At 58.6% G+C, this 99,086-nt stretch carries 98 protein-coding genes, 1 other RNA gene and 1 pseudogene (1 of these 100 running past the window's edge); 60 read left to right on the plus strand and 40 right to left on the minus strand.

Annotated elements, in window-relative coordinates; all coding sequences use genetic code 11:
- The 13 genes and pseudogenes from rapZ to EDC23_RS09050 all read right to left on the minus strand — a co-directional run.
- A protein-coding gene (gene rapZ, locus EDC23_RS08990; protein WP_134083729.1) for an RNase adapter RapZ crosses the window boundary here: on the minus strand, positions 1–300 show its start. Its footprint begins 558 nt before the window's first position; the window shows 300 of its 858 coding nt (coding positions 1–300); it begins with the start codon at positions 298–300; its stop codon lies beyond the left edge, outside the window.
- Positions 300–1,247, minus strand: coding sequence for an HPr(Ser) kinase/phosphatase (gene hprK / locus EDC23_RS08995; RefSeq protein ID WP_134083731.1), 948 nt, complete (start codon positions 1,245–1,247; stop codon positions 300–302). Before hprK ends, rapZ begins: the two co-directional genes overlap by 1 nt.
- A gap of 5 nt (positions 1,248–1,252) precedes the next feature.
- On the minus strand, positions 1,253–1,711 hold the full coding sequence (gene ptsN / locus EDC23_RS09000; protein WP_134083733.1) for a PTS IIA-like nitrogen regulatory protein PtsN: 459 nt from the start codon (positions 1,709–1,711) through the stop codon (positions 1,253–1,255).
- 18 nt (positions 1,712–1,729) lie between these two features.
- Positions 1,730–2,056: a ribosome hibernation-promoting factor, HPF/YfiA family gene (gene hpf / locus EDC23_RS09005; RefSeq protein ID WP_134083735.1), complete on the minus strand. Its 327-nt coding sequence runs from the start codon at positions 2,054–2,056 to the stop codon at positions 1,730–1,732.
- A gap of 13 nt (positions 2,057–2,069) precedes the next feature.
- Entirely contained in the window at positions 2,070–3,572 is a 1,503-nt protein-coding gene (locus tag EDC23_RS09010) for an RNA polymerase factor sigma-54 (protein ID WP_134083737.1), read from the minus strand.
- Positions 3,573–3,659: 87 nt separating this feature from the next.
- On the minus strand, positions 3,660–4,385 hold the full coding sequence (gene lptB / locus EDC23_RS09015) for an LPS export ABC transporter ATP-binding protein (protein WP_134083740.1): 726 nt from the start codon (positions 4,383–4,385) through the stop codon (positions 3,660–3,662).
- The gene (gene lptA / locus EDC23_RS09020) at positions 4,382–4,921 is read right to left on the minus strand and encodes a lipopolysaccharide transport periplasmic protein LptA (RefSeq protein WP_166668821.1); all 540 of its coding nucleotides are present in this window, start codon (positions 4,919–4,921) and stop codon (positions 4,382–4,384) included. Before lptA ends, lptB begins: the two co-directional genes overlap by 4 nt.
- Positions 4,902–5,474, minus strand: coding sequence for an LPS export ABC transporter periplasmic protein LptC (lptC, locus tag EDC23_RS09025; RefSeq protein WP_134083744.1), 573 nt, complete (start codon positions 5,472–5,474; stop codon positions 4,902–4,904). The genes lptA and lptC overlap by 20 nt, the downstream gene beginning before the upstream one ends.
- Positions 5,467–6,045: pseudogene (gene kdsC, locus EDC23_RS09030) on the minus strand (3-deoxy-manno-octulosonate-8-phosphatase KdsC); the annotation flags it as partial. The pseudogene kdsC and the gene lptC, both read right to left, overlap by 8 nt.
- A 12-nt stretch (positions 6,046–6,057) precedes the next feature.
- Complete coding sequence (locus EDC23_RS09035; RefSeq protein ID WP_134083748.1) at positions 6,058–6,264, minus strand: heavy-metal-associated domain-containing protein; 207 nt, start codon at positions 6,262–6,264, stop codon at positions 6,058–6,060.
- A gap of 17 nt (positions 6,265–6,281) precedes the next feature.
- Positions 6,282–7,247 (minus strand): calcium/sodium antiporter, encoded by a 966-nt coding sequence (locus tag EDC23_RS09040; RefSeq protein WP_134083918.1) that lies wholly within the window; start codon positions 7,245–7,247, stop codon positions 6,282–6,284.
- 325 nt (positions 7,248–7,572) lie between these two features.
- Positions 7,573–8,361 (minus strand): MlaA family lipoprotein, encoded by a 789-nt coding sequence (locus EDC23_RS09045; protein WP_243830753.1) that lies wholly within the window; start codon positions 8,359–8,361, stop codon positions 7,573–7,575.
- Between the two features lie 83 nt (positions 8,362–8,444).
- Positions 8,445–8,630, minus strand: a complete 186-nt coding sequence (locus tag EDC23_RS09050) for a hypothetical protein (protein WP_134083750.1) — start codon at positions 8,628–8,630, stop codon at positions 8,445–8,447.
- A 90-nt stretch (positions 8,631–8,720) separates the two neighbouring features.
- Between EDC23_RS09050 and EDC23_RS09055 the strand changes: the two genes are divergently transcribed.
- The 22 genes from EDC23_RS09055 (at position 8,721) to EDC23_RS09160 (ending at position 27,223) form a co-directional block, all read left to right on the plus strand.
- On the plus strand, positions 8,721–9,380 hold the full coding sequence (locus EDC23_RS09055) for a hypothetical protein (RefSeq protein WP_134083752.1): 660 nt from the start codon (positions 8,721–8,723) through the stop codon (positions 9,378–9,380).
- A gap of 100 nt (positions 9,381–9,480) precedes the next feature.
- A complete protein-coding gene (locus tag EDC23_RS09060; RefSeq protein WP_134083754.1) occupies positions 9,481–10,299 on the plus strand; it encodes an ABC transporter ATP-binding protein in 819 nt (272 codons plus the stop codon).
- Complete coding sequence (gene mlaE / locus EDC23_RS09065; protein ID WP_134083756.1) at positions 10,299–11,078, plus strand: lipid asymmetry maintenance ABC transporter permease subunit MlaE; 780 nt, start codon at positions 10,299–10,301, stop codon at positions 11,076–11,078. The genes EDC23_RS09060 and mlaE overlap by 1 nt, the downstream gene beginning before the upstream one ends.
- Positions 11,079–11,081: 3 nt before the next feature.
- Positions 11,082–11,558 (plus strand): outer membrane lipid asymmetry maintenance protein MlaD, encoded by a 477-nt coding sequence (gene mlaD / locus EDC23_RS09070; protein WP_134083758.1) that lies wholly within the window; start codon positions 11,082–11,084, stop codon positions 11,556–11,558.
- Positions 11,559–11,561: 3 nt separating this feature from the next.
- Positions 11,562–12,191, plus strand: a complete 630-nt coding sequence (locus EDC23_RS09075; protein ID WP_243830760.1) for an MlaC/ttg2D family ABC transporter substrate-binding protein — start codon at positions 11,562–11,564, stop codon at positions 12,189–12,191.
- The gene (locus EDC23_RS09080; RefSeq protein ID WP_134083762.1) at positions 12,188–12,493 is read left to right on the plus strand and encodes an STAS domain-containing protein; all 306 of its coding nucleotides are present in this window, start codon (positions 12,188–12,190) and stop codon (positions 12,491–12,493) included. The genes EDC23_RS09075 and EDC23_RS09080 overlap by 4 nt, the downstream gene beginning before the upstream one ends.
- Positions 12,494–12,677: 184 nt before the next feature.
- Positions 12,678–12,935, plus strand: a complete 258-nt coding sequence (locus EDC23_RS09085; RefSeq protein ID WP_134083764.1) for a BolA family protein — start codon at positions 12,678–12,680, stop codon at positions 12,933–12,935.
- Positions 12,936–12,983: 48 nt separating this feature from the next.
- Positions 12,984–14,258: a UDP-N-acetylglucosamine 1-carboxyvinyltransferase gene (murA, locus tag EDC23_RS09090; protein ID WP_134083766.1), complete on the plus strand. Its 1,275-nt coding sequence runs from the start codon at positions 12,984–12,986 to the stop codon at positions 14,256–14,258.
- Positions 14,251–14,880 (plus strand): ATP phosphoribosyltransferase, encoded by a 630-nt coding sequence (gene hisG / locus EDC23_RS09095; RefSeq protein ID WP_134083768.1) that lies wholly within the window; start codon positions 14,251–14,253, stop codon positions 14,878–14,880. Before murA ends, hisG begins: the two co-directional genes overlap by 8 nt.
- Complete coding sequence (hisD, locus tag EDC23_RS09100) at positions 14,881–16,179, plus strand: histidinol dehydrogenase (protein ID WP_134083770.1); 1,299 nt, start codon at positions 14,881–14,883, stop codon at positions 16,177–16,179.
- Between the two features lie 9 nt (positions 16,180–16,188).
- Positions 16,189–17,265 carry a histidinol-phosphate transaminase gene (gene hisC / locus EDC23_RS09105; RefSeq protein WP_134083772.1) on the plus strand — a complete coding sequence of 359 codons (1,077 nt, stop codon included), beginning with the start codon at positions 16,189–16,191 and terminating at the stop codon, positions 17,263–17,265.
- A gap of 488 nt (positions 17,266–17,753) precedes the next feature.
- The gene (locus EDC23_RS14370; protein ID WP_134083922.1) at positions 17,754–17,948 is read left to right on the plus strand and encodes a hypothetical protein; all 195 of its coding nucleotides are present in this window, start codon (positions 17,754–17,756) and stop codon (positions 17,946–17,948) included.
- Entirely contained in the window at positions 17,926–18,222 is a 297-nt protein-coding gene (locus tag EDC23_RS09115; protein WP_134083774.1) for a type II toxin-antitoxin system RelE/ParE family toxin, read from the plus strand. The genes EDC23_RS14370 and EDC23_RS09115 overlap by 23 nt, the downstream gene beginning before the upstream one ends.
- Positions 18,223–18,688: 466 nt before the next feature.
- Positions 18,689–19,867, plus strand: coding sequence for an integrase core domain-containing protein (locus EDC23_RS09120; protein ID WP_134083776.1), 1,179 nt, complete (start codon positions 18,689–18,691; stop codon positions 19,865–19,867).
- Positions 19,868–20,244: 377 nt separating this feature from the next.
- Positions 20,245–20,856 carry a BRCT domain-containing protein gene (locus tag EDC23_RS09125; protein WP_134083778.1) on the plus strand — a complete coding sequence of 204 codons (612 nt, stop codon included), beginning with the start codon at positions 20,245–20,247 and terminating at the stop codon, positions 20,854–20,856.
- Between the two features lie 314 nt (positions 20,857–21,170).
- Positions 21,171–21,452, plus strand: coding sequence for a hypothetical protein (locus EDC23_RS09130; protein ID WP_134083780.1), 282 nt, complete (start codon positions 21,171–21,173; stop codon positions 21,450–21,452).
- A gap of 70 nt (positions 21,453–21,522) precedes the next feature.
- On the plus strand, positions 21,523–22,125 hold the full coding sequence (locus tag EDC23_RS09135) for a hypothetical protein (RefSeq protein WP_134083782.1): 603 nt from the start codon (positions 21,523–21,525) through the stop codon (positions 22,123–22,125).
- 77 nt (positions 22,126–22,202) lie between these two features.
- Complete coding sequence (locus EDC23_RS09140) at positions 22,203–23,297, plus strand: L-dopachrome tautomerase-related protein (RefSeq protein WP_208321332.1); 1,095 nt, start codon at positions 22,203–22,205, stop codon at positions 23,295–23,297.
- Between the two features lie 150 nt (positions 23,298–23,447).
- On the plus strand, positions 23,448–23,882 hold the full coding sequence (locus EDC23_RS09145) for a hypothetical protein (protein WP_134083784.1): 435 nt from the start codon (positions 23,448–23,450) through the stop codon (positions 23,880–23,882).
- Positions 23,883–23,972: 90 nt separating this feature from the next.
- A complete protein-coding gene (locus EDC23_RS09150; RefSeq protein WP_134083786.1) occupies positions 23,973–24,929 on the plus strand; it encodes a PDC sensor domain-containing protein in 957 nt (318 codons plus the stop codon).
- 246 nt (positions 24,930–25,175) lie between these two features.
- Positions 25,176–26,015 carry a RibD family protein gene (locus tag EDC23_RS09155; RefSeq protein WP_134083788.1) on the plus strand — a complete coding sequence of 280 codons (840 nt, stop codon included), beginning with the start codon at positions 25,176–25,178 and terminating at the stop codon, positions 26,013–26,015.
- A 245-nt stretch (positions 26,016–26,260) separates the two neighbouring features.
- Positions 26,261–27,223 (plus strand): MBL fold metallo-hydrolase, encoded by a 963-nt coding sequence (locus EDC23_RS09160; RefSeq protein WP_399359232.1) that lies wholly within the window; start codon positions 26,261–26,263, stop codon positions 27,221–27,223.
- 187 nt (positions 27,224–27,410) lie between these two features.
- On the opposite strand, the gene EDC23_RS09165 is transcribed toward EDC23_RS09160, so the two are convergent.
- The 4 genes from EDC23_RS09165 to EDC23_RS09180 are packed head-to-tail and all read right to left on the minus strand — an operon-like array spanning position 27,411 to position 33,286.
- Positions 27,411–27,737 (minus strand): P-II family nitrogen regulator, encoded by a 327-nt coding sequence (locus EDC23_RS09165; RefSeq protein ID WP_134083790.1) that lies wholly within the window; start codon positions 27,735–27,737, stop codon positions 27,411–27,413.
- Positions 27,734–30,850 (minus strand): DUF2309 domain-containing protein, encoded by a 3,117-nt coding sequence (locus EDC23_RS09170; RefSeq protein WP_134083792.1) that lies wholly within the window; start codon positions 30,848–30,850, stop codon positions 27,734–27,736. Before EDC23_RS09170 ends, EDC23_RS09165 begins: the two co-directional genes overlap by 4 nt.
- Positions 30,847–31,605 carry a hypothetical protein gene (locus EDC23_RS09175; RefSeq protein ID WP_134083794.1) on the minus strand — a complete coding sequence of 253 codons (759 nt, stop codon included), beginning with the start codon at positions 31,603–31,605 and terminating at the stop codon, positions 30,847–30,849. Before EDC23_RS09175 ends, EDC23_RS09170 begins: the two co-directional genes overlap by 4 nt.
- Position 31,606: 1 nt before the next feature.
- Complete coding sequence (locus tag EDC23_RS09180; protein WP_134083796.1) at positions 31,607–33,286, minus strand: NADH-quinone oxidoreductase subunit 5 family protein; 1,680 nt, start codon at positions 33,284–33,286, stop codon at positions 31,607–31,609.
- Between the two features lie 740 nt (positions 33,287–34,026).
- Between EDC23_RS09180 and EDC23_RS09185 the strand changes: the two genes are divergently transcribed.
- Positions 34,027–34,842, plus strand: coding sequence for a hypothetical protein (locus EDC23_RS09185; RefSeq protein ID WP_134083798.1), 816 nt, complete (start codon positions 34,027–34,029; stop codon positions 34,840–34,842).
- A gap of 69 nt (positions 34,843–34,911) precedes the next feature.
- Here the strand turns inward: EDC23_RS09185 and EDC23_RS09190 are convergent, their stop codons facing one another.
- Positions 34,912–35,556: an alkylmercury lyase family protein gene (locus tag EDC23_RS09190; RefSeq protein WP_134083800.1), complete on the minus strand. Its 645-nt coding sequence runs from the start codon at positions 35,554–35,556 to the stop codon at positions 34,912–34,914.
- 402 nt (positions 35,557–35,958) lie between these two features.
- Here EDC23_RS09190 and EDC23_RS09195 point away from each other — a divergent pair, with 402 nt between their 5' ends.
- Positions 35,959–38,355: a putative bifunctional diguanylate cyclase/phosphodiesterase gene (locus EDC23_RS09195; protein WP_134083802.1), complete on the plus strand. Its 2,397-nt coding sequence runs from the start codon at positions 35,959–35,961 to the stop codon at positions 38,353–38,355.
- A 25-nt stretch (positions 38,356–38,380) separates the two neighbouring features.
- Here EDC23_RS09195 and EDC23_RS09200 read toward each other — a convergent pair whose 3' ends face one another.
- Entirely contained in the window at positions 38,381–40,552 is a 2,172-nt protein-coding gene (locus EDC23_RS09200) for a malate synthase G (RefSeq protein WP_134083804.1), read from the minus strand.
- A 302-nt stretch (positions 40,553–40,854) separates the two neighbouring features.
- On the opposite strand from EDC23_RS09200, the gene EDC23_RS09205 reads away from it, so the two are divergent.
- Positions 40,855–41,226 (plus strand): hypothetical protein, encoded by a 372-nt coding sequence (locus EDC23_RS09205; RefSeq protein ID WP_134083806.1) that lies wholly within the window; start codon positions 40,855–40,857, stop codon positions 41,224–41,226.
- Between the two features lie 63 nt (positions 41,227–41,289).
- On the opposite strand, the gene EDC23_RS09210 is transcribed toward EDC23_RS09205, so the two are convergent.
- A complete protein-coding gene (locus EDC23_RS09210; protein ID WP_317622978.1) occupies positions 41,290–42,459 on the minus strand; it encodes a trypsin-like peptidase domain-containing protein in 1,170 nt (389 codons plus the stop codon).
- A gap of 63 nt (positions 42,460–42,522) precedes the next feature.
- On the opposite strand from EDC23_RS09210, the gene EDC23_RS09215 reads away from it, so the two are divergent.
- The 6 genes from EDC23_RS09215 to EDC23_RS09240 all read left to right on the plus strand — a co-directional run bounded on the left by EDC23_RS09215 (position 42,523) and on the right by EDC23_RS09240 (position 47,384).
- Positions 42,523–43,281 carry a Nif3-like dinuclear metal center hexameric protein gene (locus tag EDC23_RS09215; protein ID WP_134083808.1) on the plus strand — a complete coding sequence of 253 codons (759 nt, stop codon included), beginning with the start codon at positions 42,523–42,525 and terminating at the stop codon, positions 43,279–43,281.
- A gap of 243 nt (positions 43,282–43,524) precedes the next feature.
- On the plus strand, positions 43,525–44,127 hold the full coding sequence (gene petA, locus EDC23_RS09220) for a ubiquinol-cytochrome c reductase iron-sulfur subunit (RefSeq protein ID WP_134083810.1): 603 nt from the start codon (positions 43,525–43,527) through the stop codon (positions 44,125–44,127).
- Positions 44,127–45,362, plus strand: coding sequence for a cytochrome b (locus EDC23_RS09225; RefSeq protein WP_134083812.1), 1,236 nt, complete (start codon positions 44,127–44,129; stop codon positions 45,360–45,362). The genes petA and EDC23_RS09225 overlap by 1 nt, the downstream gene beginning before the upstream one ends.
- Positions 45,362–46,132: a cytochrome c1 gene (locus EDC23_RS09230; RefSeq protein ID WP_134083930.1), complete on the plus strand. Its 771-nt coding sequence runs from the start codon at positions 45,362–45,364 to the stop codon at positions 46,130–46,132. The genes EDC23_RS09225 and EDC23_RS09230 overlap by 1 nt, the downstream gene beginning before the upstream one ends.
- A gap of 214 nt (positions 46,133–46,346) precedes the next feature.
- Positions 46,347–46,970 carry a glutathione S-transferase N-terminal domain-containing protein gene (locus EDC23_RS09235; RefSeq protein ID WP_134083814.1) on the plus strand — a complete coding sequence of 208 codons (624 nt, stop codon included), beginning with the start codon at positions 46,347–46,349 and terminating at the stop codon, positions 46,968–46,970.
- 21 nt (positions 46,971–46,991) lie between these two features.
- Entirely contained in the window at positions 46,992–47,384 is a 393-nt protein-coding gene (locus EDC23_RS09240) for a ClpXP protease specificity-enhancing factor (RefSeq protein WP_317622979.1), read from the plus strand.
- 141 nt (positions 47,385–47,525) lie between these two features.
- On the opposite strand, the gene EDC23_RS09245 is transcribed toward EDC23_RS09240, so the two are convergent.
- From EDC23_RS09245 to EDC23_RS09260, 4 genes are read right to left on the minus strand one after another with little or no spacing between them, the layout of a single operon-like run.
- Positions 47,526–48,911, minus strand: coding sequence for an FAD-binding oxidoreductase (locus tag EDC23_RS09245; RefSeq protein ID WP_134083816.1), 1,386 nt, complete (start codon positions 48,909–48,911; stop codon positions 47,526–47,528).
- On the minus strand, positions 48,911–49,495 hold the full coding sequence (locus EDC23_RS09250) for a phosphoheptose isomerase (RefSeq protein WP_134083818.1): 585 nt from the start codon (positions 49,493–49,495) through the stop codon (positions 48,911–48,913). The genes EDC23_RS09245 and EDC23_RS09250 overlap by 1 nt, the downstream gene beginning before the upstream one ends.
- Positions 49,492–49,896 carry a YraN family protein gene (locus EDC23_RS09255; RefSeq protein WP_243830755.1) on the minus strand — a complete coding sequence of 135 codons (405 nt, stop codon included), beginning with the start codon at positions 49,894–49,896 and terminating at the stop codon, positions 49,492–49,494. Before EDC23_RS09255 ends, EDC23_RS09250 begins: the two co-directional genes overlap by 4 nt.
- The gene (locus EDC23_RS09260) at positions 49,883–51,745 is read right to left on the minus strand and encodes a penicillin-binding protein activator (protein WP_134083820.1); all 1,863 of its coding nucleotides are present in this window, start codon (positions 51,743–51,745) and stop codon (positions 49,883–49,885) included. The genes EDC23_RS09255 and EDC23_RS09260 overlap by 14 nt, the downstream gene beginning before the upstream one ends.
- 72 nt (positions 51,746–51,817) lie before the next feature.
- Here EDC23_RS09260 and rsmI point away from each other — a divergent pair, with 72 nt between their 5' ends.
- From rsmI to lpxC, 19 genes are all read left to right on the plus strand, one after another.
- Positions 51,818–52,657, plus strand: coding sequence for a 16S rRNA (cytidine(1402)-2'-O)-methyltransferase (rsmI, locus tag EDC23_RS09265; protein ID WP_399359234.1), 840 nt, complete (start codon positions 51,818–51,820; stop codon positions 52,655–52,657).
- Positions 52,658–52,707: 50 nt separating this feature from the next.
- Positions 52,708–53,065: RNase P RNA component class A (rnpB, locus tag EDC23_RS09270), an RNA gene on the plus strand.
- A 238-nt stretch (positions 53,066–53,303) separates the two neighbouring features.
- The gene (gene mraZ, locus EDC23_RS09275) at positions 53,304–53,762 is read left to right on the plus strand and encodes a division/cell wall cluster transcriptional repressor MraZ (protein WP_134083824.1); all 459 of its coding nucleotides are present in this window, start codon (positions 53,304–53,306) and stop codon (positions 53,760–53,762) included.
- 4 nt (positions 53,763–53,766) lie between these two features.
- Positions 53,767–54,699, plus strand: coding sequence for a 16S rRNA (cytosine(1402)-N(4))-methyltransferase RsmH (gene rsmH / locus EDC23_RS09280; RefSeq protein WP_134083826.1), 933 nt, complete (start codon positions 53,767–53,769; stop codon positions 54,697–54,699).
- Positions 54,696–54,962 carry a cell division protein FtsL gene (gene ftsL, locus EDC23_RS09285; RefSeq protein WP_134083828.1) on the plus strand — a complete coding sequence of 89 codons (267 nt, stop codon included), beginning with the start codon at positions 54,696–54,698 and terminating at the stop codon, positions 54,960–54,962. Before rsmH ends, ftsL begins: the two co-directional genes overlap by 4 nt.
- Positions 54,959–56,686, plus strand: coding sequence for a peptidoglycan D,D-transpeptidase FtsI family protein (locus EDC23_RS09290; RefSeq protein ID WP_134083830.1), 1,728 nt, complete (start codon positions 54,959–54,961; stop codon positions 56,684–56,686). The genes ftsL and EDC23_RS09290 overlap by 4 nt, the downstream gene beginning before the upstream one ends.
- Positions 56,683–58,209: a UDP-N-acetylmuramoyl-L-alanyl-D-glutamate--2,6-diaminopimelate ligase gene (locus EDC23_RS09295; RefSeq protein WP_134083832.1), complete on the plus strand. Its 1,527-nt coding sequence runs from the start codon at positions 56,683–56,685 to the stop codon at positions 58,207–58,209. The genes EDC23_RS09290 and EDC23_RS09295 overlap by 4 nt, the downstream gene beginning before the upstream one ends.
- Positions 58,206–59,591: a UDP-N-acetylmuramoyl-tripeptide--D-alanyl-D-alanine ligase gene (locus tag EDC23_RS09300; protein ID WP_243830756.1), complete on the plus strand. Its 1,386-nt coding sequence runs from the start codon at positions 58,206–58,208 to the stop codon at positions 59,589–59,591. The genes EDC23_RS09295 and EDC23_RS09300 overlap by 4 nt, the downstream gene beginning before the upstream one ends.
- Positions 59,591–60,673 carry a phospho-N-acetylmuramoyl-pentapeptide-transferase gene (mraY, locus tag EDC23_RS09305; RefSeq protein WP_134083834.1) on the plus strand — a complete coding sequence of 361 codons (1,083 nt, stop codon included), beginning with the start codon at positions 59,591–59,593 and terminating at the stop codon, positions 60,671–60,673. Before EDC23_RS09300 ends, mraY begins: the two co-directional genes overlap by 1 nt.
- An 18-nt stretch (positions 60,674–60,691) precedes the next feature.
- A complete protein-coding gene (murD, locus tag EDC23_RS09310; protein ID WP_243830757.1) occupies positions 60,692–62,059 on the plus strand; it encodes a UDP-N-acetylmuramoyl-L-alanine--D-glutamate ligase in 1,368 nt (455 codons plus the stop codon).
- A 71-nt stretch (positions 62,060–62,130) separates the two neighbouring features.
- The gene (ftsW, locus tag EDC23_RS09315) at positions 62,131–63,267 is read left to right on the plus strand and encodes a putative lipid II flippase FtsW (protein ID WP_134083940.1); all 1,137 of its coding nucleotides are present in this window, start codon (positions 62,131–62,133) and stop codon (positions 63,265–63,267) included.
- The gene (gene murG, locus EDC23_RS09320) at positions 63,257–64,345 is read left to right on the plus strand and encodes an undecaprenyldiphospho-muramoylpentapeptide beta-N-acetylglucosaminyltransferase (protein ID WP_134083836.1); all 1,089 of its coding nucleotides are present in this window, start codon (positions 63,257–63,259) and stop codon (positions 64,343–64,345) included. Before ftsW ends, murG begins: the two co-directional genes overlap by 11 nt.
- A complete protein-coding gene (gene murC / locus EDC23_RS09325) occupies positions 64,338–65,786 on the plus strand; it encodes a UDP-N-acetylmuramate--L-alanine ligase (protein ID WP_134083838.1) in 1,449 nt (482 codons plus the stop codon). Before murG ends, murC begins: the two co-directional genes overlap by 8 nt.
- A gap of 4 nt (positions 65,787–65,790) precedes the next feature.
- Entirely contained in the window at positions 65,791–66,711 is a 921-nt protein-coding gene (gene murB, locus EDC23_RS09330) for a UDP-N-acetylmuramate dehydrogenase (RefSeq protein ID WP_134083840.1), read from the plus strand.
- Positions 66,704–67,690: a D-alanine--D-alanine ligase gene (locus EDC23_RS09335; protein WP_134083942.1), complete on the plus strand. Its 987-nt coding sequence runs from the start codon at positions 66,704–66,706 to the stop codon at positions 67,688–67,690. The genes murB and EDC23_RS09335 overlap by 8 nt, the downstream gene beginning before the upstream one ends.
- Positions 67,674–68,426: a cell division protein FtsQ/DivIB gene (locus EDC23_RS09340; RefSeq protein WP_134083842.1), complete on the plus strand. Its 753-nt coding sequence runs from the start codon at positions 67,674–67,676 to the stop codon at positions 68,424–68,426. Before EDC23_RS09335 ends, EDC23_RS09340 begins: the two co-directional genes overlap by 17 nt.
- Before the next feature lie 24 nt (positions 68,427–68,450).
- Positions 68,451–69,686 (plus strand): cell division protein FtsA, encoded by a 1,236-nt coding sequence (gene ftsA / locus EDC23_RS09345; RefSeq protein WP_134083844.1) that lies wholly within the window; start codon positions 68,451–68,453, stop codon positions 69,684–69,686.
- Positions 69,687–69,746: 60 nt separating this feature from the next.
- Positions 69,747–70,886 (plus strand): cell division protein FtsZ, encoded by a 1,140-nt coding sequence (gene ftsZ, locus EDC23_RS09350; RefSeq protein ID WP_134083846.1) that lies wholly within the window; start codon positions 69,747–69,749, stop codon positions 70,884–70,886.
- Positions 70,887–71,144: 258 nt separating this feature from the next.
- Entirely contained in the window at positions 71,145–72,056 is a 912-nt protein-coding gene (gene lpxC, locus EDC23_RS09355) for a UDP-3-O-acyl-N-acetylglucosamine deacetylase (protein WP_134083848.1), read from the plus strand.
- Positions 72,057–72,197: 141 nt separating this feature from the next.
- Here the strand turns inward: lpxC and EDC23_RS09360 are convergent, their stop codons facing one another.
- Positions 72,198–72,653 (minus strand): DUF721 domain-containing protein, encoded by a 456-nt coding sequence (locus EDC23_RS09360; protein WP_134083850.1) that lies wholly within the window; start codon positions 72,651–72,653, stop codon positions 72,198–72,200.
- 85 nt (positions 72,654–72,738) lie between these two features.
- Between EDC23_RS09360 and EDC23_RS09365 the strand changes: the two genes are divergently transcribed.
- The 6 genes from EDC23_RS09365 (at position 72,739) to EDC23_RS09390 (ending at position 80,457) form a co-directional block, all read left to right on the plus strand.
- The gene (locus tag EDC23_RS09365) at positions 72,739–73,674 is read left to right on the plus strand and encodes a peptidoglycan DD-metalloendopeptidase family protein (protein WP_134083852.1); all 936 of its coding nucleotides are present in this window, start codon (positions 72,739–72,741) and stop codon (positions 73,672–73,674) included.
- Positions 73,675–73,706: 32 nt separating this feature from the next.
- Positions 73,707–74,861, plus strand: a complete 1,155-nt coding sequence (locus EDC23_RS09370) for a CapA family protein (protein WP_134083854.1) — start codon at positions 73,707–73,709, stop codon at positions 74,859–74,861.
- Between the two features lie 80 nt (positions 74,862–74,941).
- Positions 74,942–77,662: a preprotein translocase subunit SecA gene (secA, locus tag EDC23_RS09375; protein WP_134083856.1), complete on the plus strand. Its 2,721-nt coding sequence runs from the start codon at positions 74,942–74,944 to the stop codon at positions 77,660–77,662.
- A 21-nt stretch (positions 77,663–77,683) separates the two neighbouring features.
- Positions 77,684–78,892, plus strand: coding sequence for a bifunctional glutamate N-acetyltransferase/amino-acid acetyltransferase ArgJ (gene argJ, locus EDC23_RS09380; RefSeq protein WP_134083858.1), 1,209 nt, complete (start codon positions 77,684–77,686; stop codon positions 78,890–78,892).
- Between the two features lie 110 nt (positions 78,893–79,002).
- Positions 79,003–79,950: a Nudix family hydrolase gene (locus EDC23_RS09385; RefSeq protein WP_134083860.1), complete on the plus strand. Its 948-nt coding sequence runs from the start codon at positions 79,003–79,005 to the stop codon at positions 79,948–79,950.
- Entirely contained in the window at positions 79,951–80,457 is a 507-nt protein-coding gene (locus tag EDC23_RS09390; protein WP_134083862.1) for a hypothetical protein, read from the plus strand.
- A 169-nt stretch (positions 80,458–80,626) separates the two neighbouring features.
- On the opposite strand, the gene yacG is transcribed toward EDC23_RS09390, so the two are convergent.
- From yacG to EDC23_RS09465, 15 genes are all read right to left on the minus strand, one after another.
- Positions 80,627–80,836, minus strand: a complete 210-nt coding sequence (gene yacG / locus EDC23_RS09395; protein ID WP_134083864.1) for a DNA gyrase inhibitor YacG — start codon at positions 80,834–80,836, stop codon at positions 80,627–80,629.
- Positions 80,833–81,600, minus strand: a complete 768-nt coding sequence (gene zapD / locus EDC23_RS09400; protein WP_134083867.1) for a cell division protein ZapD — start codon at positions 81,598–81,600, stop codon at positions 80,833–80,835. Before zapD ends, yacG begins: the two co-directional genes overlap by 4 nt.
- Positions 81,601–81,812: 212 nt before the next feature.
- On the minus strand, positions 81,813–82,412 hold the full coding sequence (gene coaE, locus EDC23_RS09405; RefSeq protein ID WP_134083869.1) for a dephospho-CoA kinase: 600 nt from the start codon (positions 82,410–82,412) through the stop codon (positions 81,813–81,815).
- 38 nt (positions 82,413–82,450) lie between these two features.
- Positions 82,451–83,347: a prepilin peptidase gene (locus tag EDC23_RS09410; RefSeq protein WP_134083871.1), complete on the minus strand. Its 897-nt coding sequence runs from the start codon at positions 83,345–83,347 to the stop codon at positions 82,451–82,453.
- A 23-nt stretch (positions 83,348–83,370) separates the two neighbouring features.
- On the minus strand, positions 83,371–84,606 hold the full coding sequence (locus tag EDC23_RS09415) for a type II secretion system F family protein (RefSeq protein ID WP_134083873.1): 1,236 nt from the start codon (positions 84,604–84,606) through the stop codon (positions 83,371–83,373).
- Between the two features lie 18 nt (positions 84,607–84,624).
- Positions 84,625–86,349 (minus strand): type IV-A pilus assembly ATPase PilB, encoded by a 1,725-nt coding sequence (pilB, locus tag EDC23_RS09420; RefSeq protein WP_208321333.1) that lies wholly within the window; start codon positions 86,347–86,349, stop codon positions 84,625–84,627.
- 225 nt (positions 86,350–86,574) lie between these two features.
- Positions 86,575–86,952: a type IV pilin protein gene (locus tag EDC23_RS09425; RefSeq protein WP_166668822.1), complete on the minus strand. Its 378-nt coding sequence runs from the start codon at positions 86,950–86,952 to the stop codon at positions 86,575–86,577.
- A 110-nt stretch (positions 86,953–87,062) separates the two neighbouring features.
- Positions 87,063–87,971 (minus strand): ABC transporter ATP-binding protein, encoded by a 909-nt coding sequence (locus EDC23_RS09430; protein ID WP_208321334.1) that lies wholly within the window; start codon positions 87,969–87,971, stop codon positions 87,063–87,065.
- Complete coding sequence (locus tag EDC23_RS09435) at positions 87,971–88,822, minus strand: hypothetical protein (protein WP_134083879.1); 852 nt, start codon at positions 88,820–88,822, stop codon at positions 87,971–87,973. Before EDC23_RS09435 ends, EDC23_RS09430 begins: the two co-directional genes overlap by 1 nt.
- Position 88,823: 1 nt before the next feature.
- Positions 88,824–89,633, minus strand: a complete 810-nt coding sequence (locus tag EDC23_RS09440) for an ABC transporter permease (protein WP_208321335.1) — start codon at positions 89,631–89,633, stop codon at positions 88,824–88,826.
- A gap of 65 nt (positions 89,634–89,698) precedes the next feature.
- Entirely contained in the window at positions 89,699–90,148 is a 450-nt protein-coding gene (locus tag EDC23_RS09445; protein ID WP_134083881.1) for a hypothetical protein, read from the minus strand.
- A 30-nt stretch (positions 90,149–90,178) separates the two neighbouring features.
- On the minus strand, positions 90,179–90,355 hold the full coding sequence (locus EDC23_RS14265) for a prepilin-type N-terminal cleavage/methylation domain-containing protein (protein ID WP_134083883.1): 177 nt from the start codon (positions 90,353–90,355) through the stop codon (positions 90,179–90,181).
- A gap of 278 nt (positions 90,356–90,633) precedes the next feature.
- Entirely contained in the window at positions 90,634–91,989 is a 1,356-nt protein-coding gene (locus EDC23_RS09455) for a sigma-54-dependent transcriptional regulator (RefSeq protein WP_134083884.1), read from the minus strand.
- A gap of 116 nt (positions 91,990–92,105) precedes the next feature.
- Positions 92,106–93,737: a sensor histidine kinase gene (locus EDC23_RS09460; RefSeq protein WP_134083886.1), complete on the minus strand. Its 1,632-nt coding sequence runs from the start codon at positions 93,735–93,737 to the stop codon at positions 92,106–92,108.
- A 12-nt stretch (positions 93,738–93,749) separates the two neighbouring features.
- Positions 93,750–93,986: a PP0621 family protein gene (locus EDC23_RS09465; RefSeq protein ID WP_134083888.1), complete on the minus strand. Its 237-nt coding sequence runs from the start codon at positions 93,984–93,986 to the stop codon at positions 93,750–93,752.
- Between the two features lie 138 nt (positions 93,987–94,124).
- On the opposite strand from EDC23_RS09465, the gene sucC reads away from it, so the two are divergent.
- The 4 genes from sucC to EDC23_RS09485 all read left to right on the plus strand — a co-directional run bounded on the left by sucC (position 94,125) and on the right by EDC23_RS09485 (position 98,590).
- Positions 94,125–95,291 carry an ADP-forming succinate--CoA ligase subunit beta gene (gene sucC / locus EDC23_RS09470; protein WP_134083890.1) on the plus strand — a complete coding sequence of 389 codons (1,167 nt, stop codon included), beginning with the start codon at positions 94,125–94,127 and terminating at the stop codon, positions 95,289–95,291.
- Positions 95,291–96,163, plus strand: a complete 873-nt coding sequence (gene sucD / locus EDC23_RS09475; protein WP_134083892.1) for a succinate--CoA ligase subunit alpha — start codon at positions 95,291–95,293, stop codon at positions 96,161–96,163. The genes sucC and sucD overlap by 1 nt, the downstream gene beginning before the upstream one ends.
- A 200-nt stretch (positions 96,164–96,363) precedes the next feature.
- Entirely contained in the window at positions 96,364–98,025 is a 1,662-nt protein-coding gene (locus EDC23_RS09480; protein ID WP_134083894.1) for an NAD+ synthase, read from the plus strand.
- A gap of 226 nt (positions 98,026–98,251) precedes the next feature.
- On the plus strand, positions 98,252–98,590 hold the full coding sequence (locus tag EDC23_RS09485; protein ID WP_134083896.1) for a P-II family nitrogen regulator: 339 nt from the start codon (positions 98,252–98,254) through the stop codon (positions 98,588–98,590).
- The last annotated feature ends 496 nt before the right edge of the window (positions 98,591–99,086 follow it).

The raw sequence follows: 99,086 nt of genomic DNA on the forward strand, positions 1-99,086 counted from the left end.
GCGTTTCAACAAGGTGATATTATCGGCCTCGAGAAAAAAAATCTCGCACTTGATGCCGGCCTCGCTCAGGGACTGAAGCGCATCGGGAAAACTGACCAGTTCACCGGAAAGGTTGCGGGCATCGATGCCGACGGCGAACCATTGCTCGACATGCCGGTTGGCGCGCACGATTTCATCGGCCAGCGACGGGAGCATGCCGATTGGCAGGTTGTCGATACAGTAGTAATTGAGATCTTCCAGGACATGCAAAACCACACTTTTACCCGAACCGGAAAGCCCGCTAACGATGATTAATCTCATTATGAAGAACGGGCCTGGTTGATAAGATCCTGCTGGCGCTCAATAAAGTCCTGTGCGGCATTGTAACCGTTCAAATAGAGCACATGATTCCTGACCGCCGCCTCAATGATGACAGCAAGATCGCGGCCGGGGGCAACGGGTAACCGGACTTCCGGGATATCCACTTCCAGGAGTCGTCGGCTGCGGCCGGTGTGATCCAGTCGTTCAATCGGTTCATCCATGGAGTCCGGTTCGGTATCCAGACGGACGATCAGACGCAGACGTTTGTGATCCAGTATGGCGTTATTACCGTACATGGCGCGGATATTCAGTACGCCCAGGCCGCGAACCTCGATAAAATCGGTGAGCACGCTGGGACAGTTACCGGTGATCGCATCCGGCGCGGTGCGTCTGAATTCGGGGGCGTCATCGGCGACCAGTCGATGTCCACGGCTGAGCAGCTCCAGCGCCAGCTCGCTTTTACCAACGCCACTGGGGCCGGTGAGCAGCACGCCGATACCAAAAACCTCCATGAATACACCGTGGAAGACGGTTTTTTCGGTAAGCTGGTTGCTCAGGTAATAATGCAGATGATCGACAATCTTGTGACTGCTTTCACTGGATGTGATCAGTGGCGTGCCGGTTTGCCGGGAAAATTCGAGCAGGGATTCCGGCGGGGTAATGCTGTCGGCAATGATTACCATCAACGGTTTGGAGTCAAACAGACGTTGCAGTGTATCCTGTAGCGAGTTTTTCCCCAGGTTGTTCAGGTATTCGAGCTCGGTGTCGGCCAGTACCTGAATATAATTGGGTCGAACCAGGTTCAGATGACCAATAAGACTGCTGTCGGACAGTCGCGCATCCACCTCGGTCAGCTCACCCCGGTTCTGCTCCCCCGCGACCCATTTCAAGCCAAGTTCTTTCTGGTGTGTCTGAAAGATATTGCTGCTGGAGATCGGGTCGGACATATTCTCTAGTTCCCGGCCTGTTCGATGAATAACCGATGAAGATCCTGGCCGCTTTGACACTGCCGGGTTTGTTGTCGAAAATCATCATCATTGAACATGCCTGCCAGCATTGCCAACAGCTTCAGGTGATCCTCGCTGGACTCTTCCGGTACGACCAGGGCGAATAACAGGTCCACCGGCTGTTTATCGATGGCATCAAAATCAATGGCTTGCTTCAGCTGGATAAAAGCGGCGGTCGCATGATCACAATTCTTCAGCCGCCCATGGGGAATGGCGACACCGTAACCGATGCCGGTTCCCCCGAGCCGCTCTCTCGATATCAGGCTTTCAAAAATGTCCGTGGCGGTCGCGTCTGGTTGATCGGCGGCCAATAGATCACTGAGCAGCTCCAGGGCGCGTTTTTTACTTGATGCATCGGAGTTGCATACAATGCGATCCGGACTGAGGAAATCTGATAATTGCATAACAATGCCTGCTAATGATTATTCGACGGGCTGTTTTTTCAGACCGCCCTCGGCGCGATGATGGTCGGTCAGTTTTTCCTTGTGCTTCTTGATTTGCCGGTCAAGCTTGTCGGTCATGGCATCGATAGCGGCGTACATGTCGTCGTTTTCTGCATTGGCGAATAACTCGCCGCCGCTGATATGCACGGTGGCTTCGGCTTTTTGACGGTTCTTTTCCACACTCAGAATCACATGGACATTGGTTACATTATCAAAGTGGCGTTCGACACGTTCCAGCTTGCTGATGACGTAATCGTGCATGGATTCGGTGATTTCGACGTGATGGCCTGTAATATTGACTTGCATGGTTATCTCCTGGTTATGCCAGACGTTTGCGTTCATTGGAAGGTGGAATCGCCAGTGCCTCTCGGTATTTAGCGACGGTTCGGCGGGCAACATTAATCCCTTTGTCCGAGAGGATCGTGGCGATTTTGCTGTCACTCAGCGGTTTGTTCGGTACTTCCTCGGCGACCAGCTTCTTGATCAGGGCCCGGATGGCCGTGGCCGAGGCCTCGCCACCGCTGGAGGTGGAGACGTGACTGGAGAAGAAATATTTCAGCTCATAGATGCCGCGCGGCGTGTGCATGTATTTTTTGGTCGTGACCCGCGAGATGGTGGATTCATGCATCTCGACCTCTTCGGCGATGTCATGCAATACCAGGGCTTTCATGGCTTCCTCGCCGTGCTCCAGAAACTCTTTCTGCCGTTCGACGATACTGGTGGCTACCTTGAGCAGGGTCTCGTTCCGGCTGGTAAGACTCTTGAGAAACCAGCGCGCCTCCTGGAGGTGGTTTTTCAACGTGGTGTTGTCCTCGTCGTTTTTCACCTGTTTGATCAGGCTGGCGTAATGGGGGTTGATGCGTAACCGCGGGGCGGCATCGGGATTGAGTTCGACGCGCCACTGGCCATTCACCTTGTTGACGATAACATCGGGGATGATGTATTCGGGCTGGCCCGTATTAATCTGGCCGCCGGGGCGCGGGTTGAGCGAGGTGATCAGCTGTACCACGTCCCGGAGTTCGGTTTCATTCAGTTTCAGTTTGCGCTGCAACCGGGCGTAGTCGCGGTGGGCCAGCAGCTCAAAGTGCTGTTCGACCAGCTCCATGGCTTTTTGCACATGGGGGTGCTCCAGGGGAAATTGCTTGAGTTGCAGAATCAGGCTTTCGCGCAGATCGCGGGCCGCCACGCCCGGCGGATCAAAATACTGGATACGATGCAGTACGGCCTCGATTTCATCCAGCTCGATCTCCTCATCACCCAGCGCTTGTTGCACCTCCTCGATGCCGCATCCCAGATAACCGTCGTCGTTGATCGAGTCGATGATGACCTCGGCGATAGCCCGGTCGGTATCGCTGAAATGACTCAGCTCCATCTGCCAGCGCAGGTAGTCCTGCAGTGTTTCATCGGTGGAACCGGAGACTTCGAAATCCGGCGCGGGTTCGGCCGGGCCACTGGTCTGTGTTGTGGCAAGGTTGTCATAGATGTCATCCCAGTTGCTGTCGACCGGCAGATCCTCGGGGATTTCGCCCGCCGGTTCGTTCGCGGCGGTTGCGGTCTCGTCGTTCTCCGCCACGTTTTGCGCGGCTTCCTGATTTTCCGCGCCGGGTGGGGCGTCGGCGACGGTATAGCTGTCCGCCGGTTCGGTATTTTCGTTGCGCTCCTCGCCTTCCTCGTCCATCTCCAGCATGAGATTGGAGTCCAGCGCATCCTGAATCTCGGTCTGCAGCTCAAGCGTCGACAGTTGTAGCAGCCGAATGGCTTGCTGCAGCTGCGGGGTCATGGTCAGGTGCTGACCGAGTCGGAGTTGTAAGGTTTGCTTCATATTATGGTTGGGAACAGGCCAGTCAACCAGCTCTCTGGCTGGGTTCAAATTTTAGCGTATTTCCGTGTTGAGTGCAGGGCCCAATTCCTAGAGCCTGAAATTTTCACCCAAATAGACCTTGCGAACCTGCTTGTTCTGCAGCAGTTGCTCCGGCTCGCCCCGGGCGATGACCTCACCGGCATTGATGATATAGGCCCGCTCGCAGATCCCCAGGGTTTCGCGAACATTATGGTCGGTTATCAGGACGCCGATGCCGCGGTCTTTCAGGTGACGAATGATACTCTGAATATCCAGCACCGAGATAGGATCCACCCCGGCAAACGGTTCGTCGAGGAGAATAAAGCGCGGCTCGGTAGCCAGGGCGCGGGCGATCTCCACCCGGCGGCGCTCGCCACCGGAGAGGCTCATGCCGGTAGTCTGGCGAATGTGGCTGATGTGCAACTCTTCCAGCAGCTCCTCGAGTTTCTGCTGTTGCTGAAACGGGGCCAGTTCCTTGCGGGTCTGCAGAATCGCCAGGATATTCTCCGCCACGCTCAGTTTGCGAAACACCGAGGCCTCCTGGGGGAGATAACCGATACCGCGCCGCGCCCGCAGATGCATGGGCAGGGGGGTGAGATCCTCGTCATCCAGCCCGATTGTGCCCTGGTCGGCCTTGATCAGACCCACGACCATATAAAAAGAGGTGGTCTTGCCGGCCCCGTTGGGGCCCAGCAGCCCGACGATCTCGCCACTGTCCACGGTCAGGGAGACATCCTTGACTACCTCGCGGCCTTTGTAGGATTTGCCCAGCTGGTTGGCGCTGAGGATGCTCATTCACCCGCGTCCTGTTTCTCTTTCGGTTCGATGATCGCGCGAACCCGTCCGTCGTCCTGTGAGTCGCCGGATTGCTTCGGGGCGGTGTCGCGGTTGGCCGTGACAATGCTGTTGCTGGTATCGTAGTGAATGCGTTTGCCGCTGATGCGGTTGCCACTCTGTTTGACCCAGGCGTCCTCGAGCAACAGCAGTTCACCGTTTCGGGTGTTGTATTTCATGCGCCGGGCCTCGGAATAGACCATTTCCCGGTCATCCGGTTGTTGTTGCAGTTTGGCCGGTTCGCCAATCGCGATGATCCGGGTGACTTCCCCCTCTTCCAGATAGACGGTGATCTCCTCGGCGCGGATCTCCAGCGAGCCCTGTTTGAGAAACACATCACCCTCGTAATGGCTGAGCCCCTCGCGTTCATCGGCGCGCATGCGATCGGCGGTGATGTTCACCGGCTGCTCGCGATCGCTGCTCAGCGCCCCGGCGGATATCGAGATGCTACCCAGCAGGGCCATCAGCAGCAGCGATTTAGCGCGGGTTAATAACATAGGTTCCTCGGGTATCCGACAATAGTTCAAGCAGGCCCTGGGCCACATCCAGTTGCATGCCGATCGCCCGGGTCTCGCTGCTATCGCTGGTGATTGTAACAGCCGCATCGGTTTCAGCGTATTCCCGTTGGGGATAAACGGTCAGTTTCTCGGTCAGCAGGGTCAGTGCCTCGTCATGGTCGGTGGCCGGACGGTGCAGCTCCACCTCGCCGCTGAGCTCGACGCGTTCGCCCTGCTCGTAGACCACCCCCTGGTTGGCCTGGGCGGTCCAGGGCGGCAGATCCTGGCGAAACAGATCCAGCGTCAGCTGCTGAATCACGACGCTATCGTCATCGGGATAGTGCTCCAGATAATCGGCCACCAGCCGGTGTTTTGCCACGCCGTTTTCACCCATGCTGGTCGCGGTGAAGTTTTCCAGATAATAATCGGGATCGTGGCGGACTTCGCGGGAAATCACTCTCGGTTGGGTGTCAAGGTCGGTGAGCAGCCAGTTACTGAAGGCGCCGATCAGAATGACCAGCAGAATAATCGTGATAACTTGCAGTTTATTCATAGAGGAATTTGTTCAACTGCGCATCCAGCGTATTGTGCGCTTCCATGATCAGTTCACAGACATCACGCGCCGCGCCGTGGCCGCCGTTGTGTGGGGTCTGCCAGTGGGCGTGCTGCTTGGCCAGCGGATGGGCGTCCTGGACCGCGATGGCCAGCCCCGCGCGGCGCATGACCGGCAAATCGACCACATCGTCTCCCACATAGGCGGCCTGTTCCGGCGTCAGGCCCAGTTTGGCCACCAGCTCCTCGAAGGCCGGCAATTTTTCCAGCTGGCCCTGATAGACATGCTCGATGCCGAGGTTGTCCATCCGATGCTGGACCACGTTTGAGCTGCGGGCGGTGATCACGCCGATCGCCACGCCGCTCTCCTTGAGCAGCTTGATGCCAAACCCGTCCCGCGAATGAAACGCCTTGTATTCCTGGCCGTCGTCGCCGACAAACAGGCTGCCGTCGGTGAGTACGCCGTCCACGTCAAATACCACCAGTTCGATCTGGGCGGCGCGGGCAAGAACATCTTTCATAACAGTCGGTCCGGTTGTGTTTTGCTGAGTGTCTGCAAACTGTCTGACAAGCGCGGGGAGGCTTTATTCGGCGGCGGGATAACCCAGCTCCGCCAGCTTGTCGCGAATGGCCTGTTCCGACAGCTCCTCGCCTTCGATGCGCACCAGCCCGGTATCGATGGTGACCTCCACCTGGTTGATCCCGGGCAGGGTTTTCAGGCCGTTTTCGATGGCGGCGACACAACCGCCGCATTTGATGTTCCGGGCCGTGATTTGCAGTGTGTCACTCATAAGCGCTCCTGGCTGTGTTAAATCTGTTGGACATTAAAATAAAGCAGGGCGAGATAGGCAATATACGCCAATAATAGCAGGCCGCCCTCAAGGCGGTTGATTCGGCCATCCCCCTGCAGCCCGTAGGCCATGACAAACAGGGCGATGCTCAGGCCAATCATATACGGATAATCCCGGCTCAGAACCTCGGCGTCCAGCTGCAGGGGGCCGAGCAGCCCCGGAATGCCGAGCACCACCAGCAGATTGAACATATTGGACCCGATTACATTGCCGATCGCAATGTCCGGCTCCTGGCGCAGGGCGCCCATCAGCGAGGCAGCCAGTTCCGGCAGGCTGGTGCCGATCGCCACAACCGTCAGGCCGATGATCAGATCGCTGACCCCGAAAAAGTGGGCGATATTTACCGCGCCCCAGACCAGGGCCCGCGAGCTGGCCAGTAACAGTACCAGGCCGATTACCAGCCACAGCAGCGCGCGCGGCGTCGTCATGGTGGGGATTTCACTGGCGTATTCGGCCTCCAGCGGATCGTGATCCTTGCGCTTGCCCAGCAGGACCATCCACCACAACATCAATACCATGCCGACGATCAGAATCAGCCCGTCCAGGCGCCCCAGTTCGCCGTCGGCGACCAGCACCAGGCTGACCAGCATGATCAGAAACATGACCGGGTATTCGCGGCGCAGGGTTTCGGAGCGGACCACCAGCGGCACCACCAGGGCGGTGATCCCCAGCACCAGGGCGATATTGGCGATATTGGAGCCCAACGCATTGCCCACGGCCAGGCCGCCGTTACCGTCCAGGGTGGCGATGGCGGAGATCAGCATCTCCGGCGCCGAGGTGCCCAGCCCCACGATGGTCAGGCCAATGACCAGCGGCGAGACCCCCAGATTACGGGCCGTGGCCCCGGCCCCCTGCACGAACCAGTCGGCGCCCTTGATCACAATGGCAAAACCGAGAATCACGGCAATAACGGAAAGCAGCATGTCGGTCGGCATAAGAGAGGGTCGGGTTGTGGGCCAGATCGTTCGACGGCGTATGATACCAGCTTGTTACTGGGGTGCGAGGCGCTGTCCCAAGAAAAGCTTTCACCGCAGAGACGCAGAGCACGCAGAGATAATTGATTCAATAAATAAATCTGTGACAGACCGGGAACAGGGCGTCCAGTTTGGGCCGGGTGTTTTCACAAGATGCTCTTTGATGGAGCTGTGGTCGACATAAAACCATGCCTGAGGCAAGCGACGGCCTGCTCATTGTGTAAATAATAACTCCGCGTTCTCTGCGTCTCTGCGGTGAGACTGATCTGTTCACCTACTGCAGCTCGCGTTCGAGCTCCCTCTCCAGTTCCCGATCTTCGTCCGAGGGTTCGTAGCGCTCCCGTTCCGGGCGTGGCGGATTGCCGTCGTGTACCAGGCTGCGCCGGCGCTGCAGGTAGGCGTCGCGCATGAAGGTATAGGGATCGGCGCCGGACTCTTCCAGCATGCGGCTGGCGCCGAGCAGGTCCGCACGGTTGTCGATGGCGCGCAGTACGACCACGCTCCAGTAGACCTCGTCGTCCTCGATCTCCTGCAACGGCTCATAGTGCCAGTCGGCGACCCGTCCGCCGGTGTCGCGCAGGGTGCTGGGGCCAAGGAGCGGCAGGACGATATAGGGCCCTTCGCCAACCCCCCAGCGGCCCAGCGTCTGGCCGAAGTCCTCGTTGTGTTTGGGCAGCCCCATCGGGGTGGCGACATCGATGAGGCCGAACAGGCCGACAGTCGAGTTCCAGATCACGCGGGAGAAATCGGAGCTGGCGTCCCTGAACTTGAATTGCAGGACGTTGTTGACCATGACCCAGACATCATCCAGATTGCTGAAGAAGTTGGAGACGCCGGTCTGCGCCGGTTGCGGTACGTTGTCCTTGTAGGCCTGGGCGACCGGTCGGGCGATGCTGCGATCCACCGCGTCGTTGAACTGGTACATAACGCGGTTATAGGACTCGAGCGGATCGTTTTGTCCCTCATCCGTCGGCCCGTTGGTGCTGGCGCAACCGGAAATCAGCAGGGTAGCGGCAAGCAACGCGACAGGCAGGAGGGCACGGGATCGGTTATTTTTCATCATATATTTAAAGCGGGGCTTCGGCAGAGAGGAGATAAGCCTCTTTCTCTGTGAACCTCTGTGACCTCGGTGGTTTGCTCTGGTTTTTATCTGGCCTGGGTGCGTGTCGCGCCACAGCGGCTACATCGGTAACGGGTGACCATTTTACCCTGTTTGACATCAAAAGGGTTCCCCTTGACCGCTTCCCATTTATGAAAGCCGCTTTTGCACAGGGTTTTGCCCCGGTGTTTGTCGCTGGCCCGGGGTTTTTTAAACGGGAGAATGTCCGCCATGATGAGTAGCCGTTACGTTGACCGTTTCAATTATGACCGTGAATGGGTATGTTTGTCAGCTTTCTTGCCTGAGCAATACGTGGAGCGGAGATGACGGGACAGACACATCGCATACTGATCGGCAGTTTCGGCTGGCAGCATGAGGGTTGGCAGGGGAGCTATTACCCGGACGATCTGCCGCCGGAGTGGCGCCTGGGCTATTACAGCAACGAGTTCCCCCTGGCGGTGGTCACCGATCGCGAACGGGCGCTGGAAGCGGAGCTGCCCGAGGAGATGGCCGAGTGCCGCGAGGATCTGTGGGCTCTGGTGGTCGTTTCCGCCCCGGAGGCCGAACAGGCGGCGTCTCTCGACTTGTTGTCGCAGCTGCCGCGCGCGGGCGGCGTATTGTTACAGGTGGATCCGGCACAGGCCGATCCGGCAACGTGGCTGGCGCAAGCCGAGGCCCGGTTCGACGGCTGGCCGCTGTGTGTCGACCCCGTCAGTTCACCGAGTGAGGCGTGGCGCGCGGCGTTGCGGGCGCGGCGTATCGGCTGGAGCTGGAATCCGGACAGTGACGCCGACGGCCTGTCGATCGGTCCACTGGCGGTGATCCGGATGGGCGGAGAATCCACACCCCGGCAGTTGCGTGATTCGATTGAAGCGGGACTGGCGGTGAGTCGTCCGGAACGGCATGTGGCGCTGGTGATCGAGGGAGAACCGCCGAACATGGAAACCCTGCGTCAGGCAAAGCTGATCGAGGAATTGATGTGACCCCGGCGCTAATTCACCACGCCGGCAACTCGGCAACCATTGTCATGCGTGCGGGGCTGGGTCACAATGCCGCCACCGCTCACTAAGGAATTTGTCGCGCATGGCAGGGGATGACAATCTGGTCGAGATCCGCAATCTGACTTTTCGGCACGGTGCTCATACTATATTCGACAATATCGATATCGATATTCGTCGCGGCAGTATCACCGCCATCATGGGGCCCAGCGGCACCGGCAAGACTACCCTGTTACGCCTGATAGGCCGCCAGCTGCAACCGGCGTCCGGCACCATCCTGGTTGACGGCGAGAACGTCAACCGGCTGGGACGCAGTGCGTTGTTCGAACTGCGCAAGCGTATGGGCATGCTGTTTCAAAACGGCGCGCTGCTCACCGACATGAACGTGTACGATAACGTCGCCTTTCCCCTGCGCGAACATACCCGATTGCCCGAGCGCCTGATTCGCACTCTGGTGCTGATGAAGCTCGAGGCGGTCGGGCTGCGCGGCGCGCGGGCGCTGATGCCGGCGGAGCTCTCTGGCGGCATGGCGCGGCGGGTGGCGCTGGCCCGGGCGATCGCCCTGGATCCGATGATGATCATGTACGACGAGCCGTTTACCGGCCAGGACCCGATCTCCATGGGCGTGCTGGTGCGGCTGATAAAAGACCTCAACGACGCGCTGGGACTGACCAGCGTGATCGTCTCGCACGATATCGCCGAAACCTCCGAAATCGCCGATGATATCTATCTGCTCTCCGGCGGCAAGGTGGTGGCGCACGGTTCGCGCGAGGACCTGCGCAACTCCGAATCCGAATGGGCCCGGCAGTTTATGCACGGGCTGCCGGACGGGCCGGTACCGTTTCACTACCCGGCCGCGGGTTACGCCGATGATCTGGTCAACCACAACGGGACGCGCGACTGATGCTCTCTTCCTTGCAACGACTGGGACACAACGCGCTGGGCTTTTTCCAGCGGCTGGGACGGGCGCATCTGCTGCTGCTGCGCATTCTCGAAGGGCAGCCGGCGCTGGTGCCCAAGTTCTCCCTGGTGATCCAGCAGCTCTATTCGGTCGGCGTGTTGTCGCTGCTCATCATTCTGGTCTCCGGCACCTTTGTCGGGATGGTGCTGGGGCTGCAGGGGTACAATACCCTGGTGGATTTCGGCGCCGAGGAGTCGCTCGGGGTGATCGTCGCGCTGACCCTGGTGCGTGAGCTGGGTCCGGTAGTCACCGCGCTGCTGTTCGCCGGACGGGCCGGCTCGGCGCTGACCGCGGAAATCGGTCTGATGAAAACCACCGAGCAGCTCTCGGCCATGGAGATGATGGCGGTGGATCCCATTCGCCGGGTGCTGGCGCCCCGTTTCCTGGCCGGCTTTTTGTCCATGCCCCTGCTGGCCGCGATCTTCAGCGCGGTCGGGGTGCTGGGGGGCTATTTTGTCGGCGTGGGTCTGCTCGGGGTCGACCAGGGCGCCTACTGGTCGCAGATGCAGGCCAACGTCGATCTTTACGATGATATTTATAATGGTGTGATCAAGAGCCTGGTCTTCGGGATTGTGGTTACCTGGATTGCCGTGTTTGAAGGGTATGATGCCGTGCCCACCTCGGAAGGTATCAGCCGTTCCACCACCCGGACGGTGGTGCATGCCTCGCTGGCGGTACTGGGGCTGGACTTCGTGCTCACTGCGCTCATGTTTGGAGAATAAAAGATGATGAATTCGCGTCTGGTTGAAATCTGGGTCGGGATCTTTGTCGCCGCGGGACTGGCGGCGCTGTTCATGCTGGCCATGCAGGTCAGCAACCTGAGCACCTACAGCAATGACGAGGGTTACGAGATCAGTGCCCGTTTCCAGGATACCAGCGGCCTCAAGGTGCGCTCGCCGGTGACCATGGCCGGGGTGACCATCGGCCGGGTCAAGAATATCCACTTCGATGAGCAAACCTTCGAGGCGGTCGTGACCCTGCGGATCGAGGATCAGTACCGGGAAGTGTTGCCCAAAGATACCTCGGCCAGCATCTATACCGCCGGTCTGCTGGGCGAAAAGTACGTGGGGCTGGAGCCCGGCGGGGCGATGAAAGTGCTGGGACAGGGTGACGAGATCAGGCTGACCCAGGACTCGCTGGTGCTGGAGAAACTGATCGGCCAGTTCATCAGCCGGTTTATGGATGACAGTGGTGACAACTAGGTGATGATCGGTTCTTGCTGGCGCGGGCCGCTGACCGGGGCGTTGCTGATGCTGGCCGGTTCCCTGGCCGGAGCCGCTGCGGCCACGCAAGGGCCGCAACAACGGGTGATCGAGGCCACCGGGCGTGTGCTGGCGGCGCTGGAACACCAGGCCCCGCAGTTCGAACAGACTCCGGCGCGGATCGACGCTCGGATCCGCGAGATCGTGCAGCCCCATTTTGACTTCGTGCGCATGGCCGGGTGGGTGCTGGGCAAGCACTGGCACAACGCCACTCCGGAACAGCAGCTGCGTTTCGGGCACGCCTTTCGCCAGGTGCTGCTGAGCAGTTACGCGGCGACGCTGCGGGCATACCGGGGGCAGGGCATCGAATACCTGCCGCTGCGCGCGGATCCGGCCGGCGGCGAGGTGACCGTGCGCAGCCGGACGTTGCAACCGGGCCGCGCGCCGGTAGTGCTCAACTACACGCTGTGGGAGCGAGACGGCCGGTGGCGGGTCTATGACATCAGCGTCGATGGCATCAGCCTGGTGGCCAACTATCGCACCCGCTTTGCCGGCGAGATCAAGGCGCACGGGCTGGACGCGCTGATCATGCGCCTGGAGCAACACAACCGCACAGGAGAACCCCTGCAATGAGTGACACAGCCATCAAGCCCCAGGATGACAACAGCTATCTGATCAGCGGCGAGCTCAACATGCAGACCGTGCCGGGCCTGCTGCAGCAGGTCGAGCCGATTCTCAATCGCAGCCAGGACGAAGAAGTCTGTTTCGATCTCCAGGCGGTCACCCGCAGCGACAGCGCCGGCCTGGCCCTGCTGGTGGAGTGGATGCAGTTCGCCCGCCAGCGGGATCGCAAGCTGAGCTTCCGCAACCTGCCCGAACAGCTGCGCGATATCGCCCGTGTCAGCGGGCTCGAAGATCTCCTGCCGCTCTCATAAATAAAGGGGCTAGATTCTAGGTTCTAGCCCCTAGCCCCTGGCTCCTGGCCCCTGGTCCCTATTCCTGTAGCAAGTCCGCGGTTTTCTTGCCGAATTTCCAATCCGGTCCGGTTTTGCCCTGTGCGGCCGGCGGCTGAGCGGATACAATAGCGAGTTCATACATAGCAACACGCGAGTGGGAACCATGAGCCCCGACGAGGTTAAACAACTGATTGAAGCCGGCATCCCCGGCTGCGAAGCCACTGTCAACGGCGACGGCAGCCATTTTGATGCCATCGTGGTCAGCCCCGATTTCGAGGGCCTGAGCCCGGTGAAAAAACAGCAAATGGTCTATGGCACGGTGACCGACAAGATCACCTCCGGCGAGCTGCACGCGCTGAGTATCAAAGCCTATACCCCGGATGAGTGGGAGAAGGCACGCGAACTGCAGATCTCATCCTGAGTGATGCTGCCCGCCGCGTGAGCGGTGTTTTGAGGACAACAATACCCCATGGACAAGCTTCTAATCACCGGCGGTGCCAATCTGCAGGGTGAGATTCGTATTTCCGGCGCCAAGAACGCCGCCCTGCCGATTATTGCCTCGACGCTGCTGGCCGATGAGCCGGTCAACATTGGCAATATTCCGCATCTGCACGACATCACCACCACCATGGAACTGCTCGGGCGGATGGGCGTGCAGATCACCATGATGGACAATATGGGGGTCGAGGTCGACAGCTCCACGATCAAGGAATACGTGGCGCCTTATGAACTGGTCAAGACCATGCGCGCCTCGATCCTGGTGCTGGGGCCGCTGGTTGCCCGCTTCGGCGAGGCCGAAGTCTCGCTGCCGGGCGGTTGTGCCATCGGCTCGCGGCCGGTCAACCTGCATATCCACGGCCTGCAACAGATGGGCGCCGAGGTGACGGTCGAAAACGGCTATATCAAGGCGCGCGCCAAACGGCTCAAGGGCGCCAAGCTGGTGATGGACATGGTCACCGTGACCGGCACCGAGAACCTGATGATGGCCGCGACCCTGGCCAAAGGCACCACGGTGATCGAAAACGCCGCGCGCGAGCCCGAAGTGCTGGATCTGGCCAACTGTCTCAACAGCATGGGCGCCGATATCGAAGGCGCCGGCACGGACAAGATCGTGATCCATGGCGTCGAGCGGTTGCACGGCACCGATTACAACGTACTGCCCGATCGCATCGAGACCGGCACCTATCTGGTGGCGGCGGCGATTACCGGCGGCAAGGTCAAGCTCAAGAACACCGATGCGAACCTGCTGGATGCGGTGTTGGCCAAGCTGGAAGAGGCGGGCGCCCGGCTGGATATCGACAGCACTTCCATTACGATCGATATGCATGGCAAGCGCCCCAAAGCGGTGGATCTGCAGACCGCGCCGTATCCGGCGTTTCCGACCGACATGCAGGCGCAGTTTTCGGTGCTCAATTCGATCGCCAAAGGTTCAGGTACGATTACCGAAACGGTGTTTGAAAACCGCTTCATGCACGTGCAGGAACTGCAGCGCATGGGGGCGGATATCCAGTTAAAAGGCAACACCGCGTTTTCCACCGGGGTCAAACATCTGACCGGCGCGCCGGTGATGGCGACCGATTTGCGCGCCTCGGCCAGTCTGGTTATTGCCGGACTGGTGGCCGAAGGGACGACCACGGTGGATCGTATTTATCACATCGATCGCGGTTACGAATGTATCGAGGAAAAACTGCAACAACTGGGAGCCCGGATCCGACGGGTGCCGGCATTACATTATCATGAGTGAACAACTGACTATCGCCCTGTCCAAGGGCCGCATCTATAAAGAGACGCTGCCGCTGCTCAAGCACGCCGGCATCGAGCCGCTGGACGATCCCGAAACCAGCCGCAAGCTGATCCTGGACACCAACCATGATGACATCAAGCTGGTGATCATCCGTGCCACCGACGTGCCGACCTACGTGCAGTACGGCGCCGCCGACATCGGCGTGGCCGGCAAGGACGTATTAATGGAGCACGGCGGCGAAGGGCTCTATGAACCGCTGGATCTGAAAATCGCCCAGTGCAAGATGATGATCGCCGGCCCCGAAGGCGCGACTGTTCCCGAGGGCCGCCTGCGCATCTGCACCAAGTACGTCAATGTCGCGCGGCGCTACTTTGCCGAGCAGGGCAAGCAGGTGGAGATCATCAAGCTGTACGGTTCCATGGAGCTGGGCCCCATCGTCGGGCTCTCCGACTTCATCGTCGATCTGGTCGATACCGGCAACACCCTCAAGGCCAACGGCCTGGCACCGCTGGAGCACATGGCGGAGATCAGCTCGCGATTGATCGTCAACAAGGCGTCGATGAAAATGAAACACGCCCGGGTCAAGGCCCTGATCGATCGCATCGGCGAGGCGGTAAACTAAATGGACATCAAGCGACTCAACAGCACCGACGCCGGCTTCTGGTCCGAGCTGGATCAGCTGCTCGACTGGGAAGGGGTCTCCGACGAGGCGGTGAATACGACTGTCAAGAACATCCTCAGGGATGTGCGCACCCGCGGCGATGCCGCGCTGGTCGAATACACCAACCAGTTCGATCGCATGTCCGCCACCGGCATGGCCGAGCTTACCCTGGACATGGATCGCCTCGAGGCCGCCCTGGACAACATCCCCGCCGAAACCCGTGAAGCGCTGGAGACCGCCGCGCAGCGGCTGCGCACCTATCACGCGCATCAGAAGATGGAGTCCTGGTCCTATACCGAGGCCGACGGCACCTTGCTCGGCCAGCAGGTGACACCATTGGATCGGGTCGGGCTGTACGTGCCCGGCGGCAAGGCGACCTACCCCTCGTCGGTCCTGATGAACGCCATCCCCGCGCACGTGGCCGGGGTTGAGGAGATCATCATGGTCGTGCCGACGCCCGACGGCGAGGTGAACGAGATGGTGCTGGCCGCCGCGCGCATCGCCGGGGTGAGCCGTGTCTTCACCCTGGGCGGCGCGCAGGCCGTGGCCGCGCTGGCCTATGGCACCGAGACAGTGCCGCCGGTGGACAAGATCGTCGGCCCCGGCAACATCTATGTGGCCACCGCCAAGTCGATGGTCTTCGGCCGGGTCGGCATCGACATGATCGCCGGGCCTTCCGAGATATTGGTGGTGTGCGACGGCAAAACCGATCCCGACTGGATCGCCATGGATCTCTTTTCCCAGGCGGAACACGACGAGGACGCCCAGGCGATCCTGGTCTCCCCCGATGCGGCGTTTCTCGACCAGGTGAAAGCGAGCATCGATCGGCTGGTGCAGGAGATGGAACGCCAGACCATCATCGAAACCTCCCTGTCCGATCGCGGCGCGCTGATCGAAGTGAAAGATATGGACGAGGCGATCGCGGTGGCCAACCACATCGCGCCGGAACATCTGGAGCTGTCCATCGACAACCCGGAAGCAACCGCGAAACAGATCCGCCACGCCGGGGCCATCTTCATGGGCCGCTATACCGCCGAGGCGATCGGCGATTACTGCGCCGGCCCCAACCACGTGCTGCCTACCTCGCGTACCGCGCGCTTCAGCTCGCCGCTGGGTGTGTACGATTTTCAAAAGCGCTCGAGTCTGATCATGTGTTCGGCCGACGGTGCCTCCACGCTGGGCAAGACCGCCTCGGTGCTGGCGCGCGGCGAAAGCCTCACCGCCCACGCCCGCTCCGCCGAATACCGCATCAAGGATTAATAAAAAGTCATGACCGGCTCGCGCATCGACAAATGGATCCGCCCCGAGATCCGCGGCCTGCAGGCCTATCACGTGCCCCCGGCCAGGGGCCTGATCAAACTCGATGCGATGGAAAACCCCTATCGCTGGCCCGACGCGCTGCTGGATCAATGGCTGGACGTGGTGCGCCAGGTGGAACTCAACCGCTATCCCGATCCCTCGGCCGCCAGTTTGAAGCAACACCTGCGCGAGGCGATGGCCGTGCCCGAAGGTGCCGAGATATTACTCGGCAACGGCTCGGACGAGATCATCCAGATGATCCTCATGACCCTGGCCGACGAACAGCGCAGCGTGCTGTCGGTGGAGCCGGGCTTTGTCATGTACCACATGATCGCCACCTTCACTGACATGCAGTACATCGGCGTGCCGCTGCAGGACGACTTCTCACTGGATACCCAGGAAATCCTGCACGCCATCGAGCAGTACCAGCCGGCGGTGGTGTTCCTGGCCTATCCCAATAACCCGACCGGTAACCTGTTCGACAAGAACGATGTAAAAAAGATCATCGACGCCGCGCCGGGGCTGGTGATCATTGACGAGGCGTACCACGCCTTCGCCGGCGACTCGTTCATGGATGAAGTCAATAATTACGACAACATGCTGGTGATGCGCACCGTCTCCAAGATGGGCCTCGCCGGTTTGCGGCTGGGGTTACTGGCCGGCAACCCGGCCTGGCTGAACGAATTCGATAAAGTCCGTCTGCCGTACAACATCAGCAGCCTCACCCAGGCCAGTGCCGAATTCGCGCTACAGAATCGTGATGTGCTGAATGCGCAGACCGATCAGATCTGTGCCGATCGGGAATTGTTATATGCCGAGATGCAGAAGATTGACGGGCTGACGGTCTATCCCAGCCAGGCGAACTTTGTTCTGTTTCGCACCCAACCCGGCAAGGCCACGGATATCTTCGAAGCTTTGAAGGGAGAGGGCGTGTTGATCAAGAACCTGGATAAGGCCGGCGGGCTGTTGAAGGATTGCCTGCGGGTCACCGTCGGTACGCCGGAAGAGAATGCGGCGTTTCTGGCTGCATTGAAGAAAGTTCTGTAATCTTTCTCCTATGATCCCCTCCTGGTTATTCCCTCCCCTGCAAGGGGAGGGCTAGGGTGGGGTGATAAAAATCCACTTTCTATTAAATGTTCGCCCTCCAGGCGACCTGAATCTTGAAAGCGGGCTCTCGCACCCGCGCGGCGAGTGGTGGCTTGTCTCATAGAACCCCTTTGGGTTTCATTATGTTGTCTCGCAGAACCCTCCGGGTTCATTGCGAGTGCCCTACGCCTCCGGCGTCAGGGCAACCCTACCCATCTCCGATGGGTCAGGGCACCATGCCCGCACCCTGCGGGCTGTTCCTCCTTCCGCTGCGATGCTCGGCGGCGTCTAACGGGATGAAGAACCGTCCAGGCGGGGCAGTAAAAAACCTGATACCTCCGAAAAACAACAACTTGCCTGACTCGCAAAGGCAGAAGGGTGTTGCTAGAATTAAATTGTTTCAGGCATGCCTGAAACAAGAACAGCGCTCATATATGCAGGGATACAATATGTCGAACGTGAAAGAGAAAATGACAGAAGTCATCCGGTCCCAGCCGGAAGACGCAAGCTATGAAGATATCATGCGCGAACTGGCCTTCGAACGCATGGTCGAACGCGGCCTGGAGGACTCACGCGATGGACGCGTAATCTCGAATGACGATATGGAACATCGGATTCATTATGGTAGAAATAAAATGGACTGAAGAGTCACAGCGCTGGCTTCGCGATATCTACGATTACATTGCAATTGATAACCCAACAGCAGCACAGGAAGTTGTCTCGGGAATTTATAAAAAAGCTCAGGAGCTACGCCACTTTCCCGAAATAGGTGCCCGGTATCGTAAGGTAGCTGATGGCGAGATACGCATCCTTCTCTATGGGCATTACCGGATTGCCTATCTTCTCAAGTCGTCGTCCCGGATTGATATTCTCGGTGTTTTTCATGGGGCGCTGGATATTGAACGGTATTTTCCATGAGCGCACTGTTCGCCCTGCGGGCGGGCCTGAATTTTGAAAGCGGGCTCTCGTGGGAGGCGATTCCATCGGCGACTCTCGCCGGAGCCACCTTACCTATCTAAATGTTCGCCCTGCGGGCGAGCTGGATCTTGAAAGCGAGCTTTTGTGGGAGGCGATTCCATCGGCGACTCTCGCCGGAGCCACCTTGCCTATCTAAATGTTTGCCCTCCGGGCGAGCTTGATCTCGAAAGCGCTGACCCGCCAGCGCGCCTCGGGTTCATCTGACGAAGGCCATCCCTGGCCTTCGCACTTCGTGCAGCCTCCGGCTGCCCAAATTCGTTCCCGACGAATTTGTCGTTGTAACGCGACAACGAAACGAACCAAAGGAAACGCCCCCTGTTCGGTCAAGACACATCGGTAACAGAAAAGTCCAGGTATATGGGTAACACATTTTCTATGCTGAGGGCACCGACAAGGGAGGTGCCCCATGCCCTGGAGAACTGTGACACCGATGGACGAGAAACTGCTTTTTATTGCCGACTATCTGCGCGGGAATCAGAAGAACTTTACCCAGTTGTGCCGGTTGTACTGCATCAGCCGTAAGACGGGCTACAAGTGGGTCAGTCGTTATGAGCAGCAGGGGATGGACGGTCTCGACGAGCAGAGTCGTCGCCCCCGACAAAGCCCACTACGCACGCCCTATGCGATTCGCCAGGCCATTATCGAGCTGCGGACCGGTTCCCGTAGTCCACCGGGTGCCAAGAAGCTGCAAGCGATGCTGGTGAAACGATTTCCCCATGAGACGCCGCCGTCTTTAACCACGATCTATACGATCCTGCATGAAGCCGATCTCGTCCGACCACGCAAAAAGCGGTCCCGGGTGATGCCTTATGCCCAGCCATTCTCGCCGGTGCAGGCGCCCAATGAACTGTGGAGCGTGGATTACAAGGGCCAGATGAAACTGGCCAATGGCCGCTGGTGTTACCCCCTGACGGTGATGGATCATGACAGTCGTTACCTGTTGGGCTGTCAGGGTCTGGAAGGCCCCACCTATGCGGCGACCCGTGATCAATTTATCCGCCTGTTCCGCGAATACGGCCTGCCACAACGGATCCGCAGTGATAACGGGACGCCGTTCGCCTCACGGGCCGCCGGCGGCCTGTCCCGGCTGTCGGTCTGGTGGGTGCGGCTGGGGATCCGTCCGGAACGGATCGAGCCGGGCAAGCCACAACAAAACGGGCGGCATGAACGCATGCATCGGACGTTGAAGCATGCCACCGCCAAACCGCCAGCCCCGACTCTGGCGGTGCAGCAACGACGCTTTGATGAGTTTATCCATGACTACAACGTGAATCGCCCCCATGAAGCACTCGGTCAGCAACCGCCGGTGACACACTATCGCTCTTCCCCGCGAGAGTACCCGGCAAAACTGCCAGAACTGGACTATCCAGACTATTATCAACGTTATCAGGTGCGCAGTAGCGGGGTGATTTACAGCCATAGTGGGCAGATATATGTCTCTCATCTACTGCAAGGAGAGACAGTGGGCCTGGAGGAGGTGGATGATGGGGTTTTAGACGTCTACTATGGCCCGATCCGATTAGGCTATATTGATTTACAGGACCAGCGAGGGAGAAGCTGTCCTTACTGGACACTCAAAGTGTAACCCATGTCCCTGGACAAAAGTGTTACCGATGTCCCTGACTCGTACACCCCGAAAGACGCCGCCGTTTCAGCCATTTCCAATGGCTGAAACGGTCCCCTGCGGTTCTCGCTCCAGTCGTGCTCGCCCGACGGCACGTCCCTGTGCCGTCGAGCGAGTGGCGGCATCCCTACCGCCACCCTCCGGGCTAATCCTCCTTCCACTGCGATGCTCAGCGGCGTCTAACGGGATCAAGGAGTTAGTAGTGAGGTTAGGGGAAACCCGTAGAAGCAGGTACGTGTCAAGGCTTGGAATGTGTGGAAATCGGGAGTAGGGTTGCTAGGATTAGGGTTAATTAAAAACAAAATTTATTGGGTTAGGCGGGCGACGAGGAAATATAGATGGATATTTTCACCAAATTCAACCGCAAAAGTATTGATGACAGACAAATTGATACTTTGATTGGGCTAAGTAAAGGGATGGTAGCAGATGGGAGGATCAATCAGGCCGAAGCGGAAGCACTGCTAAATTGGCTTATGCAAAGCAGGCAAGCCAGCAACAATCCGATTATCCTTAATTTGCTCGAAAAAGTAAGTACGATGCTTGAAGACGGGGTCCTGGATGACGAAGAGTCAGCAGAACTTTTTAGTATTTTGAGGAAGGTCAGCGGTGATTCATCAGAGATTGGTGAAGTGGCAAAGAGTACATCACTCCCGATCAATAAGCCGGATCCTGAAATTATATTTGTGGGCATGTCGTTTATTTTTACTGGTACCTGTGCGTATGGGACAAGGAAGCAATGTCAGGAGGCTATAGAGTCTCTGGGCGGTATAAATGCAAAGAGTGTCACGAAATCTCTGAATTATTTGGTTCTTGGTACTTACGTAACAGACAGTTGGGTACATGAAAACTATGGTCGTAAAATTGAAAAAGCCATGAGGTATCGAGATGATGGTGTTCCATTAGTAATAACAACAGAAGAGCATTGGATAAATTCAGGTAATTTGGGCTAATTTAAAATAAACGAACTATAGAAGGATAGGCTCAGGTCCTGGCTTTTGCCTTTCAGCTAGAAAAAGGCAAGACCTAACTCCGGTATTTTTATTCTATAAGTATGGTTAAAATTAAACCTCTCCGATACCTTTTTGTCCAATGTTCGCTGAAAAATTATAATAAGGAAAAAATGGGGGCGCAGATCTTTCCAGTATTTTGACGAGGAAGCGTTCAGCGTAGATCTCGGTTTTACTGTTTGATCATTTTGTAAATTGTAAGTTGTTTATTTGTATATAGAACTAAAAATATTTTTATGGCGTAAGCGGAGGCCTGTATGAGATTGTATGTTTTTTTTGTCGCGGTTCTTCTGGTTGGTTGTGTATCATCTTCTGGTGTTGTTATGACGGGAAGCGATACTTACATGATATCACGTTCAGAGAAAGGATTTGATACCACTGGTGCGAGAGTTAAAGCCGACGCGATAAAAGAAGCTAACGAATATTGCACTTCAAAAGGAAAAGATATCGAGCTAGTGCACTCTGACAATCAGGATATGAAGCCATTTAGGGCCGATGCGCAAGCAACAATAGAGTTTAAATGTATTGAGAAAGATTAACGTGTAATGGGTAGTGGCCCTTTCCAGTACGACGAATATCGAGCTGATTTTCAATAAGGAATTCGAACGAATGTGGGAAAATTTGTTGTCTGCTCTGGGTGGCGCGATTATTGGTGGCGGAATTGCGGGGTTTTTCTCTCTTAAATCTACCAATAAGGCCCACGAAAACGCAGTTGCCCTTGAAGAGAAAAAACAGTTGGAATTGATGAGTGGCCTGCTACAGGGTCTACATGACGAACTCGAAACACTCTGGGACACCTATTCAGATGGAGTTGGGGTCCAACTTGAGGCTCTGGGCGAGGATAAACCACTTTTGATGTACTACCCGGTTACACAGGAATACTTTCCGATTTATATGGGAAATTCGTTCTTGATTGGAAGAATCGAGGATACAGATCTTCGAAAGAAGATCGTCACTACTTACACAAAGGCACGTGGACTTATCGACTCGTATCGCTTAAATAACGATATGGTTAAAAAATTTGAGCATTGGCAGTCTATGTATAGGCAAACCGGTCAAGGCGTGTTCAACGAGCATGCGGAGGATTATTACGGTCGTCTATCTAAGTATGCCAAAAAAATCAAGAAGTCCCACGATGAGCTTAAGGCTAGCAAGGCCGAAGTTCTTAGGGCTCTCCAGAAGACGGGCGTGCTAGTTGGAAATAATTCCTGATTAAAGGTATCAAGTCCCTTTAACTTCTTGCAGATGTAAATCATAAGGCCCGCATCATTCCTCGGAAGGAGAAGAAAATGAAACGTTTTTTCGCCATTGCTTACGGCCTCATGGCTATGGCCCTGGTTGCTTGCAACGACATCGGTACGACGTCGAAATCGAACCAGAATGTGTCGGACAGCCTGGAGATCGTGGCAGAGCTGGACAAGGGCCCCGGCAACATCACGGTAACGCCTGACGGAGAAGTCGTCGTCAGCTTGCATCAGTTTTACAATCATGAACTACGGGTGGCAAGTGTTAGTGACGAGGGGCAGCTTGTGCCGTTTGCCGCTGACGCCGATGTTAACTCGGTCCTCGGGCTGCAGGCTGATGCTGAGGGCGTAGTCTGGTTGTTGGACAATGCCATGCGCGGCGGCGCTACCCGCCGTCTGGTGGGCTGGGATCCTTCGGCGGAGCGTGTCGTGGCGGACATTGATCTCACCGATGTGACGACTGACAGCGCGTTTCTTAATGATCTGGCCGTGGATCCCGGGCGCAATACCGTTTATATCGCCGACCCTGCCGGTGGGGCAGATGCGGCTATTATTGTGGTCGATCTGGAACGGGGCACTGCTCGTCGGGTTCTGGAAGGTCACAAAAGCGTCATCCCCGAAGATATCGATCTGATCATTGACGGCACTCCTCTACAGATCAGGCAGGACGACGGTACGATGGTTCGCCCGCGGGTTGGCATCAATCCGATCGCTCTGGACAAGGAGGGGGAATGGTTGTATTACGGCCCGATGCATGGACGCACGATGTACCGAATCCGCACGGCCGACCTGCGTAATTCTGACCTGGCGTCAGAGGACAGGGCAAAGAAGGTCGAACGCTGGGCGGACAAGCCGATCTGTGACGGTATATCCATCGACGATGCCGGGAACATCTATCTCGGTGATCTGGCAAACAATGCCATCGGCGTTATCGGTTCCGACCGTGAATATCGCGTGTTGATGTCGGATTCCCGTTTGTCGTGGATTGATGCATTCAGCTTCGGCCCTGACGGTTATCTCTATACAGTGGCCAACCAGTTGCACCGTAGTGCCGTGCTTAACGGCGGTGAATCGGCGACCCGTCCGCCTTACCTGATCCTGAAGTTCCGGCCGCTATCCGAAGGCACGACCGGGCGATAGCAGGATCAGGCAGGCAGATAATTACGGACAGATAACGTTAAACGATAGTGACGGTCCGGTTGCTTATCTGAACTCGTAGCCATCTGTTAAACAGCAGCGGAAAAAATAAACCCGCTCAATTTCTTAAACTATTAGTGAATAGAGGGAACGATGAATAAAATATATGGATATTCTGCATTCCTTAACATGGGAATTCTGACGCTGCTTTTTGGGTATGCGCTTGTCAATTCATTTGTTTATATAATCACAGAAAGATCGCTAAATATAGCTGTTTCTGTGATGATTGTTCAGTCGCTGTTAATTATATTCCCCTCGTTCCTGTTCTTAAAAAGAGCATTCAGAATATTAAAAAATGAGGTAAGAATTCAGCCTCCAAGTTCGTTCTTTAGTTACTATATTTATTATTTTGGCGCTGGTCTCCTGGTACTTTCTCTACTAGCTATTTCTTTGTTGCTATTGTTTTATGTGCGGTGGCTTATCGAAGGCGCGCATGGCATACCAGTAGGAGTATTGTTAGGATTTTGTGTCATGTTGTTTGTTTCTGGTGCGATTCTAGTCGAGCTAGGAAAAGCTAAGCTTAGATAACGAAACGGGAAACCGATGTCAGAGACTGATTGTATCTAATATGTAGAGAACATTGCTTTCCGATACAGTTTATCTCTACTATATCCCCCTATGGGTGAAGCACTACAAACTGCCGTTGCCAGCCAGCGTATGTTGCTGCGCAGCCGTCTGTCCGGGCGGCTGGATCATCTGGCGGACGCCTGTCGGGCGGTGTGGCCGGATCGCGATCAACTGGAAGCGTGCCTGGTCAAAGGCTACGAAGAGCTGCCCTACTGCAAATACCTCTACATCCTGGATGAGCGGGCCCGGCAGATCACCGCCAATGTCTCCTACGATGGGCTGCTGCCGGAGAGTTTCGGGCGGGATCGCCGCGAGCGGCCGTACATGGCCGCCGCGCTCAATGGCGAGGTGTTCTCCCTGTCCGAAGCCTATATCAGCCGCAATGCGCGGCGCCCGTCACTCACCGCCGTGCAGCGTATTCTGGACGGTGAGGGGCACCTGCTGGGCTACCTGGGGGCGGATTTCGATTTGCGGGAGCTGCCCCTGACGCGGCAGGTCTATAAAGAGCCGGAGCAGTGGATGCAGATCAAGGGTGATCCGGCGATCCGGGGCGGGCTGTTTCTGCAGGAGCGTACCGAAAGCTTGATGGACCGGCGTATCGATGAGGTGCTGCCGCTGGTGACTGAGCTGGTGGAGGTCCACGGGGTGTTCCATGCCAAGCTGCACTTCTCCAGCTCCCGGGCCACGCTGTGGTTGATCGAGGATCCCTTCCGCTACCGTATCCTGGATATCGAGGACCTCACCGATCCGGCGATCTGCCTGGCCTGGTCGCAGCACAGCTACTCGGACGAGGCAGTGATTCCGGCGGAGCGCGTGAAGGAGGTGTTCCGCACGTTTCGTGATTTACGTTTCATGGATGAAAACATCTACCTGCGCGCGGGCTCACTCAATATCTTCAATGGCATGGTGGGTCTGAATTTCTCCTGTGACGGGTCCCATTACATGCCGTGGTTGGAGTTTCTGGACAAGAATATCGGTTTCTGGCTCGGGTCAGATAATCCATTGTAAACAGGGGCAATAAAATAAGATAAAAGGCGTTAACAACGGGCTCGGCACTGCGCAAATGCTTGGCTGAAAAAAATTCGTGGACAGTGTCATTATTCCCACCACAATCCTGAACTGCCAACTGCCAACTGCCAACTGCCAACTGCCAACTGCCAACTGCCAACTGCCAACTGCCAACTGCCAACTGAAAAAATACGCCGCAGAAACTAAACTTTCCTCAGCCCTTGAAAATCGAACGGAAATCAGACCTTGTCCACGACTAAATCATTAACCCGCCTGTTCCCCGCCCGCGAGGAGAATGTTGCCCTGGAGGGGCTGTATCTGCAGCATGCGCTGCATCGGGCCCAGTTGCAGGAGACGCCGCTGGTTTACAGCAACTTCATCGAAAGCCTGGACGGGCGGATTGCGATTGCGCACCCGGAGACGGGGGAGAAGGGGGTGCCGGCGGCGATTACCAATCCGCGGGACTGGCGGTTGTATCAGGAGCTGGCGGCGCAGGCGGATATTCTGGTGACCAGTGCGCGCTATGTGCGGGATTTCGCGGCGGGAGAGGCGCAGGATGCGTTGCCGCTGAGTGATGATCCGGCCTACGAGGATTTGCATGAATGGCGCCGTGCGCAGGGCTTGCCGCCGCAGCCGGCGGTGGTGGTGCTCAGTGCCAGTCTGGATCTGCCGCTGGAGGTGTTGTGCGAGCAACTGGATCGGCCGGTCTATGTGGCCACCGGGGCGCAGGCCGATCCCGAACGCATCAGGATGTTGCAAGCCGCCGGGACGAAAGTATTGATCGCCGGGGAAGGGCGCAAAGTTGATGGCTGGGCGTTGATCGAGGCGCTGCGGGCCGAGGGCTTTTGCTGTATCTATTCGGTCGCCGGCACGGGGGTGCTAGAGACGCTGGTGACGGCCGGGGCGATCAACCGGCTCTATCTGACCCAGGTCCACCGGTTGCTCGGCGGGGCTTCCTATCACACGCTGCTGGAGGGGAGTCTGCTCGATCCCCCGGTCGATTTTGTCCTCAACGCGCTGTATTACGATCAGGGTGATGAGACATGTTGCAGCCAGTTCTTTTCCGTGTATGACGCACTCAAATAGGGTCTAACACGTCGGTATGCCGCTATGATGCCAACAATCCCCTGATCCACCGCATCACCCACTTCACCTGTGTTGGTGCAGCGACCTTTGGGCCTGTACTATATAGATAGACGGTCTTGCCGGCGCGGTGTCTGGTGCGCGCGACGGGCTGATCGTCGGTTGATTGTATAATGTCGTGTTCCGGCGGTTCGCCGGACAAGGGAGTGAATAACGTGCGTGCTATTTTCGGGTTTGTTCTGGTTTTGATGAGCTTTTCGGTACTGGCCGAACCGGTCGAGACCCCCTACGACGAAGTGAGTCTGCCCTTCGAGTTGCACAAGGTGCCGGAGGCGCCGGTGTATTACATCATCGGCAAGTCGGGCGTGCCCGATTCGGTGAACGAGGGGCATACCTCCAACGGCGGGTTCGTGGTGACCGACGAGGGCGTGGTGGTGTATGACGCGCTGGGCACGCCGGCGCTGGGCTACCGGATGCTGCAGCGGATCCGTGAGGTGACCGACAAGCCGATTACCCACGTGGTGATCAGCCATTACCACGCCGATCATATTTACGGCCTGCAGGCGTTCGATGAGCATGCCGGCAGTCCCAAAGTGATCGCGCACGACCTGGCGCTGGGCTATATCGGCGGCGATCGCGCCAGTCAGGGCGAGGCCGCGCAGCAGCGGCTGGTGCAGCGCCGTGAGGCACTGTTCCCCTGGGTGGATGAGAATACCTACCTGGTCGCGCCGGATACGACCTTTGAAAAAGAATATACCTTCGAGCAGGGCGATCTGACCTTCGTGGTGCGGCACATGGGGCCGGCGCACGCGCCGGGCGACAGTATCATGCTGATCAAGGAGCTCGGCGTCCTGTTCAGTGGCGATGTGATCTACAAGGGCCGGATTCCCTTTCTGGACAGCCCCGATACGGATGTCGAACGCTGGCTTGAGGGGCTGGCCTATCTGGACACGATGACCCCGACACCGCGCTTTATCATTCCGGGCCATGGTGAGGCCTCCGACGATGTGCATGAGGCGATCAGCTTTACCCAGGGCTATCTGAAATACGTGCGCAGGGAAATGGGCGAGGCGGCCCGAAACTTTGTGGCTTTTGACGAGGCGTATCGCGATACCGACTGGTCCGAGTACGAAGATATGCCCGCCTTTGATGCCAGTAACCGGGGTAATGCCTATCGCATTTATCTGGAGATGGAAGCCGGGGGTTATTGAATAATTCCGAAGGGGATGAGGGAACAGTCGGCTCTTAAGCATTCCGAATACCCGATCGCTTTGTTCAAAAATTGCTTCGTGAAGTTTATGCCCCGCAGGGGGACTCGTAATGACCTGAAATAGTAGTGTCATTGCGAGGAACGACGTGACGAAGCAATCTCCCTGGCCGGGTATTCGTAACGCCTGTTCAGTCGCTGAATTTTACCAGCCGGGTCACCTGAATATCGGAGATAAACACCACCCCCGAATGTTCGTTGTAGAAGGGCGATAGCCCTTCGAGTATCGGCTTGACCCGTTCCTCGGGCACCGCGGCGATGATCATGATCAGCACATCATCCTCGTTGAACATGAGGTGGCCTTCATGAAAGCCGTGGCTGCCTTTGCCGGAGAGATTGTTGATAATGGTGTACCCCTTGACGCCGGCCCGATCCAGCACGTCGGTGGCAAAGCTCTGGTGTTCGCCCCCCAGGATGATCTCGAGTTTTTTCAGCGGACTGAAGTTCAGGTTTTTCATGATGCGGTGGACTCCGTGGGTTGTTCATCCGCCTGGCCGCCGGGTAACGGCCGGCTTTGCCAGGTGTTGTGGTCGTAGATATGTGCCGTGTTCTGTTCCGGGTCGATAATCAACAGCCGCACCCAGCCGTTACGCACCAGGTTTTTGACCGTGGCCACGTCCTCGATGGCCTGACGGGCATGTTCGTAGGGCGCCTCGATGACGGTGATCAAACGGATCGGTTGATGATAGGGGTGGCCCTGATCGAGTACGGTCTGGGCCGGCAGGCCGGTGCGCAGATCGCTGAGGTTGCCGGTCATCACGCCGAAGCGCCCGGCCACGTTGTGATACACCTTGCTGCCGCTGCCAAAACGTTCGTTATCCACGGTGGAAAAATAGTGTTCCATGTTGATCCACTGACCGACCACCAGCGGGCCGGTGAGAATATTCTCCAGCAGGCGCCGTTTGGGATCGGCCCGGTAATCATAGGAATGCAAAAACGCACGGCCTGCCAGTGACAGGTGTTGCGTCATCTGTCGGCGGCCGATGATGAAATAGGCATTGCCGGACAGTCCCCATTCCGGACGCACCTGCGACCAGTCCATGGCGTTACGCCGGGCCTGGTGATTGGCTTCGGCCGGATCGCAGTTACCCGCTGTCAGTTGCAGTTCGGGGAGGCGTTCCTGGGCACACAGCCGCGAGGCACCGGTCAGGCCGCTGCGCAGGCGATCGAGATAGATCACGTGCGAGGATGGCAGCCGATCGAGATCGAACAGTTTGATCTCATCGGTGGTGGTGTCGTGCAGGGCCGGCAGGAACCAGGCATCGTCGGGGATGTCGATACCCTGGGCACGCAGCCGCTGACGAACCCGGGGCTGGTTGGCCATCTGGGCCAGCACGCGGGCATTGATCAGCCCGTGATTGCCGCCGCAGGCGCCGCAATCGAGCGCCGACTCATAGGGATTGTTATCGGAGGTGCTGCCGTGGCCGACCAGCAGGATGAAGCGGGAGAAATCCCGGTTCAGGCCAATCGAGTGCAGGGCCTGGCTGACAAAGTTGGTCTGTTCATCGAGACTGAAACCGATGCGTGCCAGCTGTTCCCTCTGCAGCTGCGCGAAGGCCGGCTCAATCCGGTAGACTGAACGCAGACGCTGGATAAACGCCTGTTCGGCTTCTTCCGTCAGGTTCAGCGTTCCACTCAGCGCCGGGGCCCGGGTGGCATGTCCCAGAGCGGCTTCACGCAGTTCGCGGACCATCTCGTCGGTCACCGCTTCGGGTTCCAGCTCGAACTCCTGTTCTATCGCCTTGCCCACAACGGCCCGCTGCACGGCGCGAACGATGGAGTCGGCCTGTTCGCGATCCAGCTTGTCGAGTAACAGATGGGTCGCGGGTTTGTCGCGGTACAGGCGCTGGCGCCAGCGGTTATAGCTTTGCGGCAGGAAAGTTTTGCCGAGCATGTCGAAGCCGAACAGCATGCCGATGGCCTCGACGGTGACGTATGGCGTGAAGACCGACTCTTTCAGCTCGTGCAGCACTTTTTCCAGCGCGGTGGTGGCGGCTACATCCGCCGGTGCCGTGGCCGTCATTTCCAGGACCAGGTTTTTCGGTTTGAGCAGCACCGGGCACAGATGGGTTTCACTGCCCTTGCCCAGTTCCATGAAGCTGATGGGCACGCCGAAGAAACCGGCGATGCCGAAGGTCTGATAATCCCCCGCGCTTTCCAGATGCCGGCGAATCCGTTCGGAGCGGGTATCGATGCAGAACAGGGCCTGGGCAAAGGGGCGTTTGTCGCGCGGGACCGGCGGGGTCAGATTGATGTCCCGCAAAACCGTTTGCATGGCCTGGGCCTCCATCGCGCGCAGCCAGAGCATGCCTTCGGCATCTTCGAACTGTTGCAGTACCGGCATCAGCGTGGCCAGTTGATCGGACGTCAGGACCTCGAGCGCGGCGTTCGCGTCGGCCCGGGTTGCCAGCTGGCACAGGTGGGCAGCCTGATCCTCGGCATCGTGTCGGCGCCGGGCGCGGACATAGTCGTCAAAGCATTGTTCAATGGCCTTCGCGCGTCCGCGGGCCAGGGTTTGCTCCACGCGTTGGGCGTAGGCGGGCAGTATCGCCCCGCTGTGTAACTCATGGCGCAGCCAGGTTTCCCGGGGCCGGGTTTGAATCAGGGTCTCCAGCGCGCTTCGATCGGTGGCAATCCGCTGGCGGCTGCGCTCGGCGAGCAGGGCGAGAGCCAGGGTCAGGCGGATCGCCAGAAAGTCGACCAGGTCGGCGGGATAGCGTTGACTCCAGTAATAATGTTTGGCGTTGGCCCGCCAGCGAATGAAGCCGGCCCAGCCGTGCAGGCGGGACAGCTCGCGGGAGAAACAATCGACCCATTTGTCCTCCGGGATGCCCAGCTCGCTCATCACCGAGGCAATCACGCCTTCGGGGTGCGGTTCGTTTTCCAGAATCCGCTCGATATGCAGGCCGCGCATAAACAGCCGGGCGTTGCGCAGGGCCAGCTCGCGCCAGGCGCTGAACAGGCCCTGCTTGCGACCGGGCATATGCCAGACAGACTGGCCCTCGTCGAAGAAATCGAGACAGCTTTTGATCACCAGCTCATCCAGCTCGGCGCCGATCCCGGTGCCATAGAGCCGGTCCACCGCATCATATAACGGACAGGCATCCAGCAGAGTGTCATGCAGCATTGCCGTCAGGGTGTCCGGATCGACACGGGGTTCGGGTTGTTCCCTCCCGTGGATCGCGGCATGCACCTCCTTCGCGTCGGCCAACGATGTGCTCCGCATGATCGGTTGTTCGCCCCGGGTGAGCAATGTCATCAACCAGTGGGACAGATCGACGCCGGGAATTGCCGGCTGCTGTGCCACAAACTCATCGATTCCGGCGGCCAGCGCAGCCCGGTCGACCTTGCCCTGCGCCAGATAACGCTGGTATGCGTGCCGGGATAAAAAGCCCCGCCCATGAAACAGTTGCGCGCCGGTTGCCACGGCCTCGGGGAAGGGCAGATGTTCCAGGCCGTGCAGCGGGTTATGGTGAATGAACGCGCGCATCGGCCAGAAAAATGGAATCGGTTCGCCGGCCACGTAGATCATGGTGCGAATTTTCAGTTGTTGTCCCAGTGGCAATGTCATAACAGGACTCCGAGACCGTACAGTCCGCTCGCCACCAGCAGGGTCAATGCCAGGGCATACGCCCCGGTGGCGAGGCGATTGAGATCGATCACCGCTTCATCGCCCGCCGGGCCGACGATGAATCCCTGCAACAGGCGCGCGCCCGCCCAGCTCCAGAGTAACCAGACGAGGGTGACGCCGACGGCCAGCAGTGGCATGAACGTGGCAGCCTGCATCACGGTGACGAGCATGATGAAAAACGTCGGGAACAGGGGGGTGGCGATAATCGCCAGCACCACCAGCACGAGTATCGCGCTGAAGCGGGGCAGCGATTCGGCCAGACCGCCGTACAGGCCGGTATAGGCGGCGCCAAAGCGGCGTGCCAGTCCCGCGCCGAGCAGTGTCAGCAGCACCAGGGGGGCACTGAAACCCAGCGCAAACAGATGCAGCTGTAACATCGGCATATCACCCTGGCGCGCAATCCACAGCAGGGCCCAGGCCGAGGTGGCCAGAAAGCCGCTCCACTGTCCCACATCGCGCAGGGCCAGGGCGCGCAGGGCATACAGTGCGGCGGTGAACAGGGCCAGCGGAATGATCCAGCCGGGCACGGGACTGTCCAGCATCGGCAACAGGATCAGGCCGATCTGGGGCCAGAGCAACAACAGCACGATGCGCAACAGGGTAGAGCGGCTTTTACCGAGCACAAAGTTAAAGCCCATGCTCAGCGGGAACAGCGGCAGGAACAGGCCGATCAGCAGATAGGATCCGGTTGGCATCTTAAATCCACCTCAGCCAGAGATTGAGCCGTCCCGCGAAGGCCAGCAGGACCCGGCTGAATCGGGTATAGAGATCGGTGAGATAAAACTCACGCGAGATCAACGCATAGAAGGACAGCCACAGCCGGCGACGGTACGGGCTTTTGTGATGACCGTTTTGTTCGCTGAAGCTGATGATGAGCCAGCCGAAAATGATCACCAGCGCAATCAATCCCATCAGCAGATCAAACCAGAACAGATCAAAGTCCGCCGCCGCGTAGATCTGTTCGCGAAACGCCGGATCGGGATATAAAAACAGATCGAAGGCGTGACTGATTAACGTGTAGCCGAGTACGACCACGGCGAAAGAAAAGATACTCAGCGTAATCAGCCGACGCAGATTACGGGTCTGCATCCGGTAAATGGTGAAGATCAGTTGCGCGCCGGTGATCCAGCCGAAGAACAGCAACACGATGGCGCTTTGTTTCTGGAAATAGTCTTCGGCGACCAGCCAGTGGGCGGCGACCAGGATCGCGATCGGCACTGCCAGGGTCATGGCGGCCATCAGCCGCCAGGGAACGCGCTGGCGTATCGGGCGGCGTTCGACTACGAAGGTGTACAGATCGTCCTTGGGCACGCCATCGTCGCCGCGCGCGGCGTGGATGACATTCCCGGCGCCCAGAAACAGGGTGCCCTTGAACAGGCCGTGGGCGATCAGATGATAAATGGCCAGGGAGAAGGCGCCGATACCGCACTCCATGATCATAAAACCCATCTGGCCCATCGTGGAGTAACCCAGCGATTTTTTGATGTCGTTCTGGGTCAGCATCAATACCGAGCCGATGATCGCCGTGAACAGGCCGACGATAAACACCCAGTGCAGGATCTCCGAGCTGTGCACGAACACCGGCGCAAAGCGGTTGATTAAAAACCCGCCGGCATTGACGATGCCGGCGTGCATCAGGGCCGAGACCGGTGTCGGTCCCGACATGCTGTAGGGCAGCCAGGTATGTAACAGAAACTGCGCCGAGCGGGCAAAGGCGGCCAGGGCGATCAGTCCCGCGACCACATCCATCAACGGCCAGCCGAGTACCTGATGGGGGCCCGGATCGGTGCTGATCTGTTCGAATATCGCCGGCAGCGAGCCGGTACCGTAGGCCTGGTAGAGCAACACCGCGGCAATCAGCAAGGGCAGATCGCCGATGCGATAGGTGATCTTGGTCCAGAAGGCATAGCGATAGGCCGAAACATCCCGGGTATTCTGGCCGAGCAGAAAATAGAGCAGGACCCCGATCAGCTGCCAGGTGATGATCAGGGTGAGCAGATCGCCGGCGGTCACCATCAGCAGCAGCGTGGCGGTCATCAGATCGAGCAGCACGAAGAAGCGGCCATAACCGATTTCTTCGGCCATGTAACGCAGGGAATAGACATGCACGACCAGACTGATACCGGTGATGACCACGGCCATCAGGGTGCTCAGCGGATCGAGTAGCAGCAGCGCACCGGAGCCGAACAGGCTGACGGTTTGCGGGCCGTGCCCGGCAATCACCATCCACAGGGCGGCGACGCAGAGGCCAAAGGTGAGTAGTGTCGCGATCACACTCAGGCGGGCGACGCGCCGGCCCATTTGCCGGCCCAGCAGGTGGGTCAGCAAGGCCGACAGGATCGGCACACCCGGTATCAGTAAAATGATCTGTTCCATGCTGTCTTTTCACCTGTTACCCGGAAAAGGTTGGCGTCTTGTTGCAGGGAGAAACCCCGGGCCAATCCTTCCTGTTTGATTGGCTGCTGAACCGCTATATCCTTTCAGCGGCAGGCTGGGTCTCCCACCTCACAACTCGGGTAAGTGTATCGGCATCACTGATAGGGAAATATCGATATTACAAATAGGAATGATTGCTTATTAACTATGCGTGTAAAACGTGTAATGTGTGGGGGATTTCGGGAACAGCGCAAGATAGCCGCACAACTCAACATAGCGTCGGTGAGGGATTACCGGGAGGCTTGTGCCGGGGACGGGGATCGCTGGCAACCTGCCCGTCGAGGTCAGGCCGGAAAAATAACAATATATAAAGTGTCTGGACGCAGGATGTGCAGCATCGTGTCGGGTAATGCCGGCGCCGGCAAAAGCAGACTGCTCCGGCCACAGATCGGTCCGCGGTATACTGCTCGTTTGTCAGTGGCGGAGATTGCCCGGGGCGAGGGAGGGCAATGCAAACCGGTTAATCAGACGAGACCGACAACTATTCGCTACCGTGGTCGGCACCGCGGGAATCTCACTCCCGTGCCGCGTATCCGGAGTCAATAGCGTTGCGCGCACGATACGGTATTGCGTTAATCTGAAACGGCAATACGGCTTGCCAAATAGCTGTAACCCCATTGATTGTGTAGAAAATAATCACTATCCTTCTGGAAATTCACAAATAAAAACAAGAGACCCCCATGCGTTTATCCGTCCTTCCTCTCGCCCTGTTGCCGATTATTGCTGTTTTGTCATTCTCCGCCAACGCCGAGCCGGTCATGTTGCCGTCCGGGGCCATCGGTATCAAAGGAACGGTCTACGAGGAGCGTGCATCCTGGGCCAGGGCCAGAGTGGGGCTGGGCATACAGGGCAATGTCATCGACAATAGTGAATTGCGAGACCAGAACGGGGAAGTGGAAGGCGATATTGGTACAGTCAAGATCATCTATTCGGTGGCCGACAGGGTGGATCTGTACGCGGACTTCGGAGTTGCCAGCGGCATGGAGTATAGCGCCGAACAGACTGTCAAAAATGTCACCAGGGATGTCACCTTCGCGATGAGTGATGAAACGGTGCTGGGCGTGGGGATTGCTGTTGTGCTTTACCAGGAAGATAACGGTTTATCGCTCAATGCGGATCTGAAATACCGGAAAATTCAGGATATGGATTATGACTCCGTGACGGTCGACGAAACGACTTACTCACGGAATCAGTTGACCGATACCAGCGGGGCGGTCTATGAGCAATGGCACGCGGCACTGGGGTTGAGTTACCAGTTCGGTATGTTGACGCCTTACGCGGGAATCAAGTTTGTCGGAGGAGATTACTCGGCGATGGCGACGGAAACAGTAACGTCAAGTCATACGACTTACGAACTTCGCCCGACAGGAAACGATAGTCGTGTTGGCGCCTATGCCGGGTTGACTCTGTTGCCCGCCGAACGGCTCGCCATCGATATCCAGGGACGGGTTATAGACGAGGAGGCGTTCAGCGCCAGTCTGACCTTTATGTTCTGAGGCGCGTGCGCGCAAAGAGGTGGGTAACGCCTTTTTGTGTTTTGTGTCGCGCGGCTCAAGCGACCCCTGTCACGCCATCAACGGCAGGAAAAAGCCTTTGCCGAAGGCCACGGCCTCGGAGAGGGTGAACAGGCTGATATTGTCGGTATCACTGTCTTGCCATTGTTTGGCCGTTGCCCGATTCTCAAGAAAAACCATTTCCATACACATACTGTGCGCGGCCACGGCGGAGGGCATTTGCCAGCGAATCCCGACGATGGCGTCGTCGGGCCGGGCATCGCACAGAGTATCCCCCTGCATCTGAATCCTGACGGGGGTATGGTTTACATGGCATACGGAGCTGATGCTTACCGTCTCGTCAAACATCGGCGCGACAGAAAGGGCATCCAGGGCGCACATGGCGTAGAGGGTATGGCCGTTGACACTGAGCTGGTGCGGGGTTGGTTCACTGGTCAGGGGATAGGCGCCAACCGGCCACTGTCCCTTTCTGTCGAGCACGATCAAATCCGCCTCGCCCAGCCTGCGTAAACCCGCTGCCCGCGCTTCTTTATCGATCACGGTGTCGAGTTCGGGCCCGGTCGGGACCCGGCCGTATTCGATCAAACCGTGCAGGATAGCCTGATGCAGGTTTTTTAACGCGGGGGACAGCTGCGCCTGCCGTGCCTTGAGCGGCAATTGCCGATTCAGTCGTGCCACGGCGGCTTGAATATCCATATGTTCTCCGGGTTATGCCCATACCATGATGGCAGAGTATACCTGCTAAATGGGTGGATAATGCAGCGGACCCTCCGTGTCACACATACCTGGCCGGACAGGCCATTGGCGACAATTTTGTGACATAGTTCAAATTTTTTTCATGCTGTGTCGCGACTACGCTGTTTTGGGTGAGCGTGGAATGTTTTGCTCCGGATCGATTTGGCCGGGTTGGGGCCCAATTTCGGTGAAAGCCTGCACATGTTATCAGGGTGAATCCTGAGATCCCTGATCAGGGTTTACCCTGATATTTTTGTCTGGTTAAAGCAATCCTGTCGCAAGCCGAAATATTATAAAGCAGAGAAGAATCTGTTCAGAACGTCTATTTTCGATCATCACCTCATAAAAAGGAATGGAGTGTCGATGAGCAGAGGGAATCAGGATCCCGGTTCGCGGCGGGGCGTCCGTTACCTGGGGCTGATGTCGGGTATCTTCGTGCTGGTGGTGCTGGCGGCGGCATTTACCGTGGCGGTGGTGCAGACCCAGGCAGGGGTCGCGGCCTACCTGGCCGGGCAAAGTATCTGGTCCCGGGGCCAGGTCAAGACCGTGCTTTACCTGGATGCCTATGCCGAGACCGGCGATCCGGCCATGTTGAGGCGTGCCCGGCGCTGGCACGATATCCCGCTGGGGGATCTCCAGGCGCGCAAGGCGATGGAAACGGAGCCGTTCGATGATGAGGCAGCGCATGAAGGATTTTTACGTGGCCGGATTCATCCCGCCGACATCCCGCGCCTGATTACCCTGTTCCGGTATTTTTCAAAGGCGCCATATTTTCGTGACGCAGTCCGCGCCTGGCAACGCAGTGATCAACAGATTCTGGCCCTGGGCGACATCGCCGATCAGCTCGAAACCGAATGGCAGGCCAGGGAGATTTCTTTCCAGCGGCGAAATGCGTTGAGAACCGAACTGGATCGGGTTAGCCGGGAACTGGATGACCATGCACTGGAATTTCGCCGTGCCATGACTCGGCTTGCGCGTCTGATGCCGACCGCGTTGTCCCTGGCCAGTGTCGTATTCTTTATTGTATTTGGTGTTCTGGCCATGACACTCACGTCGCGCTTGACACGCGCACTTCGAAATTCGGAGCGCAAGTTCCGGGCAACGTTCGAGCAGGCCGGGATGGGCATTGCCCAGATTGCCGAGGACGGTCGCCTGCTGGAGGTGAATCAGGCGCTGTGTGACATTTTGCGCTACTCCAGGGAGGAGATATTGAAGTTGAGCTATCCGGAATTGATACACCCGGAGAACAAAGAGAGTAACGATGAAGAATCATTTGCCGCTATTTCAGAAGCATTCGAAAATCGCACTATCGAACAACGTCTGCTCTGTGGTGATGGTAAAACAGTCTGGGGCAGGTTTACGGTTTCCCGCTTTGAGAAACTGTCAGACTCACAGGCCTGTTACATCGCGATCCTGGAAGATGTATCGGAATCCCGTCGCCTGTCCGCGGAACTGAGTTACCAGGCCAGCCATGATGAGTTGACCGGCCTGAACAACCGGCGTGCCTTCGAACGCTATCTGGAAGAGTTCCTGCAGCGCGCACATAACGACGGTTCCGTTCACGCCCTGTGCTTTATCGATCTCGATCAGTTCAAGATTATTAATGATACCTCGGGGCATTTTGTCGGCGACTACCTGCTGCGCCAGGTGGCGGAGAGCTTTAGCCACCATATTCGCAAGGGAGATCTGTTGGCCCGTCTCGGCGGCGATGAGTTCGCACTGATCCTGGAACACTGCGAGCCGGATACCGCCATAAACGTAGCGGAAAAGTTGCGCAAGACCCTGATGGAAACAACGTTTGCCTGGGGTGAACAGCGATTCAGTATCGGCTGCAGTATCGGCGTGGTGCCGATTACCGCAACCAGCGTTGACATGGCCAGTCTGCTGCGCATGGCGGATGCCGCGTGCTACCTGGCCAAGGAGCGGGGCCGAAACCGGGTTCATCTGGCTTACGAAGACGACAGGGAACTGGTTGAACGTCGGGAACAAATGGAGTGGGTCAGCCGGGTCCGTTCCGCGCTCGAGGAAGACCGACTGTTCATGGATGCACAGTACATTGTTTCGCTCACCAATTCCGTGCGACTTCGCTATGAGGTGCTGGTACGCATGACGGATGACGATGGAACGGTGCTCCCGCCAGGCGCCTTTCTCCCGGCCGCGGAGCGCTTTGACATGGTACATTTGATCGATCGCTGGGTTATCGAACATGTCTTTATGCAACTGCATGCGCATCCCGCGCATCTTGCACAGCTCGAAGCCTGCCATATCAATGTTTCCGGGCCCTCCTTCGACCAGGAGGATTTTCTCGACTTCGTGGTGGCGCTGTTTGAACAGTATGCCATCCCGTGCGAAAAGATCTGTTTCGAGATTACCGAGACTGCCGCGGTAAGAAACCTGAATGATGCCCGTCTGTTCATGGAGCGACTGGGCACAATGGGTTGCCAGTTTGCGCTTGATGATTTCGGTGCGGGGCTGTCGTCTTTCGGGTATCTTCGCCAGCTGCCGGTGGATATTATCAAGATTGATGGCCACTTCGTGCGCAATGTCGCCACCGACGAGACGGATCGGGCGATGGTCAATGCCATTAATAATATCGGACAGTCGCTGGGGAAAATGATTGTCGCCGAGTTCGTTGAGGATAATATGGCCCTGGAGCTGTTGCGGGGGATGGGTGTCCATCTCGCACAGGGTTATGCCGTGCAGTATCCCGGCAGATTTGCCGAGCTGATCAAAGACCGCGCGCTAAATGAACAGGGGTAAGTTATCCGCAATCCGGCCCGGCTGCTCAGCGGTTCTCTTTTTCTTTTACCGCGCGTCTGTGAGTATAGAGTAACGGCTCGGTATAGCCGTTGGCCTGTTCGCGTCCCTTGATGACCAGATCAAAGGCGGCACGGAAGGCCTGACTGTTGTTGAAATCCGGCCCCATCGGGATATAGGCGGGATCGTCACGGTTTTGCCGGTCGACTTTTTCCGCCATGCGTTTCATCACTTCCAGCACCTGTTCGGCGTCGCAGAGGCCGTGGTGCAGCCAGTTGGCAATGTGCTGGCTGGCGATGCGCAGGGTGGCGCGATCTTCCATTAGCCCCGTGTTATTGATGTCCGGTACCTTGGAACAACCGATACCCTGGTTGATCCAGCGCACGACGTAGCCGAGGATGCCCTGGGCGTTGTTCTCCAGTTCCTGGCAGATTTCGGTTTCATCAGGTCTGGTCGCCCCCATCACCGGGATGACCAGCAGATCATTCCGGTCGGTACGCTTGCCGCGGACGATGGCCTGCTGACGCTCGAAGACATTTACCTGGTGATAATGGATGGCGTGCAGTACGGCGGCGGTGGGTGAGGGGACCCAGGCGGTGTTGGCGCCGGCCCGGGGGTGGTTGATCTTGGTCGCCAGCATGGCCTTCATCTCATCGGGCATGGCCCACATGCCCTTGCCGATCTGCGCCTTGCCGGTAAAACCGCAGGCCAGACCAATCTCGACATTGGCGTTTTCGTAAGCCTGTATCCAGGTGCTTTCTTTCATTGCGCCCTTGCGCACCATGGGGCCGGCTTCCATGCTGGTATGGATCTCGTCGCCGGTGCGATCCAGAAAGCCGGTATTGATGAAGACCACACGATCCTTCGCGGCGCGGATACACTCCTTGAGGTTGAGCGAGGTACGCCGCTCTTCGTCCATGATGCCCAGCTTGAGGGTATGTCGGGTCAGTTGCAGCTGATCCTCGATAAAGTCGAACAGCTCATTGGTATAGGCGACTTCCCCGGGGCCGTGCAGCTTGGGTTTGACCAGGTAGATGCTGCCGTGGCGGGAGTTGTTGAGCGAACTGTTGCCCCGGATATCATGCAGCCCGATCAAGGTGGTCACCAGTGCATCGAGAATGCCCTCGGGGATCGGCGCGCCGTAATGGGTGACGATCGCGTCGGTATGAATAAACAGGCCGACATTGCGGATCAGTAACAGACTGCGGCCGGGCAGGGTCAGGGAATCGCCGTTCGGTGTCTGGTACTGGCGGTCCGGGTTGAGGCGGCGGGTGAGCGTCTTGCCGGATTTGGCGAAGCGTTCCGTCAGGTTGCCCTGCATCAGCCCCAGCCAGTTACGATAGGCCTGCACCTTGTCCGCGGCGTCGACCGTGGCGACCGAATCTTCCAGATCCTGAATGGTGGTGAGCGCCGCTTCCAGCAGAATATCTTTAATACCGGCCGGGTGGCTCTGGCCGACGGGATGCTGGCGATCGATCTGCAGTTCAATGTGCAGGCCGTGATGGCGCAACAGGAGGGTGTCGGGTGTCGTCGGCTGGCCGTTAAACCCGGCGAACCGGGCCGGCTGTTTCAGGACGGTGGCCGGGCCGTCGTCCAGCACCATCGTCAGCGCGTTATCCTTGATGAGGTACTGGCTTACTTCGGCATGGCTGCCACGTTCGAGTGGGGCGATTTCGTCCAGCAGGCTCATGGCCCGGGCCACGACCCTGGCGCCGCGTTCGGGGTTGTACTGCGCGGTGCGTTCGGCGCCGTCGGACTCGTCGATCACATCGGTGCCATAGAGGGCGTCATACAGGCTGCCCCAGCGGGCATTGGCGGCGTTCAGGGCATAGCGGGCATTGCTCACCGGCACCACCAGTTGCGGGCCGGCCACGCGGGCGATTTCGTCATCCACCCCGGCGGTGGTGATGCTGAAATCATCCCCTTCGGGCAGCAGATAACCGAGGTCGATCAGAAACTGTTTATACGCATTGTCATCAAAGCGGGGATGCTCACGATGCCAGGCATCGATCTGCGCCTGGAGCTGATCGCGTCGTTCGAGCAGCTCATGATTGCGCGGGCCGAACTGGTGGACCGCCTCGGAGAGCGTGGTCCAGAACTGTCCGGCGTCGATCCCGCTTCCGGGCAGCGCTTCGTCCATAATAAAGGCGTGCAGCTGGCTGTCGATCTGCAGTTCGCCGGCCTGGATGTATTGCGTCATGGGTTCCTCTTCTCACATGGTTTGATTGCACGGATGCTTGTCACAATCACGGGCATCAAGCCGTCGTTCAATCTATCACTTCGATTCGGCTGTGGCCGTTATGGGCTTTTGCGCCGGCTCTCCAGGTAACTATAGGACACGATGGACAACGATCTTCCCCAAAACCCTTATAAATTGACCAGAATTGCGGTGATGCAAGCGTCACTTCATCGCCGCCCGACGCCTTTACAGTCAGGTGGAATGACTATACTTGTGAGAGTCAAGACGAGCGGTCAACTCACAAGCGAGACAGGAGTATGGCGATGACGACGCGTTATCTGAAAATTCTGGAATACCTGATGATTGCCGCCGGTGCTGGTGTGGCGTTTCTCTCGGCATTCGAGCCGCAACCGGCGGGGGTCTTTTATCTGCATGCCGGTATCCTGCTGGTCGGACTGTTGCCCTATTTTATCTATTCTTTCGCGGTGGCGCTGATGGATCGTGCGCTGGTTACCGTGCATGGAGTCGTACTGCTGGCCATTCATATCTGGATGGTGTCTGCCGTGCGCTTTGCGACGACGGAGGCGTATGGGGTCAGCATGCTGGTTTACGGGCCAGTGGTCCTGAGTCTGCTTTTGATCCCGCTGGTCATACTGGCCCTGCGCCGGCCCTGGGGCGTGGAGGCCTCGGAATGATGTGTTTGACCTCACCTTTGATTCAATCATCCCGGCCTGCCCGCCACATCGGCGGCAGGCGTTTTATTGTTCATCCTGTTTTGGCCGCTGGGCCGCTTTAACGGTTCGCTCGAAGGCGTCATTCTGACGCAGGCCCTGGATACGGATTTTACTGCCGGGGCGAGTGCTGCTGATCAGGTCCAGGGCCGAGGCGACATCGGTGACCGGCTGGTTCTCGATTCGGGTAATGACATCACCCGGTTTCAGTCCGGCCCTGTCCGCGGGGCCGTTGTTAAGAATGCGGGTGATGATGACCCCTTTTTGATCTTCATCAAGGTTCAGTGATTCGGCGAGGTTATCATTGATACCCTGAATGGCAACCCCGATCCAGCCGCGTTTAACCTCGCCATGTTCGATGATCTGTTGCATGACATCGCGGGCCAGGCTGGTGGGAATGGCGAAACCGATGCCTTGCGAGCCGCCGCTGCGCGAGAAGATTGCGGTGTTGATGCCGATCAGATCGCCGCCTGCGGTGATCAGGGCGCCGCCGGAGTTGCCGGGATTAATGGCCGCGTCGGTCTGGATAAAGTTTTCGAAGGTGTTGATGCCGAGCATGTTGCGTCCGGTGGCACTGACGATACCGGAGGTGACGGTCTGACCGACACCGAAGGGGTTGCCGATGGCCAGCACGACATCGCCGACCCGCAGCTGATCGGAGCGGCCCAGGGTGATGACCGGCAGGTTGTCCAGCTCAACCTTGAGCACGGCCAGATCGGTGTCGGGATCGGTGCCGACCACGGTGGCGCTGGCGCTGCGTTGATCCGGCAGGGCGATCTGGATCTCTTCGGCGCCGTCGATGACATGGTTGCTGGTGAGAATGTAGCCCTGGTCACTGATAATAACGCCGGAGCCCAGATTGGTCTCTTCGCGTTCGCGCGGGCCGCCGAATTCTTCACCGAAAAACCGGCGGAACAGGGGATCATCCAGTAACGGATGCTCCTCGCGGGTGATGAGCTTTTTAGTGTGGATGTTGACCACTGCCGGGGCGGCTGTCTCCACCGCGTCGGCATAGGAGACCGGACCGCTGTTGCGGACAGGTTGTTCGCGGGACGGGGCTTCGCGTACCTCGACCACCGGGTTGCCGCCCGGATTGAGAGCATTGTCGGGTAGCAGGTAGGTGACAATGAAGGCTACGGCCAGGCCGAGCACGGCAAACTGAAGAATGAATTTGAGCGAACGGGTCAGGCGCATCATGATAAGGAATTGGTTACACTGTGAGAATTTCACCGGATAATAACTGATGGAGACGGGATTCGCATGGTGCATCTGAAGGATTTGGTCCGCTATCTGGATGATTTGCTGGAGGTGGAGCGTTTCGGGGATTACTGCCCCAATGGATTACAGGTCGAGGGTGCGGCCACTGTCGGCCGGCTGGTATGCGGCGTGACCGCGTCCCAGGCGCTGATCGACGCGGCGATCGAGCAGGACGCCGATGCCCTGCTGGTGCATCACGGCTATTTCTGGAAAGGCGAGGCGGCCCCGATCGTCGGTATCAAAAAGCAGCGCATCGCACGCCTGCTGGAACACGGCATCAGCCTGCTGGCCTACCATCTGCCGCTGGATGCGCACCCGGTCTACGGCAACAATGTGCAGCTGGCACAGGTACTGGGGCTGGAGGTGGAAGGCAGTTTCGGCCCGTCGGGTAATCCCGACATCGGGCTCTACGGCAGGCTGGCCGAACCGCTCTCCGGCGAGGCGCTGGCCGGGCAGATCGCGGCCCGGCTGGGTCGTACGCCGCTGCACGTGGGCGATGCCGGTGGACCGGTGCGCAGCCTGGCCTGGTGTACCGGCGGGGCCCAGGGATTGATCGAGCAGGCGGTTCGCCTCGGGGTGGACGCCTATCTGACCGGCGAGGTGTCGGAGCAGACGGTGCATCTGGCGCGGGAAAACGGGATCCATTTTTATGCCGCCGGTCACCACGCCACCGAGCGTTATGGCGCCCGGGCCTTGGGTGAACACCTGGGCGGCCATTTCGGGCTGGTGCAACAGTTTATTGATATCGACAACCCGGCCTGAATGCCGGTCAGATCACTATCAGACCAGGGAGCTGAGATAACTTATTGATGCGCTAGGGTATATAGCCGGCTTTCTTGACCCCGGCAGCCTGATACGCGAAACTATGTCCGCCTGAAATCTTGGATGTTTACCACATTCTAAAATTCTCATTTAGGCATAGCGATTTCAAGAGCACGATTTTTCGATGATGGCCGGTTGTCGGCTGTGATCCTTATTATACCTGAGTCGGGGAGATTGATTTAAATGAGTACCGATGGCATTGATACCAGCCGACGCCGGTTTCTGCTTGCCTCTACCAGCGTAGTAGGTGCAGCGGGCGTTATCGGCATCACGATTCCGTTTATTTCGTCCATGAACCCCAGTGCCCGCGCCCAGGCGGCCGGTGCACCGGTGGAAGTGGACGTCAGTAAACTGTCACCGGGTGAACGGGTGACGGTCGAATGGCGCGGCAAACCGATCTGGGTGATTCGCCGTACCGAGCAAAACATCGCCGATCTGGAATCCCTGAACGACAAACTGGCGGATCCGCAATCGAACGCGCCGCAGCAACCGCCCTATGCGCAGAATCTCCATCGCTCCCGTGAAGATAATCCCGAAATCGCTGTGCTGGTCGGAATTTGTACCCATCTGGGCTGCTCGCCCACCTATCGTCCGGAGCCGGGCGCCAAGGATATGGGCGGCAAGGAGTGGAAGGGCGGTTTCTTCTGTCCCTGCCACGGTTCCAAATTCGATCTGGCCGGTCGGGTGTACGCGGGTGTTCCGGCGCCGACCAATCTTGTCATTCCGCCGTTTAAATTCTTGAGTGATTCAGTCGTGCTGGTCGGTGAAGACGGAGGGGCAGCCTGATGAGTAAAACACAAGCTTTCACAAACTGGATAGACGCTCGCTTCCCCATGAGCAAAATGTGGAAGGAGCATCTGTCCGAATATTACGCACCGAAAAACTTCAACTTCTGGTACTTTTTCGGCTCGCTCGCTTTGCTGGTGCTGGTGATCCAGATTGTCACCGGTATTTTCCTGACCATGCATTACAAGCCCGATGCCGGCATGGCTTTCGCCTCGGTCGAGTACATCATGCGTGATGTGAACTGGGGCTGGCTGATCCGCTACATGCACTCCACCGGCGCCTCGGCGTTCTTTATCGTGGTCTACCTGCATATGTATCGCGGCCTGATGTACGGTTCTTACAAGAATCCGCGCGAGCTGATCTGGATCTTCGGGGTCTTGATCTTTCTGGCGCTGATGGCGGAGGCCTTCTTCGGTTACCTGCTGCCCTGGGGCCAGATGTCCTACTGGGGGGCGCAGGTTATCGTCAACCTGTTTGCCGCCGTGCCGTTTGTCGGTGAGGAGCTGTCGGTCTGGATTCGCGGGGACTACGTCATCGGCGATGCGACCCTGAACCGCTTTTTCGCCTTCCACGTGATTGCCTTGCCGCTGGTGCTGATTGCCCTGGTGGTGGCGCATATTCTCGCCCTGCACGAAGTTGGCTCCAACAATCCCGATGGCGTCGAAATCAAGAAGAACAAGGATGCCAACGGCAAACCGGTAGACGGCATCCCGTTCCATCCGTATTACACGGTCAAGGATATCGCCGGTGTCGTGGTCTTCCTGATCTTCTTCTTTGCAGTGGCCTTCTTTGCTCCGGAAATGGGGGGCTACTTCATCGAGCACGCCAACTTCGTGCCGGCGGATCCGCTCAAGACCCCCGAGCACATTGCCCCGGTCTGGTACTTCACACCGTTCTACGCGATGTTGCGTGCCATCCCGCCGATGTTCGGTTCGCAGTTCCCCGGTGTTGTGGTCATGGGTGCTGCGATTGTGGTGATGTTCTTCCTGCCCTGGCTCGATCGCAGCCCGGTCAAATCTGTGCGTTACCGCGGTCCGTTGTTCAAGCTCGCCCTGGCCGCCCTTGTTGTCAGTTTTGTCATTCTGGGTTATCTGGGCGTACAGCCTTCAACGCCGGTTAAAACGCTTCTGGCGCAGATCTTCACCGCGCTGTACTTTGCGTTTTTCCTGCTGATGCCCTGGTACACCAAAATTGACAAGACCAAACCGGTTCCGGAGAGGGTGACAGACAAATGATGAAAAAATTAACCGCTTTTCTGCTGACAATGGTTCCGGTTGCCGTATTGGCTGCCGGAGGTGGGAATCTGCCGCTGTATGAGGCCGATGTCGATCTGAACAACAAAGCCTCGCTGCAACATGGTGCCCAGCTGTACGTCAATTACTGCATGGGTTGTCACTCCATCTCTTCCATGCGGTATAACCGTATGGGCGAAGACCTGGGGCTGACCGAGGAGCAAGTGGCGCAGAATCTGATGTTCGTCTCCGACTTCTCCAAGCTGCCCAGTGGTGAGCTTCCCAAGACGGGCTCATTGATGAAAAACGCCATGCCCGGAGGGGCCGCCGAAAACTGGTTCGGTACCAAGGTACCGGATCTCTCCGTGATCGCTCGCTCGCGCGGGCCGGATTGGTTGTATACCTACCTGAAGACCTTCTATGTCGATGAATCCCGGCCAATGGGCGTGAATAACGAGCGGTTTCCGCTGGTGGGCATGCCCCATGTCATGTGGGAGCTCGAAGGCCTGAAGAAGCCGGTTTATGAGACCCATGAAGACGAGGATGGTGAAGAGGTCAAGACCATTGTCGACTACGAGATGGTCAAGGAGGGCTCCATGAGCCCGGCCGAATACGACAATGCGGTCCGGGATCTGGTGAACTTCCTGGTCTATGTGGGTGAGCCGGCCAAGCTGGAGCGTTACAAGGTCGGCGTCTGGGTCATACTGTTCCTGGTCGTTCTGTTCTTCCTGGCCTACGCCCTGAAGAAGGAATACTGGAAAGACGTCCACTAAAGCGGGTGAGGCGGGGCGCTTTACCCCGTTTCATCGGGCTACCGCCGGGAGACTTTGCGGGCTGCAGCGCCAAATCAGACACTTGCGCGCCCTCAGGCCGGATTTTTCCCAACGGAAGCGCCAAACGATGCGATAAGTTCGGTATAATAAGCAGGGGAAGCCCACCGGGTTTCCCCTGTTTCGTTTCTGGACCACAGCACTGGGGTGAAAAAGTATGGCGCAAATGGCCAACCGACGTTTGGCAATGACCCTGTTTTCGGGCAATGTCTGCCCGTACTCTCACATGGTACGCATCGTGCTGGCGGAGAAGGGTATCAATTACGATATTCATAACGTCGATCTTGGCAATACGCCGGAAGATCTCAAGGATTTGAATCCCTACAATGAGGTCCCGACACTGGTGGACCGGGATCTGGTACTGTTCGAGCACCAGGTCATCATGGAGTATCTTGACGAACGCTTTCCGCACCCGCCTTTGATGCCGGTGGACCCGGTCGCGCGGGCGCGCAACCGGATGATGCTGCACCGCATCGGGCGTGACTGGTACCGCCTGGTTCATCAGTTAACCAACCCCGGGACGGCCAGTGATGCCGTACGCAAGGAGTTGCGCGACAGTCTGATGTCGATTTCACCGATTTTCGATCAGAAACCGTTCTTTCTGGGTGATGAGTTCTCCCTGATTGATTGCAGCGTCATTCCCTTGCTGTGGCGTCTGCCGTCCTACGGGATCGAACTGCCTGCTGCCGCCAAACCGTTGATTAACTACGCCGAGCGCATGTTTGAGCGTGATTCGTTCAAACAGAGTCTCACCGAGGGTGAGAAGGAACTGAAGGAATAATCAAGTCCCAAAGGTAATGCCATGTCTATGACGCCCAGCCAGCCGTATTTGCTTCGAGCGATTTATGACTGGATCGTCGATAACCAGATGACACCCTATGTCCTGGTCAATGCGGAAAACGACGCTGCCTATATTCCGCGTGACTACGTGGAAAACGGCAAGATCGTCCTGAATGTCGGTCCCATAGCGGTCAATGCCCTGGAGCTGGGCAACGACTACGTTGCCTTCAATGCCCGCTTTGCCGGCAAACCGATGGAAGTCAGCTTCCCGGTAAATGCCGTACTGGCAATCTACGCCAAGGAAAACGGTCAGGGGATGGTCTTCAACGAAGCCGACGATACCCCGCCGCCGGACGATGACGGTCCGGATGACGACAGCAAATCCGGCAAGCCCAACCTCAAGCTGGTCAAATAACCGGAAAGATCTCAACGCAGCGAAGATATAATTTTGAATGTTGAATTTTAAATTTTAAATTTCAAAGCCGGATTCCATTCACAACTCAACATTAAACATTCAAAATTATTCCTTTCTCTGCGTCTCTGCGGTGAAGCCTTTTCAACCCGTCGGGAACATTTTCCCCGGATTCAAAATTCCCTTCGGATCGAAGTCCCGCTTGATGCGCCGCATCAATTCCAGCGTGATCGGTTCGATCTCGCGGCCGACGAACTCCTGCTTTTCGATACCGACCCCGTGCTCGCCGGAGAGGGTGCCGTCCAGATCCAGGACCAGGGAGAAGACGGCATCCAGGCATTGATGGGTGCGCTGCATTTCGTCCGGGTCGTCGGGGTTGGCCAGCAGGTTGACATGGATGTTGCCGTTACCGGCGTGGCCGAAGTTGACGATGGTGACGTTATAGCGCGCGGACAACTCGCTCAGGCCGTTGATCAGGGCGGGGATGTTGGAAACGGGTACGACTACATCCTCGTTGATCTTTTTCGGGGCGATGGTGCGCAGGGCCGGGGAAAGCGCCTTGCGGGTTTGCCACAACGCCTGGATCTCGGCGGCGGTTTCCGCGCGGGTCAGTTTTAACAGGCCGTCGTTGTCGGCGGCACGGCCAATGGCGTCAACGGCGTGCTGAATATTGTGCTCGGTCCCGTCCACCTCGATCATTAACAAGGCGCCGGCACCTTCGGGCAGCTCGGCTTCGGAATAATCGCGAATCATGTCGATCGCGCCGGCGTCCATAAACTCCAGCGCATAGGGGACGACCGGCTGGGCCATAATGGCGGAGACCGCCCGGGCGGCACTGTCGATGTCCCGGTAGATGACCTGCAGGGTGCGTTTGCTTTCGGGCAAGGGGGTTAGTTTCAGGGTGGCTTCGGTGATGATCGCCAGGGTGCCTTCAGAGCCGATCAGCAGCCGGGTCAGGTCGTAGCCCACCACCCCCTTGGTCGTGTAGACCCCGGTGCGGATACTCTTGCCGTCACCGGTAACCGCACGCAGACCGAAGGTGTTTTCCCGCGGCGTGCCGTATTTGATCGCCCGCGGTCCCGCCGAGTTGTAGGCCAGGTTACCCCCGACAGAGCAGTAGGCGGCGCTGGTGGGATCGGGCGGCCAGAAAAAGCCGTGTTCGGCGGCGATATCCTGGACCTGCTGGTTGGTGACGCCGGGCTCCACCACCATGTACCGGTTGGCGGGATCGATCCGGATGACATGGTTCATTTTTTCAGTCGAGAGGATCAGCCCGCCGTTGATCGGCACGCTGGCGCCGGTGGTGCCGGTGCCCCGCCCCCGGGCGGTCAACGGTACGGCAAATTCGTGACACAGACTCACGACGGCGGCCACCTGATCGTGGTCCGCCGGCAGGGCGACCAGTTCCGGCGCGGCGTGGCGGCGGCTGTTGTCGTAGCCGTAGTTCCAGGTTTCCGCCGGATCGCTCAACAGGCCTTCGTGACCCAGCTCCTGTTGCAAGCGCTGAACAAACGCGTCGGGCAATGCCATTAACCGAACAGCTCTTCGTCGATCTGGTGGCAGAAGCAGTGAATCGCCAGCAAATGCACTTCCTGGATGCGCGCGGTAACCTTGGAAGGGACCCGGATCTCGATATCGCTGCCCTGCAGCAATTCACCAATCCGGCCACCGTCACGTCCGGTCAGGGCCACGACTTGCAAGCCTTTGTGATGGGCTGCTTCGACCGCCTGAACGACGCTGGGCGAGTTGCCGCTGGTGGAGATGGCCAGCAGCAGATCGTCGGCCTGGCCCAGTGCCCGGATCTGTTTGGCGAACACCTCGCTGAAATCGTAATCGTTGGCAATGGCGGTCAGCGCCGAGGTGTCCGTGGTCAGGGCAATGGCGGCCAGTTCCGGGCGCTCGCGCTCGAAGCGGCAGACCAGCTCCGCCGCGAAATGCTGGGCATCCGCGGCGGAACCGCCGTTGCCGCAACTGAGAATCTTGTTACCCCGCCGCAGGGCCGCCACCATCAGCCCGATACTGCGGGCGATTGGTTCGGTGACGACGGCCTGGGCCTGTTGCTTGGTGTCGATACTGGCGCGGAACAGTTGCTGTATGTTGTCGTTGATACTCATGAGGTCAGATCCTGGGCTTGTATGGCGTTCGGATGCCAGTCGATATGCGGTGAGTCGCTGTCACCGGTGATGGCGACCACGTCGAAGCGGCTGGCCAGCCGGGTCAGTTGTGGTTTGTTTTGTAAATAGAACAGCGCGGTTGTGATCAGTTTTTTTTGTTTATGCCGATCCACGGTTTCGGCGGCGCTGCCGTAGCGGCTGTTGTTGCGATAACGTACTTCCACGAATACCAGCGTGTCCTTATCACGCATGATCAAATCGATCTCGCCGCGACGACAGCGAAAGTTGGCCTGCTCGAAGCGCAGTCCCTGTTGCTCGAGATAGCGGCGTGCCAGTTGCTCGGCCCGGCTCCCGCGTTGTTTACGCCCGAGCCCCGCCCACATACGCTTACAAGCCTTCATCCAGTGCAACGGGCCGGCCGCTGCGGAACTTGACCCAGGTCAGCTCGCGCCGGACCCGTTGTTGCGGATCCAGACTGAGGCTGCCGGTTTCGCCGTCATAACGTTCGTAGGGATAGGCCTTGAGGGTATTGAGCGCGGCGATAATATTATAGGCGTCGATCCCCAGGGCATAGAGCCGTTGCAGGCTGTTACCGGCGCTGGAAATATACTGTTCGATCTCCGGGCGCAGTCCCCGATGGGCGGTACTGCCGGCCAGTACCCAGGGCATGTCGCCAAACATCAGGCCGTCCATGTCACGATCCCGCTCCTGATCCAGACTGCCGGTAAAGACGTGGGAAGTGGCATACACCGGCACATCGGACGCGTGATAGAACTTCAGTTGCGGACGAATCTGACGGGCCTGTTGCGGATAGGCCGCGAGAAAAATGAAATCCATATCCTTACGACGGCGCGGTTCGAACTTGATCGACTGTGACAGTAACTGGCGCAGAGCACGGGCGCGGCGCTGGCTTTCGTTGATATTCAGCAGATTCTGGATTGGGGCGGAATAGTCCTGTTGCTCGGCATTGTATTGCTGGGTTTCGATCACCACACCGCCGAGTTCTTTCCAACGTTGTTGAAATGCGGTATAGACTCGCTCGCCCCAGTTGCCGCTCGGGATCAGGGCGGCACTGTTGACGTGACCATCCAGCCAGGTGCGCTCCGCAACCTGGCGCGCTTCCTCTTCGGGCGAGAGGCCGAATTGATAGAGATTGTCGGGGACGTCCTGTTCGAGCGAGTAGTTGAGCGCCAGGGTTGGGACCGGGAAATTACCCTTGTCGGCAATCCAGTCGATGGCTTCCTTGTTCAGTGGACCGATAACAAAGTCACTCTCGTCGGTCATCGCCCGTGTGTACGCCGCCAGTGCCGTCGCCGGTTCGGAACCGCTGTCGTAAAAGCGGATACGCTGATCGGCGTGATGCGGCCGTGAGTAATAGGCCGCAATAATCCCGTCACGAATGGATTCGGCGGCCTTGCCGAAACGGCTGTCAAATGGCAGCAACACCGCGATCCGCTGCGGCATGATGATGTCTTCCCGGCTTCGTTCCAGTAATCCCTTGAGTATCTCCTCACGCACGGGGTGATCGGGATAACTCTTGTGCCATTCGTCCACGCGGCGATTGAGTATCTCCGGCTCCAGCTGGTGGGCCTTGGCGAGCTGGACCAGTTCCATCCAGCCGCCAAGCACATTCTTGCCGACGGCCATGCGCATCCGGGCGAGTGCCCGTTCATTCATCATGGCCAGGGCTTCCCAGATGGCCTCCTGGTTCTCCTCGATCAGTTGCAGGTTTTGCAGATACTCTTCCCGCTTGACCAGTTCGCTGGCCGTATCGACCCGATCCCCCAGTATGGTGCGGGCATCGGCACGTAACAGGTGATAATCGGCCAGATAGGCATTGTCGATCCCGTCCGCCGGTGGCTGTTCCAGCATACGCAGAACATCCTCGGCACGGCGCTCCATCAGGGCAATATGCGCCCGGGTTAACTTCAGCAAAAACTGCTGTTGGGTATTATTCGGATCCAGCTGAATAGTCTCGAGGATCTGCCGGCTCTGGTGGACGCGATCCTCGCGGGCCAGGGCGGCGGCAGTGCGCAGCATCAAATTGGTTTGCTGCGGCTCGCGGGCCGTTTTGGCAAGCTGGTTGAAGGCTTCGGTGGCGGAGCGGTATTCGCCACTGGCAAAGAGGCGTTCGGCTTCGGCAACCGGATCTTTTTCCTCAACCACTTCTTTTTCGGGCACGCCGGCGCAACCGGCCAGCAGAAGCGTTACAATCATGACCCAGAGGGAAAACAATCGGCGTGGCATCATCACTTCATCGGGTTCCTGTTTTTGCTGTATAAAGGGCGGACGGCACCTGATCCTGACGGAAATTATACCGTGATATCTGAAAACAGTGCGCTCTATATTGTCGCAACGCCGATCGGGAATCTCGGCGACATGTCACAACGTGCCGTGGAAATCCTGCAGCAGGTGGCGCTGATTGCGGCCGAAGATACCCGGCACAGCGCCCGCTTGCTGCAGCATTATGCGGTGTCCACCCCGTGCGTGGCCTTGCATGAACATAACGAGCGGGAACAGAGTAGCAGATTGTTACAGCGTCTTGCCAATGGTGAGAGCGTGGCGTTGATTTCCGATGCGGGCACACCCTTGCTCAGCGATCCCGGCTTTCATCTGGTGCAGCAGGCCCGCCAGCAGGGGATCCGGGTGGTGCCGGTGCCGGGGCCCAGCGCGGTGATCGCGGCCCTGTCGGTCAGCGGCCTGCCCACCGACTGTTTCAAGTTCATCGGTTTTTTACCGGCCAAGTCCGTCGCGCGGCGTCAACGGCTGGCGGCACTGGCCGCCGAATCCTGCACCCTGGCATTTTACGAATCGCCGCACCGGATTGTAGAGAGTCTGACGGACATGGCCCACGAGCTGGGTGCGGCACGGGCGGCGGTGCTGGCCCGGGAACTGACCAAGACCTTCGAGACGGTACGCAGCGGTACGCTGGCGGAACTGGGCGAGTTTGTGAGCAGCGATCCTAATCAGCAAAAGGGCGAGATCGTGGTACTGGTGGAAGGCGCGCCGGCGGTCGAATCGGCGCTCGACGCGGAGGCCGAACGGGTTCTGGGCATCCTGCTGGCGGAGCTGCCCCTCAAGCAGGCGGCGGCCCTGGCGGCGCGCCTCACCGGCGGCAAGAAGAACCAGCTCTATCAGCGGGCCCTGACGATGAAGAAATAGCCGGCGGGGAAAGGTCCCGCCGGGCTGCCAGTTTCTATATAATAGGTGTAAGAGTCGGCCTGACAGTCGCTCCGCCGCCGGCGGGGAGGAAAGTCCGGGCTCCATCGGGCGGGATGCCAGGTAACGCCTGGGAGGCGCGAGCCTACGGAAAGTGCCGCAGAAAATATACCGCCCAAGCCGCGCAAGCGGCCGGTAAGGGTGAAATGGTGCGGTAAGAGCGCACCGCGCCGGTGGTAACACCGGTGGCAGGGCAAACCCCATCCGGAGCAAGACCAAATAGGGGAACTGGCCGCAAGGCCACGTGTGGCCCACACGGTTCCCGGGTAGGTCGCTAGAGGTGCGCGGTGACGCGCATCCCAGAGGAATGACTGTCCACGACAGAACCCGGCTTAACGGCCGACTCTTTCTTTTATTCAACATTAACTCCCTTCTCCAAGTTATTGTTTTTTCGTATACCTGAACCCGCCAGCCTGCCCCCTCGAAGCCGTTCCCGGCACGGGGGGGTGTCGCTAAGTTACTGTCAGAAAAGAAAGAATTCCAAAGTTTGTGGCGCTGTTAGCTTGACACCCGGGCATATTGCTACCTATAGTGTATCGAAGTGGATCAATGTGGGAATTAGTGGGATATCATCCCCGGAGAAACAACCGTGTTTCGTGGCGTCAATACACTCAGCCTGGATGCCAAGGGCCGCATGGCCATGCCGAGCCGGTATCGGGATGGCGTGCTGGAGCAGTCCGACGGGCAGCTGGTGATCACTGTCGATCGCAGTGATCCCTGCCTGTTGCTCTATCCCTTGCCCGAATGGGAAGAGATCGAGCGCAAGCTGGTCCGGCTGGGTAACCTCAACGCCACGGCCCGCCGTCTGCAGCGCCTGCTGATCGGCCACGCCACCGAGCTGGAGCTGGACAGTCACGGCCGCATCCTTATCCCGCCGCCACTTCGTGAATTCGCCAAACTGGATAGACGCATTGCCCTGACCGGGCAAGGCAACAAGTTCGAAATCTGGGACGAACAGACCTGGAACGAACAACGCGATCGCTGGATCAGCCAGGAAAACGAGGAGGAGTCAGAGCTGTCCGCTGAGCTGGAAACACTGTCTTTATGAAACCATGAACGGCAAACAGGAACATTTGCCCGTTCTGCTGGAAGAGGCGATAAGGGGTATGAATATCAAACCGGACGGTCGTTATATCGACGGCACCTTCGGACGCGGTGGCCACAGTGCGGCCATTCTCGCGCGGCTGGGTGATGGCGGTCGGCTGCTCGCCTTTGACAAGGATCCCCGGGCGCTGGAAACCGCGCAGGAAAAATTCTCACACGATTCACGCTTTACCCTGGTCCAGGATTCCTTTGCCCGCATGGCGCCCCACATCGCCGAGCAGGGTTGGGAGCAGGTCGATGGCATCCTGCTGGATCTGGGCGTCTCCTCCCCCCAGCTCGACGATGCCTCGCGCGGTTTCAGTTTCCAGAAGGACGGGCCGCTGGACATGCGCATGGACACCAGCCGCGGTCCGACGGCCGCCCAGTGGCTGGCCGACGCCGGTGAAAAGGAAATCGCCCGCGTATTAAAGGAATATGGCGAGGAACGCTTTGCCAAGCGCATCGCCCGGGCAATCGTCGCCGCACGCAATGAACAGCCGATCACCACCACCAAACAATTGTCTGCCATTGTCGCGGCGGCCAACCCGGCCTGGGAGAAAGGCAAGGATCCGGCCACCCGCGCTTTTCAGGCGATTCGGATTTATATCAACCATGAACTGGACGAGCTGGACGAGTGCCTGTTGCAGATCACCGATCTGCTCGTGCCGGGTGGTCGACTGGTGGTCATTAGCTTTCATTCACTGGAGGATCGCCGGATCAAGCAGTTCATGCGCAAGCAGAGCAAGGGCGATGACTTTCCACCCGATTTGCCTGTAATGCAGAGCCAGCTCAAGCCGAAAATGAAACTGATTGGCAAGGCTCAGCGCGCCGCTGATGCCGAAGTTGACAACAATCCGCGCGCACGCAGTGCTGTGTTGCGCGTTGCGGAGAAACTGTCATGAAATCGCTATGGCTGCTGATCCCCTTGATTATCGCGGTGATCGCCTCGGCAGTGAGTGTTGTGTATTCAACCCATTACAGTCGCAAGCTGTTTGTTGAACTGACCGAACTCAAGCAGGTCCGGGACAAACTGAATGTGGAATGGGGACAGTTACAACTGGAACAGAGCACCTGGGCGACCCATGGACGTATCGAAAGTCTGGCACGCAAGAAACTGGATATGAAGCCACTTGATTATAAACAGGTGATCATACTCAAGCCATGAAACAGCAGATATACAAACCGGCCTCCGCGTTTCGCCTGATCACCGTCATACTGGTATTGCTGTCTGTGACGCTTGTTCTGGTGTGGCGCGCCGTTGATCTGCACGTGGTCAGAAAAGCTTTTCTTCAGGACCAGGGTGATTCCCGTTATTTGCGTGAGCTGCCTCTCGCTGCCCATCGGGGTATGATTACCGATCGTCATGGCGAACCGTTGGCGATCAGCACGCCGGTGGACTCGGTTTGGGTCAATCCGGCCGAGTTTGCCACGGCCCAGCCGGAATGGCCCAGACTGGCGAGGCTGCTCAATCTTGATGTCAACGAGATTGCCCAGAAAATTTCACAACGCCAGGATAAAGAGTTTGTCTATATAAAACGGCATGTGGAGCCGGCCCGGGCAAAACGGATCATGGAACTGGGCATACCGGGCATCTCCCTGCAACGTGAATATCATCGTTATTATCCCATGGCGGAAGTGGCTTCCCACGTGGTGGGGTTCACCAATATTGATGATCAGGGTCAGGAGGGACTGGAACTGGCCTTTGATGGCTGGTTAAGCGGGGAAGCGGGCAGCCAGCGTGTGATCCGCGATCGTCTGGGTCGTGTCGTCAAGCATGTGGAGCTATTGAAAAAGCCCCGACCCGGCAAAAACCTGACCTTGAGTATCGATCGTCGCCTGCAATATCTGGCTTACCGGGAATTAAAGCGTGCAGTGATGAGTAACCGTGCCCAGTCCGGTTCCGCGGTGATTCTGGATGTCAGAACGGGAGAAGTGCTGGCGATGGTCAACCAGCCCGCCTATAACCCGAATAATCGCGGTAACCTTCAGAGCCAGAAGGTGCGTAATCGCGCGGTCGCGGATGTATTTGAGCCGGGCTCGACTATCAAACCTTTTACCGTGATTGCCGCATTGCAAAGCGAAGACTATAGCGCCAACAGCGTGATCGATACATCACCCGGTTATTATCAGGTAAGAGGTAATACCATACGTGATATTCGTAACTACGGGAAAATCAATCTGACCCGGCTCATCAAGAAGTCGAGCAATGTTGGCGCCAGTAAACTCGCCTTGTCCCTGGAACCCGAAAAGATCTGGCATGTTTTTGATCAAATGGGTTTTGGCATGCCCACCAGCAGTGGTTTTCCCGGTGAAACAGGTGGCTTGCTTAAACCTGCGGTGACCTGGGCTGAAATTGAACAGGCAACGCTGGCGTTTGGTTACGGATTGTCAGTGACTCCTCTGCAACTGGCAAAAGCCTATGCCGCAATCGCCAATCAGGGCGTCATCAATCCGGTAAGTTTTGTACGTGAAGATGAACCGGTACAGGGCAGGCGTGTCATCGATGCTGAAGTGGCCAATACGATGACACGTATGTTAGAGAGCGTCACGAATGAAGGCGGCACCGGTACACGTGCACGGGTGCCCGGCTACCGGGTTGCCGGTAAAACCGGGACAGTGAAAAAAATAACGAGTGAAGGTTATACCGGAGATAAATATATTGCGGTTTTCGCCGGCATGGCACCTGCCAGCGATCCGCGCATTGCCATGGTTGTCACGATTAACGAGCCTACCGGTGATGACTATTACGGCGGCCAGGTTGCGGCACCGGTCTTCTCCCGGGTCATGGGTGGTGCATTGCGCCTGTTTGACATTGCGCCTGATAACCTGATGGACGACAAGATAAAATTTGCTTCACTGCCCAATAAGGCGGCAGGAGAGCATCCATGATGACAATGCCGAATACACACGCCATGATGTATTTGAGCAGTATACTCGAGGATCGGATTGCTATCCCGGCCAGCCTGGATTGTCCCGTCACTGACATGACCATGGACTCACGTCAGGTCGTCGAGGGCAGCCTGTTTGTGGCAATAAAAGGGTGTCAGGTTGATGGCGCGGATTATATCGATGCCGCGATTGAGCAGGGCGCATCAGCGATTTTGCGTGAGCACACCGGCGATGATACCGGGATTACACCGTTGAGCTGGAAAACATCCGTCACAGACCAGACCATTCCGGTGGTCAGTTTGAAAGACCTGTCACGGCAATTGGGCGCACTGGCCGATCGTTTTTACGGCAGCCCCTCATTGCAGATGTTTGTTGCCGGGATTACCGGCACCAACGGTAAAACCTCCTGTTGTCAGTTTGTGGCACAGGCGCTGAGCCAGGATAAACCCAGTGGCGTTATCGGCACCCTGGGCCGTGGACTGTACGGGCAGCTGGAGGATTCAGGACATACCACGCCGGATGTCATCGCCAACCATCACTGGTTGGCAAAAATGCGTGACCAGGGGGCGTCCAGTGTTGTCATGGAAGTCTCCTCGCATGCCCTGGATCAGGGACGTGTAGATCGGGTGCGGTTTGATTGCGCGGTATTTACCAATCTGTCCCATGAACATCTGGACTATCACGGGGACATGGCAAGCTATGCCCGTGTCAAGCAACAGCTGTTTCACACTCCGGATTTGAAGACGGCAGTCATCAATCGGGACGATGCCTATGGGCGTGAGCTGGAAGCAACGCTGGATAAATCGATTGAAGTTATCAGCTACGGAATGCAGTCGGAACATCAGCCGACGCTACTGGCGCGGGACATTCGTCTCCTCGCCGACGGTCTGCAGTTCAGAGTCGAGTCAGCTTACGGTTCCGGCGAAGTCAGAACACAATTATTGGGGCGCTTTAATATCAGCAATCTGCTCGCCGCACTTGGCGCTTTGCTCGCCAAAGGACTGACGTTTGATGATGCCCTGGGCAGACTGGCCGACGTCAGGACCGTGAGTGGAAGGATGGAAACACTGGGTGGGAATGGCCAGCCACTGGTGGTGATCGATTACGCCCATACGCCCGACGCCCTGCAACATGTCCTTGAAGCGTTGCGTGAGCATGCCCGTGGAACACTCTGGTGTATCTTTGGTTGTGGCGGCGAACGAGACAGGCAAAAACGTTCCCTGATGGGAAAAATCGCGGAAGTTTATGCGGACCGGGTTGTCGTGACCAATGACAATCCGCGTCACGAGAATCCCGTGGATATTATCGAGCAGATTCTGTCCGGTATGTCGGATTCCGACAGAGCTTATGTAGAACGTGATCGGCAAAAGGCGATCGAGAGTGTCATTCAGGGAGCGGAGGCAGAGGATGTCATTCTGGTGGCCGGTAAAGGTCATGAAAATTATCAGCAAGTTGGTGATGAAAAGCGGCCGTTCAGTGATATGGCCGAGGCGCAACTACAGCTTAAACGGCGAAAGGCATGACTGCAGGATCAGAACAGATTATAGCTCGCGGCCTGCAGATGAAGGCGAAGCAAATCGCCGAACTGCTGACCGCGGATTATGTTGGCGAGAATGTTGAAATTCACGGGGTATCCACGGATACACGCAGAATTGCCGATGGCCAGCTGTTTGTCGCACTCAAGGGGCCAAACTTTGACGGACACGATTTTGCGTATCAGGCAGCTGAAACCGGCGCGGCAGCCTGCCTGGTCGAGCGGCCTGTCGAAGGTCTGAACTGTATTGTTGTTAATGACACCCGTATAGCACTGGGCGAACTCGCCGCGCAATGGCGTCAGCGGTTAAAAGTCAGATTGATTGGTATTACCGGCAGTAATGGCAAAACCACGGTCAAAGAAATGCTGGCCAGTATCTTGTCCGGACAAGGTGAAGTTCTGGCTACCCGGGGGAACCTGAATAATGATATTGGTATGCCCCTGACACTGCTGGAGCTTGATGAGCGATACAGTTATGCGGTTATCGAGATGGGGGCAAATCATCCCGGTGAAATCGGGTACCTGACCCGGATTGCCAAACCTGATGTGGCATTAATTACCAATGCCGGTATGGCTCACCTTGAAGGTTTTGGCAGTGTTGAGGGCGTGGCGCATGCCAAAGGCGAAATTTACCAGGGCCTGGGTGATAATGGCATTGCGATTGTGAACAATGAGGATGCCTATGCCGATTACTGGAAACAGTTGAATCAACAGCGCTGCACTATAAGCTTTGGCACAGTGCCCGGATCGGATGTCAGGGCCGAAATAAGAATTGAAAAAGATGGCCAGAGCATGGCGATTGTTACACCGACGGACGAGATGACTGTCACGCTGAAATTACTGGGTAAACATAATGCCTTGAATGGCCTGGCGGCGATAGCCGCCGCGATAGCCGTGGATGTGCCTTTGACGGCAATCAAGGCTGGCCTGGAAAGTCTGCGGCCGGTTAATGGGCGTTTACAACTAAAGGACGGCATCAAGGGCAGCCGGATTATTGATGACACCTATAATGCCAACCCGACTTCCCTGTATGCGGCACTGGAGGCTCTTCGCGAATTTCCGGGGCAACATTACCTGGCGCTTGGGGATATGGGTGAACTGGGTGGTAAGGCCGAATCATTGCATAGCGATGCCGGCAGGAAGGCGAAAGAAAGCGGTGTGCAACGGCTGTATACCCTTGGATCGCTGGCACGTCATGCTTGCACTTCTTTCGGCGAGTCAGCGTACAGTTTTCTGGAACATGACGATATGATTGAACAAATCAGTAATGATCTGGCGCCCGATGTCACGCTGCTGGTCAAGGGTTCGCGACGCATGAAAATGGAAAAAATTGTTGCTGCCTGTGAAACGGGTCATAACAGGAAAGACTGATGCTATACCATCTGACACAATACCTGCAGGAGTTTTACAGCGGCTTCAATGTATTCAATTACCTGACGTTGCGGGCCATCATGGGTGTATTGACTGCACTGGTCATCTCCCTGCTTGTTGGACCCTGGATGATTCGTCGACTGGGAACGTTTAGCTTCGGTCAACCGATTCGGGACGATGGGCCGGAAACACACCTGATCAAGGCCGGAACACCCACCATGGGGGGTGCCCTGATTTTGATCGCTATCGCAGTCAGTACACTCTTGTGGTCGGATCTGACCAATAGCTATGTCTGGGTGGTTATTCTGACAACCTTCCTGTTCGGTGTGATCGGATGGATTGATGATTACAAGAAACTGGTTAAAAAAGATCCGCGCGGTCTGATCGCACGCTGGAAGTATTTCTGGCAGTCAGTTATCGCTATTGCCGTTGGCATCTATTTATACCAGACGGCATTGCCGGTTGAGAGAGAACTTATTGTGCCATTTTTCAAGAGTATCTCGCTTGAAATGGGCATGATTACGTATGTGCTATTGACGTATTTTGTCGTTGTCGGGTCAAGTAACGCGGTGAACCTGACCGACGGGCTGGATGGTCTGGCTATATTGCCGACGGTCATGGTTGGCGGTGCGTTGGGCATATTTGCCTATGCGTCCGGACATGCCGAGTTTTCTGAATACTTGCAGATCCCCAATATTCCCGGCTCCGGTGAACTGATTATTTTCTGTGGTTCACTGGTCGGTGCGGGGCTCGGTTTTCTCTGGTTTAACACCTACCCGGCTCAGGTTTTTATGGGTGACGTCGGAGCATTGGCTCTGGGTGCCGCACTGGGCGTTCTGGCCGTGATCGTCCGACAAGAGCTTGTTCTGTTTATTATGGGTGGTGTTTTTGTAATGGAAACCCTATCGGTTGTTTTGCAGGTTTTATCATTCAAAATGACCGGCAGGCGAATATTCCGCATGGCACCGCTACATCATCATTTTGAATTAAAAGGCTGGCCCGAACCGCGAGTGATCGTCCGCTTCTGGATTATTACTGTCATTCTGGTTCTGATCGGTCTGGCGACGTTGAAGATTCGATAACCAATGCTGGCAACGCACATGACAATGAGCACACAGGCAGCAGAGTACTTGCAAGGCAAGAAGGTCCTGATCGTCGGTATGGGTCAGACCGGGCTCTCCTGTGCGCGCTTTTTGTCCGCATTTGATATTGATATTGCTGTAACAGACAGTCGCCCGGAGCCGCCCTGTCTGTCGGTACTGCATCAGGAACTGCCGGGTACGGCCGTATTTGTCGGCGGTTTTGACGAGCTGGCATTTCGCCGCGCGGATATTATTGTGGTCAGTCCGGGAATTGCTTTACGCGAGCCGTTGATCGTCGAGGCACGTGCCAGAGGCGCAAAAGTCATTGGCGATATCGAGTTGTTCGCTTGGTTCGTCAATGTACCGGTGGTGGCGATTACCGGCTCCAATGGAAAAAGTACGGTGACCACCCTGGTCGGCGAGATGTTTCACAAGGCCGGTATCAAGGTGGGTGTTGGCGGAAACATCGGGAATCCGGCACTGGATCTGCTCAAGGAAGACAATCAGGCCTGTGTGCTGGAACTGTCCAGCTTTCAGCTTGAGACTACCGGGTCGCTGGATCCGGTCGCGGCAGCATTACTCAATATCAGCGAAGATCATCTGGATCGTTATGACACGCTGGCGGATTACACGGCAGCCAAGGCCAGGATTTTTTATGGTTCCGGTGTGCTGGTGGTGAATGCCGATGATGAAAAAGTGATGGCAACCGCACGATTGTTCTCCGCCGGACGTAAGCAGATCAGTTTCAGCCTGGGGATGCCTGCAGGGGAGCACTACGGGATTTGTCAGCAGGGTGCTAAACGCTGGTTATGCCGGGGTCAGCAGATGCTGATTGCCGTCGATGATCTGAAAATAACCGGCGAACACAATCTGGCCAATGCATTGGCGGCGCTGGCTCTCGGGGAGGCGGCCGGTCTGAGTCCGGATGTTATGACTGACACATTACGGGATTTTGCGGGATTGCCGCATCGCTGTCAGTGGGTGGGACAACACAATGGCGTGATTTGGATTAATGATTCCAAGGCGACCAATGTCGGCGCGGCGATTGCCGCGATTCAAGGGATCCCGGGAGAGAAACTGATCCTGATCATGGGCGGCCAGGGCAAAGGACAGGATTTCAGCGTCTTGCACGATGTTGTGGCGCAGCGGGCAAGATGTGTGGTTTTGATCGGTGAGGATGCCCCGTTATTGGAGGAGGTGCTTGGTACGCGGGTCCCGGTGAAGCGTGCCGGCTCCATGCGGGAGGCCGTCAACAAGGCGGCAGAAATGGCTCAAACCAATGACACTGTCCTGTTATCTCCGGCTTGTGCCAGCTTTGATATGTTTCGTGGCTTTGAACACCGTGGTGAAACATTTATCGAGAGCGTCAGGAGTCTGACACAGTGATAGCGGCGACGCACATTGCAAGACTGTTTAACAAACCGGACAGCCGGAACGAGCGAGTGCGTCTACTGGATATGGTGGACCGGCCGCTGCTATTTGTTGCGCTGTTCCTGTTATGTCTGGGACTGGTTATGGTCGGTTCGGCATCAACTTCGATTGCTGAAAAAATGATGGGTGATCCCTTCTACTTCTTCTGGCGTCAACTGGTTTACATGGGAATCGGATTGCTCGTCGCTACTTCCGTTATGCGCGTGCCAATGGAGATATGGGAAAAGAGTGGAAGAGCACTGATATTATTGAGCATTCTGTTGCTGATACTGGTTTTTATTCCGGGACTGGGGCGTGAGATTAATGGCAGCCAACGCTGGATTATGCTGGGACCGCTTACCCTGCAGGTTTCTGAATTCGTCAAACTGTTCTCGGTAATTTATCTGGCCGGCTATCTGGTTCGTCATCATAACGAAGTGCGTTCACGGGTGGTCGGGTTTCTGCGCCCCCTTATTCTGCTAACCCTGCTGAGCCTGTTGTTATTGCTGGAACCTGATTACGGAGCGGTCGTTGTGCTGTTTCTGACGGCTTTCGGCATGATGTGGCTCGGCGGCGTGCGCTTTACCCAGTTCATGCTGTTACTCTCGTCATTGGCCGCTGCGCTGGCCCTGTTGGCGGTGACTTCACCATACCGCTTACAGCGATTGACGACATTTTTGAATCCCTGGGCGGATCCCTACGACAGCGGTTTTCAGCTGACCCAGGCCCTGATCGCCTTTGGTCGGGGTGAGTGGTTCGGTGTGGGGCTCGGTTCCAGCATCCAGAAACTGTTTTATCTGCCGGAAGCGCACACGGATTTTCTCTTTGCCGTCATGGCTGAAGAGCTGGGGCTCTTCATGGTGATACTGGTGGTCATGGCGTATCTGTTTGTGGTTTACAGGGCGCTGAAAATCGGCCGTCGTGCCGAGAAGCGGGAGCAGCCTTTCTCCGGTTATGTGGCTTATGGCCTGGGTATCTGGATCGGTGTGCAGGCGTTTATCAATATTGGCGTCAACATGGGGGTTTTGCCCACCAAGGGTTTGACACTTCCGTTGATGAGCTATGGCGGCAGCAGTCTGCTGGTTATGTGTATTGTCATTGCCCTACTGCTGCGCATCGATATTGAAACCCGCAAATATGATCGTCGCAGTCAAATGCCGAAGGGGAGGGACTATGAACCGTAATCCCCGTCGCATATTGATTATGGCCGGTGGCACGGGGGGACACGTCTTTCCGGCGCTGGCTGTGGCACGCTATCTTGAGGAACAGGGTGTGGAGATCCATTGGCTGGGTACTCGCCGTGGCCTGGAGTCACAGGTTGTTCCACGGGCGGGTTTCAGCATCCGGTTTATTTCCGTCAGCGGCTTGCGCGGCAAACGTCTGTCCGGATTATTTTTCGCTCCGTTCAAACTCTCTTATGCACTGTTACAGGCGATTGTGATTTGTCTGCGACTCAAACCGGATGCCGTACTGGGAATGGGGGGCTTTGTTACCGGTCCCGGCGGACTGGCCGCCTGGTTGTTACGCCGGCCATTATTGATCCACGAACAGAATGCCATCCCGGGTCTGACCAACCGTCTGCTCAGCCACCTGGCTTTGCAGGTGATGGAGGCGTTTCCGGGCAGCTTTAAAAATGACAGGGTACTGCACACCGGTAACCCGGTACGCCAGGACATTATTGATCTGTCGGCACCGGCGCAACGCTTGCCCCGACATGAGGGCGCGATCCGCATTCTGGTGATTGGCGGGAGTCTCGGAGCACAGGTGCTGAATGAAACCGTGCCACAGGCGCTGAGCCGGCTACCGGACGAAATACCGGTAACGGTTCGGCATCAGGCCGGAAGGGGCAAACTGGAGTCGGCCCGCGAGGCGTATGCGTCGGCCGGCATCCAGGCGGAAACCGTTATGTTTATTGATGACATGGCCGACGCGTTCGAGTGGGCCGATCTGGTGATCTGCCGCGCCGGGGCGCTGACTGTTTTTGAACTGGCCTCGGCAGGCCTGGCTTCGGTTCTGGTGCCGTATCCCTATGCAGTGGATGATCATCAGACCGCCAACGCCCGCTACCTGGAGGAGGCCGGCGCGGCCAGGCTGATGCCGGCCAGGGAGTTCAATGCCGAACGTCTGGCGGCGGTATTGCGGGAATTGCTGGAACAGGGTCGGGATAACCTGCTGGCGATGGCCGAACGGGCACGACAACGGGCCATGCCCGACGCAACCCGGATTGTCGGTCAGCGTTGCCTGGAGGTGATGCATGGCTAACCAGCTGAGGCGCTTTACCGATCTGCCTTCCGGTCAGGGCGAACCGGGTATGGGCCGTATTAAATGTATCCACTTTGTCGGTATCGGTGGTGTCGGTATGGGCGGGATCGCGGAAGTACTGATCAATCTCGGTTACGAGGTGACCGGTTCGGATATTCATGAAAATGCCGTGACCCGTCATCTGACGCAACTGGGGGCAACCATTATCCAGGGCCATGCGGCGGAAAATATTACCAACTGTGATGTGGTGGTGACTTCCAGTGCCATTGTGACAGATAACCCGGAAGTCAAGGCCGCGCACCAGCAGCGTATTCCGGTAGTACCGCGGGCGGAAATGCTCGCCGAGCTGATGCGTTTTCGGTATGGCATTGCGGTGGCCGGAACGCATGGCAAAACCACGACCACCAGTCTGGTCGCCAGCGTCCTGGCCGAAGGCGGGGTGGATCCGACATTTGTCATTGGCGGACGACTCAACAGTGCCGGTACCCATGCGCGTCTGGGCAGCGGGCGCTATCTGGTGGCCGAAGCCGATGAAAGCGATGCCTCGTTTATGCATCTGCAGCCGATGATGGCGATCGTGACCAATATCGACGCGGATCATATGGAAACCTACGGCGGGGATTTTGAAAGACTGCGCCAGACCTTTGTCGAATTTCTGCATCACCTGCCGTTTTACGGCCTGGCGGTGGTGTGTATTGATGACGAGGAAATTCGTAATCTGATGCCGAGTATCAGCCGGCCTATCATTACCTATGGCCTGAGCGAGGGCGCGGACGTGCGCGCGATAAATATCACTCAGGCGGCAAACCAGACCCACTTTACGATTGTACAGCGGGATTCGGGAGAGCGTTTTGATGTCACCTTGAATATGCCGGGACATCACAACGTTCTGAATGCCCTGGCGGCTATCGCGGTCGCGCATGAGATCGGGATCGAAAACCGGCACATTGCCAGGGCGCTGGATAATTTCCAGGGTATCGGACGCCGCTTCCAGATCTATGGGGAGTATCAGATTGGCCGGGGCAAAGTGATTCATGTCGATGACTACGGTCATCATCCGCGTGAAGTGGAAGCGACTATTCAGGCGATCCGCGCCGGTTGGCCCGAGCGGCGCCTGGTGGTGGCATTTCAACCGCATCGTTATACCCGAACACGGGATCTGTTCGAAGACTTCACCCGGGTGCTCTCCGAAGTGGATGCCCTGGTGTTACTGGAGGTCTATCCCGCCGGTGAGACACCTATTAATGGTGCTGACGGACGCTCATTGACGCGCGCCATTCGGATGCGGGGCCAGGTTGAACCGATTTTTGTCGAAGAGCTGGATGAGTTAGCGACGGTACTGAACGGGGTATTACAGGACAGGGATATTCTACTGACACTCGGGGCCGGGAATATCGGCGCCGCGGCGGCCCGGCTCGAGCAGCAATTGAGCGGGCAATAACACCATGATGCAGATGGATAGAATAGAGACCGGAACCATGCAACTGCGGGGCGAGATGAAACAGCTTGAGCCGATGAGCCGGCATACATCCTGGCGCGTGGGCGGTGTAGCCGAGCATTTTTATCGGCCGGTGGATGTCGCCGATCTGCAGCAATTGTTGCAGCAGCTGCCGGCGCACGAGCCACTGTTCTGGTTGGGGCTGGGCAGTAACCTGCTGGTACGTGATGGCGGGATTCGCGGCACCGTGATCTGTACCAGTGGTGTGCTCAATGCTATCGAGTGGTTGGAAAATAATCGGGTCTATGTGGAAGTCGGCGTGGCTTCCCCGCAGGTGGCCCGGCAAACAGCGCGGCGGGGATTGCAGGGCGCCGAATTTCTCTGCGGCATTCCCGGCACCTTTGGCGGCGCCCTGGCGATGAATGCCGGCGCCATGGGCGGAGAAACCTGGAACATCGTCGAGTCGGTGAAGGTGATCGATCGCCGGGGTGAACTGAAGACCCGCGGGGCCGACGAGTTCGAGACAGGTTATCGCCATGTTCGGGGAAAACAGGGTGAATGGTTTGTCGCTGCCACCTTGCAGCTTGAAGCGGGTAATGCCGGGCAGAGTTTGCAACAGATCAAACAGCATCTGGCACGGCGCGGGAGCACCCAGCCGACCAGTCAGCCCAATGCCGGATCGGTGTTTCGCAATCCGCCCGGCGACTATGCGGCCCGCCTGATTGAGCAGTGTGGGTTGAAAAATACCTGCATCGGCGGAGCCTGCGTGTCCGAGAAACACGCCAATTTTATTATCAATACCGGCACGGCCACGGCCCGCGATATTGAACTGTTGATTCAACGGGTTGCCGATAAAGTACAACAGGCAAGCGGCATCGAACTGGTCAGGGAAGTGCAGATTGTCGGAGAACCGCATGAGCATGACTGAGCACAACAAAACGATCGATCCGCAGACCTTTGGCAAGGTCGCGGTATTGATGGGTGGCTGGTCCGCCGAGCGGGCGGTCTCATTGCGCAGTGGCCAGGCGGTACTGGATGCCCTGTTGCGCCGTGGTGTCGATGCACACGGTATCGATGTCAACAAAGAGACTGTCCTGCAAGTGCTGGAGAAGGGCACTTACGATCGCGCGTTTATTGTCCTGCATGGTCCCGGTGGTGAGGATGGTCGAATCCAGGCGGTCCTTGAGGTAATGGGGATTCCCTATACCGGCAGCGACGTACTCTCATCGGCGCTGGCCATGGACAAGTTGCGCAGCAAGATGATTCTCGAGGCCGCCGGGTTGCCGACGCCGGATTATATGGTACTGGATGACGAAACGGATCCGGAGTATGTGGTCGCCAGTCTGGGCCTGCCGCTGATGGTCAAACCGGCGCTGGAAGGTTCGAGTATCGGCATGAGTCGGGTCAATGAACCGCAGCAGATGCGCGATGCCTACAAGACCGCCGCACAGTTTCCCGGCGCGGTCATTGCCGAACGCTGGATTGAAGGCGGTGAATACACCGTGACAATACTGGGTGAGCAAACACTGCCGGTCATCAAGCTTGAAACCCCGAATGAATTTTATGACTACGAGGCCAAATATCAGTCGAATCAAACCCGCTATTTATGTCCCAGCGGTCTGGAGCCCGAACAGGAAGGGCAAATGCAGCGCCTGGCTCTGGCGGCTTTCAAGGCGGTCGGAGCAAGCGGTTGGGGGCGGGTCGATATTCTTTGCTCGGCAGACGGCAAGCCCTGGGTCATTGAACTGAATACGGTACCGGGTATGACGGACCATTCCCTGGTTCCCATGGCGGCGAAAGCCATTGGCATGGATTTCGACCAGCTGGTGTACGCCATACTTGCCCAGACACTGGACGGGTATAACGGTGATCAGCAGCAAGGAGGTAATCATGTCGGCGCGAGCTAACCAGGCAGCGGTAATGCCGGACGGGCCGATGTTCAGATTCCGGCCTCGTCGATTGTTGTTAATCCTCTCGGCGCTGTTGTTGGGCGTATTGTTATACCTGGGGATTCAGCGTCTGGTGAATCCATTGAATGTACCGGTGGATAAAATTCGCGTGCAGGGCAGTTTTATCAATGTGACCGAGAATATGCTCAATCCACTTTCGGAAAGTCTGTCCGGCGTCGGTTATTTTGATATCGATGTGGGAGTCGTACAGCAGCAGGTCGAAAATCTTCCCTGGGTTGCACATGCGACCGTACGACGCATCTGGCCCGATAAACTGGCAATCCATTTTGTTGAACAACAGCCGTTTGCTGTCTGGGCCGCCGGGGGACTGTTAAATGAAAACGGCGAAATATTCAAACCGGAAGTATCCACCTATCCCTCGGATCTGCCGGTTTTTCAGGGGCCGGAGAAATTGCGCGACAAAATGCTGGATTCGTACCGGCGCTTTTCCGGGTTGTTGTCTCCCCTGAATATGCGGATTACTAAACTGAAACTCGATCAACGTCAGGCATGGCAGATCGGTCTGCACAACGGTATTCATCTGAAACTGGGGCGCGAACATGAACTCGAACGTCTTGCGCGCTTTATCCGGGCTTATCCCCGGCTCAGTTCGATGGATCGGGGCGGCCTGAAACGCGTGGATTTACGTTATACCAACGGCATGGCAGTCGAATGGAAACAGAACAGGACATGAAAAAGCGTTCGGGAGTGACATTAAATGTCTAAGAAAACAGAAAAAAACCTTATCGTTGGACTCGATGTGGGCACCTCCAAGGTGGTTGCGATCGTCGGTGAGGTCACCCCGGAAAATGATATCGAAATCATCGGATTGGGTTCACACCCCTCCCGGGGTCTGAAAAAGGGCGTCGTGGTCAATATTGAATCCACGGTGCAGTCTATCCAGCGCGCGGTGGAAGAGGCGGAACTGATGGCCGGTTGTCAAATTCATTCGGTCTATGCCGGGATTGCCGGCAGCCATATCCGGAGTCTCAATTCCCACGGCATTGTGGCGATTCGCGACAAGGAAGTGACCCAGTACGATGTCGAGCGGGTGATCGACGCGGCGCGCGCGGTGGCGATACCGGCCGATCAGAAGGTGCTGCATATCATGCCGCAGGAATTCATTATCGACGATCAGGAAAGCATTCGTGAGCCGATTGGTATGTCCGGCGTGCGTCTGGAAGCCAAGGTACACATGGTGACCGGCGCGGTCAGTGCCGCACAGAACATTATCAAGTGTGTGCGCCGCTGCGGCCTGGAAGTGGATGACATCATTCTCGAACAACTGGCGTCCAGTCATTCGGTGTTAACCGAGGATGAAAAAGAGCTGGGAGTTTGTCTGGTGGATATCGGTGGTGGAACCACCGATATCGCGGTGTTTACCGAAGGGGCCATCCGGCATACCGCGGTGATCCCGATCGCCGGCGATCAGGTGACCAACGATATCGCGGTGGCACTGCGTACACCGACTCAGCATGCCGAAGAGATCAAGATCAAATACGCCTGTGCATTGACCCAACTGGCCAGTGCCGATGAAACCATTGAAGTGCCCAGTGTCGGTGAACGGCCGGTAAGACGCCTTGCCCGCCAGACCCTGGCCGAGGTCGTGGAACCGCGTTACGAGGAGTTGTTCACCCTCATCCAGGCCGAATTGCGCCGCAGCGGGTTCGAGGATCTGTGCGCCGCCGGCATTGTGTTGACCGGCGGCAGTTCCAAGATGGAAGGCACAGTGGAACTGGCCGAGGAAATATTCCATATGCCGGTGCGCCAGGGTTTGCCGCAATATGTCAATGGACTGGTGGATGTGGTGCGTAACCCGATCTATTCCACCGGTGTCGGGTTACTGTTGTTTGGTTATCAGAATCGTGCCTTGCGTGAGGCCGAATCACGCATGGGCGGAGGCTTTAGCAGCGTCTTGCAACGGATGAAGAGCTGGTTTCAGGGAAATTTTTAAAGGATTGTGACGTCGACACAATGTAACAACAACTGCGTTGTCAGTGAGGAGGGGTAAAAAATGTTTGAACTAATGGATACCTACAGTCAGAACGCCGTGATCAAGGTAATCGGCGTGGGAGGCGGTGGAGGTAACGCCGTCGAACACATGGTAGTACAGAGCATCGAAGGGGTGGATTTCATCTGCGCCAATACCGATGCCCAGGCAATGAAAAACAGTACCGCCAAGACCCTGTTGCAACTGGGTGGCGGCGTGACCAAGGGACTCGGTGCCGGGGCCAATCCCGAAACCGGCCGTACCGCGGCAATGGAAGATCGTGAACGTATCCAGGAAGTGCTGGAAGGTGCCGACATGGTCTTCATTACCGCCGGTATGGGCGGCGGTACCGGAACCGGGGGCGCGCCGGTGGTGGCACAGATCGCCCGTGACATGGGCATTCTGACCGTCGCGGTGGTCACCAAGCCGTTTCCCTTTGAAGGCAAAAAGCGCATGGAAGTGGCCATGGCCGGGATGGAAGAGCTCAAACAGTACGTCGATTCGTTGATTACCATTCCCAACGAAAAGCTGTTGAGTGTGCTGGGCAAGAACATCAGCTTGCTGGACGCCTTCAAGGCGGCCAATGATGTGCTGCTCGGCGCGGTGCAGGGTATTGCCGAGCTGATTACCCGCCCGGGCCTGATCAACGTCGACTTTGCCGACGTGCGGACCGTGATGTCCGAAATGGGCATGGCCATGATGGGTTCCGGCCGGGCCTCCGGTGAAGAGCGGGCCCGTGAAGCGGCCGAGGCCGCGATTGCCAGTCCGCTGCTGGAAGACGTCAACCTGGCCGGTGCCCGCGGTATTCTGGTCAACGTGACCGCCGGCATGGATATGTCCATCGGTGAATTCGAGGAGGTGGGCAATACCGTCAAGCAGTTTGCCTCGGAGAACGCGACCGTGGTGGTCGGTACCGTGATTGACCCGGATATGTCCGGGGAGTTGCGGGTGACCGTGGTGGCCACCGGCCTGGGTAACGAGCTGAAACAGGGGGACAAACCGAAACTGGTGGTCAACAAGAAAAATGATGGCGAGGTGGATTATAACCAGCTGGATCGGCCGACCGTCATGCGCAACAAGGGTACCGCCGACGGCAAGGGCCAGGCTGACGGCGACATGGAATATCTGGATATTCCGGCCTTTTTGCGGCGCCAGGCGGATTGACGGCGCGGGTCGCCGCCGGGCGGGTGGCTGGAGGCATGCTGCCGGGTGACGGAGGTTGCTGATTTCTCTGTGATGAAGGTAGCAACTTTGCCCCGGATCGCGTTTTATGGCGATAAGTTGCTGTATAATACGCACTTGCTTTAATATAGGCGCTTTCGTGCGGTGTTTTACTCACGCCACGCAGGCGCCCGTAGTGCAACAGGCTCGAAACTTGCTTTACTCAGGGAGACCTGCGTTTTAATAAGGAGAAATTGGCTAGTGATTAACCAGCGTACACTGAAAAATGTCATTCGCGCGACCGGCGTCGGACTGCATACCGGTGAAAAAGTCTACCTCACCCTTCGACCGGCCGCAGCGGATACGGGCATTATTTTCAGACGCGTGGACTTGCCGGAACCCGTTGAAATTCCTGCCGTTCCGGAGAACGTCGGGGATACCACCCTCTCCACCACCCTGATCAAGGACGGGATTCGGGTCTCGACGGTCGAGCATCTGCTGTCGGCTCTGGCCGGGCTGGGCATCGACAACGCCTATATCGATCTGAATGCGCCGGAAGTGCCGATTATGGACGGCAGCGCCGGCCCTTTTGTGTTTCTGGTGCAATCGGCGGGCATTCAGGAGCAAAAGGCACCAAAACGGTTCATCCGGATTAAAAAGCCCATTGTCATCGAAGAGGAGGATAGATGGGTGCGATTTGATCCGTTCGAAGGGTTCAAGGTCTCCTTCACCATCGATTTTGACCACCCGGTCTTCAAGGATCAAAACCAGACCGCGATGATCGACTTTTCCACCACCTCCTTCGTCAAGGAGGTCAGCCGGGCCCGGACCTTCGGTTTCATGAGCCAGATCGAGAGCCTGCGCGCCAATAATCTCGCGCTGGGCGGCAGCCTGGACAATGCGGTGGTCGTGGACGAATACCGGGTCCTGAATGAGGACGGTCTGCGCTACGTGGACGAATTCGTCAAACACAAGATTCTGGATTCCATCGGCGATCTCTACCTGCTGGGACACAGCCTGATCGGCGCTTTCAGCGGCCACAAATCGGGCCATGCGCTTAACAACCGGTTGTTACGCGAGTTACTCACCAACAGGGAAGCCTGGGAAGAGGTGACCTTCGAGGACCCGGCCAAGGCGCCCATCTCCTTTGTGCAGCCGGTTCAGGTCACCTGAAACCGCGTTTTGACACGCTAAAAACACCGGCAATTGCCGGTGTTTTTGTCTGGACGAGGCGCCTCCAACGGGCCGGGAGAGCGGTTTGGGCTGATCGTGCCCCGAAAAGCTTATCATTCGGGCTATAAATATAAGGTTTGCTTATTCATCCTCGGTGCGACGGGGCCGACTCAACCGGTGTAGCGCTTCGCGCAGCTCGGGATCCTCGATGCCCTCCGCCATGGCATGAATATTTTGACTGGCGGCGGGGCTGATCTCGCGGGTTGCCGGGGGCTTTTCGACCGGCGCCGGCGAGGCCGGGGCGACATGGATTTTTATGGACTTAAGTCCTTGTAAAGCGGGAATGTTTTTTTTAAGCTCCTGCAGCAGGGTGGGAATATAGTAGCGCAGTCGCGAGGCCCAGACCGGGGAATCGACCTGGATGACCAGCTCTTCAGCAGCATACCGGGCCACCTGGCAATGATCGGTCATCGGCTGATCGAGTACCGCTGACAGATGCCGGTTGAGCTGGCGCAGCTGGCGGGTCGTTGTGACCAGTTCGGCAACCCGGCTCTTTTCTCCCTGCAGGAGCTTGTACAATGGTCTGGGAGTATTCATACTGGATTATTATGAAGGATTTGGCCGGTTCATTGGAAAATTTACTTTAACCTCACATTAAAATAACAAGAGCTGTATTGTCACTATGAATATCGTTGTTCTGAGACGAAAAAAGGGATGTTCCGGGTTGTGGACCCTGAGCAAGCATCGCCTGATCAGCCTTGTTCTGGGTGCCGCCATCGTGATGCCCGCGGCATTCGGCGGCGCGGGCTACTATCTGGGGGTCGCGCACATGCAGGCCAACCCGGATGAACTGAGCCTCGCGCTGCAGTCGGAACTTGATGCCCAGCGTTTGCGAATCGAGGAAGAGACCCGCAACGCGCAGGAAAGCATGGACGCGCTGGCACTGCGTCTGGGTAATCTGCAGTCCCATGTGGTGCGGCTGGATGCGCTGGGACAGCGCCTGACCCAGATGGCCAATCTGGATGGCGGTGAATTCAATTTCGATCAGGCCCCGGCCCAGGGCGGTCCCCTGGAGAGCGGCGAACAGCTTTCCGGGGATTCGATCGATGTGCCGGATTTCATCGCCTCGCTGCAAGAGCTGGCCTCGAAAATCGAGGATCGCGACCAGCAGCTCGGCGTACTGGAAGAGATGCTGATGACCCGTAGCCTGCAGGAGGAAGTCATGCCCGCCGGTCGACCCATCACCCAGGGCTGGTTGTCCTCCTATTACGGCATGCGCACCGATCCCTTCAATGGGCGGCGAACCCACCATTCCGGTATCGATTTCGCCGGCAAAGAGGGCTCCGATGTGGTGGCCGTGGCGGCCGGGGTGGTCACCTATTCCGGCAGGCGTTCCGGCTACGGCCGCCTGGTCGAGGTGAACCACGGCAAGGGGTATGTGACCCGTTACGGGCATAACAAGGAAAATCTGGTGGAAGTCGGCGACACCATCAAAAGAGGCCAGGCGATCGCCAAAATGGGCAGTACGGGACGCTCTACGGGGCCGCATGTCCATCTGGAAGTACTGGTCAACGGCCGTACCGTCGATCCCAAAAAATACATAATGGCCAGCAATTAAGCTGTGTTGCGATCTGCTGACGGCTAATCCGTATGTCCGCCAGTCGTTTGTCGTCGGTTTTGGCCCTTCTGCCGGGTCTGCTGCTTGTCGCCTGCAGCACCGCGCCGCCCGCCCCCCCGCAAACCCAATCCGACCCGCCGCCGCAACCTGACCCCGCCCCTGCCGTGCTGAGCGTCGCCGCGGTCGGGGATGTGATGCTGGGTACCGATTTTCCGTCTCCCCGCTTGCCGCCCGAAGACGGGGCCGCACTGTTACGCGAGGTCGCACCGGTGCTGCGGGAGGCGGATATCGCCTTCGGGAATCTGGAAGGGGTGCTGCTGGACGGCGGCGAGCCGGTAAAAACCTGCCAGGATCCCGCCGCCTGTTATCTGTTTCGATCCCCCGCGCGCTATGCCGCCCATCTGCAGCAAGCCGGCTTTAATCTCATGAGTCTGGCCAATAACCACGCCCGGGATTTCGGCGAGGCGGGCCGCGAGGCGAGTATGCAGACCCTGCGCCGGCACGGCATCCGCCATACCGGTCGCCGGGGCGATGTCGCCAGCTGGACGGTCAACGGCCTGCGCGTGGCGGCCATCGCGTTTGCGCCGTTTGTCGACTCGCATGACATGCTGGATACGGCGCGCATGGTCGGGTTGGTCAACGGACTCAAGCGGCGGCATGATATTGTGCTGGTCTCCTTTCACGGGGGGGCCGAGGGGGAGGCGGCCCTGCATCTGCCCTTTGCCGAGGAAGAGTATTACGGCGAGCGGCGCGGGGATGTGGTCGCCTTTGCCCGTCGGGCGGTGGAGGCCGGCGCCGATCTGGTGCTCGGCCACGGGCCCCACGTACCGCGGGCGATGGAACTCTATCGCGGCCGGTTGATCGCCTACAGCCTGGGGAATTTTGCCACCTATCAGGGGATGAAGGTGAGCGGTCTCAATGGGCTGGCGCCGTTACTCGAGGCGCAGCTGGATCATCGCGGCCGCTTCGTCGCGGGGCGGGTTCACTCATTTGTCCAGCGCCGCCCCCGGGGACCGGTCCGGGATGAACAGCGGCGCGCCGCGCGGCTGATCGCCCGCCTGTCACAGGAGGATTTCCCCCGCGCGTCGCTGGCCTTCGATCGCCGCGGTTATCTCTACCCCCTGTCCGTTCCCTCAACGGGGAAAGCGGACAAAACCCCTGGTGATCGGTACAATAGCCGGTTTTAAAGCAGGAAAAAGATTTTTTCCGGCACACTAGTCCAATCAGTAAGTGAGTCCTTGCTTCAGGGCTTGCAACAGGCAAATTTATGTTGAAACCATTCCTGAAAAAAGTCTTCGGCAGCCGTAACGAGCGTCTGGTCAAGCAGATGGGCAAGACCGTCGAGCGTATCAATGCGCTGGAAGGGTCCATGCAGGCCCTCTCCGACGCCGAGCTGCAGAACAAAACCGCCGAATTCCGTCAGCGGCTCGCCGACGGGGCGAAGCTGGATGACCTGTTGCCGGAGGCCTTTGCCGTGGTGCGCGAAGCGGCGGTGCGGACGCTGGGGATGCGCCATTTCGATGTGCAGTTGGTCGGTGCCATGGTGCTGCATCAGGGCAAGATATCCGAAATGCGCACCGGTGAAGGCAAGACCCTGATGGCGACCCTGGCCTGTTATCTGAATGCCCTGCCGGAGACCGGGGTCCACGTGGTGACCGTCAACGATTATCTGGCCCGGCGTGACGCCGAATGGATGGGGCAGGTGTACGAGTTTCTGGGAATGTCGGTCGGCACCATCGGCTCCGGCATGCCGTTTGAAGACAAGAAAGCCGCCTATGCCGCGGATATCACCTTCGGGACCAACAACGAGTTCGGTTTCGATTATCTGCGCGACAACATGGCCTTCAGCAAGGAGGAGCAATTCCAGCGTCAGCTGGGCTTTGCCGTGATCGACGAAGTGGACTCGATTCTCATCGACGAGGCCCGCACGCCGCTGATCATCTCCGGGCCCTCCGAAGACAGCTCCGAGCATTATCACAAGATCAATGCGCTGGTCCCCAAACTGACCAAACAGGAAGAGGAAGACGGTCCCGGCGACTACAGCGTGGAAGAGAAGAACAAGCAGATATTCCTGACCGAGACGGGCCATCAACGGGTGGAAGAGTTGCTGACCGAGGCCGGGCTGCTGGAGGAGGGCGCCAGTCTGTACGATGCCGCCAACATCAGCCTGCTGCATCATGTCAACGCGGCGCTGCGCGCGCATGTGTTGTTCCAGCGGGATGTCGATTACATCGTGCGGGATAACGAAGTGGTCATCGTCGACGAGTTCACCGGACGCACCATGCCCGGGCGACGCTGGTCAGACGGGTTGCACCAGGCGGTGGAAGCCAAGGAAGGGGTGGAGATCCAGCGCGAGAACCAGACCGTCGCCTCGATCACCTTCCAGAACTTCTTCCGGCTCTACGACAAGTTGTCGGGCATGACCGGCACCGCCGATACCGAAGCCTACGAGTTCCAGACTATCTATGGTCTGGAAGTGGTGGTGATCCCGACCCACAAGCCGATGATTCGCAAGGACATGGTGGACAAGGTCTATCTCACCCAGCAGGAGAAATTCCAGGCCATCCTGGATGACATTCGCGACTGCAAGCAGCGCGGCCAGCCGGCGCTGGTCGGCACCACCTCGATCGAAGTGTCGGAGATGCTCTCCGAGGTATTGCAAAAAGAGCAGATTCAGCACGAAGTATTGAACGCCAAACAGCATGCCCGCGAGGCCGAGATCATCGCCCAGGCCGGGAGTCCCGGTGCCGTGACCATCGCCACCAACATGGCCGGCCGCGGGACCGATATCGTGCTCGGCGGTAACCTGGACGCGGAGCTGGCGGAACTCGAATCCGCGGACGAACCGACCCTGGAACAGCATCGCCAGGCCTGGCAACAGCGCCACGATCAGGTGGTGGCTGCCGGCGGACTGCACATCATCGGTACCGAGCGCCACGAGTCACGGCGTATCGATAACCAGTTGCGCGGCCGCTCCGGGCGCCAGGGCGATCCCGGCTCCTCGCGCTTTTATCTCTCCCTGGAAGACAGCCTGATGCGGATCTTCGCCTCCGAGAAGGTCTCCATGTTGATGCAGCGCCTGGGCATGAAAGAGGGCGAGTCCATCGAGCACCCGTGGGTCAGCCGGGCGATCGAAAACGCCCAGCGCAAGGTCGAGGGCCACAACTTCGATCTGCGCAAGCAGCTGCTCGAATATGACGATGTCGCCAACGATCAGCGTAAGGTGATCTACGAACAGCGCAACGAACTGCTTTCGGCCGAGGACATCAGCGAGACCGTCCGGGCGATTCGCGCGGATGTGGTCCACAACATGGTCAGCCCGTATGTGCCGCCGCAGAGTCTCGAGGAGCAGTGGGATCTGCCGGGGCTGGAAGAGATGATCGAAGCGGAATTCGGCCTCAAGCTGGAGGTCCGCCAGTGGCTGGAAGCGGACGACAGCCTGCATGAAGAATCCCTGCGCGAGAAGATCCTGGAAGAGATCGAGGCGGCTTATGCCGCCAAGGAAGCGAGCGTCGGCAGCGAGGTGATGCGCCAGGTGGAAAAGGCGGTGATGCTGCAGGTGCTCGACGGCCAGTGGCGTGAACACCTGGCGATGATGGATCAGCTGCGCCAGGGGATTCATCTGCGCGGCTATGCGCAGAAGAACCCCAAGCAGGAGTACAAGCGCGAATCCTTCCAGCTGTTTTCCGAAATGCTGGATCGCATCAAGCAGGAGGCGATCACCATCCTCAGCCGGCTGCGGGTGCGCAGCGAGGATGACGTGGACGCGCTGGAGCAGCAGCGTCGCCAGCAACAGCAGGCCGACGCCATGGAGTTCCAGCATCGCGAAGTCAGTGCCATGAGCGAGGAAGAAGAGACTTCCGCCGCCGCCGCGCCGGCCCCGGCCGCCGCCCCCTATGTGCGGGAAGGGCGCAAGGTCGGGCGCAACGAACCCTGCCCCTGTGGCTCGGGCAAGAAGTACAAACAGTGCCACGGCAAACTGGACTAGCGCCCTTACGGAGTCGCGTCGATGGCTGATACCCACCATCCCGCCTTCGAACCGGTCCCCGGCATCCGGCTGGGCACGGCCTGCGCCGGGATCAAAAAGCCGGGCCGGCGCGATCTGGTGGTGATGGAGCTGGCCCCGGGCAGTACGGCGGCGGCGGTATTCACCCGCAACGCCTTTTGCGCCGCCCCGGTCAGCGTGGCCCGGGAACATCTGCACCAGGGCCCGCCGCGCTATTTGCTGATCAACACCGGTAACGCCAATGCCGGCACCGGCGCGGCCGGCCTGGCCGATGCCCGCCAGTGCTGCGCGGCGCTGGCCGAACAGGCCGGTTGCCGGCGCGAGGAAGTTCTGCCGTTCTCCACCGGGGTCATCGGCGAGCCGTTGCCGGTAACACGGATCACCGACGGTCTGCCGGCGGCCTGCGCGGCGCTGGACGCGGCGGGCTGGGGCGAGGCGGCCCACGGCATTCTGACCACCGACACCGTTCCCAAACTCGCTTCGCGCCAGATTACCCTGGACGGGCGCACGGTCACGGTTACCGGGATGGCCAAGGGTAGCGGCATGATTCGCCCGGACATGGCGACCATGCTCGCCTTTATCGCCACCGACGCGGCGATCCAGCCGCCCCTGTTGCAGGAACTGCTGCAACAGGCGGCGGATCGCTCCTTCAACCGGATCACCGTCGACGGCGACACCTCCACCAACGACGCCTGTCTGCTGGCCGCCACCGGGGCCAGCGGCGTCAGCGTGACCGCCGGCAGTGCCGGGGCCAGCGCGCTGTACGAGGCCCTGCAGGCGGTCTGCGTGAGCCTGGCCCGGGCCATCGTGCGCGACGGCGAAGGGGCCACCAAACTGATCAATATCGTGGTCAACGGCGGACGCGACGAGGCCGAGTCTCTGGCGGTGGCCTACACCCTGGCTCACTCACCGCTGGTCAAGACCGCCTTTTTCGCCAGCGATCCCAACTGGGGACGCCTGCTCGCCGCCGTGGGCCGGGCCGGCCTGGCGGATCTGGATGTCGAAAAAGTCAGCCTCTGGCTGGACGACGTGCTGCTGGCCGAGGCGGGCGGGCGCGCCGCCAGCTATACCGAGGAACAGGGTCAGAAGGTCATGGAGCAGGCGGAGATCACCGTCACGGTGAATCTGCAGCGCGGCGAGGCGACGGCCACCGTCTGGACCTGCGACTTCTCCTACGACTACGTCCGCATCAACGCCGAATACCGAACCTGATAAATTCAGGTTCTAGGTCCTAGTTTCTAGAACCTAGAACCTAGAACCTAGAATCTGTTCGTTTGGCATCCGCCATCTTGCCTTAATGCACTGAGCTATCTGTGTTGATTATGTCTGAATCTATCCATGTGGCAGTCGGAATAATTGTGAATCCCGCCGGGGAAATACTGCTGGCACAACGTGCTGATCATCGTGATCAGGGCGGGCTGTGGGAGTTTCCCGGCGGCAAGGTCGAGGCCGGCGAGACGGTGGCACAGGCACTGGCCCGCGAACTGCTTGAGGAGGTCGGGATTACGGTAAGCCACAGCGAGCCGTTGATTCGCATACCGCATGACTATGCCGATCGCACGGTCGTGCTGGAGGTCCATGAAGTGCGCGCCTTTAGCGGCGAGCCGCGCGGGCGCGAGGGGCAGCCGGTGCGCTGGGTGGCGCCGGAACAGTTGAGTGACGTTGCCATGCCCGCCGCCAACCGGCCGATTGTGAACGCCGTGCGCCTGCCCGCCGAGTGTCTGATTACCCCGCCGCTCGACAGCGACGAACAGTGGTTGTCCGTCCTGAAAAAGAGTCTGCACCAGGGCGTGCGACTGGTGCAGTTGCGGCTCAAGGAGCTGGCGGCGGAGCGGGTCGATGCCCTGACGCGCAAGGCGCTGGCCCTGTGTCATGCCCACGATTGCCGGGTGTTGCTCAATGCCGATCCGCAGCAGTTCGCCCATCTGCCGGTGGACGGTTTTCACCTGCCCGCCGGCGCCCTGTCCCGTTATCCCGCCCGGCCGGTGGCCGAGGGGCGCTGGTTATCGGCGTCGATCCATAACCGGGCCGAGCTGGTGCAGGCGGCCCGGCTGGGGGTGGATCTCGGTTTTGTGGCCCCGGTGCAGGCGACGGCGACCCATCCCGATGCGACACCCCTGGGCTGGGCCGGCTTCAAGGAACTGGCCGCGGCCGCCCCGTTTCCGGTCTACGCCCTGGGCGGCATGCAGCGTCATGACGTGACCCTGGCCCGACAGTACGGCGGGCAGGGCATCGCCGGGATTCGGTTATTTGTTGAGGGAGAAGATTAAATGTCACCGCTGATCAAAACAGGCGGATTGTTACTGCTGGTTGTACTGATCGCCATTGCCGGCGGTTACAGCTGGGTTGCCATCGACCACACCGACAACGACCCGGCCCCGGCCGCGCCGACCGAAACCGTGTCCCTGCAGGTGACAGAGACCGCCTGCCGGGACACGCGGGCGGCCTGTCGCGCCACACATCCCGAACTGGGTGACATCAGCCTGCGGTTTCCCGAGGGGGCGTATTACATGCAACGCTTCGAGGCCGAACTGCGTCTGGCCAAGTCAACTGAACTCGATCGAGTCACGCTGGATCTGGACATGACCGAGATGGACATGGGGCGCAACCGGTTTACCCTGTCACCGGCCGGCGAGGGGATCTGGCGCGGTGAACTGCTGCTGCCGATCTGCGTCACCGGGCGGGTCGATTGGCAGGTTCGGGTGCAACTGGACAGGGGTGAACGGCGTTATGAAGCGGCGTTTCCATTAAACGTTACGCGCGCCCCGGAGCAGTGACGAGGGACGAGGTACGAGTGACGAGGGAAACAGACTCGCAATAGTTGTCGGTCACGCTCGTGATGGCCTGTGTGATGATTCCCGGTCTTGCAGCACTCAGCACGTAGGGTGCGTTCCACGCACCATAAGCTGCAAACTGCCATCTGCGACTGCTAACTTTGTTTTTAACTCAGAACTCAGAATTATTGTCCGGATCGGTTTGTTCGTCGATGAATTCATCGGGAAGTTTGCGATCGCCGGGGATGCGGTGGTTTTCGCTGGCCCATTCGCCCAGATCGATCAGGCGACAGCGTTCGCTGCAGAAGGGACGCCATTTGGCGTTTTCATCCCAGGTCACCGGCTTGCCGCAGGTCGGGCATTTGACGACAGGACGGCTCATAAGGTGCAGCAGGTCAGTCGGAAGTTGACGCTGCCGTCCACCTGGACCGGGCGGCCACTGTCGCCCGGGCGGACAAAGCGGACACTGAAGCGGTGCTTGCCGCCGCTGATCTCCGGATAGCAATCCAGCGAATGGTCGAGGGTGACGCGCAGCATCTGGGCCCGCGTCTGATTGTCGAGGCTTTGCTGGTAAAAGCCTTTTTCCGCCACCACGTCGCTGGAGTCGGCCGACTCGCGGAGGATCCCGAGGATCAGGCTGACCGGCTTGTGGATGGTGTTCAGTTCCTCGTACCACGCTTCCAGCTGGGCAATACGCCCTTCCGGATCCTGCTGCAGCCAGTAGTGATAGCCGGGCAGATCGAAGCTGCAGCTGCCGGCGGTGATGGTGCCGCGCTGGCGCAGGCTGGAAATCAGTTCGTTGTCGCGCAGCGCTTGCCCGGGATGGCCCTGCAGAGCATGCAACTCCCCCTGGGCGGCATCCAGCTGGCTTAGGATCGAGCTGAGTTGCTGGCGATCGACCCCGGGCATATCCTGCAGCCGGGAGAGGGCGCCATAAAGTCGATCCAGCTCCTTGAGGGTCTCGGTTTTGATATCGCCGCGCGAGACGATCTCCAGAATATCGATCAGGGCGTTGATCGTGGCGCGCGAATCCCAGACCGAAAAGCCGCGCAGGGTGTAGGCCGCCTGTTTGAACAGATGCTCGAGCCGCAGGTAGGTGCGGGTGCGTTCGTTCAGGGGTTGCTCGTAAACGATCGGATTATCCACGTAAAATGATCAACCGCATGAAGATGAGTGTGCGCTTATCTTACTGGAAAGACCCGGTGGCGAAAACGGGGGATCTGAATAGGTGTTCCGAAGGTTGTCCAGAGAGATTGCTTCGTCACGTTATTCCTCGCAATGACGTCACTATGTTTGGTCAGTGCGAGCCAGGCGAAGCAATCTTTTGAACGTGGCGATTGGGTATTCGCGGTGCCTGTTCAGTTTGTCCCGGCGAGCGTCTGATACGTTTCGTGCAGGGCGGCGATCTGCTGTTCCAGGTGTTCCAGGTCGTGGCTGTTATCGATAATGTCATCGGCCAGGGCCCGGCGTTGGGCGGGACTGCTCTGGCTGGCAACGATCTGTTCGACCTGCTCGCGGGACAGCCCATCGCGGGCCATGGTGCGGCGGATCCGGGTCTCTTCATCCGCTTCCACCAGCAGCACCCGATCGACAAAGGGGTAATCGCCGGTTTCGGCCAGCAGGGGAATGACCACCAGGCAGTAGGGCCCCGGCAACCCGTCGAGCCGGCGCCGGACCTCCTCGCGGATCCGGGGATGGAGGATCTGCTCCAGCGCCCGGCGCCGGGCGGGATCGGCGAAGACGATCTCGCGCAGACGCTCCCGGTCGAGCCGGCCGTCCGCCGTCAGCACCGCGTCACCGAACTGTGCTGTTATCTCCTTCAGCGCCGGCTGGCCGGGCGCGACCAGCTCGCGGGCAATCAGATCGGTGTCGATGATCGGGACACCGTGTCGGGCAAAGCCGTCGGCCACGGCCGACTTGCCGCTGCCGATGCCGCCGGTGAGTGCCACGATTAACATTTCAGTACCGTGCCCATAGATTTCGGTACAGCCCGCGTCTAGCCCTGAAGCCAGTTCAGATAGGCCTGGTTGAGTTGCGGCCCCCAGAGCAAGGCGATCCAGCCGGCGGCCGCCAGATAGGGCCCGAAGGGGATCGGCTTGCCGGCCTGATGCCGTTTAAACAGGATCAGGGTGATGCCAACCACGGCACCGACCACGGAGGAGAGCAGAATGACCGCCGGCAGCATCTGCCAGCCCAGCCAGGCGCCGAGCATGGCCAGCAGCTTGAAGTCGCCGTAGCCCATCCCTTCCTTGCCGGTCAGCAGTTTGAACAGCTGATAGACGCTCCACAGTGCCAGATACCCGGCCATGGCACCGAACAGGGCCGAATAGATATCGGTGAACAGCCCCTGGCTGTTGAGCAGCAGGCCCAGCCACAACATCGGCAACACGATGTTATCGGGCAGATAGAAGTGATCGTAGTCGATGACCGTCAGCACGATCAGCGCCCAGGTCAGCAGGATGGCAAAGGCGGCGAGCGGTGTGACGCCGAACTGCCAGGCCGTCAGCGCGGCAAGCAAGCCGCTGACCAGCTCGATGATCGGATAGCGCACGGCGATCGGTGTGCGGCAACTGGCACAGCGTCCCCGCAGCAGCAGGTAACTGATGAGCGGAATGTTCTCCCGGGCCCGGATGGCGTGGCCGCAATGAGGACAGCGGGAGGCCGGGGTCAGCAGGTTAAAGGGGGCGGCCTCCGCGGGCGGTTCGCCGGCCTTGAGGTGTCGGGGATGGTGCTCGGTCAGGTAGTCCAGACAGTCGGTTTGCCACTGGCGGTGCAGCATCCGCGGCAGGCGCAGGATGACCACGTTCAAAAAGCTGCCGACCAGCAGCCCCAGCACAAACACGACGGCCAGGTAGAGCATCGGGGACGCTTGCAGGAGCGCGATAGTATTCATGTTACAGGCTGTCGCTAGCCCGGCTAGCTAACCACGCCGCCCATCTGGAAGATCGGCAGATACATGGCGATCACCAGCCCGCCGACGACGATACCGAGAAACGCCATGATAATGGGCTCCAGCAGGCTGCTGAGACTGTCCACGGCGTTGTCGACCTCGGCCTCGTAAAAATCGGCCACCTTGGCCAGCATGGTATCCATGGAGCCCGCTTCCTCGCCGATGGCGGTCATCTGCACCACCATGTTGGGAAACAGATCGGTGCTCTTCATGGCGACATTGAGCTGGGTTCCGCTGGCGACCTCGTCACGCATGCGCAGGACCGCGCGCCCGTAGACGACATTGCCCACCGCACCGGCGACCGATTCCATGGCTTCGACCAGCGGCACCCCGGCGGCGAACATGGTGGAGAGGGTCCGGGCATAGCGGGCGATGGACGCCTTGACCATGATCGGGCCGACGATGGGCGCTTTGAGCAACACCTTGTCGAGAAACTCCCGGAATTTTCGCGAGCGTTTCTTTCCCTGCAATATGGCATAGACGCCGCCAATGGCGCCGCCGAAGATCGCCCACCAGTATTCCTGGAAAAATTCCGACAGATCGACCACGAAGCGGGTCAGCGCGGGCAGATCCGCGCCGAAGCCGGAAAACAGCTGCTCGAACTGGGGAATAACGAATATCAACAGAATGGCGGTTACAACAAAGGCGACCACCACCACCGCGGTCGGGTAGGTCAGGGCCTTTTTGATCTTGGCCTTGATCGCCTCGGTTTTCTCCTTGTAGACGGCGATCTTGTCGAGGATGTCATCCAGAATCCCCGCCTGTTCCCCGGCCTTGACCAGGTTGCAGAACAGATCGTCGAAATGGTACGGGTGTTTGGCCAGCGCCTCGGAGAGGTTGGTGCCGCCTTCGATATCCGCCTTGATGCTCAGCAGCAGCTCGGAGACGGCCGGGTTGTCATGCCCCTGGCCGATGATGTCGAACGCCTGCACCAGCGGCACCCCGGAGGCCATCATGGTCGCCAGCTGGCGACTGAAGATGGCAATGTCCTCCGCCTTGACCTTGCCCTTGCCGCTGCCGAACAGCGGCTTGGGTTTTTTCTTCACCTTTTTGGGATTGATACCCTGGCGGCGCAGGTTGGCCTTGACCAGGGCAACACTCTGGCCGGTGGTCTCCCCCTTGACCGACTGGCCCTTCTTGTCCTTGCCTTCCCAGAGGAAGGTGTCCTGTTTTGTAGCGGCTTTCGCGGCGGCCTGTGCCATGGCAATGTAATCCTGTTGTTATTCTTTGGTAACCCGATTGACTTCATCCAGACTGGTGAGGCCGTCCTTCACTTTTTTCAGCCCGGATTTGCGTATGTCCGGAATGCCTTCCTTGTCGGCCTGATCGGCCAGCTCCATGGCGTTGGCCCCCTCCATGATCAATCGGCTCAGGGCGTCGGTAATGGGCATGACCTGGTAGATCCCGAGCCGGCCCTTGTAGCCGTTGGTGCATTGATCGCAGCCCTTGGCGCCGTAGATTTTCAGCCCCGCCTTGATCTCCTCCTCGGTGAAGCCCTCCTCGAGCAGCGCTTCGCGGGGGAGATCGAGCAGCTCCTTGCAGTTGTTGCACAGGCGCCGCGCCAGACGCTGGGCGATGATCAGGTTGACCGCCGAGGCGATGTTGTAGGGGGGAACCCCCATATTCATCAGCCGGTTGAGCGTCTGCGGCGCGTCGTTGGTGTGCAGGGTGGAGAGCACCATGTGGCCGGTCTGGGCCGCCTTGATGGCGATCTCGGCGGTCTCCAGATCGCGGATTTCGCCCACCAGAATAATGTCCGGATCCTGGCGCAAAAAGGCGCGCAGGGCGCTGGCAAAATCGAGCCCGATGCGGGTGTTGACGTTGACCTGGTTGACCCCCGGCAGGTTGATTTCCACCGGATCCTCGGCGGTGGAGATATTCACCTCGGGCTGGTTGAGAATGTTGACCCCCGTATATAGCGAGACGGTCTTACCACTACCGGTCGGGCCGGTGACCAGGATCATGCCGTAGGGTTTTTGCAGATTCTCCAGGAAAAGCTGTTTCTGCTCCTCCTCGTAGCCCAGCGCGTCGATCCCCATCTGGGCGCTGGTGGGATCGAGAATACGCATGACGATCTTCTCGCCGAACAGGGTCGGGCAGGTGTTGACACGAAAGTCGATGGCCCGGGTCTTGGAGAGGTTCAGCTTGATGCGCCCATCCTGCGGCAGGCGCCGCTCGGAGATATCCAGCCGCGACATGACCTTGATCCGCGCGGCGATCCGCGGTGCCATGCCGACCGGCGGCGCGGCGACTTCGCGCAACACGCCGTCCTGGCGAAAGCGGACCCGGTAACTCTTTTCATAGGGCTCGAAATGGATATCCGAGGCCCCCTTGTTGATGGCGTCGAGCAGGACCTTGTTGACGAAGCGGACCACCGGGGTGTCGTCGGCCTCGGCGTCGCTCACGCTCTCCCCGGCCGGGCCCGCGTCCTCCTCGCCGAACTCGACCCCGTCAAGATCATCGTCTCCCCCCGCCAGCTCCGACAGGCTGGTGTCATTGGCGGCCATGGCCCGGTCGATGGTCTTGCTCAGCTTGTCGTCCTGGACCAGGATCGGCTCGGTGGTCATGCCCACATGGAACTTGATCTCGTCCAGCGCCTGCAGGTTGGTGGGATCCGAGACGGCCACAAACAGGCGGTTGCCGCGGCGGAACAGGGGCAGGGTGTGGTGCTTGCGGACCAGCTCTTCCTTGACCAGCTTGACGGTCTCCGACTCGAGCTCCACCACGTCGAGATCCATGACCGGCACGCCGAACTCGTCGGCGGCGGCCTGGGCGATTTTTCTTGCCTCGGCCAGTTTGTTCTGCACCAGATAGCTGACGAACAGCACCTTCTGCTGAAGGGATTCGGCGGAGGCCTTCTGGGCATCGGCATCCGAGAGGATGCCGTCCTGCACCAGCTTGCGGGCGAGGCCGCTCAGTTGCATCTGTACGCCGGGGGTGGCCATAAAGTCAGGTCCGTAATAAAAGCAAACAGTGTCTCGAGTATATCCGGTTCACCGGGCTGTATCGACGCCCGGGCCGCCGGCTTGAAGCCGCAAAGTCAGAAACGTGACACAGGTCCCGCTGAATCAACCTGAATGATTGTTTATAAGTTATTGATGAAAAAGTATTTTAGCCCGCAAGGCATGTCAAGCGCAATTTCGCCGCCGGGTTGCCGGGTGAGCGGCACATCAGTTGGTCGCGGTTCGGGTCTTGCCGGCGACAGGGGTGCCGGTTTTGCCGGTGGCGGTAATCGTGTAGGAGGGGCCGCTGATATTCACTGTGTAATTGAACAGGTTTGGCCCGTCGCTGCCTTTGGCCTCCCAGAGGCCGTTGCTCTCGGACTCCAGGGTCGCGGTATCCGTGCCCTCGAAATATGCGTTGTTCTCCAGGTAAAACTGTTCCTGGGCCTGTTTCAGCGCGGCGATATTCTTATCCGCCTCGCTCATGCGGCTCTTCTCCAGATAGCTGGTATAACTCGGTACTGCAATGGCGGCGATAATGCCGATGATGGCGATCACAATCATCAGCTCGATCAGGGTAAAAGCGGACTGGTTGCGGTGTTGCATGGCGGCCCTCATGAACAAATCTTCCATTTAAAAATATACAGCATAACTTTCCCAATTGCCGTGAATTTTGGTGTAACGCTATCTCAGAATCGGCAGCCGCGCCGGGAAGTTTAGCGCCCGCCGGGCCCGGTGGCGCTGTTTTCTTCCAGAATCCGGAAAAAGACCGACTCCAGCGAGGTCGCCGGGTGGATGCTCAGCACCCGCCCCCCGTGGCGGTTCAGGTTGTCGAGCCAGCCGGGCAGGGCGCTTTGATCCAGCTCCTGCTGGTATTCGTCCTCCCGCAGCCGCTCGCCCTCGGCCAGGGACTGGCTCTGGTAGCGGACGATAAAGCGGTCCGCGTGTTCGGCGACCAGCTCCCGCGGCGAACGGGTGGTAATCAGCTCGCCCCGGTTGATGAAGCCGAAGCGGTCGGCGATGCGCTCCACGTCGTGCAATACATGGGAGGTGAAGAAGATCGCCCCGCCGGCGTGCTTGTACTCCAGCAGGATATCGACCACGTCCTGGCGCCCGACCGGATCCAGGCCTGAGAGCGGCTCGTCCAGCACCAGCAGGCGCGGCTGCACCACCAGCGTATGGGCCAGCGCCACCCGCTGGACATTGCCCTTGGAGAGCTGGCGAATGCGCCGGCTGGCATACGGGGCGACCGAGAAGCGTTCCAGCCACTGCTGGCACCACGCCTTCTCGTCACGGCGGCGGATCCCGTTCATGCGCAGCGCCATGCGCAGCACCTCCAGCGGGGTGAACTGCTCGTAGAGGGCGGGGGACTCCGGCAGATAGGCGATCGCCTTGCGTGAGCGGGCATCGCGTGACGAGCTGCCGTAAATGGACACGTCGCCTTCATAATCGTTGATGATATCCAGCATGACCTTGATGGTGGTCGACTTGCCCGCCCCGTTGGGGCCGACGAAGCCGAACACCTCGCCTTCGTCCACCTGCAGGTTGACCCGGTTCAGGGCCCGGATCGCCCCTTTGCGGGATTGGAAGGTCTTGCTGACGTCATGAAACTGCAGTGCTGACATTATTCGGGCCTCTGTACGCCGCCGACTTTGATTTCTTTCAATATAAAACGCCCCTCTTTGAACTCATAGCCCCAGTTCAGCGGATCCCGGGGAAACGCGTCCAGGATGCCGGCCTCGATCAACGCCCCGGGGTCTTGCAGGGTTTTTCCGGTTTGTTCCTCATAGGTGCGTTGCGCATCGCGCAGGGTGATCAATCCCTCCACGCGTGTCACACGCTTGTCCAGCATGGCCCTGAGTTTGGGGTCCTCGGCCTGGTCCCGTTCCTGTACGAGGAATTTGCGTGCCATTCGGGCGTCGTCGAGCTGCTCGGCTTCGATCATCACGGCGAGTTTGCGATAACCCGCCGCATTGTCATTGGAGCGTTGGGCGGCGATTTCCAGTGCCTGCTGCGCTTCGGAGATGTTTCTATTAAAAAAGTACTGATTGAAGCCGTATAAAAAGGGCGGCAGTTCGTCCCAGAATCGGCACTCGGTCGCGCGCTGCAATATCACGCCCCCTTCCTCGACGGCGCCGCCCCAGCTCAGCAGCGCATTGGCGAAGTAGTAGTTGTTCTCCTGACACGGGTTCAGTCGGGAAACAACTTTATGGGCGCGGATGAGATAATGGGCATCGATTTGCCCGTTAGTGCTGATGCCGGTGGCGCTCAGGCGAATCGTCTCCAGATCGGCGGCCAGAAACCGATCCCCGCCGTACAGGGCGATCAGCACCGGGGCGGCGATCACCACCCGGTCATGGGTAGGGTCGGGCAGGGTCGTCGCCGGTTGTTCGGCGCGCCACAGCACCAGCGCGATAAAGCCGCTGAAACAGAGCAGCGCGTAAACCAGCGGGTGGTGCACAAGACGGCCCGGCATCTCAGGCAAATTGCTTGCGTCTGAACCGCCACAGGCCGAGGGCGAGAAACCCCGCCGCGTAGAGCAGGGCGCTGGCGATCAGCGGCGGCCAGTCGGCGGGCAGAAACGCCATGCGGTCGTAGAGGGCGATCATGCGCACATCCAGCGCGCCCAGATCCGGCAGCAGATAGCCGAGCAGCCCCAGGTTGGTCCGGTAGGCCTCGGCATCGCCGACCACCCCGGCGTTGGTCGCCAGCAGCGCGAGAATCGCCGAGTAGGCGCGGGCGATCAGCATGAAGCCGAGGGTGCCGATCAGCACGAAGCTCGGCGTGGAGGCGATGATCGACAGAAAACAGGCCAGACAGAGCAGTACCAGCAGATCCAGGCCTACGGCGCCGATCGTTATCCAGAACGGCAACCCCAGCGAAACCGGCGTGGCCTGTTCCTCACCCATCCCTATCCAGCCAACCTGGAGAGCCAGCACGGCGGCAATCAGCAGCAACAGCCCGATGTTGACGCCGAGCAGGGCAAAAAAGCGGCCCAGCAACCAGGCCGTGCGGGAAACAGGATAGGTCAGGCTGAGCTGATAGAAGCGGCGATCGAATTCGCGGGAGAAGAGTTCCTGGACCTGAAAGATAATGAACAGCGGTAACACCAGGCGCAGCGCCGACAGGCCCACATCCAGGGCTACAGTTTCGGGTTGCCGGCCCCCGAATTCCGCTGCGAGCGCAGCGGCAAGTACCACCGCCGCAGTAGCGAATGCAGCGAAGTGTAACAATTTGTGCCGCAGTAACAGCTGCAGCGAGACATGTATAATATCAGCAAGTTTCATAGATAGATCAAAAAAAGAGGAAGGCGTACGCCTTCCTCTTTTTTCATTAGCGCAGGGCCCGGTTATCAGGCATCTTCAGCGACTAAATCTGTAGCTTCTTGCTCAGCGTTGGTGGCGTCACAGGATTTCCCCGGGTAGCGGGTTTTAACAGTGCCGTTGGCAGTGCTGGCGGAGGGAAAGCCCGAGCCTGTTACAGTTTCGCTGCAACCGTCACCGCTGCCACCGTCATCGCACTGGGTACCATCGGACATGGTATCACCATGATCATAAGTGGCACTGCGTTCGGTAGTCAGGCCTGCGGTATGACACACGCTTAACCCGACGAGGTTATTGGCCTCGTCACATGTAACACCACCGGCTACACCGCTGGTCAGGATGATCTTGATGTCATTGGCCAGCAGGTCGCAGTCTACCCGGGTATAGTCATTTGAACCACCACTCAGTTGCGCTGCGGAGGCGACGCCTGCTGTCATGAGACAGGCCAGGCCGATTGCAATCAATTTAATCTTGTTCATCTTGGTATCTCCTTGAATTTAGAGTGTGACTTAGCGCAGGTTGGAAATGACGGCAGTGATGCCGTTCCGGGCGTCGGCGACGGCGCTGGAGTCATTGGCCTTGGCGCGATACTCGTTGAACTGCGGCACGGCGATGGCGGCCAGGATGCCGATGATGGCGATAACGATCATCAGCTCGATGAGCGTGAAACCTTTTGTACTTTTCATAGTGTGCTCCAAATTTCTGGTGGTTGGTTTGATAACCGTTTGCGGCAGTGTATGCCAGCTTTTGTTTTATTGATTTTGCAGCATGCGTGCCACGAGTATATCGACAGGTTCACAGAAATTTTAAGTTCTTATTCCGCTCTTTTGTTTCAACAAGTTAAGTCCTTGCCGAAGGCGGCGCCGAAGCACTCTGACGCGTGGCGGGGCGCGGTTTGCTCATCTTGAGGTGACGGTTTTTGTCACTTTTCGACAGGCTTCGTCACTTTGTGTCATTTCGGCGGTTATTCGAGCCCCAGTTTTTTGATCCGGTAGCGCAACTGGCGAAAGCTCAGTCCCAGCAGCCGGGCGGCGGCGGTCTTGTTGTAGCGGGTCTGCTCCAGCGCCTGGCGAATGGCCTGTTTTTCCTGTTCCTGCAGGGAGCTGTCCAGCGGCCGCTCCTCGGTGGCCGGGGCGGTCGCGTCGGGTTCGCCGACAGGGCCGGCAGGCAGGTTCAGATCCGTGGCGTCGATGATCTGGTTCTCGCACAGGGTCATGGCCCGTTCCAGCAGGTTCTCCAGTTCGCGCACATTGCCGGGGAAGGGATAGGCCCGCAGCGCCTGCAGGGCGTCGTCGCTCAGCTGCGGTACCTCGACCTGCCAGTCGGCGGCGATGCGGTGCAGAAAATAGTCCGCCAATAAAGGGATATCTTCGGGGCGCTCGGCCAGATCCGGCAGGTGCAGTTCGATGACGTTGATCCGGTAATAGAGATCCTGGCGAAACTGGCCGCTGTGAATCAGCCGGCCCAGATCCTTGTGTGAGGCGCTGAGGATGCGCACGTCCACGTGCAGCTCCTGCTGGCTGCCGATGGGGCGAATTGCCTTCTCCTGGATGGCGCGCAGCAGTTTGACCTGCATGGGCAGGGGCAGCTCGGCCACCTCGTCGAGAAACAGGGTGCCGCCCTCGGCGGCCTGGAACAGCCCGGCCTTGTCGCTGCTGGCGCCGGTGAAGCTGCCTTTTTTATGGCCGAAGAACTCGCTCTCCATCAGCTCGGCGGGGATCGCGCCGCAGTTGACCGGCACGAAGGGGTGGTCGCGGCGCGGCCCCTGCTCGTGAATCAGCCGCGCGGCCAGCTCCTTGCCGACGCCCGAACTGCCGCTGATATAGACCGGCGCCTGGCTGCGCGCCAGCTTGGCGATGGTCTGGCGGATCTGCGCCATGAGCGGCGAGTCGCCCAGCAGGGTGGTCCGGCCCGGATCGGTGGGGGTGTCGCTTCGGGCGCTCTGGCGCCGCTCCAGCTTGAGGGCGGTGGTGACCAGACTGCGCAGATCCTGGATATCCACCGGTTTGTTGACAAAGTCGTAGGCCCCCGCCTTGAGCGCCTCGATGGCCGACTCCATGTTGCCGTGGGCGGTGATCATCGCCACCGGTAACTCGGGGTAGTGCTGCTGGATATGACGAACCAGATCGATGCCGTTGCCGTCGGGCAGGCGCATGTCGGTGAGGCAGAGATCGAACTCGTACTCGGTCAGGTGCCGTTTGGCGGCGGTCAGGTTCTCCGCGCTGAGGCAGCGCACGTCCATGCGCGACAGCGTGATCGCCAGCAGTTCGCGGATATCCGGCTCGTCGTCGACTATCAGGGCTAGTGGGTGCTGGGACACGGTGTGTGCTATCTCCAGGATATCATTGTTATTGACATGTTTTGGCAAATGTCCTGTTGTCAGTCTCTGTTTAACAGGTGCTAGTGACTAGCTGCTAGTGACTAGAGAACCTGTTTTTAATCCATCTGTCGGCGCGGATCCTGGAAGGTAATCCGGAAACAGCTGCCGCCGGTCGTGACCGGTTCATAGTTTAAATGGGCGCGGTTGGCTTCGGCCAGTTCCCGCGAGATATAGAGTCCGAGGCCGGTGCCCGAGCTGGCGGTGGTGTAAAAGGGCTCGAAGATATGGGCGGCGATCTCGGGATCGATGCCGGGGCCGTAGTCGAGAATATCGATAAACGGCCGGGCGGACCCCCCGGTCAGGCCGGCGTGGATCGCCACCTTGGGAAACCCCGGGTAGTCCTCGCTGTAGCGAACGGCATTCTGGCAGAGGTTGGTGAGGATCTGCTCCAGCTGGCTCGGATCGAAGCGGACCTTCAGCGGGCCCGGATCGAGGTTCAGGCCGATCAGCTCCCGGTGCAGCTCCTCGGTGGTCGCGAACTCGCGGACGAAATGGGGCAGGAAGTGGTGCAGATCGATCAGCCGGGGTGTGGAGCGATCCCGGCGGCTCAACTGCATGATGTTCTCCACGATGGTGTTCATGCGCCGGGATTGATCGTCGATGATGCCGGTCAGGCGGCGATCCTGTTCGTCCAGCTGGGGCGATTCGTTCAGCAGCTGGCCGGCATGGCTGATGGCACCCAGCGGATTGCGGATCTCGTGGGCGATGCTGGCGGTGAGGCGGCCCAGGGTGGCCAGTTGCAGCTGCTGGGCGTGACGCGCCATGGCGGTGGCGTCCTCGAGGAAAATCAGGGTCCCGCCGGCCGACTCCTGGCCGATGCGGGCGAAGCGGGGCATCACCCTGGGGTGCTCCGGCGAGGGCTGGATCATCTCGATATCGGCGGCCGGATCCTGCTGCCAGCGTTGCGCCTGGGTCGCCAGGGCCGGCGAGAGTTCGGCCAGCTGGCTGTAATGGGAGGCGGCGGGCATGCCGAGCATGTACCAGGCCGATTCGTTCATCAGCCGGATCTGATCCGCCTCATCGATGACCAGGACCCCGGTCTGCATGCGCTGGATGATGTGTTCGGTCAGCTGCGACATGTTGGCCAGGTCCAGGCCGCGGCGCCGGGCCAGTGCCTCGCTTTCGCGGATCCGGCGGGCGAAACTCTGGACCGCCAGGGCGGTAATGAACAGCGTCAGCCCCAGAATGCCGGCCTGGGTATAGGTGTTGGGCTCCCCGAGTCCGACACGCTGGGCATAAAACTGCTCGCCCAGCACCGCCAGGGTGGCCAGCGCGGCGAACATCAGCGGATGTCGGCCCCCCATGACGATACTGCCGCCGGCCACGGTGACGATCAGCAGTGTACCGACCCCGCTGCTGATACTGCCGCTGGCATGCATCAGCAAGATGGTGGCCAGGATGTCGGTGCCAATCTGGAAATAGGCCTGGATATCAAAACGGGGCCAGCGCTGGCTGAGCGGGATAATGAACAGGATCGCGGCGGCAAAATAGATCAGCGCCACGCCATAGAAGAGCGTGGCATCGTGACTGGCCAGGGGCGGCAGCAGATAACCGCTGTAAAACAGGGCGGTGAACAGGCCGCCGATCAGCAGTCGGTACAGATTGAGCAGGGTGAGCGGTTGCCAGATCTGCGTCTCGCTGTCCAGATTGGCAAGCGGGAAACGGCGTTCTTCGGCTTCCGTACTCATCAGGTGCGGGGATCAGCTGTCGTGCGGCAGATGCGCGTGGCTGCAGTAATACCGGCCGTCCCGCCTGATGGCCTCTTTTTCCGGGACATGGGTGCCGCACTGCTCGCAACGCACCATGTTTTCAATGGGCCGGCCGGGTTGCGGTACATTTTTTCTGCGCTCCCGGGCCAGGGCCTTGAAGCGTTGATAAAGGCGGATGACCAGCCAGATCAGCAGGGCAAGAACAATGACGCGCAAAAGTCCGGGCATGGGCGTTCCTGGGTAAACGTGAATAACGGGACCATGATAACCCAAAGCGGGGGCGAATTGCCGGGGATCCCGCAGCGGGTTTTGCGTCCACCCCGGGATTGTTCCAGAATAGGCGCTGGTTTCCTGCCGAACACGATTATGAATCTTCACGAATTTCAGGCCAAGCAACTGTTCGCCCGTTTTGGTATTCCGGTTCCCGAGGCCCGCGTCGCCGAGTCGGTCGCGACGGCCCGGGATGCCGCCCGTGAACTGGGCGGCAATCAGTGGATGGTCAAGGCCCAGGTGCATGCCGGCGGCCGGGGCAAGGCCGGCGGGGTGGTCAGGGCCGACTCGACGGCGGAACTGGAAGCCGCGGCCGATCGCCTGCTCGGTTCCAGGCTGGTGACCGGCCAGTCCGGTCCCGACGGACAACCGATCAACCAGGTCCTGATCGAAAGCCCGAGCGATATCGCCGCCGAGTATTATCTGGGCATGCTGGTGGATCGCGCTCTCTCGAAAGTGGTGTTCATGGCCTCCGCCGCCGGCGGCATGAACATCGAGGAGGTGGCCCGCGAGACGCCGGAGAAGATCCTGACCGTGCCGGTCCATCCGGCCGCCGGCCTGCAGGGCTATCAATGTCGCCAGCTGGCCTTCGGCCTGGGGCTGGAGAAACAGCTCAAGCCGTTAAGCGCGATCATGCAGGGCCTCTATCGCCTGTTCATGGACAACGATCTGAGCCTGGTGGAGATCAACCCGCTGGTGCTGACCGCCGACGGCGAGCTGCTGGCGGTGGACGCCAAGATCAATCTCGATGACAGCGCCCTCTACCGGCATCCGGCGTTACAGGCCCTGCGCGATGCCAGTCAGGAAGATGAACGCGAAAACCGCGCGCACCAGCACGGCCTCAATTACGTCAGCCTCGACGGCAATATCGGTTGCATGGTCAACGGCGCCGGCCTGGCCATGGCGACCATGGATCTGATCCAGTTGCACGGCGGGGCGCCGGCCAACTTTCTCGACGTGGGCGGCGGCACCACCGCCGAGAAAGTCGCCGAGGCGTTCAAGCTGATCCTCTCCGACGGCAAGGTGGCCGCGATCCTGGTGAACATCTTCGGCGGCATCGTGCGCTGCGATCTGATCGCCGAGGGGATCATTCAGGCAGTGAAAGAGACCGGGCTGACCCTGCCGGTGGTGGTGCGCCTGGAAGGCACCAACGTGGATCAGGGCAAGGCGCTGTTGCAACAAAGCGGGCTGGAGATCATTGCGGCCGATGGACTGGGCGATGCCGCGACCCGGGTGGTCGAGGCTGCCGGAGGGCCGGGCTGATGGCGATATTGATCGATAACGAGACCCGGGTGATCGTGCAGGGCTTCACCGGCAAGCAGGGCAGTTTCCATGCCGAACAGGCGATCGAGTATGGCACGCAGATCGTCGGTGGCGTCACCCCTGGCAAGGGCGGCACCACCCATCTGGATCGCCCGGTGTTCGATACCGTCGCCGATGCGGTGCGTGAGACCGGTGCCAATGCCAGCATGATCTACGTGCCGGCGGCCTTTGCCGCCGATGCCATCCTGGAGGCCGCCGATGCCGGTATCGAAGTGATCGCCTGTATTACCGAGGGTATCCCGGTGCTGGACATGCTGCGCGTCAAAGCCGCGTTGAAGGAGAGCGACAGCTATCTGATCGGTCCCAACTGCCCCGGCATTATCACGCCGGGCCAGTGCAAGATCGGCATCATGCCCGGCGCCATTCACCGGCCGGGCGGGATCGGTATTATCTCGCGCTCCGGCACGCTCACCTATGAAGCGGTCTATCAGACGACCCGGAACGGCCTGGGCCAGAGCACCTGCATCGGTATCGGCGGCGATCCCGTCCACGGGCTCAGTTTCGTCGACTGCCTGTCGCTGTTCGAAAACGATCCCGACACCCGCGGCATGATCCTGGTGGGCGAGATCGGCGGCGGCGAGGAAGAAGAGGCGGCCGGGTTCATTCGCCACCATGTCAGCAAGCCGGTGGTGGCCTACATCGCCGGCGTCACCGCCCCGCCGGGTAAACGCATGGGCCATGCCGGGGCGATCGTCGCCGGCGGTAAGGGCACCGCCGAGGGCAAGTTCGCCGCCCTGCAGGCGGCCGGCGTCGCCGTCAGCCGCTCCCCGGCCGAGATGGGCCGGCTGATGCAGGAACAACTCGGTAGCTGATCTCCCTCTGCCATACAATGTAATGATTCGCCCCGGCTGCCCGGTTTGGGATGCCGGCTGTAGGAGGCCAGCCCTCTGGCCGATTGGTTGGGATAGCGCGATTGTCGAGAGTGAATCGCCGAGGGGGCTCGGCTCCTGCAGGGGCGCATGATTGTAACCGACATTATTTGCGAGAGTTAAACCGGGAGATTAACGAGAGCATGTCGAAGCAGGAACTACGGATCGCGATTGCCCAGATCAATCTGCTGGTCGGGGACATGGAAGGCAACGCCCGACGCATTATCGAGGCGCTGCAGGACGCGCGGGATAATCTGCAGGCCGATATGCTGATCACCCCCGAGCTGGCTCTCACCGGCTACCCCCCCGAGGATCTGCTGCTGCGCCCCGGCATGTACGAGCGTATCGACCATGCCCTGCTGCAGATTCAGCAGCAGGTCACCGGGATCGATCTGCTGCTCGGTTATCCCGAGCAGACGCCCGAAGGAGTCTATAATTCGGCGGCGGTGATTCGCGAAGGGACGATCATCGCTCATGCGCGCAAGGAGAACCTGCCCAACTATAGCGTCTTCGACGAGAAGCGCTACTTTATCCCCGATTATCACGCCTGTGTGGTGCCTGTTGGCGGGGCCAATGTGGGCATTACGATTTGCGAGGACATCTGGTTTCCCGACCCGCCGCAACGGCTCAGGGAGGCCGGCGCCGATCTGATCCTCAATATCAACGCCTCCCCGTACCACATTAATAAAGGTTACGAACGGGAACAGAGCGTGGCGGATCGTTGCCGGGAGACCGGCTTGCCGGTGGTCTACGCCAACCTGGTCGGCGGTCAGGACGAGCTGGTGTTCGACGGCGACTCGTTTGTCATGAATGGTGAGGGCACCGTGACCCAGCGCGTGCCGGCCTTTACTGAACAGCTGGAACGGGTGTGTTTTAACCAGACCGAATCGGGCTGGCAACCGGTGCAGGCCGAGGTGTTGCTGGCGCCGCTGTCGACCACCGCCAGTGTCTATCAGGCCCTGGTGCTGGGGGTGCGCGATTTTGTGCGCAAGAACGGTTTCAACGGCGGCGTCATCGGCCTCTCCGGCGGCATTGATTCGGCGCTGACCCTGAGCATCGCGGTGGATGCGCTCGGGAGTGAGGAGATCGAGGCGGTGATGATGCCCTCGCGCTATACCGCCGACATGAGTGTCGAGGATGCCGCCGAACAGGCGCGGACCCTGGGCGTCAATTACCGGGTCATCGCCATCGAAAAACCGTTCACGGCCTTTCTGGAGGTTCTCGCCGACGAGTTCGCCGGTCTGGCGGCGGATACCACCGAGGAGAACATTCAGGCCCGCTGCCGCGGTGTGTTGTTAATGGCGATCTCCAACAAGAAACGCAAGATGGTCCTGACCACCGGCAACAAGAGCGAGATGGCGGTGGGTTATGCCACCCTCTACGGTGACATGGCCGGCGGCTTTGCTGTGCTCAAGGATGTGCCCAAGACCCTGGTGTATGAACTGGCCAATTACCGCAACATCCTCTCCCCGGTGATCCCGCAACGGGTGATCGACCGCCCGCCCTCGGCGGAGCTGGCCCCGGATCAACAGGACACCGACAGCCTGCCGCCCTACGAGGTGCTGGATGCGATTCTGGAAATGTACGTGGAAAAGGACATGGGGGTGGAGGATATCGTCTCCCACGGTTATGACCGGGAGATCGTGCAAAAGGTGATGCAAATGGTGACGCGTAACGAATACAAACGCCGTCAGGCGCCGCCGGGGATTCGTATTACCCAGCGCGCCTTCGGCAGCGATCGGCGTTATCCCATCACCTCGGGCTACGCCCTGCCCGGGCAGGGACGAGGGACGAGGGGCGAGTGACGAGGAAAACCTTTTACCACGAAGGCGCGAAGACACGAAGTTCACTCAATCTGTGTAGAAGCTTGCAGGTCTGACAAGACCGGCGATATTCTCTTGTTGCGGGCCATCGCGAACGCGGCAAGAAATGTTTTCTTCGTGTCTTCGCGCCTTCGTGGTAAGTTTTATTTGAGTACAGGGTGCATTCCATGCACCATAATGGTATGCAACAAAGCCGGGGATTAGTGTTATGAAAAAAGTCGAGGCCATCATCAAACCGTTCAAGCTGGATGACGTGCGTCAGGCGCTCTCCGAGATCGGTGTCACCGGCATGACCGCCACCGAGGTCAAGGGGTTTGGTCGACAAAAAGGTCACACCGAGCTGTATCGTGGCGCCGAGTACGTGATCGATTTTCTGCCCAAGGTCAAAATCGAGGTGGTGGTGGCCGATGAACTGGTCGATCAATCCCTCGAGACCATCACCAACGCCGCCCGCACCGGCAAGATCGGCGACGGCAAGATCTTCGTCACCGACGTGCAACGGGTAATCCGGATCCGCACCGGCGAGGAAGGCAACGACGCGATCTAGGTCCTTCGTTCCGAAGGACCAGTTTCTAGGGACTAGATTCTAGCTGCTAGAACCTAGCCTCTAGAAACTGCTTTTGTTATGTCGTGGTTGGGGTAGTGAGTAGGCCGGACATAGCACTAGCGGTGTCCGGCACCTCGAGGCATACTCGATTCGGTTGCACGAAGGAAGTTATTAAACCCCTGCGTGTCTGTACCCAAACAACGGGCATAAACGTCTCTGCGGTGAATAGAAATTTGTTTTGCCGTGTTGTAGATCAGCCGCTGCTTCGGTTTGAGGTTGTGTCACGTAGGCTATCGCCAACGTGACCTACGCTACCAGGTTCTGGCAGCTGGAATCTAGTGAGTAGGCCGGACATAGCGCTAGCGGTGTCCGGCACCTCGAGGCATACTCGATTCGGTTGCACGAAGGAAGTTATTAAACCCCTGCGTGTCTGTACCCAAACAACGGGCATAAACGTCTCTGCGGTGAATAGAAATTTGTTTTGCCGTGTTGTAGT

Source organism: Thiohalophilus thiocyanatoxydans (assembly GCF_004366735.1).
In the GTDB taxonomy this organism is placed as follows: Bacteria; Pseudomonadota; Gammaproteobacteria; order UBA6429; family Thiohalophilaceae; genus Thiohalophilus; species Thiohalophilus thiocyanatoxydans.

Bases quoted from the DNA above. Each gene is read 5' to 3' on its own strand.
- EDC23_RS09120 (WP_134083776.1), top strand. From the start codon at position 18,689: ATGCCCTGGAGAACTGTGACACCGATGGACGAGAAACTGCTTTTTATT.
- EDC23_RS09440 (WP_208321335.1), bottom strand. From the start codon at position 89,633: ATGAAACTTGCTGATATTATACATGTCTCGCTGCAGCTGTTACTGCGG.
- EDC23_RS09360 (WP_134083850.1), bottom strand. From the start codon at position 72,653: ATGAATACTCCCAGACCATTGTACAAGCTCCTGCAGGGAGAAAAGAGC.
- EDC23_RS09145 (WP_134083784.1), top strand. From the start codon at position 23,448: ATGAATAAAATATATGGATATTCTGCATTCCTTAACATGGGAATTCTG.
- EDC23_RS09445 (WP_134083881.1), bottom strand. From the start codon at position 90,148: ATGAACAAGATTAAATTGATTGCAATCGGCCTGGCCTGTCTCATGACA.
- EDC23_RS09385 (WP_134083860.1), top strand. From the start codon at position 79,003: ATGTCTGAATCTATCCATGTGGCAGTCGGAATAATTGTGAATCCCGCC.
- EDC23_RS09175 (WP_134083794.1), bottom strand. From the start codon at position 31,605: ATGCCAACCGGATCCTATCTGCTGATCGGCCTGTTCCTGCCGCTGTTC.
- EDC23_RS09255 (WP_243830755.1), bottom strand. From the start codon at position 49,896: ATGAAGGCTTGTAAGCGTATGTGGGCGGGGCTCGGGCGTAAACAACGC.
- EDC23_RS09040 (WP_134083918.1), bottom strand. From the start codon at position 7,247: ATGCTGCTTTCCGTTATTGCCGTGATTCTCGGTTTTGCCATTGTGATC.
- EDC23_RS09130 (WP_134083780.1), top strand. From the start codon at position 21,171: ATGAGATTGTATGTTTTTTTTGTCGCGGTTCTTCTGGTTGGTTGTGTA.
- EDC23_RS09200 (WP_134083804.1), bottom strand. From the start codon at position 40,552: ATGACGCAATACATCCAGGCCGGCGAACTGCAGATCGACAGCCAGCTG.
- sucC (WP_134083890.1), top strand. From the start codon at position 94,125: ATGAATCTTCACGAATTTCAGGCCAAGCAACTGTTCGCCCGTTTTGGT.
- EDC23_RS09225 (WP_134083812.1), top strand. From the start codon at position 44,127: ATGAGTAAAACACAAGCTTTCACAAACTGGATAGACGCTCGCTTCCCC.
- rsmH (WP_134083826.1), top strand. From the start codon at position 53,767: ATGAACGGCAAACAGGAACATTTGCCCGTTCTGCTGGAAGAGGCGATA.
- EDC23_RS09205 (WP_134083806.1), top strand. From the start codon at position 40,855: ATGACGACGCGTTATCTGAAAATTCTGGAATACCTGATGATTGCCGCC.
- argJ (WP_134083858.1), top strand. From the start codon at position 77,684: ATGGCTGATACCCACCATCCCGCCTTCGAACCGGTCCCCGGCATCCGG.
- hisC (WP_134083772.1), top strand. From the start codon at position 16,189: ATGACCGGCTCGCGCATCGACAAATGGATCCGCCCCGAGATCCGCGGC.
- hpf (WP_134083735.1), bottom strand. From the start codon at position 2,056: ATGCAAGTCAATATTACAGGCCATCACGTCGAAATCACCGAATCCATG.
- hisG (WP_134083768.1), top strand. From the start codon at position 14,251: ATGAGTGAACAACTGACTATCGCCCTGTCCAAGGGCCGCATCTATAAA.
- murB (WP_134083840.1), top strand. From the start codon at position 65,791: ATGATGCAGATGGATAGAATAGAGACCGGAACCATGCAACTGCGGGGC.
- hisD (WP_134083770.1), top strand. From the start codon at position 14,881: ATGGACATCAAGCGACTCAACAGCACCGACGCCGGCTTCTGGTCCGAG.
- ftsZ (WP_134083846.1), top strand. From the start codon at position 69,747: ATGTTTGAACTAATGGATACCTACAGTCAGAACGCCGTGATCAAGGTA.
- EDC23_RS09415 (WP_134083873.1), bottom strand. From the start codon at position 84,606: ATGGCACAGGCCGCCGCGAAAGCCGCTACAAAACAGGACACCTTCCTC.
- EDC23_RS09045 (WP_243830753.1), bottom strand. From the start codon at position 8,361: ATGATGAAAAATAACCGATCCCGTGCCCTCCTGCCTGTCGCGTTGCTT.
- EDC23_RS09300 (WP_243830756.1), top strand. From the start codon at position 58,206: ATGACTGCAGGATCAGAACAGATTATAGCTCGCGGCCTGCAGATGAAG.
- EDC23_RS09260 (WP_134083820.1), bottom strand. From the start codon at position 51,745: ATGATGCCACGCCGATTGTTTTCCCTCTGGGTCATGATTGTAACGCTT.
- EDC23_RS09160 (WP_399359232.1), top strand. From the start codon at position 26,261: ATGAGCTTTTCGGTACTGGCCGAACCGGTCGAGACCCCCTACGACGAA.
- EDC23_RS09035 (WP_134083748.1), bottom strand. From the start codon at position 6,264: ATGAGTGACACACTGCAAATCACGGCCCGGAACATCAAATGCGGCGGT.
- EDC23_RS09060 (WP_134083754.1), top strand. From the start codon at position 9,481: ATGGCAGGGGATGACAATCTGGTCGAGATCCGCAATCTGACTTTTCGG.
- EDC23_RS09085 (WP_134083764.1), top strand. From the start codon at position 12,678: ATGAGCCCCGACGAGGTTAAACAACTGATTGAAGCCGGCATCCCCGGC.
- EDC23_RS09125 (WP_134083778.1), top strand. From the start codon at position 20,245: ATGGATATTTTCACCAAATTCAACCGCAAAAGTATTGATGACAGACAA.
- EDC23_RS09215 (WP_134083808.1), top strand. From the start codon at position 42,523: ATGGTGCATCTGAAGGATTTGGTCCGCTATCTGGATGATTTGCTGGAG.
- EDC23_RS09230 (WP_134083930.1), top strand. From the start codon at position 45,362: ATGAAAAAATTAACCGCTTTTCTGCTGACAATGGTTCCGGTTGCCGTA.
- coaE (WP_134083869.1), bottom strand. From the start codon at position 82,412: ATGTTAATCGTGGCACTCACCGGCGGCATCGGCAGCGGCAAGTCGGCC.
- EDC23_RS09480 (WP_134083894.1), top strand. From the start codon at position 96,364: ATGTCGAAGCAGGAACTACGGATCGCGATTGCCCAGATCAATCTGCTG.
- lptC (WP_134083744.1), bottom strand. From the start codon at position 5,474: ATGAATAAACTGCAAGTTATCACGATTATTCTGCTGGTCATTCTGATC.
- EDC23_RS09290 (WP_134083830.1), top strand. From the start codon at position 54,959: ATGAAACAGCAGATATACAAACCGGCCTCCGCGTTTCGCCTGATCACC.
- ftsA (WP_134083844.1), top strand. From the start codon at position 68,451: ATGTCTAAGAAAACAGAAAAAAACCTTATCGTTGGACTCGATGTGGGC.
- ptsN (WP_134083733.1), bottom strand. From the start codon at position 1,711: ATGCAATTATCAGATTTCCTCAGTCCGGATCGCATTGTATGCAACTCC.
- yacG (WP_134083864.1), bottom strand. From the start codon at position 80,836: ATGAGCCGTCCTGTCGTCAAATGCCCGACCTGCGGCAAGCCGGTGACC.
- EDC23_RS09050 (WP_134083750.1), bottom strand. From the start codon at position 8,630: ATGGCGGACATTCTCCCGTTTAAAAAACCCCGGGCCAGCGACAAACAC.
- EDC23_RS09485 (WP_134083896.1), top strand. From the start codon at position 98,252: ATGAAAAAAGTCGAGGCCATCATCAAACCGTTCAAGCTGGATGACGTG.
- EDC23_RS09295 (WP_134083832.1), top strand. From the start codon at position 56,683: ATGATGACAATGCCGAATACACACGCCATGATGTATTTGAGCAGTATA.
- EDC23_RS09115 (WP_134083774.1), top strand. From the start codon at position 17,926: ATGGTAGAAATAAAATGGACTGAAGAGTCACAGCGCTGGCTTCGCGAT.
- EDC23_RS14370 (WP_134083922.1), top strand. From the start codon at position 17,754: ATGTCGAACGTGAAAGAGAAAATGACAGAAGTCATCCGGTCCCAGCCG.
- lptA (WP_166668821.1), bottom strand. From the start codon at position 4,921: ATGTTATTAACCCGCGCTAAATCGCTGCTGCTGATGGCCCTGCTGGGT.
- EDC23_RS09435 (WP_134083879.1), bottom strand. From the start codon at position 88,822: ATGCCGGGCCGTCTTGTGCACCACCCGCTGGTTTACGCGCTGCTCTGT.
- murG (WP_134083836.1), top strand. From the start codon at position 63,257: ATGAACCGTAATCCCCGTCGCATATTGATTATGGCCGGTGGCACGGGG.
- EDC23_RS09055 (WP_134083752.1), top strand. From the start codon at position 8,721: ATGACGGGACAGACACATCGCATACTGATCGGCAGTTTCGGCTGGCAG.
- murA (WP_134083766.1), top strand. From the start codon at position 12,984: ATGGACAAGCTTCTAATCACCGGCGGTGCCAATCTGCAGGGTGAGATT.
- EDC23_RS09195 (WP_134083802.1), top strand. From the start codon at position 35,959: ATGAGCAGAGGGAATCAGGATCCCGGTTCGCGGCGGGGCGTCCGTTAC.
- EDC23_RS09180 (WP_134083796.1), bottom strand. From the start codon at position 33,286: ATGGAACAGATCATTTTACTGATACCGGGTGTGCCGATCCTGTCGGCC.
- EDC23_RS09165 (WP_134083790.1), bottom strand. From the start codon at position 27,737: ATGAAAAACCTGAACTTCAGTCCGCTGAAAAAACTCGAGATCATCCTG.
- EDC23_RS09465 (WP_134083888.1), bottom strand. From the start codon at position 93,986: ATGCCCGGACTTTTGCGCGTCATTGTTCTTGCCCTGCTGATCTGGCTG.
- mlaE (WP_134083756.1), top strand. From the start codon at position 10,299: ATGCTCTCTTCCTTGCAACGACTGGGACACAACGCGCTGGGCTTTTTC.
- EDC23_RS09460 (WP_134083886.1), bottom strand. From the start codon at position 93,737: ATGAGTACGGAAGCCGAAGAACGCCGTTTCCCGCTTGCCAATCTGGAC.
- pilB (WP_208321333.1), bottom strand. From the start codon at position 86,349: ATGGCCACCCCCGGCGTACAGATGCAACTGAGCGGCCTCGCCCGCAAG.
- EDC23_RS09240 (WP_317622979.1), top strand. From the start codon at position 46,992: ATGTCTATGACGCCCAGCCAGCCGTATTTGCTTCGAGCGATTTATGAC.
- EDC23_RS09365 (WP_134083852.1), top strand. From the start codon at position 72,739: ATGAATATCGTTGTTCTGAGACGAAAAAAGGGATGTTCCGGGTTGTGG.
- EDC23_RS09235 (WP_134083814.1), top strand. From the start codon at position 46,347: ATGGCGCAAATGGCCAACCGACGTTTGGCAATGACCCTGTTTTCGGGC.
- EDC23_RS09150 (WP_134083786.1), top strand. From the start codon at position 23,973: ATGGGTGAAGCACTACAAACTGCCGTTGCCAGCCAGCGTATGTTGCTG.
- EDC23_RS09335 (WP_134083942.1), top strand. From the start codon at position 66,704: ATGACTGAGCACAACAAAACGATCGATCCGCAGACCTTTGGCAAGGTC.
- murD (WP_243830757.1), top strand. From the start codon at position 60,692: ATGACAATGAGCACACAGGCAGCAGAGTACTTGCAAGGCAAGAAGGTC.
- EDC23_RS09170 (WP_134083792.1), bottom strand. From the start codon at position 30,850: ATGACATTGCCACTGGGACAACAACTGAAAATTCGCACCATGATCTAC.
- EDC23_RS09410 (WP_134083871.1), bottom strand. From the start codon at position 83,347: ATGAATACTATCGCGCTCCTGCAAGCGTCCCCGATGCTCTACCTGGCC.
- hprK (WP_134083731.1), bottom strand. From the start codon at position 1,247: ATGTCCGACCCGATCTCCAGCAGCAATATCTTTCAGACACACCAGAAA.
- EDC23_RS09135 (WP_134083782.1), top strand. From the start codon at position 21,523: ATGTGGGAAAATTTGTTGTCTGCTCTGGGTGGCGCGATTATTGGTGGC.
- EDC23_RS09370 (WP_134083854.1), top strand. From the start codon at position 73,707: ATGTCCGCCAGTCGTTTGTCGTCGGTTTTGGCCCTTCTGCCGGGTCTG.
- lptB (WP_134083740.1), bottom strand. From the start codon at position 4,385: ATGAGCATCCTCAGCGCCAACCAGCTGGGCAAATCCTACAAAGGCCGC.
- EDC23_RS09430 (WP_208321334.1), bottom strand. From the start codon at position 87,971: ATGTCAGCACTGCAGTTTCATGACGTCAGCAAGACCTTCCAATCCCGC.
- EDC23_RS09140 (WP_208321332.1), top strand. From the start codon at position 22,203: ATGAAACGTTTTTTCGCCATTGCTTACGGCCTCATGGCTATGGCCCTG.
- EDC23_RS09210 (WP_317622978.1), bottom strand. From the start codon at position 42,459: ATGATGCGCCTGACCCGTTCGCTCAAATTCATTCTTCAGTTTGCCGTG.
- ftsW (WP_134083940.1), top strand. From the start codon at position 62,131: ATGGTGGACCGGCCGCTGCTATTTGTTGCGCTGTTCCTGTTATGTCTG.
- ftsL (WP_134083828.1), top strand. From the start codon at position 54,696: ATGAAATCGCTATGGCTGCTGATCCCCTTGATTATCGCGGTGATCGCC.
- EDC23_RS14265 (WP_134083883.1), bottom strand. From the start codon at position 90,355: ATGAAAAGTACAAAAGGTTTCACGCTCATCGAGCTGATGATCGTTATC.
- EDC23_RS09010 (WP_134083737.1), bottom strand. From the start codon at position 3,572: ATGAAGCAAACCTTACAACTCCGACTCGGTCAGCACCTGACCATGACC.
- sucD (WP_134083892.1), top strand. From the start codon at position 95,291: ATGGCGATATTGATCGATAACGAGACCCGGGTGATCGTGCAGGGCTTC.
- petA (WP_134083810.1), top strand. From the start codon at position 43,525: ATGAGTACCGATGGCATTGATACCAGCCGACGCCGGTTTCTGCTTGCC.
- EDC23_RS09425 (WP_166668822.1), bottom strand. From the start codon at position 86,952: ATGCAACACCGCAACCAGTCCGCTTTTACCCTGATCGAGCTGATGATT.
- mraY (WP_134083834.1), top strand. From the start codon at position 59,591: ATGCTATACCATCTGACACAATACCTGCAGGAGTTTTACAGCGGCTTC.
- mlaD (WP_134083758.1), top strand. From the start codon at position 11,082: ATGATGAATTCGCGTCTGGTTGAAATCTGGGTCGGGATCTTTGTCGCC.
- murC (WP_134083838.1), top strand. From the start codon at position 64,338: ATGGCTAACCAGCTGAGGCGCTTTACCGATCTGCCTTCCGGTCAGGGC.
- secA (WP_134083856.1), top strand. From the start codon at position 74,942: ATGTTGAAACCATTCCTGAAAAAAGTCTTCGGCAGCCGTAACGAGCGT.
- EDC23_RS09340 (WP_134083842.1), top strand. From the start codon at position 67,674: ATGTCGGCGCGAGCTAACCAGGCAGCGGTAATGCCGGACGGGCCGATG.
- EDC23_RS09190 (WP_134083800.1), bottom strand. From the start codon at position 35,556: ATGGATATTCAAGCCGCCGTGGCACGACTGAATCGGCAATTGCCGCTC.
- EDC23_RS09390 (WP_134083862.1), top strand. From the start codon at position 79,951: ATGTCACCGCTGATCAAAACAGGCGGATTGTTACTGCTGGTTGTACTG.
- EDC23_RS09075 (WP_243830760.1), top strand. From the start codon at position 11,562: ATGATCGGTTCTTGCTGGCGCGGGCCGCTGACCGGGGCGTTGCTGATG.
- EDC23_RS09185 (WP_134083798.1), top strand. From the start codon at position 34,027: ATGCGTTTATCCGTCCTTCCTCTCGCCCTGTTGCCGATTATTGCTGTT.
- EDC23_RS09250 (WP_134083818.1), bottom strand. From the start codon at position 49,495: ATGAGTATCAACGACAACATACAGCAACTGTTCCGCGCCAGTATCGAC.
- EDC23_RS09245 (WP_134083816.1), bottom strand. From the start codon at position 48,911: ATGGCATTGCCCGACGCGTTTGTTCAGCGCTTGCAACAGGAGCTGGGT.
- EDC23_RS09080 (WP_134083762.1), top strand. From the start codon at position 12,188: ATGAGTGACACAGCCATCAAGCCCCAGGATGACAACAGCTATCTGATC.